We start from the raw sequence: 115,343 nt of genomic DNA, 5'->3' as shown, positions 1-115,343 counted from the left end.
CGTGCATTGTACTTGCTCCCCGCGGCCGGCATCGCTGTGCTCGCCAGCGCATCCCTCTTCGCACCACCGATCGTTGTATGGATCATCTGGGCGGCCATCGCGATGGCGGGTATCGGCGTGGCAGCGGTTCGCATCTGGCAACACGGGGCCGAGCATGCGAAGGGGGGGCGACTCATCCTCCGGTGTACCGCGGTGAGCTTCGGCGTGTACGGGCTGAGCAGGGTCCTTCAGGGACTTCCGGCCGTCTTCGCTCCCTTCACGCCGCTCGAGCCGGAGAGTTGGATCGGTGACCCGGGCCTTGCGCATCATGTCCTTCCTACACTCTCCTTGATCATCGCTGCGTTTGGATTCTGGATGGTGCACCGGCACTGTCCTGTGCACCGCGCCAGACCACAGACCATAGGCATCTGGGCGGTCCAGGGGGGCGTGATCTTCGTTACCGTGCTCTCGTTCGGCGCAGCGCGTTGGGTCGGAAGTACTGTTGATGCCAGCCATCGTGACCGGCTCTTCCTCCATGCCTCGGGCATTGCGCAGACGCTCAACATGCAGCGACTCATGGCTCTGTCCTACACGGCAGCCGACACTGCAAACCCGGTGTACGAGCGGGTGTCCAAGCAGATGAATGCCTATGCCGTGCGGTTCGGTTTGCACGATGTGTACACGGTGGTCCAGCGGAATGGATCATTCGTCTTCGGGCCTGAACTCGGCAGGGAACAGGACTCGGAGCGTGCCATGCCCGGTGTTGTCTATCAGAATCCCCCCGTGGCTCTCAAAGACGTCTTCCGGCTGCACCAGGGTGGCATCGTCGGTCCGTATGAGGATGAGTTCGGAACGTTCGTGAGCGCCTTCGTTCCGGTGGTGGATGCACGTGAGGGGAAGGTGTTCGCAGTGGTCGGCGTTGATGCACAGGCGGGGTCGTGGTCCCGCGAGATCGCGCAGGCACGACTGGGTGTGATCGGCTTTGGTTTTGTTCTGGTCCTGATCCTTGCGTACGGGGGGACGGTGATCGAGCGGCGGGTGGGGGGAGCCGGGGGGCGGTCGTGGTGGCAACGCCACATCGAAGCGGTGATGACGGCGGTCCTGGGCGTGTTATTGAGCCTCGGTGCCGCATTCATTGCCCATCGCGTGGAGGCCCGGTCACAGTCCGCCATGTTCATGCGCCTCGCCGACGCCCACGCCGCGATGATCGATGATGCATTCCGTGAGATCCGCAATGAGCTGCTGAGTCTCGTCCGGTTCTTCGAAGGAAGCGAAGCGGTCACGCGCGAGGAGTTCGCTCACTTCGTCGGACCGCTCACGCGGAGGTCCGCCGTTGAAGCGTACGCCTGGGTGCCCAGGGTCGGTCGCACCCAACGGCCTGCGTACGAAAGTACGATGCGGGCAGAGGGCCTCGTCGCTCACGGTCTCGTGGCCCGCAGGGCCGATGGTGCGAGGATCCCCGCCCCCGCCTGTGATGAGCACTATCCGATCGCCTTCGTCGAGCCGATGCGGGAAAACAGGGATGCGATCGGCTTCGACTATGCGTCGGATGACGAGCGCCGCGATGTCCTGATGCGCTCACTCCGGACCCGGTTGCCGACAGCGACTCCATCGCTCACGCTCTTTACGGATTCGATCCCGAACCGCGGCATCATCGCTGTTCACCCGGTGTTTGAGAATGATCCGGGGGGCGGTCAACGGGCGAAGGGCGACGGCGCTCCGGTGGTCAGGGGGTTTGTGGTGGCGGTCATGAAGCCCGCGGTCACGGTGCGCGAGGCTCTGACCAAGGCGGAGATGTTTGGCAGCGTCCTGCGCGTCGAGCTGTTCGATATCTGCGACCCGGCCCACCCCGTGTTTCTGGCCTCGTCTGCAACTCCCGATGAGGGAAGGTTCCCTGTTCCGGGGGCCAGCACGGATAGTCTCAGCGGTCCGTATGCCTTTGTCAGCCCTCTGTTTCTCTTCGGGCGGACATACGTCATTTCGATCCATCCGGATGCCGAGTACCTCCAGGCGAATCTCGTGCGCGGTGGATGGGTCGTTGGTGCGGGCGGGATCATCCTGACCGCCCTGATGACGGTGCTGATCGGGTTCCTCAGCACGCGCCGCGCAGTACTGGAAGAGCAGGTCCTCACACGCACCGAAGCCCTCCGGGAAAGCGAAGAGAAATACCGGAGCGTGGTGGAGCGCGCGAACGACGGCATCGTCATCGTGAGGAACGGCGCGATCCACCTGGCGAATTCCGGCTTCGCGTCGATGGTGGGCGAAAGCCAGAGCGGGTTGTATGGGTCTCCCTTTGCGGCACTCCTTGCTTCCACCGAGCGGCAACAATGGGAGGAACGGGCGCTCCACCGGACGGAAGGGAACGGCCCGCATGCCAGGCTGGAGACGTCGTTGCTGCGGAAAGACGGCACGACAATTCCGGTGGAACTCAGCGCAGGGATGGTGCACGATGACACCGGGATCTCCGATCTCGTCATGGTGCGCGACGTGTCCGAACGCCGCAGGGCCGAGGCGGAACGCGGCCGGCTGATCGCAGACCTTGAGGTCGCCAAGCGGCGTGCCGAAGATGCCACGCGGGCCAAGAGCGAGTTCCTCGCGAACATGAGCCATGAGATCCGCACACCGATGAACGGCGTCATCGGCATGACCGGCCTGCTGATGGATACGAACCTCACGCCCGAGCAACGGCAGTACGCCGATATCGTACGCACGAGCGCGGAGAATCTTCTCACGATCATCAACGACATCCTGGATTTCTCGAAGATCGAGGCGGGCAAGCTCGATATTGAAGAGCTGGATTTCGAAGTGCGTGGACTCATTGAAGACACTGCGGAGATGCTCGCGGTCAAAGCGCACGAGAAGCGCCTCGAACTCGCCTATGTGGTGGACCCGTCGGTTCCGGCAGTCCTCCGGGGCGATGCAGGGCGCCTGCGGCAGGTGCTGGTGAATCTCGGCGGCAATGCGGTCAAGTTCACCCGTCACGGGGCCGTGACCATCGAGGTGGACCGGGTCGCTGAGGTCAACGGGAAGGTCGTTCTCAAATTCACGATCATCGACACGGGGATCGGGATCGCCGGGGAAAAACAGAAACAACTCTTCAAGCCGTTCACCCAGGCCGATGGTTCGGCGACGCGGGAGTTCGGCGGGACGGGCCTCGGACTCGCGATCTCGCGGCAGATCGTCGAACTCATGGGCGGCGAGATCGGTGTGAGCAGCACTCCGGATCAGGGCTCACGCTTCTGGTTCACGGTCATGCTGGCGCGCGGTTCCTCGCAAGAGCAAACGCCAGAACCGGTCTCCCCGATCGAGGGGGTGAAGGTCCTTTCCGTCGATGACAACGAGACCAACCGCCTGCTGATCGATACGCTGCTTACCGGCTGGGGGTACAAGGTCGTCGAGGCACAGGACGGCGAATCGGCGCTTCAGGCGATGCGCGCGGCAGTCGAAGCGGGGGAGCCGTTCAGGATCGCCCTGCTGGACATGCTCATGCCCCGCATGAATGGCGTTGAACTCGCCGAGCACATCAAGAACGATCCCGTGCTGCGGGACACGTCGCTGGTACTCCTGACATCGCTCGGCCAGCGGGACAGGTCCGACCTGTTCCACCAGGCAGGCTTCAGCAGGGTGTTGTCCAAGCCCATCCGGCGTACGAGCCTCCAGCAGGTCCTCGCGTCGCTCCTGGCAGGCCCCGGCGGAACCACGGCTGCAGGAACGCTACCGGCCGGGAGCGAGGTCGCTCCACCCCCGGGCGGAAAGGCTGCGATCCTTGTCGTCGAGGACAACCACATCAATCAGATGGTTGCGCTCAAGATCCTCCGCAAGCAGGGGTACCGGGCCGATGCGGTTGCCAATGGTGTCGAAGCGATCCACGCCGTCCAGAGCGTACCCTACGACCTGATCCTCATGGACTGCCAGATGCCGGAGATGGATGGGTTCGAGGCCACGGAGCGGATCAGGAAAGGCGAAGCAGGTGAGAAGAACAGCGTGATCCCGATCGTTGCGATGACCGCGCACGCGATGAAAGGCGACCGCGAACGGTGCCTGGCATCAGGGATGAATGATTATCTTGCCAAGCCCGTCCAGCCTGCACTCCTGGGGGCGACCATCGCGAAGTGGATCCTCCAGACACGCGGCGGCGAACAATAGCACCGCGTTGCCACTTTTCGCTTGACACGACACCCCTCTGCACGTATATTGCACCATCATGAAATCCGTCAACGCATATCGCACAAACCTGTCGTCCTGGTGGTGGCGCACGATGATGAGCCCGCAACCTGCAGGAGGTTAGTGTCTTTTCCATCGTTGTGCCATGCACAACCCTTCCTGACAGCCAGGAAGGGTTTTTTCGTTTTTATGGGAGGTCCATGATACCGTTCGCAACATTCAGGCAACTGGCAGCTTCGTACACCGTGATCCCGCTCGTGCGGACCCTGGTGGCGGATACCTTGACCCCGGTCCTGACCTACCTCACGCTCCGTGAAGAGGGGGTGCCGTCCTTCATCCTGGAGAGCGTCGAACCGAACGAAAAGATCGGACGCTTTTCGTTCATCGGCACGCGTCCGCGGGTGATCCTCGAAGCCCGCAACGGATCGGTGACCGTGCGCGATGCCAGGGGAACGGAGGAGGTGCAGGGCCCGCTGTTCTCCGTCATCCGCAGTATCCTCGCACCGCACAGGATCGCACCGGTGCAGGAGCCCCACGGGCTGCTTGGCGGACTTGTGGGATACATCGGGTACAACTGCGTCAGGCACATCGAACGGATACCTATCACGCCCGCAGCGGGTGAGGAGCCCGATGCGATCCTCGGCCTGTTCGGCTCGGTCGTGCAGTTCGACCATCACCGGCAGGTCATGACGCTCATGCACAATGTCTTCATCGACCCGGCGGCGCCACTGGAAGACCAGTACGAATCGGGGAAGGCCGCCCTGTCTGCGCTGGAACTCCGCCTGCGGAGAGTGACCGCACCGGCCACGCCGTTCAGTTGTGCGATGGATGGAGCGGGTGAACCGGACCGCGCGGGGTTCGAGCAGGCCGTGCTTCGTGCGAAAGAACACATCACCGAAGGCGATATCTTTCAGGTGGTGCTCTCACGAAGGACACGCAGTACGTTCACCGGCGATCTCTTTGCCGTCTATCGTTCCCTGCGCATCATCAATCCATCCCCGTACCTTTTCTTCCTGGATTTCGGCGCTACCAAACTCGCCGGCTCTTCGCCGGAAATGCTCATCCAGGCACACGGCGGCACAGTGGAGCTTCTGCCGATCGCCGGTACCCGGCGCCGCGGTGTGGATGAAGCCGACGACAAACGTCTTGAACTGGACCTTCTCGCCGATCCCAAGGAACTTGCCGAGCATGTGATGCTTGTGGACCTCGGGCGCAACGACGTTGGCCGGGTCTCCGAGTACGGTTCCGTGGAAGTGCCGGTCTTCAAGCGCGTGGACCGCTATTCGCATGTGATGCACATCGTTTCGGAAGTGCGCGGCCGGATCCGTCCGGACATCGACGCGGTGGGCATCTTTGAATCGTGCTTCCCTGCAGGGACGGTCTCGGGTGCCCCGAAGGTGCGTGCGATGGAGATCATCGCTGACCTCGAACCCTTTCCGCGTGGAGCGTACGCAGGCGCCGTGGGGTATTTCGGCATGGACGGCACGATGGATACCTGTATCGCGATACGCACGGTGTTCGCGCATGGACAAACGTTGAAGCTGCAGGCGGGCGCGGGGATCGTTGCCGACTCCGTGCCGTCGAATGAATACGACGAAACGGTCAACAAGGCGCGGGTGCTCATGGAGGCGATACGTCTCGCCTCACGCGGGCTCGCCGCGCCCGACGGGCAGGAGGAAGGTGCACAATGATCCTCGTGATCGACAACTATGATTCCTTCACGTTCAATCTCGTGCAGGCACTCGGCACCTTCCGCACCGATCTCTTGGTGCGCCGCAACGATGCCGTGACCGTCGACGAGATCACAACATTGGCGCCGGACGGGATCCTGTTGTCCCCCGGCCCCGGCCGACCGGAGGATGCCGGCGTCACCCTTGACGTCATCCGCCACTGTAGTACCTCGTTCCCGCTCTTCGGCGTCTGCCTCGGCCATCAGGCGATCGGCGCCGCCTTCGGCGGATCCGTCATCCACGCGCCGTCGCTGATGCACGGACGGACATCGCGCGTGCGGCATCACGGAACGTCGCTGTACCGGGGCGTGTCGGATCCCTTCGATGCGACGCGCTACCATTCGTTGGTCGTCGAGCGTTCCTCGCTGCCTGATGCTCTGGAGATCACCGCGGAGACCGAGGATGGCGTGATCATGGGCGTGCGTCACAGGACGTTGCCGGTGGAAGGCGTGCAATTCCACCCCGAATCGATCCTGACCACAGAGGGCATGCAAATTCTCAGGAACTGGGTGGAGAGGCTGTCATGAAGCACTATATCGAGAAGTGTCTGGAGAAGCAGGACCTGTCGATCGACGAGGCAGCGGATGCCCTGGAGAGGATCATGAGCGGCACCGCTACGGATGCGCAGATCGCCGGATTGCTCATCGCACTCCGCGCAAAAGGGGAGAGCGAATCCGAGGTCGTCGGGTTCGCGCGAACGATGCGTGCCCATGCGGTCCGGATCACCACCGACGATGGCGACGCCATCGATATGTGCGGTACCGGTGGGGATGGACGCGATACGTTCAATATCTCCACGGTGGCCGCGCTCGTGGCTGCCGGCGCGGGCGTGACCGTTGCGAAGCACGGCAACCGCTCCGTGTCGAGCCGCAGCGGCAGCGCCGATGTGCTCGCTGCGCTCGGCGTGAAGACACAACTGGCACCGGACCGCGTGGAGGCGTGCGTGAATACCGTCGGGATCGGGTTCCTGTTCGCTCCGTTGTTCCATCCCGCGATGAAGTTCGCGGCGAAAGCGCGTCAGGAGCTTGGCGTCAGGACCATCTTCAATATGCTCGGTCCGATCACCAACCCTGCCAGCGTGCGGCGCCAGGTGCTCGGGACCTATCATCATGATGTGGCCCGGCGGCTCGCCGGTGCGCTGCACGTGCTGGACACGGACAAAGCGTGCGTGATCCACAGCGATGACGGGATGGATGAAGTGAGCCTCGCACGGCCGACGTCGGTCCACGAGGTGGGAGGGGATCGGCCTGTGCGCAGGTATATCGTCGAAGCTTCCGATTTCGGGCTTGCGACAGCGCCGCACGACGCCGTGAAGGGTGGGGATCCTGAAACAAATGCCCGTATTGCGCTCAGCATCCTCCAGGCCGAACCGGTTCCGGGTCGTGATATCGTTCTCGCCAACGCAGGGATGGGGATCTTTGTGGCAGGCAAGGCCGCCGACCTGACGGCCGGGACACGCCTCGCGGCGGAAGCGATCGACTCGGGCCGCGCGCTGGCAACCCTCAAGGCACTGGTGGAGTTCACGAACAGAGCATGAGCACCTATCTCGACGCGATCCTCCGGCGCACACAGGAGGACCTGGACGCCCGTAAGCAGAGGGCCCCGCTTGCCGCACTGATGGATATGCCCGGCTATCACGTGCCCCGCCGGCCATTCGAACTTGCCCTGCGCCAACGTTCCCCCGCGGTCATCGCGGAGATCAAGGCAGCATCGCCCTCCCGGGGCGTCATCCGCGCTGATATGGACGTACCGGCGATCGCACGGTCGTATGTAGCGGCGGGCGCCGCGGCGCTCTCCGTGCTCACGGATGTTCCGTTCTTCCAGGGCCATCTGGACTACATGGCGCTTGCTCGTGCAGGACATGCGGTGCCTGTCCTCCGCAAGGATTTCATCCTTGACCCCTATCAACTTCATGAAGCGCGAGCGTACCAGGCCGATGCGGTCCTGCTCATCGTCGCCGCCCTGGACCGCATCCTGCTGAATGAGCTCAAAGCCCTTGCCGATGAACTCGGCCTCGGCGTCCTCGTGGAAGTGCACAATGAAGAGGAAGTGGGTGCGCTGGAGGGCGGAAGATTCCCCGTGGTCGGGATCAACAATCGTGACCTTGCGACATTTGCGACGGATATGCAGACGTCGGTGCGACTGCGCGGCCTGATCGGTTCCGATGTGGTCTGCGTGAGCGAGTCAGGTATCCAGTCCGCTGCAGATATACGCATGCTGCGGTCCCACAACATCGATGCATTCCTGATCGGCGAAGGGTTCATGCGGGCTCCCGATCCCGGTGAGGCACTCCGGGACGTGCTTGCCGGGGTCCGCGCATGAGGGTGAAGATCTGCGGGATCACCAGGCGTGACGATGCCCTGTGCGCGCTCGATGCGGGTGCCGACATGCTGGGCTTCATTTTCGTGCCTTCGAGTAAGCGGTGCATCAGCCCTGATGCCGTTGCGGACATCGTCCGGTCCATCCCGAATGATATCGTGACGGTCGGCGTGTTCGTCAATGCGCCACGCGCCGCGATCCTCGATGCGATCCGGAGGAGCGGGGTGAAGGCGGTACAATTGCATGGGGAGGAGTCGCCGGCGGAGACGGAAGGCCTGCCGGTCCGCGTCCTGAAGGCACACCGTGTGGGACCCGATTTCGATCCGGCCAGCGTGGGAACATATCGCGTGGATGCCCACGTGCTGGACACCTTCGTTGCCGGTGTGCATGGCGGTACCGGCCAGGTGTTCGATTGGAGCATCGCACGGGCGGCTGCCGGGCATGGGCCCGTGATCCTGGGCGGCGGACTCTCGCCGGCGAATGTTGCGGAAGCGATCAGACAAGCACGTCCCATGGGTGTGGACGTGAGCAGCGGCGTGGAAGTGGCGCCGGGTATCAAGGATCATGAGAAGGTGAGGGCGTTCGTCCATGCGGCACTCAAGGCGTTGGCATGGGATCGTTCACGTGAAGCACAAGGGAGATGACAGATGCTCGTCCTGATGCGACAGGATGCGACGCCGGACCAGGTCCGGGAAGTGATGCTGAAGATCGGCGATCTCGGATTCCGGGCCCACGAGATACCCGGGGCGGAGCGGACGGCCATCGGCATCACCGGTAATCACGGCGCGATCGCCGCGGATGTGTTCACGATCCTGCCCGGTGTGGAACGGGCGATACCGGTTTCCAAGCCGTACAAGCTCGTCGGTCGTGAGGCGAGGCCGGAGAGCAGCGTGATCAAGGTCGGGACAGCGAGCATTGGAGGGCCCGAACTTGCGGTGATGGCCGGGCCCTGCTCGGTGGAGAGCCGGGAGCAGATCGTTACCGTTGCGCGAAACGTGAAGTCGGCAGGTGCACAGTTCTTGCGGGGCGGCGCATTCAAACCACGTTCGTCGCCGTATAGTTTTCAGGGCATGAAGGAAGAAGGATTGGTCCTTCTCCGCGAGGCGCGCGAGAAGACGGGGCTTGCGATCGTGACGGAAGTGAAGGATACGGGCACCCTCCCCGCCGTGGCGGAAGTGGCGGACGTGCTGCAGATCGGCGCACGGAACATGAGCAATTTCAGTCTCCTGGAGGCCGTCGGCGAACTCCGCATACCGGTGCTGCTCAAACGCGGCATCGCCGCGACGATCGAGGAACTGCTGATGGCGGCAGAGTACATCGCGAGCCGCGGCAACCTGCAGATCATCCTGTGCGAGCGGGGGATCCGGACGTTCGAAACGGCGACACGGAACACGCTGGATCTGAATGCGATCCCCGTCCTCAAGCGGCTCACCCACCTGCCTGTGATCGTGGATCCGAGTCACGGTGTCGGGATCTGGGAAGCTGTTCCGGCGATGAGCATGGCCGCGATCGCGGCGGGGGCGGATGGGCTGATGATCGAGGTCCATCCGGATCCTGCTGCCGCACTTTCGGATGGCGCACAGTCCTTGAAACCATCCCGCTTTGCTGCGCTGATGGATGATATCCGCCGGCTCGCGCCGGTGGTTGGAAGAACACTGAACGAAGGAAGCACCACATGACACACGCTCCTGCTGCACTTGCTCCCGGAGGTATGCCCGATGCACGGGGCTATTTCGGAGCGTACGGTGGCCGCTATGTGCCCGAGACCCTCATTCCCGCGCTGGACGAACTCGAGGCGTTGTATCAGGACGCGCGGAAGGACCCGGCATTCACGGCAGAGCTGCGCGAACTCCTGACGACCTTTGCCGGGCGGCCCACGCCGATCACACGCGCCGACCGCCTTGCCGCACACTACGGAAAGGTGAAGATCTACCTGAAGCGGGAGGATCTCTGCCATACCGGGGCACACAAGATCAATAACACCATCGGTCAGATCCTTCTGGCAAAACGATCGGGGAAGAAGCGGATCATTGCCGAGACGGGTGCCGGGCAGCATGGGGTGGCAACGGCCACGGTGGCCGCGCGGATGGGACTTGCCTGCGATGTGTACATGGGCGACGAGGACATCGAGCGTCAGCAGTTGAATGTGCGCAGGATGGAAATGCTCGGTGCGCGCGTGGTGCCGGTCCATTCCGGGACGCGCACGCTCAAGGATGCGACGAGCGAAGCGATCCGGGATTGGGTGACCAACGTCCGCGATACATTCTATATCATCGGATCGGTCGTTGGCCCTCATCCGTACCCCGCCATCGTTCGCGATTTCCAGAGCGTGATCGGTGAAGAGGCAATGCAGCAGGTGCGTGCCGCTGAAGGACGCGATCCGGATATCCTGCTGGCGTGCGTCGGGGGAGGGAGCAACGCCATCGGGCTCTTCGAGCCGTTCCTGGGCACGAGGGCACGCATGATCGGCGTCGAAGCTGCCGGGCACGGCCTCACGTCCGGGCAGCATGCCGCGACGCTCTCGCTGGGAGCTCCCGGTGTCCTGCACGGTTCCCTCAGCTATCTGCTGCAGGACCATGACGGACAGGTGCAACTTGCCCACTCGATCTCCGCGGGATTGGACTATCCCGGCGTCGGCCCCGAGCACAGCGCGCTGAAGGATGCCGGGCGGGTGGAGTATGTTGCCGTGACAGATCAGGAAGCCCTTGCCGCGGCGAAACTGCTTTCCCGCCTCGAAGGGATCATCCCCGCGCTCGAGTCTGCGCATGCTCTTGCATGGCTGGAAAAGCTCGCGCCGCGCACCACCGGCTCACCCCTCATCCTGGTGAACGTGTCGGGGCGGGGTGACAAGGATATGACAACATACGCGAACCTATGACGATGAAACTCCAAGAACGGTTGAGCGGCAATGCAACGAAGGGCAGGCGGTCGCTTGCCATGTTCCTCACCGCCGGGTATCCGACACTGGATGCAACGGCAGACCTCGTGTGCGCACTTGAGGATGGCGGGGCGGACATCGTGGAGATCGGGGTTCCGTTCTCGGACCCCCTCGCCGATGGTCCGGTCATCCAGAAGGCGTCCGGCACGGCGATCGCGAACGGCGTGACCCTGCCGTGGATCCTGCAACTCGTTGCACGGATCAGGCAGCGGTCCGGTGTCCCACTGGTGCTCATGGGATATCTCAATCCGATCATGCGCTATGGAGTGGACAGATTCTTCGTCGATGCGGCTGCTGCCGGGGTTGACGGCCTGATCCTTCCCGAGCTGCCCCTGGAGGAGTGGAGCTCGTATGCGCCGGCGGTGACATCCGCGGGATTGGCCGGGATCTTGCTCGCGACGCCCACGACGCCTCCGGCGCGCGTGCGTGCGATCGATGCTGCGTCGTCGGGATTCGTGTACTGCGTGTCCACCACCGGCGTGACCGGCGGGGCCGTGGCCGGTTCGGCGCTCGACAACGTCCGTGCGGTGCGTGCGCATGTCACGCGCAACCCGATGCTCGTGGGATTCGGGATCTCGCGGCCTGAGGATGCGGTGACCTTTGCCCGCGACACCGACGGCGTGATCGTGGGTTCGGCACTTCTCCGGCAGCTGGAGAGCGATCCTTCGCCGGGTGGCACCCGTGTGTGGACCGCGGCGTTCCGCCGGGCGCTCGATACGATCTGAATTCCGCCCCTCAGGCAGTTCTCTCGTTCCACCCGATCCCCCGGTGCTTGTGAGTATCCGGGGGATTGTGTATTTTACGGCGTACTTCCAAATCTCCCCTCTCAGACGTTGCAGGCAGGACCCATGTCATCATTCCCCCGTTCACTGCGTCGTGCGCTCGAGCAGTCCGCGCAACGCTTCGGCTCCCGTCCGTCGGTCGCCTTGGTCGACGGCGACTCTATGACCTATGATGTGCTCTGGCAGCGTGCACAGCAGGTGGGTGCATTCCTGAAGGGAGCGGGCATCGGCTTCGGTGACCGCGTCGCACTACTGTCCGAGAATATGCCGAACTGGGTGGCGGCGTACTTTGGCATCACCGCGTCCGGTGCGGTTGCGGTGCCTATTCTCCCGGATTTCCATTCGTCGGACATCGCCCGGATCCTGCGTCACGCCGAGATCAAAGCGGTGTTCGTGTCGCGCCGCCTTCTCACGAAGATCGGCGAGCTTGCCCCGTCGGAAACGGGGGCGATCGTGCTCCTCGAGAATTGGCAGCAGGTCATCGCCGGAGAGACCGATCCTGACGATGGAACACCGATCCTGGATGTGCACGCGGCACCGTCCACGGTGTACGCCGTGCCCGAACGCCTCCCGGTTGCCGATGACCTGGCGTCGATCGTGTATACGTCGGGGACGACGGGCCACTCCAAGGGCGTGATGCTCACGCATGGCAACCTGCTGTCGGATGTTGAAGCAACAATGACGATCGTGTCGCTGGACGAGACCGATCGCATGCTGTCGATCCTCCCCTTGCCCCATACGTATGAGAGCACCCTTGGCATGATCCTGCCGATCGTGAGGGGGTCCAGTGTGTACTATATGGACAAACCGCCCACCGCCCCGGTCCTTCTCCCGGCGCTCACACGGGTTCGGCCCACGGTCATGTTGTCCGTACCGCTGATCATCGAAAAGATCTACAAGGCGAAGATCCAGCCGGAGCTGATGAAGAGTGCGCTCTTGAGAAAGGCGATAGGGGTGCCGGTGCTGCGCAAGGCACTCCACCGGATCGCCGGCAAGAAACTCCTGCGGACCTTCGGTGGTGAGCTGCGGTTGTTCTGCATCGATGGCGCGCCGCTGGCACCCGACGTGGAGTCGTTCCTGCGCGAAGCGAAGTTCCCGTATGCGATCGGTTACGGCCTTACGGAAACCGCACCCCTGATCGCGGGCACCGGTCCCGAACGGACGCGGTTGCGCTCGACCGGCCCCGCACTGCGTGGGACGACGATCCGTATCCAGGATCCCAATCCCCGGACGGGGGAGGGCGAGATCATGGTGAAGGGCCCCACGGTGATGAAGGGATACTACCGAGATGAAGAGAAGACCCGGCAGGTCCTGAGCGACGACGGGTGGTTGAGCACGGGCGACCTTGGCGTGATCGATGCGGATGGTTTCATTTTCATCAAGGGCCGTTCCAAGAACATGATCCTGGGCCCGAGCGGGAAGAACATCTATCCCGAAGAGATCGAAGCCGTTATCAACGAGTTCGAGCACGTCCGCGAATCGGTGGTGTATGAGCACCAGAAGCGACTCGTGGCGTTGGTGCATCTCGACTACGAGCGCCTGCAGAAGGCACTGCAATCGCTCAGTGAATCCGATATCCGTCAGAAGGCGAACGCACTCCTTGCCGACCTGCAGAAGGAGATCAACGACAGGGTGCCGTTGTATGCGCGCATCCACCGGATCATCGAGCAGGCGGAACCGTTCCAGAAAACACCGACACAGAAGATCAAGCGCCATCTCTATATCCCGACTGCGCTCCGCAGGGATCATCACTAGGCACGCCCATCACTTCGAGAGGCTCCATGGAACAGTTCGACCGCCGCGGCTTTCTCAAGACCTCACTCGTTGCTGCTTCCGGCGCGGTCCTGACCGGGTCGCTGCATGCGCAGGAGAACGGGGGATCATCCGCACCGGCGCCCATCGTGGCCGTGAAGCATACACGGAAGCTCGGGCGGACGGGGCTGATGCTTCCCGTCGTGAGCATGGGTGTCATGCGTTCGGACAATCCCGGTCTCGTCCGTGCCGCGCTCGACAAGGGGTTCCTGCACCTGGACACGGCCCATGGGTACCAGCGGGGAATGAACGAAGTGATGCTGGGCAAGTTCCTTGCCAATGTGCCCCGCGACTCGTACGTGATCTCGACGAAGGTCCCGTCTGAAACTGGCGACTCCACGGCTGCGGTACGGAAGTGGCTCAGCCTCGTCGAGGTGAGCCTGCAACGGCTCAAGTTGGATCATGTGGACATTCTGTATCTGCATTCGACCTCGTCGAAGGACGACACCTGTGCGCCGGCCATGCTGGATGCCTTGCAGCAGGCGAAGGATAAGGGCTACACGCGTTTCCTCGGGGTTTCCACGCACAAGAACGAACCCGATGTGATCGATGCCGCCGTCGACTGCGGCGTGTACGACGTCGTCCTGACCGCCGTGAATTTCAAACAGGACCACTATCCCTCCGTGAAGGCTGCGATCGCACGTGCTGCGCAGGCGGGCGTGGGCATCGTCGGGATGAAGACGATGGCCGGGGGGTTCCTCGACAAAGAGAAGACGAAGCCCATCAACTGCAAGGCCGCGCTGAAATTCGTGCTGCAGGATCCGAATGTCGCGACCACGATCCCCGGTATCACCTCCTTCGATCAACTGGACGAGAACGCCAGTGTGAATCAGGATCTGACGATGACCGAAGAGGAACAGGACTCGCTCGTGGCAGGGCGGCTGGAAGGTGGATTGTACTGCCAGGGGTGTGAGCACTGTGTGGCCGGCTGTCCGCGCAGCCTGTCGATCCCGGAATATATGCGTGCCTTCATGTACGCCTATGGCTATCGCGACCTTGCCATGGCCCATGCGGTGGTGAAGCAGCATGACGGTGGCAACGACCCGTGTCACGATTGTGAGACCTGCTCCGCTTCCTGCGTGAAGGGATTCCCGGTCCGCGACCGGATCGCTGACGTGAGGCGTGTCGGCCAGATCCCGGAAGAGTTCCTGTCATGACGCGGGCGGTCCGTGCGCTCGTCCTCCCCGCCCTCATCGCTCTCTCGGGTGCGATCCCTGCAAGGAGCGAGGACGACCGTGACGCGTTCGTCTTCCCTGTCCCCGGGGGGTGGACTGTGCAGGCCGACACGGCTGTCTACGGCCCGGACGATCTCTGGGAGTACATCGACGGTGCCGCGGATCTTTTTGTGATCTATGGTTTTGAGCGCCTGCAATGTGCGACCTACCGCACGCCGTCAGGTGAGGAGGTGCGTGCGGAGCTGTATCGCCATGCCGGAGTATCTGATGCGTATGGCATGTACTCGCAAGAACGTTCGCCTGACAACGCTGCCGTCGAGGTGGGCAACGAAGGATGCGCGGATGCCGGGATGATGATCGTTGTTTTCGGCCGCTGGTATCTCAAGTTGTCGTCGCCTCCTGCTGTCGGACGCGATGATCTCCTGCTGCTCGCGCGGTCCTTTGATGTTGTGTTGGGGTCGCCGCGCGGGCTCCCTCCGGAATTCGCTGCGCTGCCTTCGGGCGGACGCATACCCCGGTCGGAGCAGTATATTGCGAGCGATTTTCTCGGGTACGGATTTCTCTCCCGTGTGTACCTGGCCCGCTACGGAAGCGGGGAGGGTGCACAGGCCTTCCTCATCCGCACCGCGTCTCCCGACGCCGCGGAGCGTATTCGTGCATCGTTCGTCAGGACGGCGGGGGGCAAGGGTTCTCCGGCCGGACCTGCAACGACGCACCTGATCGATCCCCACCACGGTCCGCTGGACATCGTGGTCCGGGGTTCCGACGTGTATGGCATCCTCGGATACGGTAAGAACGAATCTCTCCGCCTCGACCTGCTGAAGAAACTTCAATAGCATGCCTGTTTAATAGAGAGCAGCTGGCCGTGGTTGACCACTGGTTCTCGAAATTGGCCTGATTTCGCCTCTTTCTCCCCCCGATTGACGTTCCTCCGGGCATTCCCTCGTTGGTACAGCTCTTGCACTATGGAGTCGTATGAATGGTCTCATGACACCCGAGAATGCCCGGGTCATCATTGCCGACGACGAACGCATCGTCGCTGCCGATCTGCGGAAGCGCATGCTCGCGCTTGGCTGCTCAGTCGTTGCTGTGGTCGGCAGCGGGGTGGATGCCTATCATGCAGCGATAGAGCATCGGCCCGACCTGTTGCTGATGGATATCGGGATGGACGGTGAGTACGACGGCATCACCGCCGCGGAGAAGATCCGGGCCGAGGTCGATGTGCCGGTCATCTTTGTGACGTCGTATTCGGATAAGGAGACCCTCCATCGGGCGAAGCAGATCGGTCCGTTCGGCTACGTCCTGAAGCCGTTCGATGAACGCGAGCTTGCTACGACGGTGGAGATGGCACTGTACCGCCATCACGCGGAACAGAAACTCCGGGCCAGCGAAGAGCTGTACCGCACGCTGATCGAGAATACCGGGGAGGGGATCGTCTTCGTCGATCTCGACGAGCGGTTCACGTTCGTGAATCCGGCAGCGGAGACGATCTTCGGTGTAGAAGAGGGGACGTTGAAGGGGCGGTGCATCGGTGAGTTCACCACGCCGGAGGTGTTCGCGTCCATCCGGGAACAGACCCGCATCCGCGGGACCGGCATCCGCAGCACGTACAACATCATGATCCGCCGTCCGGACAGCAAGCACCGGACACTCCTCGTTACCGCAACACCTCAATTCGACGGGCGCGGCGTCCTTGCCGGGGCCTTCGGTATCTTCCGGGACATCACCGAAGACCGGGAGGCGGAGGAAGCCGTGCGGGCAAGCGAACAGAGGTTCCGCGACCTGTACGACGATGCACCGGTGGGGTACCATGAGATCGACAGGAACGGTATCTTCACGCGTGTGAACCGGACCGAGCAGGCCATGCTCGGATATTCCGAAGAAGAGATGCTCGGCCGTCCGGTGTGGGATTTTCTTGCCGACCCGGAGACCTCCCGCAAGGCGGTCGCCCGCAAGATGAACGGTGAGGCCGCTCCCAAGGAGCCGTATGAGCGGGTGTTCCGCAGGAGCAATGGTTCGGAAGTGCCGGTCCTTGTCGAGGACCGTGTACAGCTGGACAGTGCAGGGAACGTGATCGGTATTCGCTCGACGATGCAGGACATCACGGAGCGAAAGCAGTCCGAAGAGGAACTCCGGCTCTATGCGGAACAGCTGCGCCTTGCGAAAGACGAGGCGGAGGAAGCAGGGAGAGCGAAGGCGAGTTTTCTCGCTGCCATGAGCCATGAGATCCGCACGCCGATGAATGGCGTCATCGGCATGACCAGTCTGCTCCTTGAGACCGGGCTCACCGAAGAGCAGCGCGAATATGCCGAGACCATCCGGAACAGCGGGGAATCGCTCCTGGGGATCCTGAATGAGATCCTGGATTTCTCGAAAGTGGAATCGGGACGGATCGACCTTGAGCGGGAGCCCTTCTCTCTTCACTCCTGCATCGAAGAGGTGCTCGATCTCTTCGCAGGGAAAGCCGCAGAAAAGAACATCGAATTGATCGGGTCCGTGGACCCAACGGTTCCCGAGGTCCTGATGGGCGATGCCTCCCGTGTCCGTCAGGTACTCGCGAATCTCGTCGGCAATGCCGTCAAGTTCACGCAACAGGGGGAGGTTGCGGTCAATGCCGTGGGCCGGTTGACCGATGGTGATCGGGTTGAACTCCTCGTCAGCGTGAAGGATACAGGCATTGGCATCGCCGAGTCCGCGAGGCACCGGTTGTTCCAGCCGTTTTCGCAGGCCGACCGTTCCGTGAATCGTAAATATGGTGGCACGGGGCTCGGCCTGGCGATATCCAAGCGCCTGGTGGAACTGATGGAGGGGCGCATCTGGGTAGAAAGCACGGAGGGGCTGGGTGCGACATTCTTCTTCGCTCTGTGCGTTCCGGTCGCCGCGGTGGCGCCGAAAGAGAAGGCTGACGGGAAGAGGCCTGCTGGTCCGACCGATATCATGATCGTGGATGACAATACGACCGTGACAGCGTTGCTGCAACGGGTGTGCGAATCGGAAGGGATGCGCGTCCGTGCATTCACGGATCCTGCCCGGGCTCTGGCTACGCTGGCCGCCGGGGGGCATGTGGACGTTCTCCTGGTTGATGCGGTCATGCCTCAGATGTCCGGGATCGAGTTTGCACGCCATGTCCGCACCCTCGCGACCGGAGCTTCGTTGCCCATGGTCCTCATGGCTACGGGAGCGGGCATGGTGCGCGAGGACGTTGTCGGACTCTTCGCCGGTCAAACCCTCAAGCCGGTGAAGCCTGCGCAGATCCTGAAGGCCATCCGTCTGGCACCCGGCGGCCCCCCCCAGCAGATACGTGCGGTGGGCAGCACGGTCCTGGACAAAACGCTGGCGCTGCGGCTGCCGCTGCGGATCCTGGTCGCGGAGGACAATCCCGTGAATCAGGCCCTGGCCCTCGCGATCCTGCGCAAGATGGGGTATCGTGCGGATGTGGCCGCCGACGGCCAGGAAGCCATCGATGCTCTTGAACGGCAACAGTATGACCTGATCTTCATGGACGTCCAGATGCCCGTCATGGACGGCCTCCGCGCCACCCGGATCATCCGGGAGCGCTACACCGGGGATGACAGACCCCAGATCGTCGCCCTGACAGCCAATGTCATGGCGAACGACCGTGAGGCGTGCATGGCATCCGGCATGGATGATTTCCTGAGCAAGCCGATCCGCCTCGAGGAGGTCCGGAGTATCGTTGAGAAGTACGGAACGCTTCTCCTCTCGCGGTAGGTGGTGATTTTTACCACCGAATCCCCTATATTGCACCGATCGATCCCCCACTGAGGCCTTACACCATGAACGACTTCCGCGCGCGGGTCTTCGGCTACAATCGTAAAGCGAAGCCCGACGAAGCATTGCAGGCCATCCTCGAGAAGATCCCGGTCTTCGAAGGGTTCTCGCCACGTGAACTCGCGGCCCTTGGACGCGTCCTGCACAAGCGTGAGTATCTTCCGGGTGAAGTGATCATCCGTCAGGATGAGCCGGGCCTCGGGATGTATATCATCCAGTCCGGTGAAGCCGCGGTCATCTCCGGCCGCGACGACGTGCAGCTCTCGGCCCTCGGGGATGGCGACTTCTTCGGTGAGGTCTCTCTGCTCGATGAGACCTCACGTTCTGCAACGGTCGTGGCCAGGACCCACTGCCTCATCCTCGGGTTCTTTCAGTCCGACCTGTTCGCACTCATCGAACGCGACCCGCGCTTCGGGGTGAAGATCGTGATCCGGCTTGCGAAGATCCTGGGTGACAGATTGCGCAAGGCGAACGTCCAGGTGCTGGCGTTGACAGAACGCGTGAACGCGCTGAACGGCCCGGCGGCCCGATGACCCCGACCATTCCTCCGACGCGTCCGTCGCACGAATTGGTGCCGCTGCTGGCCGCGATGACGATCGCGATCCTCCTGCTCTTTCTCGGAGGTGCGGCGCAGGTGGTCATCCTCTCGTTGCTCCTGGCGTACATCCTGGATCCCGCTGCCACGGCACTCGAGGCGCGGGGGATGAGCCGGACGCTTGCCGTCGTTCTCGTCGTGCTCACCTTGACGTTGGTCATCGGTGGAACGGCGTATCTCCTTGTCCCGGCCATCATGGACCAGATGGGCGCGTTGCAGTCGGGCGCGACCACCGAACAGGCCGCGGAGGCGATCCGGGGGATCGAACGCTCGCTGAAGACCTCGTTCGCGTTCCTCGGGCTTGAGGACCTTGACCTCCTCGGCCGCATCGCTACCATCAAACAATCCATCGCCGAACGTGTCTTCTCATTCCTGTTGAGCGATTCCCTCAGTCTGATCGTGAATGCGGTGACGATCCCGTTCCTGATGTTCTTCTTCCTCAAGGACGGCAGGGAGATGAAGAAGAAACTGGTGAGTATGGTGCCGAACCGGTACTTTGAGTTCACCCTGGACCTGCTGTACAAGATGGACATGCAGCTGGGGAACTATCTCCGTGGCCAGTTCGTGGATGCCGTGGCATTCGGCCTCATGTCCATCCTTGCGCTCTGGATCCTCGGTGTGAATTACTTCGTGTTCCTGGGTGTCTTTGCCGGTCTCGCCAACCTGATCCCGTATGTCGGACCCATCGCCGGGGTGATCCCCGCGGCGATCGTTGCCGTGCTGGGGAGCGGCGATCTGAACAGTGCGACCCCTGTGATCATCGCGTACTTCATCCTGAAATTGCTCGACGATTTCGTTGTGGCACCGACGATCGTCGCCTCCAGCGTGGAGATGCATCCGGTCCTCGTTCTGATCGCGATCATGATCGGCGGAGAGCTGTTTGGGATCCTCGGCATGCTGCTCGCCGTGCCGGTCGCAGGCTTCTTCAAGGTCGTCCTGCAGGAAGGCGTGAGCACCTACCGCAAGTACCGTTTCAACTGATCCGTTCGTGGCCCACGCAGCGCGCCGTACACCCCGGTGCCTGCGGGGTTCCGCTGTTCTCACCTGCACCATCCAGAGGGAACATGTTCCGTCAATTGTTCCGCACGAAGAGCCTTGATGCGATCATGCGCGAGGCGGAGAACCCCGAGCATCAGCTCAAGAGGGCGCTCGGGCCATTCGACATCGTCATGCTCGGTATCGGCGCGATCATCGGATCAGGCATCTTCGCCACCATCGGGACCGCTGTGGCGGGTGATGCGATGCGCCCCGGTGCCGGCCCGGCGATCGTCCTCTCGTTCGGACTGACGGCGGTCGCGTGCGCGTTCTGCGGGCTCTGCTACGCGGAATTCGCGTCGCTCGTGCCGATCTCGGGAAGCGCGTACACGTATTCCTATGCGACGCTGGGTGAGCTTGTTGCGTGGATCATCGGGTGGGACCTGATCATCGAATATGCGGTAGGGAATGTCGCGGTCGCCATCGCCTGGGCCGCCTACTTCCATCAGCTCTGCGAGGGGATCGGATGGCACATCCCGGCCTGGCTGGCGGTGGACTATCGATCCGCTGCCCAGGCGGCCGAGGCGGCCCTGAAAGCGGGTGGACAGGTGGATGCTTCGCTCCTTCTGCCGCTCGAAGCCTGGCGTGCACACCCCACCTTCCTCGGCATCCCCATCATCTTCAATGCCCTTGCCGTTGGCATCGTGGCGGTCATCACCTGGCTGCTCATCATCGGCGTCAAGGAGTCCGTACGGGTCAACAACGTCATGGTGATCGTGAAGCTCGTCATCCTGATGTTCTTCGTCTATGCCGGCGCACAATTCGTGAAACCCGAGAACTGGTCGCCGTTCATGCCCAATGGGTTCTCCGGCGTGTGGGTCGGCGCCTCGCTCATCTTCTTCGCCTACATCGGGTTCGATGCGATCTCGACCGCCGCGGAGGAATGCAAACACCCGGAACGCGATCTGCCGATCGGCATCATCGGATCACTGGCGGTCTGTACGGTGATCTATATCGTGGTGGCGCTCGTGCTCACCGGGATGGTGCCGTGGCAGCACCTGGGCGTCGCGGACCCGCTGGCGGCGGCATTCGCGTATGTCCACTCCGATGTCTCCGCGGGGATCGTTGCCGTAGGCGCCGTGGTCTCCATGACCGCGGTCCTTCTGGTCTTCCAGTACGGCCAGCCCCGCATTTTCTTTGCGATGTCGCGCGATGGATTATTGCCGGCGTACTTCTCCCGCGTGCACCCGAAATACAAGACGCCGCACATCACGACGTTCTGGACCGGTGTTGGGGTTGCGGTCGTTTCCGCGGTGGCGAACATCAATGAGATCGTTGAGTTGACGAACATCGGGACGCTGTTCGCATTCATGCTCGTGTGTGCCGGTGTGATCGTGCTCCGCGTCAAGGACCCCCACCGGAAACGTGCATTTCCGCACGCCGCTGGTGCCTCTGGTCCCGATCCTCGGGATCGCGAGCTGCATCTACCTGATGATGGGATTGCCGGAGATCACGTGGATCCGTTTCGGTACGTGGCTTGCCGCCGGACTCGTGGTGTATGCCGTCTTCGGATGGAGGAAGAGCCGGTTGTCCGGCTCCGCCACCTGAGACAGGAGAGTGTTACAGCAGTGCTTCCCGGAGGACCGCTTCACTGCGGGTGCCGACGAAGACGTCGACGATCTTGCTCTGGTCAACGAGGACGGTCGTCGGCGTCGCCATCACACCGAATGCCCGCGCGGCTTCGAAATGCTCCGCAACGTCGACCTTGTACACATTGGGGTATTCGCGCTGAAGGATGTCGATGATCGGCGTCTGGGTCTTGCACTCCGAGCAGGTCGGAGAGTAGAAATAGGCAAGAACGCGGTCGCCCGAATTGACCGCCTCACCGAGTGGCCCACCCACGCCGAGGATACGGCGCCCTCTCCGTTTCTTCGCATTGATCACGATCACGAGCTGCAGTATGATCAGCAGCGAGGCGAAGATCCCGAGCACCACCCCGATGGTCGTCATGACTTCCGTCCTGTTGTGAGTATCACGCCGATCAACGCCCCGTATCCCGTGCTGATGTACGGGCTGGACGTTATCGGACATGTTCCGCTCGCACACCCGATGAAATAATAGTACGCGAAGCCGCCGGCACTGCCAAGCAGCACCGCAGCCGCGCGTTTGAACCATATGCTACGCATCATAGGGGTTTCACCTCCAGCTCCTTCTTGAGTTCCTGCACGATCGCGGCGGCCTCCTCCGGCTTCTTGCCATGGCTTCCCAGAACCTCGCCGAGCGTGCCCCACACCGGTTCACCGCACACGAGACAGGGGACCCCGTGCTGTAGCAGAAGTCCCGTTGCCATCGGATATCGTTCCAACAACTCCTCGACCTGCATCGAACCGGAGATCGGACTCCCGGACGACGGACCCATTACTTCTTCGCCCCGTCCTTTGCGGTGGAGATCTTCCCGATGGTGTACAGCGGGCAGAAACTCACGGCGCTTGTCGCGAGCAGAACGACAGCCAGGACACCGAGGACGATAGCAAGCGTGCCGGTCACTTCGCCGGTGAAGATCAAAATGCCAAGGACGATGGCGAGCAGGGTGCGGACGATCCGGTCAGCCGGACCTACGTTCTTTGTCATGCGATCAAACTCCTGTACTGTGTGGACGGGACCCCCGAATTGTGTCCATAGGATGCACGGTGGGGGCCGGAAGGGTCAGGCCCGCTTCGCTTTCCGTCCGCGTTTTGATGCCCCCGGTGCCGCTTCTGCCGTAAGCGATGAGATCGTCTTGAACAGGTCGCGATGCGCTCCTGCCGGAATGCGCGGAGGGGGGAGGGCACGGTACAACGTGATCGTTTGCTTGAGCGAGCTCAGGTATTCGCTGCAATTCGGGCATTCTGCAAGGTGCTGCTTGATCTGGCGGCAACGCTCGGAATTGATGTCCTCGTCGAGGTGGTCACATATATGGAGATACACGTCCCCGCACTTCATGTCAGGATCTCCGGATGTGCCGTCAGGTGTGGCTGCAGTTGGTCGCGGAGGAACGCCCGTGCACGGCGAAGGCGCGACTTGGTGGCTTCCACCGACAGTCCGAGCACCCCGGCGGTTTCCTCCGTGGATCGCCCCTCGACATCCCGCATGGTGAAGACCACACGATATTCTTCAGGAAGCTTTGCCATGGCATCTTCGAGCAAGGTCTTGAGTTCACGCCCGATCACGACATCCGCCGGCGTCTCCGGTGTGTGTACCGGTTTCTGCCGTGGCGTGCCGCCGGACTGGCCGGGGGGATGATCGTAGGCCTCGAGGGACTCTTCCATCAGATCGCTCTTCCGCTTCCGGCGCTTCATCAGACAATTATTGGTCACGATCGTGTACAGCCAGGTCGAGAACTTGGATTTCCCGTCAAAACTGTTCAATTTGCGGTACACATTGATGAACGTGTCCTGAAGGGTCTCCGATGCCGCCTCGCTGTCCCGGCAGATCTTGTACGAGAACCGATACACCGTGTCCTCGTAGCGCTTCACGAGCTCCGTGAATGCCCGCGCGTCGCCCCCGCGGGCCAGCCCGATAAGCTCGTCGTCCGGCAACAGCCGGGGAGATCGCTGTGTCACTTGTAAGATGCTCTTTCGGAGGAAGAAGAGTCAGGGAATGTTTCACTAACGTACCAAAACCTGAAACCACTCGCAAGTTTGATGTTTTCGCCCGCAATATGTATCTTCGTCTGAGAGGCGTTCTATGAAATACACCGGTCTGAACGAAGGGGCGTGATGAAAGACATCATGGGTGCCGCACTCCTCGGTGAACTCCTGGGAGCACTTGCCAGGAGCTCTGCCCTCCGCACATCCCTCGGTGGGGTGCCGGCAGAGGAAGCTGATGCGGTCGTCCGCAGGATGGTCGGCGAAGTGGAACGACTTGCCGCGGAAGGCGCCGCTCCGCCTCCTCCGCCGGTCCACCAGAAGCCCGCGCTGTTTTCTACACCTCCTCCGCCCCCGCTGAAAGAGGAGCCGCTGCGGAAGCCTTTTCCGGTTCCCGAAATTCCTGTCCCTGCTTCTGCACCGCCGGCTCCGCGGCCTGTTCCGGAGGTCACCCCCGACGCTCCCACGTCGGTCGTGGCTCCAACACCCCGGCGCATCGAGGCTTCCGATCCAGCGGCGCCACAGGTACGGCCTGTGGCCGTTCCGAAACCACCGGTTGAGGCGTCACGTCCTCGTCGCTTTCCGAAACCGCCGGTTGAGGCCTCCGCCCTCGCTGTTCCGAAACCACCGGTTGAGGCGTCACGTCCTGTAGCTGTTCCGCATCCGCCGGTTGAACTCTCCCGGCCTGTACCGGTCACCCCACCGGTGCCACCATCATCTGTTCCCGAACCGAAGCGGCCCGCGGTTTCTCAGGTTGCTGCGCCCCGAATTCCGGTGGAAGCACCGGCGCCGTTCGTTCCGCCGCATCAGCCTGCGCCTGCGCCCGCACCGGCTGAGCCATACGTCCCCGATCCCCCATCGCCGCTGCATACGCCGTCAGTGCGTGTGCGCATTGCATTCGATGAGCAGACCGCCTTCGTTCTTGCGGCCGGGTTGATCTCTCTGCAGGATACGCCATCCCCGCACGCCTTCGGCGTCGGCGTCGACGGTGTGGAGCGCGGCAGCGAGATCTTTGCCTTCGATCATGCCGGCATGAGGTTCTTCCTCAGCACGCTGAAGAACCAGGAAGCAAGTGTGAGCAGGACAGGCATGTTGCTTCTGGGCAAGCAGGAATCCATCAGACACCGCAACGTTCACGAATCCCTGGTGAATACGCTGCGGCTGCGGTCACTCGTCCTTCCCGCTGAACCGGGCACCGTGGTGTTCGGCCGGAACGATCTTCTGCGCCGCGTCGATCTCCGGCGCGATGCATTGTTCGAGATCCTGGTCGGGCTTTCCACGCTCAGCACGTGGCGCGTGCATGCCTTCGTCCTCGATGCCCATGTCCAGCGGATGCTTCCCGCAGAGACATCGCCGTCGCGGGGAGGGCGGCACGACTCCGAACGGGCGCGCGTCTCCGCGGCCACCAGGAAGACGGATATCAAGACGCTGGAACGCCTTCTCAATCGCGAAAAGAAACTTGCGGAATCGATCCTGCAGCGGCTTGCCGGTGCATCGGACACCCATACGGTCGAGTCGATGGTGGGCCTGGGCAGCGGGTCATCCGAGGACTGGAAGCCTATCCTGAAAGCCGCCTTCGAGGTCCCTGCCGGCCGCTTCACGCGGTTTGCGCAGGTGGTCGTGGAGTGCCAGGAAGCGAATGCGATGTTCGAGCCGATGCTGACCGTGGTCGGGGGACCCGGCAGTTTTAGCCTTTCCATGTAACGATCACTCAACCCAACCACCCAGGAGAGCGTCATGCCAGACACACACATGTCCGGTGAAGTGTTCTATCCATCCGCTGACGTGGTCCGCCACGCGCATGTCCCTGACTGGAACAAGCTCGCGGCCGACGCCGAGCGCGATCTCGAAGGCTTCTGGGCGAAGGAGGCGAATGAACTGCACTGGTTCGAACACTGGGACAGGGTGCTCGACGACACCAATCCGCCGTTCTACAAATGGTTCACGGGTGGCAAGACGAACATCGTCTACAACTGTCTCGATCGCCACACCGAAACAGCCCGGCGCAACAAACTGGCACTCATGTGGGAAGGAGAGAACGGCGATTTCAAGTCGTTCAGCTACTTCGCGCTCCGTCGCGACACCTGCCGCTTTGCGAACGTGCTGCGGAGCCTGGGCGTGCAGAAGGGCGACCGTGTCACGCTGTACATGGGCCGCATCCCGGAACTCGTGATCGGTATGCTGGCATGTGCGCGTATCGGGGCGATCCACTCGGTGGTGTATGGCGGGTTCACGGTGGAAGCGCTCCACGAGCGCCTCGAGGACAGCCAGTCCAAGGTGCTGATCGTGTCGGACGGGTCCTACCAGCGCGGCAAGGTCGTGCCACTGAAGGCGATCGCCGATGAAGCACTCCAGCGTGCGGCAACGGTGGAAAGCGTGCTCGTGGTGAAGCGCACCGGTGAGCCGGTGAACATGGAATCCGGGCGCGACATGTGGTATCACGAGTTGATGGCGCTCCCGATCGCCGGCGGCGGTTGCCATATCGAAGTGATGGACGCCGAAGACCCGCTGTTCATGTTGTACACGTCAGGCACCACCGGCAAACCCAAGGCGATCCTCCACACGCATGGCGGGTACATGGTGGGGACATACACCACTCTCAAGTACGTCTTCGATATCCATGAGGAGGACAGGTATTGGTGTGCCGCGGATCCGGGATGGATCACGGGCCACAGCTACATCGTGTATGGCCCGCTGCTGAACGGCACCACGTCCTTCATGTATGAAGGAGCACCCACCTATCCGTATCCGAACAGGTGGTGGTCGATGGTGGAGAAGTACGGGATCAACATCCTGTATACGGCGCCCACGGCGATCCGCGGACTCATGCGATTCGGAGAGAACTGGCCGAACCGGCACGACCTGTCGTCGCTCCGCCTGCTGGGCTCCGTCGGTGAACCCATCAACCCCGAAGCGTGGAAATGGTACCACCGGGTGATCGGCAAGGGGAAATGTCCGATCATGGATACCTGGTGGCAGACGGAGACCGGGATGTTCATGATCACGCCGATGCCGTCTGTGGCGCTGAAGCCTGGTTCAGGCACGCGCCCGTTCCCCGGGGTGAAGATGGATATCGTGAATGAAGAGGGGACCCCGGTCGGTGCGAATGAGGAGGGGTTCCTGATCATCAAGACCCCGTGGCCGGCCATGATGCGGACGATCTACAAGGACCCCGAACGGTACAAAGCGCAATACTGGACCAAGTTCCCCGGCGTGTACATGACGGGCGACTCCGCGCGCCGTGACGAGGACGGATACTACTGGGTGATCGGCCGTGTGGACGATGTGATCAAGGTATCGGGGTACCGCCTGGGCACCGCCGAGATCGAGAGCGCGCTCGTGAGCCATCCGGCCGTCGCCGAAGCCGCAGCGATCGGGCTCCCCCATGAGGTGAAGGGGAATGCCATCCATACGTACGTCACGGTGAAGTCCGGCATCGAGAAGACGGACAAGCTGATCGATGAGTTGCGTGCACATGTGGCGCACGAGATGGGCCCCATCGCCAAGCCGGACAGCATTCAGTTCATGGATGTGCTGCCGAAGACGCGGAGCGGGAAGATCATGCGCCGCGTGTTGAAGGCGAGGGCACTCGGGCAGGATCCGAAGGACCTCACGACGCTGGAAGAGTGACCGGTCCGCGGTTTCATTTTCAATCGCCAAATACGTATATTTAAATACTATGGATGTCCGCCTTATCGTTGATGCCCTGCAGGTGCTCCTGCCGGTGCTGTACGCTGCACTCGTGGCCGTGTATGGCATCACGTTCTTCAGGAGTGCACCCGTGCTTGAGAGGATCAAGCATCCGGCGCTGATCGTGATCATCGTCCTCCACCTGGTGTTCCTGGGTGCGAGGACGGTGCTCTTCGACCATCCGCCGATCACGTCCTTGTTCGAGATCATGACGCTGCTCGCCGCCTCCATCGGCGGTGCGTACCTGTACCTCGAATTCCGTACGCGGGTGCACAATACAGGGTTGTTCGTCCTGACGCTGGCGTTCATCTTCCAGACGATCTCGTCGTTGTTCATCCGGGACCTCCTGGTGATCCCGGACTACCTGCACAGCCGGCTGCTCGGCTTCCATGTGTCCGCAGCGATCCTCGGGTACACCGCACTCTCCATCTCCGCGGTCTACGGCCTGTTGTATCTGATGCTGTATCACGAGATCAAGTCCAGCCGTTTCGGCATCGTCTACAGCCGGCTCCCGAACCTGGAGACCCTGGAGACGATGAGCCACCGTTCGGAGGCTTTCGGGTTCGTGATGCTGACCATCGCCATCCTTGTCGGGGTGGTCTGGCTGCCGATCGTCTTCAAGGATATCTCGTATTTCGATCCGAAACTCATCGGTACGATCGCGATCTGGTGCCTGTATGCCCTGGCCCTGACGGCAAAGCGCCGCGGAGGGTGGCAGGGGCGCAAGACGATGATCGTGTCGCTGGTCGGATTCCTGTTCGTGTTCATCTCCATGATGGTGATCAATCTCTTTCTCAGCAGCTTTCACACGTTTCACTAGACGGGCCGTGCGGGTAGGATGAATCTCTTTTCCATCGGTATCAGTCACCACACCGCCGCGGTGGAAGTGCGTGAACGGATGTGGCTCTCGACCGACGAAGCCCGGCAGGCTGTGACGCTGTTGAAGGAACGGTTCTTTGACGAGTGCATGCTGGTCTCCACCTGCAACCGCACGGAGCTGTATGGTGTCCCGCGCGACGCCTCTCTCCATCACACCGATGTGATCGCCACGCTCCTCGACCTCAAGCATGCCGATGGATCCGTGCGCCCCGAGCATTTCACCGCATGGCGTGACGGTGCCGTGCTGAACCACCTCTACAAGGTGGCGGCGGGCGTCGATTCGATGGTCATCGGCGATATCCAGATCCTGAATCAGGTCAAGGAAGCGTTCCAGCTCGCGCGCGATGCCGGCGCCCTGGGCCCCGTGATGAACCGGCTCATGCAGGCAAGCCTGCATGTGGGGAAACGGGTCCGCACCGAGACGTCGATCTGCGAGGGCGCGGTGTCGGTGAGCTATGCGGCCGTGGAACTTGCCAGCAAGATCTTCGCCGACCTCTCCCGGAAGTCGGTCCTGCTGATCGGTGCCGGCGAGACGGGCGAGCTGACACTGAAGCACATGGTAGGGAAGGGGATCGGGACCGTCCGTGTTGCTAACAGGACCCGTGCCCGCGCCGAGGCGCTTGTCGCCGAACTCGGCGGCGAAGTGGTGGACTACGAGCAGATGGCGGAGGGGCTCCGCGTCGCGGACATCGTCATCACGTCCGTGAACAGCCCGACCTACGTCGTCGGGCCGGAGGATGTCCAGAAGGTGATGCGCCGCCGCGGGAACAACCCGCTCTTCATCATTGACATCGGCGTGCCGCGCAACGTCGACCCGGCCGCACGTCGCATCGAGAACGTGTTCCTGTACGACATCGACGCGCTCAGCGCGATCGTGGACCGGAACCTGCAGAAGCGGACGGCGGAAATGCCCGCGGTCACGCGCATCGTGCGCGAGGAGATGGCGGAGTTCCTCCGGTGGCACAAGTCGCTGCAGGTCGCACCCACGATCCAGGATTTCCGTACCACCCTCGAAGCGATCCGTGCCGAGGAAGTGCACAAGAATATCAACAGGTTCACGCCTGAGGACCGCGAGCTGGTGGAGATGCTCACGAAACGCATCGTGAACAAGATCCTGCACCAACCGTTGACGACGCTGAAGCAAGGGGCGGAGAACGGAAGCCACGGGCCTGATACGCTGCAGCGCATCAAAGTGCTCCGTGAATTGTTCGGCCTGACAAAGAACGAATCACATGGCGACTGACATCATCCGCATCGGCAGCCGCGGGAGCGCCCTGGCGCTCTGGCAAGCCCACTGGGTACGCGACCGCCTCACGCAGACATTCCCGTCCACCAGCGTCGAGATCGTCATCATCAAGACGACCGGCGACCGGATCCTGGACGCACCCCTGTCGCGCATCGGCGACAAGGGCCTCTTCACGCGGGAGATCGAACGTGCCCTCCTCGATGGTGCCATCGATCTCGCGGTGCACAGCCTGAAGGACCTGCCCACACACCTGCCCGATGGGCTGGTGCTCGCCGCGGTCACCGAGCGCGAGGATGTGCGCGACGTGTTCCTTCCGCGCCCGAATGCCAAAGAACGGACGCTGACGGGCCAGCCGGCCGGTGCCGTGATCGCGACGGGCAGCCTGCGCCGCACATCACAGCTCCTGCATCGGCGCCCGGACCTCTCGGTCATCGATCTCCGTGGCAATCTGAATACACGGTATCAAAAACTCACCGGCTCCACCTGGGGCGGCATGATCCTCGCCCGCGCTGGTGTGGTGCGGTTGGGGTGGGCGGACCGGATCGGGGAGACGCTCGATCCGCACGTGATGCTGCCTGCCGTAGGGCAGGGGGCGCTCGGGATCGAGGTCCGGTCCAAAGACCGGAAGATCCGGAAAGTAGTGAAATGTCTGCATCATGAAGTGACCAGCCAGGCGACGACCGCGGAGCGGGCGTTGCTCCGTGCACTCGAAGGTGGCTGCCAGGTCCCCATCGGCACCTATGCCCGGATCGAAAAGGGCGAGCTCATCATGGACGCGATGGTCGGCTCGCTCGACGGGAAACAGGTGGTGCGGGGGTCTCAACACGCAGCACCGTCAGAAGCGGATGCCCTCGGGCGCTCGCTCGCGGATGATCTGCTGGCCCTCGGTGCCCGCGCTATCCTGGAAGCGATCCGGCATGAAGCGAACAACCCTTGATGGCCTGAGGGTCATCATCACGCGCCCGGAAGGCCAGGGCGCACGGACCGCGGAAGCGGTCAGCAGTGCCGGCGGGATCCCTGTGCTTCTGCCGATGATCCGTATCCTTCCGCCCGGGAGCTTCGTGGCGTGTGATGAAGCACTGCTGCATCGGACCGGGTATCACGGTATGGTGTTCGCCAGCACGAATGCCGTCCATGCATTTTTTCGGAGAGCGAAGGCGCTGGGCATACCCGCCAACGCGTGGCGGAATGTCGGGGCGTTTGCCGTCGGCCCGAAGACCGCCGATGCTCTGAACGACTACGGGATCACCGCCCGTGCGGTCCCCGCCGCCGCCACCGGTGCCGCACTCGGAGCATTGCTCGGATCCATGGATATCCGCGGGAAACGCTTCCTGCTTCCGCGGGGCGACCGCGGACGGGAAGAGATCGCCGATGCCCTCGCAGCGGCAGGAGCGGAGATCGTACCCGTCGTCGTGTATCGTACGGCGGGTCCCGATGCGGCCACTGCGTCGGCCTTGCGCGAGGTTCTCCGCCCGGCGACCCCCAAGGCGCTCCTCTTCGCGAGTCCTTCTGCCGTGGAGGAATGTTGCGGGATCTTTGCCGCCGGGGAGCTCGAACACTTCCTGCACGGCTGTGTGGTGGCGGTGATAGGGTCGACCACCGGTGCGGCGGCGGCCCGTTGCGGTGTGCCTGTGCACGGTATCGCCGCGACGCCGAGCGATGAGGGACTGGTCGAGGCGCTCGTGGCATACGTTGCCACCGCCGCCGGCAGGTAAAAAACGCTGTGCCCTTGTGAATAACGGGAACATATGGCTACTCTACAGAACGATCTTTTCCTCCGCGCATGCAGGCGCCAGCATGTTGAACGAACGCCGGTCTGGATGATGCGCCAGGCCGGGCGCTACCTGCCCCAGTACCGTGCCGTGCGAGCGAAGTCGGATTTCCTCACGATGGTGCGGACACCGGAACTGGCGGCCGAAGTGACCATCCAGCCCGTGGACCTCATCGGTGTCGATGCCGCGATCCTCTTTTCCGATATCCTCGTGATCCCGGAAGCGATGGGCATGCACCTGGTCATGGAAGAGGCCCGCGGCCCACGCTTCCCGATGCCCATCCGTTCGGCCGGCCAGGTGGATGCGTTGCCGGTGGTCGATCCCGACAGGGACCTCCGGTACGTCACCGATGCGGCGTCGCTCGTCAAGCGGCAACTCCAGGGGCGCGTGCCGCTGATCGGGTTCTCGGGGGCACCCTGGACACTGGCTGCATATATGGTCGAAGGTGGCGGGACGAAGAACTTCAGCGTGATCAAGAAGATGATGCTGGATGAGCCCGCGACACTCATGGCGTTGCTGGAGAAGCTCTCGGTCTCCGTGCGCAACTACCTCGAAGCACAGATCGCGGCAGGGGTCGACGCGGTACAGATCTTCGATACATGGGGCGGCATCCTCGCTCCTGACCATTTCAGGAAGTTCTCGCTCGAATGGATCGCAGACATCGTTGCCCGGATGCACCGCGGCGGCGTTCCGGTGATCGTCTTCTCGAAGGGGATCCATGGGACGCTGAAGGAACTTTCGACCATCGGGGCTGATGTCGTCGGCGTCGATTGGACGGTCGATATCGGTGAGGCGCGTGAGCTCGTCGGTGACCGTGTCGCGCTGCAGGGGAACCTGGACCCGGCGTACCTGTACGCCGCGCCCGAACGGATACGCCACGAGGTCGGATCGATCCTCAAGAAGTACGGCGATGGGCCCGGACACATCTTCAACCTGGGCCATGGCATCCTGCCGGATGTTCCTCCGGACCACGCCCGCGCGATGGTGCGCGCCGTCCAGGAATTGAGCCCGGCCTTCCACCGGCGGGGTTGAAGCATGACCCCGTCCACCCGCACCGCCATCGTTCTCCTTCAGCTCGGCGGACCCGATGCCCTCGGGGCCGTCGAGCCGTTCCTGTATAACCTCTTTTGCGATCCGGACATCATCGATCTGCCCCTCGCGTTCCTGTTCCGAAAGCCTCTCGCACGATTGATCTCTGGCAAGCGTGCCCCGAAAGTGCAGGAGTACTACCGGAACATCGGCGGACGATCGCCGATCCTCCGGCTGACCCAGCGTCAGGCCAATGCGCTTGCTGCCCGTACCGGGATGCCGGTGTATGTCGCGATGCGGTACTGGCATCCTATGACCGATGAAGCCATTGCACGCCTCATGAAGGATGGGATCGAACGCGTGGTGCTCCTGCCGCTCTACCCCCACTTTTCGAAGAGCACGACGGGCTCTGCCGTCAACGAGTGGAACCGGATCTGCGCCCGCGTGGGATATGCGCCAGAGGTCTCGGTGGTCGAGGAGTACTGCGAACATCCGCTCCTGATCCGGGCGCTGGTGAACAATATCGGGATCGCTCTCCGGCGCGTCCCGGAGGCGGACCGGAAGAATGTCCACATCGTGTTCAGCGCACACGGCACACCGATGAAACTTGTACGGGAGGGGGATCCGTATCAGGGACAGGTGGTGCGGACCTATGAAGCGGTGGTCCGGGAAGGGAAGTTCGGCATCCCCCATCACCTCTGCTATCAGAGCAAGGTGGGCCCGCAGAAATGGCTGGAGCCCTCGCTGCTGCAGACGTTGGACCGGCTGGCGGACGAAGGCGCCACGCACGTGATCGTTGTACCGGTGGCGTTCGTGTCCGACCACAGCGAAACGCTGTGGGAGATCAACATCGAAGTGCGGCGTCATGCGCGGTCGCGCGGGATCCAATACTATGACATGATGCCGGCACTCAATACCAATCCATCATTCATCGGTGCGCTGGCCGAACTGGCACAGGCGCAACTCACATGAGCACGAAACATGTTGTCGTCATCGGCGGGGGGATCTCCGGACTCACCGCAGCCTTCTGGCTGAAAGAGAACGGTGTGCCTGTCACCGTCCTGGAACGCGAGAGCGTTGCGGGCGGGACCATGCGTACGATGCAGGACGGCGGCTGGATGGTCGAGACCGGGCCGAATAGCGCGCTGGAGACCACTCCGGTCTTCGGCGAGATGTTCGGGATCCTCGGACTCACGCGCGACCGGCTGTATGCGGACGATGCATCCAACAACCGATACATCCTCCGCAACGGGCAGCTGCATGCTCTGCCCATGTCCCCGCCGGCTTTTCTGAGGTCGCGCCTGTGGACCGTTCCCGGGAAACTGCGGCTCCTGAAAGAACCGTTTGTGGGTCGCGCTGCCCGTGAGGAGACCATCGCCGAGTTCGTGGAACGCCGCCTGGGCCGGGAATTCCTGGACTATGCGATCAATCCCTTCGTAGCCGGGGTGTATGCCGGTAACCCCGAAGAGTTGAGCGTCCGGAGCGCCTTCCCGAAGCTCTACGCACTGGAAGAGAAGTATGGCGGGTTGATCCGTGGCATGATCGGCGGTGCGCGCGAGCGCAAGAAGCGCGCAGAGGTCGCGAAAGACCGCGCACGGATGTTCTCGTTCGTGCGGGGCATGCAGCAGTTCCCGGAAGCCATTGCGGATCGTCTCGGCATGGCGGTGCAATGCAACTGCACCGTCACCGCGATCGGCGTGCAGCCGTCTGCGCAGGGGAAGGGGCAGGGCTTTTCGATCGACTATACCTTGGGTGGAAGGGCCTCGCGCCTGGAGGCCTCGGATGTCGTGCTCGCGGTGCCGTCGTACACGGCAGCAGGATTGCTCCAGCCGCATGCAGCGGACCTCGCGCGTGCACTCCGGGGGATCTATTATCCCCCCGTGGCGGAAGTGTATCTCGGATACCGCACCGGCCAGTGCGGGCGCCCGCTGGATGGGTTCGGGTACCTCATCCCCGCGGTCGAGAAGCGGAATATCCTCGGGACGATCTGGTCCTCGGCTCTGTTCCCCGGCCGGGCGCCGGAGGGGCATTGTGCACTGACGACCTTTGTGGGAGGGTCGCGCCAGCCCGAACTCCTCGCGCAGACGGATGCGGAGATCCTCGCGATGGTGCGCTCGGAACTGGCCTCGATCATGGCAGTGCAGGGCGAGCCGGCGTATGCCCGGGTCATCCGGTGGGACCGTGCGATCCCCCAGTACAATCTGGGTCACGGGAAGATCATGACGATGGTGGACGCGCTGGAAGCCTCGCACCCCGGACTCGTGGTGTGCGCGAACTACCGTGGCGGCATTGCGGTAGGGGATTGTGTGCGGAACGGGCGGGATGTTGCCGAGAGGATCGTGAGAAGCTGATTCAGATATCTGAATTCAGATATCTGATATCTGCATTGCATTGTCATGGGAACTTCAAACGAGTTTATGGAGACCGATCATGTCGATATATGAGGGCAACTACCCGGTCAGCCGGTTGCGTCGCACCCGCATGAGTCCCGTGCTCCGCGCCATGGTGCGCGAAACGGAATTGTCGGTGAACGACTTCATCTATCCGCTCTTCGCGGTGCCCGGGACGAAAGTGAAGAAGGAGATCTCGTCCATGCCCGGCGTCTATCAGATGTCCGTGGATGAGATCGTGCGCGAATGTGTCGATGTGCACGCCCTGGGTATCCCTGCCGTCATCTTCTTCGGCATCCCGCCGAAGAAAGACGAGGTCGGGAGCGGTGCGTATGACGAACACGGGATCGTGCAGACTGCCCTCCGCGCTGTCAAGAAGGAGGTCCCGGAACTGTACCTCATCACGGATGTGTGCATGTGCGAGTACACATCGCATGGCCACTGCGGCATCGTGAAGGGCGATGAGATCGTGAACGACGCCTCGGTGGAGCTCCTGACGAAGGAAGCGCTCACCCATGCGCAGGCAGGGGCCGATATGGTCGCGCCGTCGGACATGTTCGATGGCCGGGTCGGTGCCATCCGCCGCGTCCTGGATGCCAACGGGTATACGAACCTTCCGATCATGTCGTATGCGGCAAAGTATGCCTCGGGCTTCTACGGCCCGTTCCGCGAAGCGGCAGAGAGCACGCCACAGTTCGGCGACCGGCGGTCGCATCAGATGGACCCCGCCAATGCCGACGAAGCTCTGCGGGAGGTGGCGCAGGATATCCGCGAGGGTGCGGATATCGTCATGGTGAAGCCCGCGCTGTCCTATCTCGACATCATCCGCCGCGTGAAGGATGAATTCCATATGCCCACTGCGGCATACAACGTCAGCGGTGAGTATTCGCTCATCAAGGCCGCGGCCGCGAAGGGCTGGGTGGATGGCGAACGGGTGATGATGGAGGTACTCACGAGCATCAAGCGCGCGGGTGCCGACATGATCCTGACGTACTTTGCAAAAGAAGCAGCGACGATCCTGAAAAAGAGATGACCTCCATGACCACGAAGACCTCCGACGCGCTGTTCGGCCGGGCGAAGATGGTGATCCCCGGTGGCGTCAATTCCCCCGTGCGCGCATTCGCATCGGTGGGCCGCAACCCGCTCTTCATTGCGAAGGCTGCCGGTTCACGCATCACCGATGTGGATGGGAACGAGTACATCGACTATGTCGGCTCCTGGGGGCCCATGATCCTCGGCCATGCCCACCCCCGCGTGATCGATGCGGTGCGGAAGGCCGCCCTGGAGGGGACCAGCTACGGCGCACCCACCGAGCTGGAGATCCGCATGGCGGAACTCATCATCAGCATCGTACCGTCGATCGAGATGGTGCGCATGGTGAATTCCGGCACGGAAGCGACAATGAGCGCGATCCGGCTTGCCCGCGCGTTCACCGGTCGGGAGAAGATCATCAAGTTCGAAGGGTGTTATCATGGCCACGGCGATGCGTTCCTGATCAAGGCAGGCTCCGGCGCAATGACGCTGGGGGTGCCGGACAGCCCCGGTGTGCCGGCGGGCGTTGCCAATGGCACCCTCACGGCAGCATATAATAGTCTGCCGTCCGTGCAGGCACTGGTGGATGCGAACCGCGGCGCGGTAGCGGCCATCATCGTCGAGCCCGTCGTGGGGAACATGGGATGCGTCCCCCCGCAGCCAGGGTTCCTCGAGGGCCTCAGGACGATCTGCACGAAGGAAGGGATCCTGCTCATTTTCGATGAAGTGATGACGGGCTTCCGTGTCGCCCGCGGCGGGGCTCAAGAGCTGTATGCGATCACACCCGACCTGACGACGCTCGGCAAGATCATCGGCGGAGGATTGCCGGTGGGTGCGTACGGCGGGCGAAAGGATATCATGTCGATGGTGGCTCCGGCCGGACCCATGTATCAGGCCGGCACGTTGTCAGGCAACCCGCTGGCGATGGCTGCAGGGTTCGAGACGCTCTCGATCATCCAGGAAGATGCGGCATTCTATACGCGGCTCGAGGCGAAGTCCGCACGCCTCGCCAGCGGCATGCAGAAGGTCCTTGACGATGGGAGATATCCGCTCGTACAGAACCGTGTCGGCGCGATGTTCACCACATTCTTTACGAAGGGGCCGGTGACGGACTACACCACGGCCGCGGTCGCAGACCGTGCGAAGTTCGGCGCGTTCTTCCGCGGGATGCTTGAGCGGGGGATCAACCTTGCGCCGTCGCAGTTCGAGGCCGGGTTCATGTCCATCGCGCATTCGGACGCGGACATCGACCGCAGCGGTGAGGACGTCGGAACGGTCGGACGCGGCGAAAGAGGTTCTGTCGTGGGGATCTGGGGGGCAGGTTCCCGGATCCCGGGTCACGCCGATCGTGGAGGGGTTGTGTAGGGGCGGTGCACCGCCCTCAGGGGCTGCGGATCCCGGTACGCCGATCGAGGTTTGTAGGGCGGTGCATGCACCGCCCGTACACAGGTATCCGATGATGCCGTGGCCAGATCTTGTAGGGGCGGTCCTGCTTGTGGGATCGCCCCCGCGCGTTTAGGTCTCGCGGGAACCTCTGTCCGTCCCACGCGGTTCTAATGGCGGTGCATGCATCGTGCCCCACACACCAACCGGGAGTTCCTATGAAGAGCTTCATTCTCGCCCTGCTCGCAGTCCTCATTGCCGTGCCTTCCTTCAGTGAAGTGAAAATGGAGAAGGTGACCTACAAACACGGCGATACCGTCCTTGAGGGGTTCATTGCCTATGACCCTGCGCTGAAGGGGCCGCGCCCCGGTGTGGTTTTGGTGCACGACTGGATGGGTGTCGGCGAGTACGTGCAGATGCGTGCGCGGCAGGTTGCGGAGATGGGCTATGTCGCGTTCGTGGCCGACATCTATGGGCAGGGCGTCCGGCCGGTGAATGTGCAGGAGGCTTCAAAGCAGGCAGGCATCTACCGGGGCGATCGTCCGCTCTTGCGTGCCCGGGCACAGGCGGCACTTGATCAGCTCACAGCGAACAAGAGAGTGGATGCGCAGAGGGTTGCGGCGATCGGGTACTGCTTTGGCGGCGGCACTGTCCTTGAACTTGCCCGCAGCGGCGCTCAGGTGCGTGGCGTGATCAGCTTCCACGGGAACCTCGATACCCCGAACCCCGACGATGCGAAACAGATCAAGGGGAGGGTTCTGGTTTTGCACGGTGCCGACGATCCGTACGTTCCGGGCCCGGCGGTGGAGGCGTTTCAGAAGGAAATGCGTGACGCCCATGTGGATTGGGAATTCACAGCATACGGGGGGGCGGTTCACGCGTTCAGTCAAAAGGGTGCCGGCGACGATCCTTCCAAAGGAGCCGCTTACAATGCTTCTGCCGATGCCCGTTCGTTCGATCGTATGAAGGCGCTCTTTACCGAGACCTTCAAATAGGCAGGATTGGGGGCGGTGCATGCACCGCCCTGGGGGCCCCCCGGGCCACCGCCCCGTCGATGGGGTATTGAAAAATACGATGAAAACCATTATCTTTTGATGGTTTCGGAACGAATATGCCCGTTCCGCTGTTATTATGGTACAGCGCCTGAAGGCGCATTTTTTCGGCAGGTAACTCGGACTGTATTGGTCGTATATCGAACATGGTCAGACTCTCAAAACGAGTAGAATATGGGCTCATCGCCATCCGCGATATCGCTGCGCGGTCGGGGGGTGACCTTGTGACCGCGAAGGAGATCTCCGACCGCTACGGCATTCCTTACGACCTCCTCGCGAAGGTTCTCCAGCGGCTCAGCAAAGCCGGACTCATCACCTCGCATCAGGGTGTCCGGGGCGGGTACGCCCTTGCCGTGGATCCACAGCTCGTACAGGTATCGTCGATCATCCACGCTATCGAGGGGACAAACCCCGTGATCGCGCAGTGTCTCTCCGACGGGCCCTCCAGTTGCGACGTGTTCAGCGTGTGCACGATCAAGTCGCCGCTCACAAAAGTGCAGGCGAACATCGAACGTGCCTTCCGCACCATGACACTTGCGGAGATCGTTTAGCCATGGCACATCCTATCTACCTCGACAATCAGGCCGCCACCCGCGTCGATCCGCGGGTCCTCGACGCCATGCTCCCATGGCTGACCGAACTCTACGGCAATGCCGCGAGCCGGAGTCATGCCTATGGACTCACCGCCTCTGCTGCGGTGAACATCGCACGTGGACAGGTGGCGGACCTCATCGGTGCGCACCCGGAAGAGATCATCTTCACGAGCGGGGCGACCGAGTCCGTGAATCTCGCGATCAAGGGTGCCGTTGAGGCTGCGTATCAACGCTCGGGTGGCGGGTCGCTGCATGTGGTCACCGCCGCTACGGAACACCGCGCCGTCCTCGATAGCTGCAAACGGCTCGAGCGGGCCGGCATCAGTGTCACGGTCCTGCCTGTCGACAAGAAGGGGAGAGTCTCGGTGAAGAGTCTTTCTGCCGCTCTGCAGCCCGACACCGTCCTTGCCAGCATCATGTGGGCGAACAACGAGATCGGGACCATTGCGCCGGTGGCAGAGATCGCCGCACTCTGTAATGACCAGGGCGTCCTGTTCCACTCCGATGCCACGCAGGCCGTCGGGATCCTTCCGGTGGATGTGAGCGAGATCCCGGTCGACCTCCTGTCCTTCAGCGCACACAAGATGTATGGCCCCCAGGGCGCGGGCGCGTTGTACGTTCGCCACCGGGTCCCGGCGATCCAGATCGCAGCACAGATCGATGGCGGCGGACATGAGCGGGGTCTCCGGTCCGGGACCTTGAATGTGCCGGCGATCGTCGGATTCGGCAAGGCCGCCGAGATCTGCATCGCCGAGCGTGCCACGGATGCGTGGCGCATCGGTGAGCTGCGGAACGCGCTCGTCGCCGGTCTCCGCGAGGCACTTCCGGGACTCAAAGAGAATGGCGATGTCACGAACCGGCTGCCCCACAATGCGAGCATCACGTTTCCGGGCATCCAGGCCGACCGTATCATGCGTGCCATGCCGGGCCTGGCGGTCTCGTCCGGTGCCGCGTGCAGTTCCGCTCAGCCCGGGCCCTCGCATGTCCTTCGCGCGCTCGGCCTGCCGGCCGCGGACGCTTCAGCCACGATCCGGTTCAGTCCGGGCCGATTCACAACGGATGACGATATCGCCTCAGCAGTGCACATAGTTGCGGAAACGATCCGTACACCACACCACGATGAACAACAGGACGCACATGAAGGCACGCGATCACATTCTCACGCATAGCGGGGATTTTCTTCCGTTCCTCCGGACCCGCGTTCCGGTGTTTCATCTGTCGAATGTCTTCTTTCGCGACATTCACTATGCGGTGATCGCGTTCGCCGCGGAACATCGTCTCCGCGTGGGGTATACCGAAGCGGAGGAGATCACCCACCGTTTGATCGAGCGGATGGAAAAGGACAAGCTGCTGCAGCCGATCGATCGCCAGACGTGGTCTGTGCACAAAGAGGATTTCCGGAAGCCAAGCACCAGGCCTGCGGCAGCGGCTGCACCTGCACCTGCGAAACCGGCCGCACCAGCACCACAGCCGGCCTGATCGGGCAGAGCATTTCAGCAACGAGGACACATGAGCACCGAACAATCGACCATCGAATCCCTTGCGAACCGCGAGTACAAGTACGGCTTCGTCACCGATATCGAGTCCGACGCCGCGCCGCGCGGATTGAGCGAGGATATCGTCCGGCTGATCTCCAGCAAGAAGGGTGAACCCGAATGGCTCCTGGAGTGGCGGCTGAAAGCATTCCGGCACTGGTTGACGATGAAAGAGCCGACGTGGGCCAACGTCTCCTATCCCGCGATCGACTACCAGGATATGATCTACTACTCCGCGCCCAAACAGAAGGTCGCACCCAAGAGCCTGGAAGAGATCGATCCGGAACTGCTGAAGACGTATGAGAAACTCGGCATCCCGTTGGCCGAGCGTGCGCGTCTCGCCGGCGTGGCCGTCGATGCGGTCTTCGACAGCGTTTCCGTCGCAACGACCTTCAAAGAGAAGCTCAATGAGCTGGGGATCATCTTCTGCTCGTTCTCGGAGGCCGTGCGCGAGCATCCCGATCTTGTGAAGAAATACCTCGGCTCGGTGGTCCCGGCGAACGACAACTTCTTCGCTGCACTCAACTCGGCGGTCTTCTCCGACGGCTCCTTCTGCTTCATCCCGAAGGGGGTCCGCTCGCCGATGGAGCTGTCGACCTACTTCCGCATCAACGCTGCGGATACGGGCCAGTTCGAACGGACCCTGATCGTGGCGGAGGCCGGCGCACATGTCAGCTATCTCGAGGGATGCACCGCGCCGATTCGCGATACGAACCAGCTGCACGCCGCGGTGGTGGAGCTCGTGGCCCTGGACAACGCGCAGATCAAATACTCCACGGTGCAGAATTGGTATCCGGGCGACAAGGATGGCAAAGGCGGGATCTACAATTTTGTGACGAAGCGCGGGAAGTGTCAGGGGGTGAATTCGAAGATCTCCTGGACGCAGGTCGAGACCGGCTCGGCCATCACCTGGAAGTATCCCGGTGTGCTGCTCATCGGCGACAACTCCGTGGGCGAGTTCTACTCGGTGGCCGTGGCGAATAATCGTCAGCAGGCCGATACCGGGACGAAGATGGTCCATATCGGGAAGAACACGAAGAGCACGATCGTCTCGAAGGGTATCTCGGCGGGGTACGGGCAGAATTCCTACCGCGGGCTTGTGGAGGTGAAGAAGGGCGCGGAGAATGCGCGCAATTTCTCGCAGTGCGATTCCCTTCTTCTGGGCGACAGGTGCGGGGCGCACACGTTCCCGTATATCGAGGTGCGCAACACGTCGTCGCGTGTGGAACACGAGGCATCGACCTCCAAGATCGGGGAAGACCAGATCTTCTATTGCAAGCAGCGCGGGCTGTCCGCCGAGGATGCCGTGAACATGATCGTGAACGGATTCTGCAAGGAGGTCTTCCGCGAACTGCCGATGGAATTCGCGGTGGAAGCGCAGAAGCTGCTGGGGGTGAGTTTGGAAGGAAGCGTCGGCTAACGCGGGGGAATAATTATCCATTATCCATGATCCATGGATAATGGATAATTCATTGAGAATTGAGGATCGACAATTGGAGAATTCAATGCTAAGCATCAAAGACCTTCACGCCGGCATCAACGGCAATGAGATCCTGAACGGCATTTCGCTCGAGGTGAAACCCGGCGAAGTGCATGCGATCATGGGACCGAACGGATCCGGCAAGAGTACTCTGGCAGGCGTGCTTGCCGGCAAGGAATCGTACGCCGTGTCCAAAGGGACGGTGACGTACATGGGCAAAGACCTGCTGGACATGGCCCCGGAGGAACGCGCCCGGGAGGGGATCTTCCTCGCGTTCCAGTATCCCGTGGAGATCCCGGGTGTGTCGAACTCCTACTTCCTCAAGGCGTCGCTCAATGCCGTTCGTAAGCACCGCGGACTCGAGGAGCTGGACGCGGTGGAGTTCCTGCAGCTGGTGAAGCAGAAGATGAAGATCGTGGAGCTCGACCAGTCGCTGTTGAACCGTCCGGTGAACGAAGGGTTCTCCGGCGGCGAGAAGAAGCGGAACGAGATCTTCCACATGGCAGTGCTTGAACCGCGCCTCGCCATCCTGGATGAGACCGATTCAGGATTGGACATCGATGCCCTGCGCATCGTGGCCGACGGCGTGAACAAGCTCCGGTCCAGGGATCGCTCCGTCATCGTCGTGACCCATTACCAGCGGCTTCTGGATTATATCATACCTGATTTCGTGCATGTGCTGATGGATGGACAGATCGTGAAATCGGGTACCAAAGAACTCGCACTCGAGCTGGAAGAGCGCGGGTATGACTGGATCAAGCCGCAGGCGGAACGCAGCGGCGCAGCGGTGTAAGGGATAGCCTGTCATGACCACAACAGAGACATCGATAGAGAAACCGACTTCATTGCCCTGGTATACGGAGCAGTTCGCCGCCCAGGAGCGCACCGCGGATGGCGGACCCGCGACGCGTGTGCATGCCCTCCGGAAAGAAGGCATCGCACAGTTCACGGACGCCGGCTTTCCGACCACGCGCAACGAAGAATGGCGCTTCACGAACCTCACCTCGCTGACGAAGGTCGCCTTCGCCCGGCCGGAGGGCACGCCGACCGTTACGGACTCCATGCTGCATCCGTGGGTGCTGCCGGGGACCACATGCCGGCTTGTGTTCGTGAATGGAAGTTTCGATGCAGGCCTTTCCAATGCGGTTCAGCTCCCCGCGGGCATACGCGTGGAGAGCATCGCGGCTGCGCTCCGGAAGGAAGACCCGGTGGTGCTGCAACTTCTGGGATCCCTTGCGCCCGTGAGGGGGAATGCATTCGCCGCATTGCAGACGGCATTCCTGAATGATGGGGCATTCATCGACGTGCCGGAGGGACTGACGCTGGAAGTGCCGGTCGAGCTCTTGTTTCTCGCCGTGCCGGGCGCGCAGGCGCTTGCCATCCAGCCCAGGAATATCATCCGGGTCGGCAAGAATGCCCGCCTTTCTGTCGTCGAGACCTATGCAGGCCTGTCGGCCGGCATCTATCTTACGAACGTCGTGTCCGAGGTCTTCATCGGCGAAGGAGCCGTGCTGGAACACGACAAGCTGCAACTGGAAGGCAGTGAGGCGTTCCATATCGGCAGTACCTGGTTCCGTCAGGGGCGTGCGAGCACGATGACCTCCAACAGTATTGCGCTTGGCGGGAATCTGGTACGGAACACCGTGACAGCGGCATTTGCGGCCCCGGGGGCAGAATGCACCCTGAACGGACTTTCTCTCGCGACGGGCGACCAGCTCATCGACAACCATACGGCCATCGACCACGCGCATCCGAACTGTTCCAGCCATGAGCTCTACAAGGCGGTGCTGGATGGATCGTCCCGTGGCGTCTTCAACGGCAAGATCTTCGTCCGCCAGGATGCCCAGAAGACCGACGCACGGCAGACCAACAAGACCCTGCTGCTGTCCGACCGTGCAACCATCGACACGAAACCGCAGCTGGAGATCTTTGCTGACGATGTGAAATGTACCCATGGTGCCACCGTCGGGCAGCTGGAGGAAGAGCAGGTGTTCTATCTGCGTGCCCGGGGGATCGGGGAGGTTGAGGCGCGCGACATGCTGACGTACGCGTTCGCGGCCGATGTGGTGGAGCGGATCCATGTGGACGCCCTCCGCGAGCGGCTCAATGATCTCCTTCATCAGCGGCTCCGTGCGGGCCGCGTTTCCACGGCACGGTCATGACAGCACCCGATCCCACGACACTGACGGAAGAGTTCCACAAGCTGCTCCGGATCGCCGGCTGCCGCCACCATTTCCCGCTGCTGCGGCAATCGGTGAACGGCAAGCCGCTGGTGTACTTTGACAATGCCGCGACGAGCCAGAAGCCGCAGGCGGTGATCGATGCGATGATGCGGTACTACGAGGCCGAGAACTCCAACATCCATCGCGGCGTGCATTATCTGAGCGAACGCGCCACGCAGTCGTATGAAGGCGTGCGTGTGAAGGTCCAGACCTTCATGAACGCGGCAGACACGAAAGAGCTGGTCTTCGTGCGCGGAACGACCGAAGCGGTCAACCTGGTCGCCCACAGTTTTGGCCGTGCGTTCGTGCGTGAAGGTGACGAGATCCTGATCTCCGGGATGGAGCATCACTCCAACATCGTCCCGTGGCAGATGCTGTGCGACGAACGGGGCGCGAAGCTGAAGGTCATCCCGATCACGGATGCCGGCGAACTGCAGATGGATGCGATCCCGGCGCTCCTGGGCGCGAAGACGAAACTGATGGCCATCACCCACGTGTCGAATGCACTCGGCACGGTCAATCCGGTGAAAGAGCTCGTGCGGATGGCACACGAGAAGGGGATCCCGGTGCTTGTGGATGGTGCGCAGGCGGTGCCGCACGTGCGCGTGGATGTACAGGATCTGGATTGTGATTTCTACGTGTTCTCGGCGCACAAGATGTTCGGGCCGACCGGAGTGGGCATCCTGTATGGCAAGAAGAAGTGGCTGGACCAGATGCCTCCGTATCAGGGTGGGGGCGACATGATCCGGTCCGTGACGTTCGAGAAGACGACCTACAATGACCTTCCGTACAAGTTCGAGGCAGGTACGCCGAACATCGGCGGAGGGATCGGGCTTGGTGCGGCGATCGATTACCTGAACGAACTGAACATGGATGCGATCCGTCAGTTCGAGCACGACCTGCTGACCTATGCCACGGAGAAGATCCTGACGGTCCCGGGTGTGCGGATCATCGGCACGGCGAAGGAGAAGGCGGGCGTTCTTTCGTTCGTCATGGAAGGGATCCACCCGCATGACATCGGGACGATCCTGGATGTGGAGGGAGTGGCGATACGTACCGGGCACCATTGCGCGCAGCCTGTGATGCAGCGGTTCGGGGTGCCGGCGACCGCGCGTGCGTCGTTTGCATTCTACAATACCAAAGAGGAAGTGGACGCTTTCATCAAAGCGCTGGACAAGGTCCGGGAGGTCCTTGGTTGATGTCCGTTCTGAACGAGCTGTACCAGCAGGTGATCCTTGATCACAATAAGTCGCCCCGTAACTTTCACGCCATGGAAGGTGCCACACGACACGTTGAAGGGTATAACCCCCTGTGTGGCGATCACTATACGGTTTATGTTAAGCTGGATGGCGACCGGATACTGGACGTGAGCTTCGAGGGGGCAGGATGTGCGATCTCCAAGGCCTCCGCCTCGGTGATGAGTGCGATGGTAAAAAATCACACCATAGCCGAAGCTGAGGAACTTTTCAGGGACTTCCATCGGTTAGTGAAGGGAGAACTCGCGGGTGAGGAGGAACTGGAGAGGCTGGGAAAGCTCGCCGCCTTTGCAGGTGTCAGCGAGTTTCCCGCCCGCGTCAAATGCGCCAGCCTCGCGTGGCACACCCTGCATTCAGCATTGAAAACCAACGATACGGCGATCAGCACCGAATGAGCGAATCCACCACACCCGCCAGCGACCGGAAGGTCATCAGCACCATCGAGCAGAACCTGATCCAGGGGCAGGCGGTGGAGGCGACCCGGTCATGCTACGACCCTGAGATCCCCGTGAATATCCACGACCTCGGGCTCATCTATGATGTGGCGGTGAATGAATACGGAGAGGTGACAGTGCTCATGACCCTGACCTCGCCACACTGCCCGGCGGCCCAGGTCCTCCCGAAGGATGTCGAATCACGCGTGAAGATCATTCCCGGCGTTACCGGTGTCAGCGTGAAGGTCGTCTGGGAACCCACATGGAACCCCAGCATGATGAGTGAAGCAGCGAAACTCGAACTCGGATTCTGAGCAGCGCAAAGGACAGAGCATGGAAATGACAGCGACAGTGCAGCAACCGATCGTCAATGACGAGATCACCCTCACCCCCAAGGCCCTGGTGGAGGTCCGCCGTCTCATGGCTTCGAACAACATTCCCGAAGCGCACGGGCTGCGCGTGAGCGTGAAGGGTGGCGGGTGTTCCGGACTCTCCTATGTGCTCGGTTTCGACGAGGCGCCGAAGGAGAAGGACGTGGTCATGCACGCTGACGGCATCCGGGTATTCGTGGACCAGAAGAGCATGTTCTACATTTCGGGGACGGTGCTGGACTTCAGCGACGGGTTGAACGGCAAGGGGTTCGTCTTCAATAACCCGAAGGCGTCGCGCACCTGCGGTTGTGGAAGCTCGTTCGGGGTCTAAATGAAAAGACGATCCTTTGTGAAACACGCCGCGGCCACGGGCGCACTTGCGCTGGTGCCCGGCGTACTCAGATCTGCTACTGAAAAAACAACACTCTCATCACCCAAGGAGACAACGACCATGGCATATGAATGGAAATTCAACGCCCGCCCCTACAGCGACGAAGAAGCGAAGAAGCTGCTGGCGCCGGTGGTTGATGCCGAAACGACCGACTGGCATTACAATACGCACCACAAGGGCTACGTCACGGCGCTGAACAACATCGAGAAGGCCCTCGAAGGCGCCGATCGCGCAGCGGCGAACGGCAACTACAGTGTGATCGGCGAACTCAAGCGCCGCACCACGTGGAACCATGGCGGCACCGTCCTCCACGACATCTACTGGGATGTCCTTGGCGGCGACGGCGACCCGGGCAAGGGGCCGGAAGTGAAGGCGGCGATCGAGAAGGAATTCGGCTCCTTCGATGCATGGAAGGCTGATTTCAAGGCAGCAGCGCTCTCCGCAAAGCTGAGCGGCTGGGGCGTTCTGGCGCTTGACGTGATCTACTCGGGCCGGTTGCTGAACGTGACCGTGGACGAGCATCATTACGGCGCCATCTGGGGAGGCATCCCGCTCATCCCGTGCGATGTGTTCGAGCACGCCTACTATCACAAGGATGGGCCGAAGCGCGCCGCCTACGTCGACAACTTCATCGCGAACCTGCACTGGGGCCGGATCAACGCCCGCTACAAGAAGTTCGCGAAGTGATGCGGTAACGCCGGTTCTGCCTCCGGGCTGACGGGTCGCCGCGGGACATACCGGGGGGCCAGAGGGAGCATATCCGCTCAAGGGATATGTTACCGCTGGCCCCCTTTTCTATTGAGTTTTTCGACGTATTTGGCTATCATGATGTATCACGATCATTTCCATCCTCAGAAGGGCGACCCATGAATAAGAAAAGACGCAACGCGCAGAAGAAGCACCGCAAGGCCACCGAACGCACGAAGGCCAAGCGCAGAGCACAGCTGGCCAACAAGAAGACCGTATAATGAACCCAAGGTGACTGAACGGTCACCTTTGGTTTTTATGACCGGCCCATCCTCCATCGTTCTCGGTGGACGTACATTCCCCCTCATCAAGACGTACGTCATGGGGATAGTGAACGTCACTCCCGACTCCTTTTCCGACGGCGGCCTGTACGCAGAGACCGGCGAAGCGGTGGCGCATGCCTTGCGTCTTGTGGATGAGGGCGCGGACATCCTGGATATCGGCGGAGAATCCACCCGGCCACGGGGACAAGCGTACGGAGAGGGATCGCAGCCGGTCTCCACGTTGGAGGAGATCCGCCGGGTGATCCCTGTGATCGAGGCGCTTGCACAGCAGACGGACGTGCCGCTCTCGGTGGATACCACCAAGAGTGAGGTCGCCGAAGCAGCTCTGCAGGCCGGCGCAACGATCGTGAATGACATCAGCGGGTTCACGCTGGATCCCACGCTGCCGCACGTGATCGCACGGGCGGGGGCGGCTGCCGTGGTCATGCACATGCGCGGCACCCCCCGGACCATGCAGCAGGATACCCACTATGATGACCTCTTCGGCGAGGTCCTCGGATCCCTCCGGCGGAGTGTTGAGGCGGGCAGAGCCGCGGGCATCGACCGCATCATGGTCGATCCCGGCATCGGGTTCGGCAAGGATGCGCGCGGGAGCCTCACATTGCTGGGAGGCATCGACCGGTTCCACGAATTCGGTTGTCCCGTCCTTGTCGGCCCATCGCGTAAAGCGTTCATCGGCACCATCCTCGGGACGTCGGTAGGAGACCGCGTGGAGGGGACCATCGCGGCATGTGTTCTCGCTGCGGCCCGCGGAGCACGGTTCTTCCGCGTCCACGACGTGCGTGCGGTGCGCCGGGCGTTGTCCGTGGCCGATGCCATTCTTACTTCACGGGAGTAGAGCATGGAGCTGTTCCACATAGGTTTTCTGAGCGTCACGCTCGTGGATCTCCTCGACATCGCGCTCGTGTCATTCATCTTCTACCGGCTGTACCTGGTGATGCAGGGGACGATCGCGATCCAGATCTTCGCCGGGCTTGTCCTCGTCCTCGGATTCTCGTTCCTTGCCCAGGCGCTCGACCTGAAGGCCATGAGTTCGATCCTCCGCACCATCACGGACATCTGGGTCGTTGCGTTCATCATCCTGTTCCAGCCCGAACTCCGCCGGCTGCTGGTCCTGGTGGGCCGCAGTCCGGTGATCCGCCTCTTCCTGAAGATGGATGTGGATGAGTCCATCGATGAAGTGGTCGGCGCCGTGTCCGAACTGTCGCGCAAGAAATTCGGCGCGCTCATCGTGTTCGTCCGTGCCACCGGCATCCGCATGCATGTGGAGACCGGCACAAAACTTGAAGCGCTCGTGAGCCGGACCCTTCTCCTCTCGGTATTCCATCCGCGTTCGCCCTTGCATGATGGTGCGGTGATCATCAAGGACCGACTGATCGAGGCCGCGCGCTGCACGCTCCCGTTATCGAATCTCACCACCTGGGAGGGCATCCTCCTCGGGACCCGTCACCGTGCAGGGCTGGGCATCTCCGAACAGGCGGACGTCATCGTGGTGATCGTGTCGGAGGAGACCGGTATCATCTCCATCGCCGAGAACGGCACGCTGTACCGGGAGATCCCGGTGGGCGGGCTTCGCAAGGAACTGAAAGCGCGGCTGAGCGTCGAGGGTGAACGCTCGCTCGCCTCCGTGTGGCGCACCGTGCGCACCAGCGGGTGGTCCTGATGACGATCCGCAGGCACGAAGAAGACTGTGAAGAAATGCTCGCCCTCATCGTGTCACGGGGGGTCACCGATCCGCGTGTGCTCGCCGCGATGCGTGCCGTCCCGCGCCACGCGTTCGTTCCGGAAGCCTTCAGAAGCAGGGCCTATGACGACACCGCGCTGCCGATCGGCGATGGTCAGACGATCTCGCAGCCGTACACCGTGGCATTCATGACGCAGGCGCTCGGGCTGAAGGAAGGGGACACCGTGCTGGAGATCGGGACGGGTTCAGGATATCAGGCGGCGGTCCTTGCAGCGTTGGGCGTGCGGGTGTTCAGTATCGAGCGGAACCATGGCCTCCTGATCCGTGCGCGCAAAGTGCTCGATCAACACCGGGTCCGCGTTGCCACGCGGGTCGGCGATGGCACGGTCGGGTGGAATGAACACGCACCGTACAATGGCATCATCGTTACCGCGGCGGCCCCGGACATTCCGGAGCCGCTCCTGAAGCAGCTTGCGGACGGCGGCCGGCTGGTGATCCCGGTGGGAGAGATGGAGATGCAATCGATCGTCATTTGCACGCGCCGTGGAGAGGAATATGCGCGGCGCGAGGAGCGCGGATTCAAGTTCGTGCCGCTCATCGGGAAGATCGGCTGGTCGGGCAAGACCATTTGATATGCCTCCTCAGACCATCGGCGGGAGGAATGCGGTGGTGGTAGTGGTCGGCGCAACAGCGGCCGGGAAGACGGCGGTCTCTCTCCCGCTGGCGCAGATGTTGGATGCTGAGATCATCTCCGCGGATTCGCGGCAGGTGTACAGGTACATGGACATCGGGACGGCGAAGCCCACTGCAGAAGAACGGGCTGCCGTCCCGCATCATTTTGTGGACATCCGTGACCCGGATGAAGACTACAACGCGGGGCTTTTCGGTGACGAGGCGCGCGCTGAGGTGGCCCGCATCGATGCCCGGGGGAAAGGTGTCCTGGTTGTCGGCGGGTCGGGGCTGTATGTGCAGTCGCTCATTGATGGATTCTTCGACGGTCCTCCGGCCGATCCTGAGTTTCGCGATCGCGCGGAGGAGCGTCTTGCCCGCGAGGGGTTGGCCGTCATGCTGGAGGAATTGGGGCGCGTGGATCCGGCGATGCGGGAAAGGATCGATGTCACGAAGCCGCGGCGCGTGATACGTGCGCTGGAAGTATACCATGCGACCGGCCGGCCGATCAGTGCGTTGCAGGAGGAGCGGAAGGTCGCGGTGCCATTCGCGCCGGTGGTCTTCGGGCTTGCCGTTGAGCGTGCGGAGCTGTACCGCCGGATCGAGGAGCGGTGCGACAGGATGCTTGGCGAGGGGCTGGAGGAAGAAGCGGCTGCGTTGGAGGCACGGGGCTATCCTGCGACGCTCAATGCGTTGAACACCGTGGGGTATGCCGAAGTGTATGCGTGGCGCAGGGGGGAGATCCCGCGGGAGGAGATGGTGCGGCTCTTCAAACAGAATTCACGCCGCTATGCGAAAAGGCAGGGGACGTGGTTCAGGCGGGACGCGCGTGTTGTGTGGGTTGAAGCGGGCGGGGGGCGGAGTGCCGGGTCGATCGCTGAGGAGATCGCCGGGCACCTCAGGCGGGGAAGTCGATCGTGAACGTCGTTCCGGGTCCGGACCGTACGTCAACGCGTGCGCTGAGCTGTTTGGTCAGGCTTTGCACCACCATCATTCCCATGGATGCGCTTGCGGCCGGGTTCACGCTGGCAGGGAGCCCTATGCCGTCGTCGGCGACGGTAAGGCGGAGAACGTGCGGGTCAAGATTGGCGAGGGTGATCGAGATGGTGCCGCTGCGCCCTCCCGGGAAGGCGTGGATGAGTGCATTCGTGGCGAGTTCATTGACGATGAGTCCGGCATAGATCGCATGTTCGAACTCGAGTGAGACCTCGACGGTCTTGATGGTGATGGCGATATCCTGCCGTGGAGAGGAACTGCGGAACTCTTCTCCGAGCAACGTGAGGTACTCGCCAAAGTCCACGCTGGAGATATCCGATCGGTACGTGAGGCGTTCATGGATACGGGCGGTCGCGATCACGCGGCTGCGGGCATCCTCAAGCACGCGGATGTTCTCGGGATCTTGTACGTACTCGGATTGAACGCTCAGCAGGCTGGCGATGAGGTTGAGGTTATTCTTCACGCGGTGATGGATCTCCCGGTGAAGAAGTTCTTTGTCGCGGAGGGCTGCCTCGAGGTCGTCGAGAGCCTGCTCGCGTTCACCCAGAACTGCACCGAGGGCGAGGGTGGAGAGCGTTGATACGGCAAGGAGCATCTGGAGTCCGAGCAGGGTCCGGTATTCGAAGACCTCCGCGCGTGCATACTCGCCGTAGCCATTCATGGCCAGGGTATTGGCGAGGATGGCGATGAGGATATTGATCAACGCAGCGCCGCGCATGCCGAAGCGTGCGGGTGCCCACATGATGAGCGGGAGGATCAGGAACTCGTCGACGCGGGACCAGTCGAGGAGGCCGGAGAGGATCACCATGCTCCATGCGCAGGCGGCCAGGGTCAGCAGGATGGCTTCCGTGATGCGTCTGCGTTTCTGCTGGAAGAATTTCTGGATGCGTTCGGTATCCCAGGTGAGGAGCACCGGCGCGACGGTCATAGTGCCCAGGAGGTGTGCGCTGGCCCATGATTTCCACAGCGCATTGATGGACTCGTCGGGATAGAAGCGTGATGCAACGATGCTACCGAGGGTAGCGCCGAGGACGGTGGCGATGACGCCGCCGATCGCCGTGAACTCGGTGAGGTCCTGGAGCGAATCGATGCGTGGGCGCGGGGTGCCGAGCACCTGCATGAGGTATGCGCCGGCGATGGCCTGGATGTGATGCACGGTCCAGAGGAGAAGCGTTGCCTCGGGCGGTGTCTCCTCGAGGAAGATCGAGATGATGATCGCGGGTGCGGTGGCAGCGAGGAACGCGGGCCACTCGCGGCGAGGGAAGATCAGGAGTGTGCCGAGCAGAATGCCGATCGTCGGGCACAGGGCGGAGTGCACCGATCCCGGAAGGGGAGCGGTCCCGGAAATGAGGGTCCCCCCGAGGAAGACGATACCGAACAGTGTAAGGCGAATTGCGAGGGATTGCGACCGGAACGAGAACTGCGCCTTCATCTTCGACCCTCCGATTGACAAATGTAATACCGCGTCATGAAGAAAGCAACAGCTCTTGCATTCCTGTCGGGTTTTTCGTATGTTTATATATTCTCTCGGATATAGGTCTTCTATACTAGGGAAAATGCTGTACGCGGTACATCGGGGCGTAGCGCAGCTCCCGTTGCGACCGGACTTGCCGAGTGAAACGAGGCAAGTACGAAGTCGCAACGCGGATCCCGCGAAGCGGGACCGGCTCCGGTGGTGAGGTTGAGGAACCCGTAGTTTGATGTACAATCGGGGCGTAGCGCAGCCCGGCTAGCGCGCTTGGTTCGGGACCAAGAGGTCCCGGGTTCAAATCCCGGCGCCCCGACTCAAAAAGGCAGTTTTGAATGTCCACGGCAGGGGATGGACACAAAATGGCCACAACTTCCAAACGGCGACTTCGAATCTGAGGTCGCCGTTTTTTTTCCTCGCTGCGGGAGATCATGATCACACGGATGGTCCTTCTCGCGGTACTCCCTCTCATGCTGTTCTCCTGCAGCGGGAAGGACGATGGTGCGGTGACAGCTCCGGAGAATCCTCCTGGCTTCTGGCAGCCGTCACTCAAGATGGCACTGTACGGCAGCTACCTCGACAGCCTCTACACGAAGACGTGGTCCGATAGTTCCTACGAGCGTTTCGTTGAAGCGAAAATCCAGTTCGGGATTCAGTACTTGATCACGGAAAACAGTGCTGGAAATCGGTTCTACTATAGCGCCTCGGGGTATGCCGGCTTCCAGTTGGTTGGTGAGAGCCCGATCATCTTCGATGCGCCGCTCCGTATGCGGGACTCGCTGTTCTACGGCATGACGGGTGGGGGGCAGACGACTTTTTTCTACAAGGGGTATTCGTACACCCTGCTGCAGGAGTACACGCTCCGGGATACTGTGCAGCTTGCTCTCCCGTTCGGACAGTTCAACACATGTGCGTGGCTCACGGCGAAAGTGACGTTATCAGCCGGTGGGCAATCGGACGTGTCAACTTCGGATGTCTGGCTAGCGATAGGTCCGTCGGCGGTGAAAGAGGTGAAGGCGACGGGGAGTGCCGTGCTCATGGTGAGAGGTCGGGTGAACGGAAAGGGATGGGGGATGCCATTCCCGAAGGCGGACGGATCGGCCTCTCTGCCTGGAACCCAGTCGGCATCACGACGAGAATTCATCGAGACAGTCATCGATGTGCATCGACTACTGCTCATATCGCCGAAGTGAGACGCTTACGATGCCCCGGCAATCGCCCGACGTTGCGATTTGCTGCGGGGGAAAACGGTGCCGGCTGTTCTCTCTCGTTCCACGACGCTCCAACGAATGGGTGGAGGCTCTCTCGTGGCAGCGTCTTCGTCGTGATCACGGTCTCCAGGAGAACTCATGAGTAAGGAATGGAAGCGCGTGGTCGCGGTCCTATCGTTCACCGCTGGATGCGCGGCCCTCGCGGTGATCATGTTGCTGCTTGAGTCGAAGAACACTGCCGAGCGGTTCGAGATCGCCCGGGCGGCTAGCATCCGGGTCGACAGTGCCGCGATCGCGCGAGACTCCGTGCAGCGAGCAGATAACGACCGGCGGATGCGAGAGTACATGAAGCAGCACCCGGCCGCGGTCCGCGACAAGTACTAACTGCTTTGTCTCCGTCAGATCACATTCAGAGGGGGGCTCCATGAAGGCAGCCTGGTTCACGCCGATGGCCAGAGTCCATGCGAGATCTTCTCTGGGGAGGAAAGGCACCTCATCGCGCGGTATTGCTGGCGACCTTCTGTTAGAGTTTCTCGGATTGCTGCTTGCGCTGATGATAAGCCCGGAGGAGTCCGGCAGTAGATCTTCCCCGCCAGACCTCGAGGGGATCTGGGCCATCAGAGGACCCACCACGAATTCGGGATTCATGACTCTGTCCCTGAGACGCGATACCTGAGGTCCGGCGATGGTCCGGCTACTTCGAGGGCAATGGGTTCCGCCTCGATGTTCTGGGAGGGTACACGCCGAAGACCCGCAATTGCTGGCTCACCGGGTCGAACAGCCAGTTCGACTACGATTTTAGAATCCCCCTCCCGGATGGTGATCAGTTCTTTGCCGGCGCGACGGTCACCGTGAGGGAACGCGGAAGTATGACAACATACTACGACGGATACTTTAGCGGGATGCGGAACGATCCACGCATGCCAACTGCACCCAGGCGTTGAGAATCCAAACCAAGAAGACTATGGCCGAGGCGACAGCGAAGATGGCCGGCGAGCTGACTGAAATCAGCAAATCCCTCTCGAGGAACGAAGCGAGCTGAGTGCGATGCGAAACGGCAGGCTCATGATGCTCCGCGATCGCGCGACGGTGTCAACGGCACGTCCTGATTGGCGGGAGAGCATTCTCTTCGCCATGAGGGATGCGGCTAATGATGCACGTTTTCTCGTGAGGTGGGGGAAGCCCTAACCTTGAAATCAAACGCAGGGAGACAACAATGAACCGCTTCAGCATGCTGGTCCTGAGCGCTCTGGCCTTGTCGGCTTGCACGGATCAAGGCGTGGAGCCATACATAGGGTGGGACGCCTACGATCTGCCGTACGCGCAGATTCTTGTGCCACCCGATTTTTATCCGATCGGCCGAGTCATGCCCATTGGCCAGATCGCGATCCCCGAGAACCCGGTGATCATTGGCGGTGTGGGTGATGGCGTGGTCGTGATTCAGCTCTGCATCTACACACCATTCGGGGCTTCGATGTTCCGGGACTACCAGGAAGAGTCGATCATGCATCACGGCCACCGCGCAGTCATATTCCGGGGGCTGGGATCGTTTCGTCCGTATGATTCACACTTCAGCAATTTGATAGGAATGCGGGCATACTTCAATTCCGACGGAACCGAATCGAGCGCGGTGATCAAGTACTATGGCCCTGAAGGTGAGAGTCTTGCGTACAAGATTCTGATGTCGATGCACCCAGCACCTCACAACACGGGAAAGCCGCTATAACCGGTCGAGAGTCTCTCTTGGAGTCGTCAACACCCAGTGAGGGATATAGACCGGCTGCGCTGAACCCTCACAATCGCGCGACGTTGCGAATTGCGGTGGGTGAAAATGATGGGGGGTACGTGTTGACGGCACCCCCGAGTTGCAAAGTTGGGCAGCCGGCGAGAGTCACGAGAGCGTACAGCGTTGCATGGAAGCGCATGAGAGAGCATGAGAGGTACGCGCAGAGGGTGAGAATGGGCGGTCGGAGTGCGTTTGCGTTCGCCTCGTATAAACGATCCTAGAGCGAAACTGGAGAGGAATGAAAGTCCGCCCCATGGCTTCTGATCGGGAGAGTCTGCTGGATAATTACTTCAAGGCAATCGGAATGCTGGTCGTGGCACATACGGACCTGGAGGGGGCGATGAAAGCTTTTGCCAACATCATGATCAATCAGCACGAGAAGACGGGAGAGATACTCACGGCCGATCTGCCATTCCAACCGTTGAAGGACAAGCTTGTTTCCCTATACTGCCATTTTGAATCTGACCCCGAAAAGTCCAGTAGATTCCGGAAGTTGATCGAGAAGGCATCAGATCTCACAGGAAGACGGAACGAGATAATTCACTCGAGGTGGCTTCTCGGCCCTCACTCGGCCAGCAAAGCCGCACCCATCCGGCTGAAGGCTACTGCGAGGATGAGAGGATATAGACTTGAAGCTGAGCGTGTAGAGCTGGATGGCGTGAAGGGCATTCGTACTCTTATCCGGGAGATCGATGCGACGGCGATGGAAATCATGGAGACGCGAGCATATTGGGAAAGCGATCATCCGAACAGGAACAAGTGAGAAGACCCGAAACGCAATCGCTCACATGAACAACCCAAGCGCGAAATCCGAAACGACAGGGAGCAGGCCGAATGGGAAACCGTGTACCTTGGTTAGATAGGCCACGAGTGGCCGTATTCGTTTCCCTGGTGGCAGCAGGTGCCACCATTTGGGCCGCTTGGTGGGCGCATTCAATGCAATCGAGCACGAGTTTTCGCGATACAGCTATAGCTTCACAGCCCCGTCTCGTTCTCCTTGAGGCTCCGGTAGTGACACAAGTCGAGACGGAATGTGACCTCAAGCCTGCCCATGAACAAGTCTTGCTCGAGAGCCGAAATACCGCATTTGGATCCGCGCCGGAACTGTCCGCACGACTCAGAATGCGTATTACCTTTCGCCTGAAGAATATTGGCAGTGGCCTTGCGCGACTTGTGGCTGAAGTTTACGGTGATACGGTCTCTTGGGAACCGATACTCCGGAGGCATCTGCTGGAAGTTGTTGAGTCGAAAAGGGAGGCAGTTCGACACCTGAATTCGATGCCAACGGAACTCCTGCCTGGGGACTCGATGGCCCTTAGCTACAACTTCGGGATTTGCTATCCCGAAGGGGACTCGGTCGTCATCCATGCGTTGATCATGTACAGCAACGACGTGGGAAACCTCTATGACACGTATCTTCGTGCTGGCTACGTTGTGATTCCGCCCGAGTTTTCGATCCAAGGGAAGATCAGGGACGGCGCGCTAGGGATGCTCATAATCACGAGGCGCGCTCGATTGACCGAGACCGTATTTCTATACGCTCTTCCCAAACCATTGTTTGAGGTTTACGATTCCGAGGATTCGAGAAGGGTGATCAGCCTGCTACAGAGTTGGAAAGATGCCGGCCCGGACTTTGTGGATCAAGAAAACTGATCTGTCGAGTCTGCTGAGTTGCATCTACCTGCCGGAATTGATACCATGCTGTATAATGCGTGTCTCTAGGCACATATCACGACTCGTTGCACTGATCGTCATCGGCAGTCTGGCGGTCTCATTCCTCCATTCGGAGCTGGGGGTGTGGGATTTCGACGATGATGATCACGGCCGGCACGACTTTTGCGAATTGGTGAAGAGTGCCAGTGCAATGCACAAGCTCGCGAAGACTGAGCTCGTCAAGCCAGTGCCCTTGAAAGACATGATGCCCGCCAGGGGTATCAATTTCGAGAACTCTTATTCAACACTTCTGCACAACCCCCTGGCGTTGATGGGACAGGCCTTCGGAGCGTCCGACCAGAGCCTGCATATCAACCATTGCGCCCTGCTGATTTAGCCCCGTTCTAGATCCAACCCCTTGCTCCAGTGACAACGGAGCACCAATACTATTGGTATTCCCGGAGACAACATGAACAGAGGCTTTCTTCTGTTCGTGGTTGCACTTGTTCCATTGTGCATCCATGGACAGTCATTGCAGCAGGCGCTTTCGTTGCGCGACGCTCTGACGATAGGAATTAAGAACAGTCCGGATCTGCGTGCAGCAGAGGCCGGCGTCGACGCAGCACGGGGCCGATTCTGGAGCGGAATCTCCCTGCCATCGCCTGAAATAAGCGTTGCTCACGAGTACATCCCCAATGGGCTGGGACTCGAAAGCTACACGGAGCGCACGATCGGGGTAACTCAATCATTCGAGTTCCCAACCAACTACTTCCTCCGCGGATCCGTCCTCGCAAGTAACCGAGACGCACTCCAGGCTGTGGGGGAGCAGGCGCTGCGAAGAGTGATCAGGAGGATTAGGAACTCCTATTACGCTGCATGGGGGACGCAACGGAAGTTGCGGTATGCTCGCGATAATATAGCCTTGAGTGATTCGATCATGGCCAAAGTGGAAGTGCGGGCACGTGTAGGAGAAGCCCACCCGTTAGAAGCACTGACTGCCCGGGTCCAGCAGTCGGAGGCCAGAAACGACCTGATGGCGGCTCGAAATGAGCTGGCAGTGGCATACGCTGAGCTGAACAATGCAATGGGGTTGAGCCGCATGGAGTTCGACACATCGGTGGTGCTCACAGATTCTCTGGTGGCGTCATCACGCCCCACCAACATTGACAGTCTTCGTGTGCTCGTCGAGGAGAGGAACCCTCAGTTGTGGGCTGCCCGTGCACGGATGGAGAGTGCAACCGCCTCACGCGCACTCGCGTGGTCAACGCTGCTGCCGAGTTTTACCGTTTCGTATTTTAACCAGATGAGGGACGGCGTCAAGGATTATTACGGCGCTTCGCTGAGCATTTCAGTCCCGCTGTGGTTTATGATGAACACTCGTGGACAGGTCGAAGAATCTCAGGCCGGGATCGCCCTGGCCGAGGCGGAATTTGCAGCTACTCGTAACACCCTTCTTGTGGAACTCCGCACCGCTGTGAGCAATCTGCAGAATAATAGGAACAGCGTCCGCCTGTATGAGACCGATCTGATCCCGCAGGCGGAGGAGGTCTACCGGACAGCAAATCGAGGATATGCCACGGGTGACCTGTCGTATCTGGAGTACCTGCAGGCAAGGGTCACGTTACTCGCTACTCGCCGGAATTATCTCACGACCTTGATGAATTATGTGCACTCTGAGACTCTCCTGGATGAACTCACGGGAGAGTCTGATGATATGCAATTGAAATCGGAGAAGCCATGAACCATGTGTTGCGTACTCTCACGATCACCCTGTCCCTTGCTTTGCTTTCAGGATGCGGGACCAAAGAATCTCCGGAACCAACGGGTCATTCTGAGGAACATGATGTGCTCACACTTCCCGCGGGTTCTGTCCGGGAGATCGGCCTTCGGACAACTCAGGTCGTTCGCGCACGGCTTACAGGCAGCCTTACGCTGGCCGCCCATGTCGTCGCCGATCAGGACAAGGAGGCCCGAGTCGGCTCACTCGTCCCCGGTAGAGTCCAGCGCGTCTTCGTGAAGGCAGGTGATCGAGTGTCGAAAGGCGATGTCCTGATGACGATTGAAGGGCTCGACGTCGGCGAGATCATGGCCGGCTATCTGAAGGCAAAGGCGGCGCTGGACTACACGAAGGCGGCCCATGAGCGTCAAAAACAGCTCTACGGAGAAAACGTCGTATCGCAGAAGCTCTTGCTTGAGGCGCAGGCGGAATACGAAAAAGCGCTCGCTGAACTGCGGGCGGAGGACCGAAGGCTTCATTCAGTGGGACTGAACCACGACGTGGTTACAGGCGGAGCAGATGTGGAGCATGCCGCCGGAACCCTCCCGGTGCATGCTCCCATCGATGGGATCGTGGGAGAGCGGAATGTCGTGATCGGTCAATTCGTCGACGCCTCCGTCACAGCATTTGTCATTCTGAATACCCGGACCGTCTGGGTGGACGCGCAGGCGTACGAAAAGGATCTCGCCAGGATCAGCCACGGTGCGTCGGTGACCTTCATCGCGGACGGCCGTACGGATCAGAAATACGCCGGTACCATTTCGTTCATCGGTGCGATGGTGGACGTGCACACCCGGACCATCACCGTGCGTGGTGATTTTCGGAACCCCGGCCTGGCACTCAAGCCCCAGATGTTCGGCACAATGCGGATCTCCCTTCCGGGAACTGCCGATGGGATCATCATCCCCCTGGAAAGCCTCCTGAAGGATGGTGGACGCGAGTATGTCTTCGTGCAACGATCGGACACCACATTCGAGAAACGATTCGTAACGAGTGGCGTGTCTGTGAGCGAGGGTGTTGAGATAACGAATGGTCTCACTGTCGGCGATCATGTCGTCAGTAGCGGGGCCTTCTATCTTAAAAGCGAAATGAAGAAGGAAGAATTCGAGGGAGACGAACATTGATGCTGGAACGGATCATTGAAACGACGCTCCACCAGCGAGGTCTCATCGTGTTCCTCTCGCTGGTCATCGCTGTGGCCGGTGTGTATTCGTATGTGACATTGCCCATCGACGCTTTTCCCGATGTGACGAACATCCAGGTGGAGATCGTCAGTCACGCCGATGGACTGTCCGCCATTGAGATCGAACGCAATGTCACCTACCCGATTGAAATGGCGATGCGCGGACTGCCCGATCTGGAACAGATGCGGTCGGTTACAAAGTTCGGACTCTCGATCGTGACGCTTGTCTTCAAGGACAATGTCGACATCTATTTTGCCCGGCAGCTGGTTTTTGAACGTCTTGAAGAAGCAAGGGATAACGTTCCCAAGGGGTAGAGATCGGGATGGGGCCCATTGCAACCGCCATGGGCGAGATCTATCAGTACACTCTGGAAGGCCCGATGCCGGAGGATTCTGCCGCGAAAAAAGCATACCTGACCAACCTGAGGACGATCCAGGAGTGGGTGATCACGCCACAGTTGAAATCGGTGGCCGGGGTCAATGAGATCAATTCATTTGGCGGGTATTTCAAACAGTATCAGGTCGTCATTTCCCCCGGAAAAATGGTGGGTTTCGACGTGACGCCCGACGCTGTGTTCGCGGCTATTGAGAAGAACAATGAGAACGTCGGTGGCAATATTCTGGAGCGGGGTGCGGATCAGTATATTGTCCGCGGCGTTGGCCTCATCTCAAGCATTGAGGACATCGGCAACATTGTCTTGAAATCTCACAGCGGAGTGCCAACGTACGTGAAGGACGTTGCCTCCATCCAGATCGGTGAAGCAGTCCGGATGGGCGCCGCAGTGAAGGATGGGAAGGATGAGGCGGTCGGTGGGATCGTGATGATGTTGCGCGGCGAGAATAGCCGTACGGTGGTGGAGCGGGTGAAGGCGAAGGTCGAAGAAATCAACGGCAACAATCTCCTCCCGCCGGGAATACGGATCGTACCGTACTACGATCGAAGCGACATCGTGACAGCCAGCGTATCCACGGTGACGAAGGCACTGCTTGAAGGCGGCATCCTTGTCCTTGTGGTGCTCTCTCTGCTCCTGAGAAGCTTTCGGGGGAGCATCGTTGTGCTCATCGCGTTGCCACTCTCTTTGTTCGTGACATTCGTCGTCATGAAGACCATCGGATTGGGAGCGAACCTGATGTCTCTTGGAGGGCTCGCAATCTCCATAGGGATGATCATCGATGCTACTATCATCCAGGTGGAGAACGTCCAGCGACATCTGAGCGAATCAGGGAACGACCGGCCGCCGCTGATGACCGTTCTGCGATCGGTTCTGGAGGTCAGGAAGCCCAGCATCTATGGAGAATTCATCATTGCTTTGACATTCATCCCCATCCTCTCGCTCGAGGGGATCGAAGGGAAGATGTTCGGTCCGTTGGCTCAAACAGTGGCAGTTGCGTTGCTGTCGTCCCTCCTCCTGTCCATCTTCGTCATCCCCGTGTTGTGCCTTCTCTTCCTGCGGCCACAGCCGGAGAAACCGAGTCCTATCATGGAGTTCGCCAGGAAGGTGTACGCGCCGATGCTGGAACAGGCGTTGTCCCGGCGTGGGCTGCTCCTGTCTGTCTCCGGTGTGTTGCTTGTCGCGGCGATCGTCCTGCTGAGTTTCATGGGAACGGAGTTCATCCCTGTCATGGACGAGGGAGCATTCGATGCAGATGTGTCCCTGTTGCCTGGCGTATCTCTGGCGAAGGCCATCGAGGTGAATGACCATGTGGCAAGAAAGCTGAAGGCGTTTCCTGAACTCGGGACAGTGGTGTCCCGGATCGGCCAGACTGGCGTAGCACTTGATACTCGCGGTGTTGACAAAACAGGGTACGTTGGCATATTGAAGCCACGGTCAGAATGGAGCAGGGGGTGGACACGGGAGGAATTGACTGATGCCATGCGGGAATCTCTGGAGTCGATCCCTGGTGTTGCTTTCAGCTTCAGCCAGCCGATACAATGCCGCATCGACGAACTCGTGGCCGGCACGAAAGCTCAATTGATCCTCAAGCTTTTTGGGGACGACATTGAAGTCCTCAGAGGGAAGGCCGAGGAGATCACCAGGGTTCTTGGTTCGATACGGGGCCGGACAGACCTCGTCGCCGAGAAGGTTTCCGGACAGCCGTATATTACCGCAACGATCGACCGGGCTAGGATTGCCCGCCTTGGGATCAATATCAGTGATGTACAGAACATCATCGAGATCGCGGTAGCAGGAAGGACCGCGTCAAAGTTCTATGAAGAGAACCGGAACTTTGAGATCGTGGTCCGATTACCTGAAAGCAACCGGAATTCGATTGAAGCTCTGGCGGATGTCCTCGTACCTACCCCGACCGGAAGCAATGTGCCGTTGGGGCAGCTGGCAGACATACGGGAAGTCGAAGGACCTGTGCAGATCAGTCGGCAGGACGGCATCCGCAGAATCGGCATAGAAATGAACATCAGCGGGCGTGATATCGGCTCTTTCGTCGCCGAAGCAAAGCAGAGGATCGCGCAAAACGTTCTACTTCCCCCGGGATACTATCTCACCTGGGGCGGTCAATTCGAGAACCAGGAGCGGGCAATGAATCGGCTGATGATCATTGGCCCCATTGCGGTTGGAATGATCCTTCTGTTGCTCTTCCTCACATTCAGATCCATCAGGCTGGCCCTCCTGGTCATATCTATCCTGCCGCTTGCCCTGATCGGCGGGGTCTTTTCGCTGTTCATATCCGGCTTGTACCTGTCTGTGCCAGCCTCGGTGGGATTCATCGTTCTGTTCGGTGTGGCAGTGTTGAACGGTGTCGTCATGGTGTCACATATCGCACAATTGAGGGAAGAAGGGTTGGAGCAGCGCGAGGCGATCGTGCGAGGGAGTAAGGACCGTCTGCGTCCGGTCCTGATGACCGCATCGATCGCTATCTTCAGTTTGATCCCCATGCTCTTTGCCACCGGGGCTGGGTCTGAGATCCAGAAACCACTTGCAGCCGTGGTTGTCGGTGGACTCATCAGTTCCACGCTTCTCACACTATTGGTCATTCCGTCTCTCTATGCCTGGTTCGAGAAGCGCACAGCGGAAACAGAGATGTGAGCAGGTGAAGAGCTGAATACAGCAGGGGTCCATCATAAACGAGGTCCAGGCGATCATCCGTCCGTTCAAGATGCCGGAGGTGATCGACGCAGGGACACTACCTCGTTGAGATAGGTGAGCGCGGGGATATTGCGATCGGAGACGAATTCACAGCATATCAGGGGGTGAACAAAGTCTGATCCCTTTCCCACCGATCGGCTCCACAGACCTCGCAACGCGTCAACAAGGGGAAACTCAGCGTTGCTGGTTTCCTCGACAAGAGGCACGTCATTCTCTGGAACAAGAGGTCCCGGGTTCAAATCCCGGCGCCCCGACTCAAAATGAACAGAAGTTTCGTCTACCGGGGGGGGCGAAATGAAGCAGTATGACGGAAGGCAACTTCGAATCTGAGGTTGCCTTTTGTCGTTCTATGATGCACATTACAGTATTGTTCCTTTAGTCTTGGGGAGGACTAGTCGTGACGCCTGCGTTCGGTTTGCACCTGCCAGTCAGAACTTTCAATCCACTCGTGACCCTCGCGGCACTCAGTCGCATTGTCCTTGGCCTCCTGGTCCTGTCGCTCGGAACCGTCATGGGCCACGCACAATGGGTCCAGGTCAACAACGGCCTGAAAGATCTCACCATCAATGCTCTGGCAACCATCGACACCGCGGTCTTTGCCGGGACGGCGAAAGGGCTGTATCGATCCACCGATGCTGGAGAAAGCTGGGCTCATATCGACCCGGATACATCTGCGGTCCGGCGGATCGCGACCGACGGGAAGCGTCTGCTGATTCAATCGGACAGCTCCCTTGTATACTCCTCTGATCGGGGCTCGAGCTGGATCAGAGTCAAGGCTACTGCTTGGTGGGCCAACGACAATACCATCAGCACGATCGCGGTCAGGGATACGCTTGTCATGGTAGGGACCTATGGCTCGACAACGGGAGGAGCCGTCCTGGTCTTTCGATCATCAGATTTCGGTGCGTCGTGGACTGCCCAGTCTACTCCTGATCCCTTTTTCCATGACCGGGGAGGCGTGACCAGGATCTGCTCCGCCGACTCGCTCGTCTATCTGGCCATGCGCGATGAAGAATCGGCGGGGGATATCTATCGCTCGATGGACAATGGCGGCAACTGGACCGCACTACCACGATTTCCTCGGGTGAATGACAGGTGGGTCGGCATCAGCGATCTGGCTGTCGTTGGCTCTTCTCTCTACACGACGGTCTACTACTACGGCGGAGGTACAAGCGTCCGCAAATCGACCGATGGCGGTGTCTCATGGACCACTGCTGAGTCCCATGGTCCCTTCGGGACATTCGAGAATCTCACCTCCAATGGACGGAGCATCCTGGTCAGGACGGGGGACATCATCCTCCGGTCTCAGGATAACGGAACGACATGGAAGAATATTTCGGGATCTCTTGCCGGTCAGTCGGTGCGTTGTTTGGCAATGAGCGAGCGTGAAGCGTACGCAGGTGTGACCGGCATAGGAGTCTTCCGCCTTGATCTGGCGGGCGGTCTGGGTGTGAGAGTCATCGACCCCGGGGGGGAACGTGGCATCCCGACGGAGTTCTCGCTTGCGCAAAACTATCCCAATCCTTTCAATCCGACAACGACGATCTCCTACGGCGTGCCGTCACGCACGCACGTGACCCTGAAAGTGTTCAACACCCTCGGACAGCTGGTCAGGGTCCTCGTGGACGGGGAGCAAGTAGCAGGGAATCATCAAGTGACATTCGATGCTTTCGCTCTCGCAAGCGGCGTGTATCTGTGCCGGATGCAGGCCGGCGCATTCACCGAAACCCGCAAGCTCGTTCTGGCACGATGAATGCCAGGGTGCACTGTCCCTGATGATGGTGGGCAATGAACCGCCGCGTACGGAACCGTACGCTGGCTGGTGTGGCAGGGATCTCCGGGGTGATCTCCCCGCGCCACAACAGAGATCAGGCAATTGCCGGTCCGATGTTCTGTGCATTCACACAACGTTGGCTTGAGAAGAAAACGGCGCCCTCGATCATCGAAGGTGCCGTTTGTGTTGTGTGCCCGGCACGGGCACCACCATTCCGATCGTTCCCGTCTTCCTCTACCTGCGACCTGCTGGCGTCATATTTAGGACTTTCAAGGGAACGTTTCCCGGGTGCTGCCCGTTGAGTCTTCTAACCGACTCTACCGAGAAAGGACAACCGCCATGGGCGAACGCCCCAAAGTGTGTATTGACCGCCTCCTCCCGCGCGATCTTATGAAGTTCCACCCCACCCGGCGTATGAGATCCGGCGTCGTACGTGCGATCTCGCCGATCGGGAAGACGTGGATGAATGGTGAAACGCTCACTGTGCGTTTTCTGGGCGGCAGCCCTGCCGAACAGGCTCTCGTGAAGGAGCAAGCCGGGTGGTGGACCCAGGTTGCCAACCTCACATTCGCATTCACAAATGTTGCCAATGCACGGATCCGGATCGCGTTCGATCCCAATGACGGAGCGTGGTCCTACATTGGCACGGATTGCGCCGATATTCCCTTGAACGAACCCACAATGAACCTGGGGTTTCTGGATGGAGGAACCGCCGCCCATGAGTTCGGCCATGCGATCGGTCTGGCACACGAACACCAGAATCCCGCGGGAGGGATCCAGTGGAACGAGGCCGTGGTCATCAGCGAAATGGCCAAGCCCCCCAATAACTGGGATGAAGAGACGACGCGTCATAACATCCTGGAGAGGTACCGCGCCGACCAGATCAACGGGACCGCATTCGATCCGGACTCGATCATGCTCTATTTCTTCCCCCCGTCGTGGACGCTCAATGGTGTTGGCACGGAAGAGAACAATGTCCTTTCCGCGTTGGACAAGGCATTTGTCGCAGGTGCAAAGATGTATCCGAAGACCGGACCCACACCCGCAGACGCCAAAGTATTGTCCGTCAATGCAAAGCGCCGAACGCAGGCCTCCATCCGGAAGTATGGAGAGGAGGATCTCTTTCAGTTCACAGCGGAGAGAAACGGACGGTACGTCATCAATACACTGGGTCCTACGGATGTGGTGATGAAGCTGTTCGGCCCCAACAGCGGAACGGCACTCATCGCTGAAGATGATGATTCAGGTCTCGATACCAATGCATTGATCTCGTCAGAACTGATCGCGGGGACGTATTTTGTTCAGATCCGGCACTACAACAAGGCGAGTGGGAAAGGGAAGTACACGATCAAGGTCCGATCGCTCTAGAGTTCGCGCTGGTACACGTAGACCGTGACCGGTTCCCGGTCGGCTCTGGTCGAACGCCACTCTTTCACGGTCAGTGTCATGAGGTCGGCAGAAACTGTGTACTCGCCGGTTGTTGTCACGATGTACTCTCCCTGAGATGTGGCCACCCTGGCCACGGTCTCCATCAGGAGCGTCGTTCCATCTTCCTTCCATGCAGCAGTTGTTTGAATACTGTCCGTCCAGCCTGCCGAATATCCCATCCTCCTCGTCACTTCTTCAGCCCCCGCGACCGGCGGACCTCCGATCACGAGCGTCTTGGACGTCTGCCGTTCGCGATTGTGAACATAGCGGTGCTCGCGGGCGGTGGTGGTGATGCTCATGACCCGTCCACGATGCGCAATGGTGAGCTCATATGATGATGGAAAGACGTTCTTGCTCTTAGCCCGATCGAGCTTCCAGTGGCCGGAGAAATCCGGCTTCTGGTCGAGAAAGCGCGTGACCGTCGTGGGCCGCCTGCCTGCCATGATCATGAACTCGGCGGGTGGGACAACCTCGAACTCCGGGCCCAGCTGGTCAACAATGGACCTCATGCGTTGGACATCGTTGTCCTCGCGGACGTGCACGGGAAGAAAGTACGGTCTGCGGGGATTGATCCGCGCAAGTTCGCGCAGGTCTTCCGCGACCTCCTCCACGGATTTGCGGACCTCGACATAATAGTTGTAGGAAAGGAAGGGACGTCCATCACGGCAGTCAAATGTGTTGGCCGGTCCGTATCCGTTCAAGAAACCAAGGGCCGAGGGGATGTTCTCGTAGTAGGCGTCGACCACACGCTTGGGGAGGTCTGCGTTCCCGACGTGGTAGTCGCCCTCGGAGAAATCCATGATCCCGAAAACGTGCAGGTCCATGCGGCGCATCAGGGAGTCCTCCCGGCGGAGGACCTCCGGAAGCAATTTCGGGGGGAATTGCTTCGGATAGAAATAGCCCGGTCCGCTCAGACTGCCAATGAAGTGATCCTGGTCGGTGGCGGTCTCGTAGTAGTACTGAAGGAGTGCGGGTGCGGTGGTAAGGTACTCTTCGTTCATTTCCCATCCATAGGGGAGGCTCCCGCGACCGGGGCGATTCCAGGAGCCGATGCCGAGGCCGTCGCTCTCGATGAGCGTGATATACACCTTGTCGGCGACGACGGGGTTACGATCATACACCGCCTTCTGCTGGAAGGAAAAATCAGGTGAAAGCGATATGCCGTGGTGGAAACTCAGGTTCGGTACGGATGCAAGTCCCTCCGCCATGATGAGAGCATGACGGGAAACCATCGTGATGTGCTCTTCCTCCTTGTCCTTGCAGTACGAATGCCAGCCGTAGACGTACGACAGGGGCTTCATCTCGCTCATGATACGTTCGGCGAGGGCATACTCCGCGCCGGCGCCCGGTCGCGCCGACAGATCGGAGCAGAACGCCTTGTTGGCGATCGCAAAATCGCCGATCGCGGGCTGCAAGCCGGGTCCATTCTTGAGTCCACGGCAGTGCTCACCAAGATAGACGAGATAGTCACGACTGCAGCGCGGCCAATACACGTCATATGCCCACTGAAAGATCTCGGCGTCGGTCTTGCCGCGGAACCGTTTGCGCAGATCGGCCACGCACCGGAGCCCCAGCTTCTTCATGAGGGGAAGAGACGCCTCCGTTATGACGAGGGCATCCTCGAGACCGGCGATCGTGAAGGAGACCATGAGGGTCGAGATCACCGCGCGATCCCAGATCACATACCCCTTGAGATGTGCGCGATACTTCTTGATGGCGTCGGCCGCGGACCGCACCTCGTTCGTTCGGATGCCATGGCGGTTCTTGTAGAAGTCAAGGATGGGCGTGGTGCCACCATGGACATGGTCTTCCGGATACAAGAGATAGATGTTCGGGACGTTCCTGTTCGCCAATCCCTGGAGACTAATCAACATGGCCTGACGGGGCAGGTCGCCCGCTGCTTCCCAGTCACCGGTGATATCCATGACGGTGATCTCCGGCGCTTCGGGGCGGGGTTCGAAGCCGAGGGCTCCATGGGGGAAGCAGGTGGCGATGGCGGCGCACGCAAGCACAACGATGATCCGGTTCATAGCGGGTTCCTGAAAGGGTGAGCGTGGCGGAGAAGGGTGTGTGCGGGAGTTCTCGCCCCCCCCGGCACAATAGTGATCACGCTGATCGTAGGAGTATAGGGGAGGTGCGGTGAACAAGCAAGTGAGAAATTCCGGCTATTGGCGGGTCATGGCGATGGATGGTCCCGTCGACGTCCTTCCGGGCCATGCATGCCACGTTGGCTGCCAGGCCGCCCGGTGGCTTCTGCGTAGTGACGGAGGAAGCGCGTGACGCGTGTTCGCTCCCGAGGCCGCCAAGCGATCCGTATCGGTACATGCATGCGTTGATGTACGATCGCGGATCCAGGTGTGTCACGGCGTCAGAAGTGGTCCGGCACAAATGTCTGGTCCGTGATCGGCGGACGAACGTACGCAGGGCACTTCTTCCGCGGCGGCAGGACCTGCGCCTTGGGGGTGAGGTTCTCGTGCGGCAGCACCTTCAGCAAATGCGAAATACAATTCAGCCGCGCACGCTTCTTGTCGTCGGCGTCCACCACATACCACGGCGATTGCTTGGTGTCCGTGTGGGCGAACATCTCGTCCTTCGCTTTCGAATACTCCACCCACCGTGCCCGTGATTCCAGGTCCATCGGACTGAGTTTCCAACGCTTCGTGGGATCCTCGATGCGCGCCTGGAACCGCTTCTCCTGTACCTCGTCGCTCACGGAGAACCAGTATTTGATCAGGATGATGCCGTCACGGACGAGCATGCGTTCGAATTCAGGACACGTCCGGAGGAATTCCGCGTATTGTGTCTCCGAACAGAACCCCATCACTCTCTCCACACCCGCTCTGTTGTACCAGCTCCGGTCATAGAGCACCATCTCGCCCGCACCGGGGAGATGCGCGACGTAGCGCTGGAAGTACCACTGGGTCTTCTCCTTCTCCGACGGCGTACCAAGGGCAACGATACGGCACACGCGCGGATTCAGCCTCGTCGTGATCCGCTTGATCACGCCACCCTTGCCCGCGGCATCGCGTCCCTCGAAGAGCACCACGACCCGCAACTTCTTCTCGACGATCCACCCCTGAAGGCTGACGAGATCTTCCTGCAACTTCGCAAGGGCCTTGTTGTACGCCTTCTTGTCGAGTTTCTTCTTCTCGGCCTTCTTGTTGGATGGCACTTCGTCGGATGCTTCTTTCTTGGACTTCTTCTTGGACATTGCCAGTTCTCCGGACGTGCTTCGTACGTTCGATACACCCGCATGGGCCGCGGGTTAGTGGGTGCAAACGGGATGCCTGATTTTCGACGGTTGGAACCCCCGGAAGCCCTCAGAATCCCAGAATCGCGCACTCTTGGCGAATCTGAAAATCGCTATTTTCCGCCATATGGCTAATGCGGTACCAGGCTCGGTCACCAACGATCCCCTGACGCCCCGCGGCAACGGCTGCGCAACCCGACCCCCCCCCTCTCATTCGTTGGCTGAGTTGCCTGCGATCTGGACGTTGACCGGGGGAGCCCCCCGGATCCTGAATGGCGCCGTCAGCAATGTCCGATGGTTTCCCTGGCCGACACGATGTGATCCTCGGTGTTCTTGTGCGTGTCACTGGTGTCTCTTGCAGGAGGTTACGCCAGGGTCGCTTGAAAGTCGATGTGAATTCTGTGAATTGCAGGATGGACCGGCAGAAAGCGGTGCCGCAGAGACGTGGATCCTGTTCCGGGATCTCGCGTGGTTGTGATTGTCGAAGTCCTGTCGTACATTCTGTCGTACCAGCCCGGCATATCTCGAATGGTTTCCACAATACCTCTCCCCGGAGTGCGACGCTCCCATGCAGGGCACAACGCCCATGCCCGTCGTTCCTTCAGAGGTCATTCTTCCCCCTTCCGGCTTCCGGCGATGCTGGCCGTCGCTCTGATGCTCTGCGCTTCACTGTGGGGTCAAACCCCTACCTCGACGACGCTGCAGGGCGACATTCTCTCCCGTGATGGATCGCCGATCCCCCGCGCACATGTTGAACTGACCCATGTTCCCACCAATAGTGTGTATCGCGTATCGGCAGGGGACAATGGCAAGTTTTTCATTGGCGGATTGCGTGTTGGCGGACCGTACACCCTGAAGGTTTCGCATATTGCGTTCGCTCTCCACGTGCGCACCGGGCTGTTCCTCAGATTGCTGGACAATACGCATGTCGGCATCGTGCTCAACCAGGTCGCTCTGCCTGGTGAAGAAGTAGTGATCACCGGGAATCGAACCGACTCTCTGAGCAGGCAATCGCAGGGCGCATCTCTCCATATAGACCGGGACCAGTTGGAAGCGTTGCCGCTCCCATCCGGTTCGCTTGAGGATGCCTACCGGATCTCTCCGTATATGGTCGGGGGGAGCGCACTCGGGATGAACAGAGTGTACAACGATGTGACACTGGACGGGATCGGGATCACTGATCCGTTCAGCCTTCAGCGGGTGGAGAATACCCCGGGGGGGATGCAGGCAAGCCCCCTGGATCTTGAATCGCTCCAGGAGATCCGCGTCGATCTCTCTCCTTTTGACGTCAGGCGGAGCGGCTTCACGGGCGCCGCGATCGCTGCTGTGAGCAGGACCGGTTCGAACACACTCTCCGGATCGGCCCACATCGACGGAGCAGGAGGATGGTTGATCGGGAGAAACCCCGATGATGGCAGGAGAGACTATCGCGGTTTTGCCGACGGCAGTGCTGGCTTTCGCATCGGCGGACCGATCGTAGAGTCACAAGCGTTCTTCTTTGCCACCGGGCAGGTGTCGTCGATGCGGGTTCCGATCGAACGGAGATTCGGCGCGCCGCTGACGCAGGGTTCGACGTACAGCTTTCCGGAGATCATGGTTTCGCAGTTGTACGATACGCTCGCCAGTAAATATGCATTCGATCCGGGCAGGATGGACATCGTCTCGTTGAACCGGGTGTCAGGGAATTTCTTCGGCCGGTTCGACATCGCTCTCCGTCGCGGACAGCAACTCAGCGTGCGGTATAACTTCGCCACCTCCCGCTCCGACAGGCCGCCGCAGGGCTCGACAGTATTCGCGGAAGGGACGCTGGCGCAGAACAGTTCCACGATGCATTCCGTGATCGCCGAACTCAACAGCCTGTTCGGATCGGCACTCTCGAACGAACTTCTCATCGGCTTCACATCACGACGGTTCACGTCGGAACCCCGCGGAACGGCCTTTCCGTTCGTCGATGTCATTGTCACGGATCGCCGCGGTTGGTGGAATCACCTCACGGTGGGGAGCGAGGTCGGAGGGGCCGGACAGCAGCTATCGCAGGACCATCTGGAGATCCACAATACGGTAAGCCTCAGCAGCGGCGGGCATCTGCTGACAGCAGGACTGCAGGGAGAGCTCCATTGGTTCCGGAGCCGGCTCTTCTCTTCGGGCTGGGGACGGTACACCTTCCCTTCGATGGCGGCTTTTACGCGAGGTGAGCCGGCTGAATACGAGTATCGCTATCCACGCTCAGGGTCGGCAGGAGAGGGGAACGCGTGGCATGCACTTCAGTTCGGAGCTTTACTGCAGGATGAGTGGCGGATCTCGCCAAAGGTCTCATTGACGGGTGGCGTACGTGTGGACCTCCCGGTCTTCCCGGATCATCCGCGGGAGAACAGCGCGGTCCGGGAAGCGTTCCTTCCTCTGGGCTATGATCTTTCCACGTCCTCCGTGCCACGTGCCCGGCCCATGATCTCTCCCCGGATCGGCATAAGCGTCTTTCCGAAGGAGGACCGATCGGTCCAGGTGCGGGGGGGAGTGGGACTGTTCACCGGCAAGATCCCGTATTCCTGGATCGGGAATCTCTATGACAATACGGGCCTCGACTATGTCCACATCAAAGAATCGGCTCATCCGCCGGCGTTCGGATCCGACGCGGCACGGCAGCCGGTGCCGGCAACCGATTCTCTTCTGCGCGAAACCGCTGAAGTCGTGGTGTTAAGCAAGGACTTTGTTCTTCCGCAGGAAGTGCGGTGGACCGTTGCGCTGGATCTCGTTCTCCCCTGGGATCTGGAACTTTCCCTTGAAGGTGTGTACTCCCGGACATTGCGCGGGGTTGTCTTTCAGAACATCAACCTCAGGCAATCGGGCAGAACGAACCCTCAGATCAATTACTGGGACCGCAGCGGCGATACACGGCCGGTCTACGGGCAGAGTCTGTCAGAAGCCAGATGGGTGTACTCACGGAACGACGATCGATTCACCGACGTCATGTATATGAGCAATGGCACGAGCGGATCGGCAACGTTTGCGACGGCACAGATCCAGCGCCGGCCCGGCCCGGAAGGGGTCTTCGCGAGCCTTGCGTATAGCTTCGGATCTACCGAGGACCTCAACAGCGGCACGTGGGACAACGCATACGATCAGTGGCGCTACAATCCCGCCCATACACCGAATGAACCCGTGCTGAACTACTCGGCGTTCGACCGGACACATCGGATCGCTCTGGCGTTCTCACTCCGGCAGGAATGGATCGCGGGATACGTGACCACTTTCGGTCTCCTGTATACCGGAGCTTCCGGTATCCCGTATTCATATGTGTACGATGGAGATATGAACGGGGATGGAGAATCTCTGAATGACCTGTTCTATATTCCGGAGCGACAAGCGGAGGTGCTGTTCGTCCGGGCCGATAGTGAGCTGATCCCCCCCGGTGATGTGGCGTACAATCAGTTCTTCTCCTTCATTGCTCATGATGAGTATCTTTCCACACATGGTGGTCAGACCGCGGAACGCAACGGTGCGCGCACCCCCTGGGTCCATCAGCTCGACCTCCGTCTCGCCCAGACAATTCCTGTCGGGGGAGACCATCATCTTGAGATCCATGCCGAACTGATGAATGCCCTGAATCTGCTCAATCCCTCATGGGGGCTTGTGCAGTCGGTGCCGTACCAGAGAGTGTCCGTGCTGCAGTTCTTCAAGCAGGATCAGATCGGACGTCCGCTGTTCCGGTGGGCGCCCAGAACGACCCCTCTTGAACCGGATCCGCTCCTTTCCCGCTGGCGCTTTCGTGCCGGGATCCGGTATTCCTTCTGACGTACCCTGCCGCTCTGCTACACGATCCTTTCCAACGGCACCTGGAACAGGCGGATCTTGTCATCCGCACGATGGATCTGTGCGTTGACCTCCTCGATCCCACCGACCAGCTTCTCCAGAACGTCCTCCTCGCGGATGGCGATCATGAGCACCGCATTGTGGCCCGGAAAGCTCCGGGTTCCGAGATGGGGCTCGGTCCCAGGCCCCTTGCCGGTCACCTGGTCCCACCGGGTGTAGTAGTCGATCCCCAGCTTGCCGAGGAGATCCATCAGCCGCGGGGCGTAGACGTCGTTGCATACCGTGAATACGATCTTCATGGCTGTGTCTCCTTCTTGATGCCGGGGGTGACACGGGTGATCTTCCGGATGAACCCGGCAACCGTGAAGTCGTCGAGTACCGAATACACCACCGGAACGACGAAGAGCGTCAGCAGCGTCGATGTGATGAGCCCACCGATCACCGCCTGACCCATGGGCGAGCGGAACTCGCTTCCTTCTCCGAACGCGAATGCCACGGGCACCATGCCGAACACCATCGCGAGCGTGGTCATAAGGATCGGACGGAGCCGGGTGGACCCGGCCATCACCAGCGCTTCGGCACGCTCGTGTCCCCGGTCGCGGAGCACGTTGGTGAAGTCCACGAGCAGGATCCCGTTCTTGGTCACGAGCCCCATGAGCATGATGATGCCGATCATGGACATCACGGAGAGGGATCCACCGAACAGGAGGAGCGCAAAGACCGCGCCGATGAGGGACATCGGGAGTGCAAGCATGATGGCGAATGGATATTTGAAGCTCTCGAACTGCGCGGCAAGCACGATGTAGACGAAGATGATGGCCAGTCCGAGTGCCAGCAGGATGTTGGCGAATGATTCCGACTGCATCTCGCCCATGCCGACGATCCCGATGGAGTAACCGGCAGGGAGGGTGATGGTCTTGATGCGTTTCTGCATCTCGCCGAGCACCTCGCCAAGCAGCGCGCCGGACAGGTTGGCGTCGATACGGATCTCACGCTGACGGTCGTACCGGTTGATGCGGGACGGCCCCGAAGCCGGTGTGATCTCTGCGACCGATCCGAGCGGGATCAGGACCTTCTGGCCGTTCCCCGCATCCTTGTTGCTCTTGATCGACAATGCGCGCACGTTCTCCAGGGACGACCGGTCGGATTTCTTGAGCCGGACACGGATATCGTACTGTTCTTCGCCTTCCTGGTACTTCGACGCGACGTAGCCATCGACCATGGCGCGCGCAGTCGAAGCGATCAGGCCCACATTGATCCCGAGGTCCGATGCCTTTTCACGATCGATGACCACCCGCACCTCGGGCTTCGACGTCTCGAGGCTGTTCTCCACGTCCGCCGCGCCGGGTGTCGTGCGGAACATGTACTCCACCTGGCTGGCGATGGTCTGGAGCGTGGCGAGGTTCTCGCCGCGAACGCTGAGGATGGCCTGCTTCTGGTTGCCACCCATCCCGCCCGTGGGCATGAGTCCGAAGTTCGCTCCGGGGATCCTGACGATCTCCTGCCGCGCCTCTTCCATGAGCTGATCGAGGGTCTTGCTGCGTTCCGCCTTCTTGACGGTCTTGACAAGGATGGTGCCTTTGGTCACCGGATCGCTGCCGGTGCCGATGGTGGTCAGCGTGGAGATGACCTCCGGACGTTTCCGCAGAACATCCTCTGCTGCTGCGCACAACCGGCTGGTCTCTTCAATGGAGCTTCCCGGTGCGGCGGTGACGATGACGTTGTACTCGCTCTGGTCCATGCTCGGGAAGAATGCCGTTCCCAGGAAGCCCATGACGAAGAAACTCGACAGGAAGATCAGGAGCGAGCCCACGATGACGGTCATCCGGTGTCCGAGCGACCACTGGATCGCACTCCGGTATTTGGCGCTCAGGACCGTGAACATATGATTGAACCAGTAGAGTCCGCGGCGGAGGAGATTGCCCTCGTTGGTGAGTTCCTCATCCTCTTCCTTCAGCCACTTCGATGAGAGCATCGGGGTGAGCGTGAAGGCCACGAACAGCGAGACGAGGACCGACACGGATACCGTGATGCCGAATTCGTAGAAGAACCGCCCGACGATCCCGGGCATGAATGCCACCGGGACGAACACGGCAACGATCGTGAACGTTGTGGCCATGACGGCAAGGCCGATCTCGGCGGTGGCGGCCTTGGCCGCCTCGATGGGCGATTCGCCATCCTGCATGTGGCGGTAGATGTTCTCGATGACCACGATCGCGTCATCGATCAGCAGGCCGACGGCCAGCGAGAGCGCCAGCAACGTCATGGTGTTGAGCGTAAAGCCCAGCGCGAACATGATGATGAAACTCGCGATGATCGAGGTCGGCAGCGCGATGGCGCTGATGAGGGTCGAACGCATGTTCGCAAGGAACAGATAGACCACGATCACGGCCAGCAGGCCTCCATACACGATGTCGAAGAGCACATCGCGGACCGAGTCGCGGATGAACGTGCTGTTGTCGCGTGCCACGGTCAGGTGCAGGTCGGCGGGGAGTTCGTTCTGGATCGCGTTGATCTGCTTCTGGATCGCTTCGGCGACGCGGACGGTATTGCTGCCGGACTGCCGCAGGATGCTGAGGCCCACGGCCTGTCTGCCGTTCAGCCGCGAAAGACTTTCCTGCTCTTTGACGCCGTCTTCCACCGTTGCGACCTCGGAGAGATGGACGACCTTCCCTCCGGGGGTCGCCACGATGACCGACGCGAAATCCCTGACGCTGGTATACTTGCCCATGGTGCGGAGAAGGATCTGCCTGCTGCCCTGGTCCAGATTTCCGGCAGGGATCTCGACGTTTGCCGCACCCACCGCCTGGATGACGTCCTGGATCGACAGGTTGTATGCCTGCATCCGGGCGGCATCCACGATGATCTGGATCTCGCGCTCGGCGCCGCCGACGAGGTCCACACGCCCCACGCCCGGCACGTTCTCAAGGCGTTTCTTCACCACATTCTTCGTGAACGTCGTGATCTCCTTGGGCGTCCGTTCGCCGGACAGGGTCAGCATGAAGATCGGCGTGCTCGCAGGGTCCAGCCGCTGGATGATCGGGTCTTCGATATCCGTTGGCAGGTCGCCGCGGATCGCCGCGATCTTCTCGCGCACATCCTGAGCGCCCTGCTGGCCGTTCACTTCCAGCTTGAACTGGACGACGACGATCGAGACCCCTTCCTGGGAGACGGAAGAGATATGGTCCACGCCGGCAACGGTGTTGACCGCGTCCTCGATCTTCTTGGTGACCTCGGTCTCGATCTGTTCCGGACCCGCTCCGGGGAGCACGGTGGTGGCGGTGACGTACGGAATGTCAACGTCCGGGAACTGATCGATGTTCAGTTTGATATATGAGAACAGTCCCAGCACCACCAGCGCGAAGATCATCATCGTGGCGAAGACCGGGCGTTCTATGGAAACATCGGCAAGCTTCATGGGTATCTACCTGATTGTTCGGTGGAGATCCGGTCAGCGCGCACCGGTCTGCTGCGACACGATGACATAGCTGCTGTCGCGTACGTTGTTGACGCCGACCGTTGCCACGGAATCGGCGGGGGAGAGGCCTCGCAGGACCACGGTCCGCTCTCCGTCGGTCATGCCCGTCTCGACGAGGCGCTGATACGCCCGTCCATTGTTCACCACGAAGACCTTGCTGGTGATGCCGTCCGTCTGAACCGCCACGCTGGGCACGATGAGGGCTCCGGTGCCGGACCCGATCCGGGTGCGGATCCTGGCGAACATTCCGGGACGGAACCACCGGTCCGGGGTGTTCGTGAACATCGCCTTCACTTCGAACGAGCGGGAACGGACATCGGCGGAGCGGGAGATCTGCAGAATGGTCCCCTGCACGCTCAGATCCGGGCGCGCCTCCGAGGAGATCGACACCTTCTGACCGATGGCCAGTGAGGCGACATCGGATTCATTCAGATTGAAGATCGCCTTCATCCGGCCGATCTGGGCGACCGTGGCAATGGGAACTCCGGGAGAGGTGAGATCGCCGATATTGACGTTCACGGCGGTGATCACGCCGCCGATGGGTGTGGTGAGCTCCACCATGCTGCGCGCTGCGACGTAGTTCGCTCTGGCGACATCATGTTGGGTCTGGACACCATCCAGCGTTTGGAGCGACACCGCGCCTTCGGCATACAGGGACTTCATCCGTTCCAGCGACTTCTCGGCATTCCGGAAGCTGGCCTCGGCCTGATAGAATTGCGATGAAGCCCCGGCTTTGTCGAGCGTGACGATCAGCCGCTCCGCGGGTACCGCGGCCCCGACCTGGACATGCACCTTTGCCACGCGTTCCGAGATCTTCGGAACGATGTTCGCCTGTTCCTGTCCCTCGAGGGTGGCAGAGTAGGTGCGCTCCACGGAGAGTGCACCGGTGCTGACGACCGCAACATCGATGGGAACGGCGATCTTCGCGCGGTCAACGTCGCCCTGTGCCGCTTCGTTTTCATGGGTCCCGCAACCGGCCAGCAGCACAAGCATCACGAGGCCGGCGATGGCCGCGGTGCGGCCGGCAATGATCTGAAAAGTGGTGTTCACGAGTCTGGTTCTCCTGATTATTCTCATTCGCGTGTGGATCATGCGCAGCGTGTCAACGCTGGCGCCCGACAGCATTCTCCCATTCGGCCCGTGCGACGAGGTAGTCGTAGATGCCCTGGGCATAATTCGTTTGTGTGCGCGTCATGGCTACCTGCGTGTCCATGAGCTCCAATTGCGTCCCCACGCCGCTGGTGAAGCGGGTCTGGGCGATGTGCACTGCTTTCTGGGCCTGACCGAGAGACTTGACCTGCCCGTCGATCCGTTTGCGGGCCTCGGCCATGCGCAGTTCGAGGGACTGGATCTGGAGACGGAGTCCCTCTTCGGCCTTCTGGCGCAGGGTGACGATCTTCTGATGATCAACGATCGCCTGTTCGGTCCGCGAGCTGGTCCGGAACCCATCGAAGATCGGGATGGAGAGCTTGAGTCCGACATTGAATGAGTTCGCCCAGAGATAGTCTTTGAAGATGAAGGAGTTGTCCTGCGATTGCCACATATATGCCCCGGTCAGGTCGAGCGTGGGGTAGTGCCCCGCACGCTCCACGCTGATGTTCTTCTGCAGCAGCGACTCCTGAAGAGCGAGCTGTGCGATGCTGGCGTTGGTGGCGACGGCCTCGCGCCGGCGGGACTCGAGCACGTCGGGCTGAATGTCCTGATAGGCCAGCTCTCCCTGCACATCGATATCCTGATCGAGAGGGAGAGCCAGGACGTTCTTCAGGTTGTTCTTGGCGAGCAGCAGGCCATTCTCCGCGGCGATGGAGAGGGGCTCGGTATTCGCTACCTGCACTTCGGCACGCAGCAGATCGAATTCTGCCGCGGTCCCTTTGTTGTACTGCGCGCGCAGGTTCTCGAGGTTCGCCCTGACGACATCCAATCCTTCGCGATTGGCACGGACGAGCTCGCGGGCGAGGAGGACGGTGTAGAATGCCTTCTTCGTCTGCAGCGCGACATTCTCTTCGGTGACCTGATAGCCGCGGTCAGCGTACTCGGCGTACGTGGTCGCGATGTCCAGGGCCGTGCCGACCCGGAAATTGAACAACGGCTGGTTGAGTGTGGCCGACGCCGCGTAGGCATTGGCCGAACCGAACTCGATCGTCATCGTCTTGTCGGTCGGGTTGATGAGGCTGTTGGGCGGCACGAACATCACGGCGTTCTTGATGTTCCTGGTGTAGACACCCGACACATTCAGTTGGGGGAATGCCCCGGACCGCGCTTCGGTGATCTGGGCGTCCGCCTTGAGGCGGTCCTGGTCGGCCACCTGGATGTCGCGGTTCTGCTTCGCCGCGATCTCGAGCGCCCTGTCGAGGGTCAGGACCATAGGCGAAGTGCCGGTCTGCGCGTGCGCGCCGGTGGCGCTCACGATCATAAGAAGAAGAACGACACTTCTGGCGATCGCGCCGGCAAGCGTCGGTGAGTGAGCATGCATGAGATTATCCTTTGCTGTGTCGAACGGTGATGCCATCAAGGAGTACGGAAACAATGAGACTGGCCTGGCGGTCGACTTCGTCAGGGCCGAGTTCGCCGTGCAGGAAGATGCGTTTGCTGGCGAACCCCCGGATCATATCATCCAGCATCGTGATGAAGTCCGCCGGGTCGCCCTGCCGTATGGTGCCGGCTTCCATTTCTTTCTGGATCAGAGCGCCGACGATGTCGGTCGCGGTCCGCGAGCGGCGAACGATCTCTTTCAAACGCGAAGTGTCGGACTTTCGGCCACCGTGGAGTTCGAGGAAGATCGCGTGGAGAAGCTCCCCGTTGTCGCGGATGTAGAGCATGCTTGCCCGGGCATACGCCGTGAGTCTTGTGCGGAGGTCGCCGGGCCCGGCCGAACACTCACGCGCCGTGGCGATCGAATTTCGATCGCCTGATCGATGATGGCGTGGAAGATATCCTCTTTGCTGGCGAAGTAATTATAGAGGGTCCCCTTACCGAACTCGGCCTTCTGGGCGATCTCGTCGAGGGTGGTGTCCCTGAACCCCTTCGTTGCGATGAGCTCGCGGGCGGCCTTCAGGATATCCTGTTGGCGCGCGCGCTTTTCGCGTTCTTTTCTGGAGAGGGTTTCCTGTGTCGGGTGTTCGCTCATATGACCATTAAGTTGTTCTGATGACCAATAGTTCCATGGAATGACTAATCAGTCATAATATAAACTATCAGGTCGACTGTGTCAAGGAGATTCTTCTCTTACTTTGTCGCCGGGATACTCATCCAGCAAAATTTGACTTTCTGCTCACTCCCGCCTATCTTGGCGCAACTCCGCACCTTCTACTCTCCCATGGGGACATCGGTGAGCCTGGAAAAGATCCTCGTCTACGTCTTCACCCTGGTGTTTTGCGCCGTCGGCCTGGGCATCGGGTACGCTTCCCTTGTCCAATTCGAAGATGAGGACACCTCCCAGGCCTGGATCTTGCTGCTCGCAGGTCTGGTCTTTTTCGGATTCGGGATCGGTGTCTTCCTCATTGCTTCCGCGAGTTTTCGGGCGAAAGAGCGGACCGATGCACTTCGTGCGGCGCATCCGCGTGAACCATGGATGTGGAGAGAGGACTGGGCTTCCGGGAAGGTTTCCAGCAATGCCAGTAGCATGGCCTGGTTCCTCTGGGGCTTCGCGATCCTCTGGAACCTCATCAGCGCCCCCCTGGCCGTGTTCCTCCCCGCTGAGATCAGTGAAGGGAACTACCCTGCACTGCTTGGCTTCCTCTTCCCACTGGTTGGCGTGGGGCTTCTGATCGCCGCCATTCGCAAGACGGTTCAAAGGGTGAAGTTCGGGGATTCGGAGTTCGTGCTCGACCGGATGCCGGGTGTGCTCGGCGGGGAAGTGGCGGGGACGATCGTCCTGCCACAGGGCGTGGCACATGCACAGGCATTCAACGTCCGACTCGCCTGTGTTCATGTCCGCCGTGTGAAGTCGGGTAAGAACACGTCGACCCATGAGACGGTGCTCTGGCAAACGGAGCAGGCCATCCAGCATGCCATGCCGTTCTCGCAGGGGATGCCGCAACGCATCACGGTGCGGTTCCGGACGCCGTACGATGCACAGCCGACCGATGAGCGTGATCCGAACAACAAGCATGTGTGGAAACTGACCGCCGGCGCGGATGTGCCAGGCGTCGATTTCGCCGCAGAGTTCGAAGTCCCCGTCTTCAAGACGGACAGCTCCTCCGCTCAGATCACGGAAGAGTCGCTTCGCTCCGAAGAGGTCGCTGCCCATCCGCCCCTGGCCACGTCACCGGACACAACCGGTATCACGGTGGTCCCGGGTGCAGCAGGAGGAACGGAGTTCATCATCAAGGCGAACGGCAACAGTGCAGGATCGTTCGGCGCTGCCATGGTGTTCCTGATCTTCATTGGGATCACGGGACTGATCATCTACTTCAGCGGCCCCGGCTTTTTCGCGCTCATCTTCGGTGCGATCGGCGTGGTCGTTGCCGGGCTGGGGGTCTTCGGCGTCTACGGCGAAAGCCGCATCGTCGTTGAGGACGGCCACGTCAGTGTCCGTAACATCCTGTTCGGCAAGATGTGGGGGAAACGTGTCCCGTGCGAGAGTGTCGAACGGATCGGTGTCAGGGGAGATGGGAAGCAGGGGAGGCATGGCAACTGTTCGGTGACGCTGACGCTCAAAGGAGGGAAGAGCCTGACGCCCATGCAGACCGTGTCCGAGTTGCGGACCGCCGAATGGCTTGCCGAGGAGGTGCGGAAGGCGATGGCCCCCTGGCGGGGCAACTGAGCGGAGAAGCCAGGCAGCGATTTCACGTTTCAGTACTGAACAGTCTCGAGCACGGCGTGGGGGTACCGTGCAGCCACGCACAAGAGCACCCGTGCAGCGCCTTCCGGCCTCCGCCTGCCCTGTTCCCAATTGCGCAACGTGGACGGGCTGATCCCGAGGAGGGATGCGAACTGCCGTTGGGTGAGCCCTAAATGTTGCCTGATCGCTGCCACGTCGGGATACTGGATCTGAAAAGCACGCGTTGGATCCTTTTTGCCCTTCAGGATCTTGCCGCCCTGCCTGATACTCTTCAGAAGCTCATCGTGGGTGCTGATTTTCATGGTAACTCCTGTGCGGCCACAGCCGCTAACACTTTCAGTTGACCCTTCGAAAGGTCGCTCCGTTCGTTCTTTCTGAAGGCAAAGACCATCAGAATGATCATCCTCCCAGGCCCCGGGGGGTGGGGGCCGGCCCCCCCCCCCCCCCCCCCCCCCCCCCCCCCCCCCCCCCCCCCCCCCCCCCCCCCCCCCCCCCCGGGGGGCCCCCCCCCGGCCCCCCCGGGGCCCCGGGGGCGGGGGCCCGGCCCGGCCCCCGCGCGCGGGGGGCCCCCCGAGCCCCCGGGGGGAAACCGGTGTCTCGACGACCGGGAATATACGCCAATGGCGCACTCATGTCAAGCCCCGGGATCCGGAAACCTCGATCGGTTCTCATGCTCTCGCCTCATGGGGAAGTGCTGGCGAGGGAGTACGGTTGACGACAAGCCGATCTCCCCTGCTCTATTGTGGCCGTTTCTACTCATACCCTGATCTTGCATATTTTCTGACAACCCTCATGATTTGACATTGAAGAAGCGGTATTGAATATTGTAGGTAACATTTACCCCCGTCACTCGTATGCTCGTGTGATTGACCCGCGCTGCATGACAGTGGCGATTCTGGGCCGGATCGGGCCCTTTTCCACATCTTTGGAGTCTTCCATGATCCTTCTTGTGCTACTCGGTGCTGTGGTGTTGATCATCGTCTGGGTGATCTCGAAATACAACAGCCTCGTCACGCTACGGGCGCAGGTCGAGAACGGCTGGAAGCAGATCGACGTGCAGCTCAAGCGCCGGCATGACCTCATTCCCAACCTGGTCAACACGGTGAAGGGGTTCATGAAGTTCGAGCAGGACACGCTGGAGAAGGTCATTCAGGCACGCAATGCGGCCACGACGGCAACAGGAGTCGCCGATGCGGCAGCAAAGGAAAGCGCGCTCACCGGTGCCCTGGGAAAACTGTTCGCACTGGCCGAGGCGTATCCGACGCTGAAGTCGAACGAGAACGTGATGCAGCTCCAGGAAGAACTCTCCAGCACGGAGAACAAGATCGGCTTCGCACGTCAGTTCTACAACGACATCGCTACGAAGTACAACATCACCACGCAGGTGTTCCCGGTGAACATCATTGCGAACATGTTCGGGTTCAAGCCGGCGGAGCTCTTCCAGGTGACCGACGCTGCGGAGCGTGCGGTGCCGAACGTCGACCTTTCGCTGAACAAGTAGCGAACGGCCGATGGCTTCCTTGCCAAAGAACATCTACGAGCAGCAGGCACAGAACAGGCGTTTGACCGTCGTGGTCCTTGGCGGGTTCATTCTCTTTGTGGGACTCCTGGGACTCGGCCTGGACATGTTCGTGCTCGGGTACTCGCCCGGGGCCGATGAAGGCATGGGCCTCTTTTCGCTTCCGGTCGCGACGATCGCCGCCGTCGGATTGGGCGGCATCGGTGCAGCGCGGAGCGCTGCCGGTGGCGACACCGCAGTTCTCGCATCCTCCACCGCCGTTCCGGTGGACGAGAACGATCCGAAGTACCGCCAGCTCGTGAACGTCGTGGATGAGATGGCGATCGCGTCGGGCCTCACGCGGCCGAAGATCTATATCATCCCCGATCCGGATCCCAACGCCTTCGCCACCGGGCTGAAGCCGGAGCGTGCGGCGATCGCCGTCACGGAAGGCCTCGTCGAGCGCTTGAACCGTGAGGAACTGCAGGCGGTGGTCGCGCATGAGATGGGGCACATCCGGAATCTCGACATCCGCCTCATGACGGTCGTTGCGGCGCTCATCGGGACGGTCCTGCTGCTGAGCGAGTTCGGTACACGCATGATGCGCTTTGGCGGCGTGAGGAGCGGAGGGAAGAAGAGCGGGAAGGACTCCGGTGGTGGACTCGGGATACTGATGGTCGTGTGGATCGTGGCGCTCATCCTTGCCCCGATCATATCGCAGCTCCTGGCGATGGCGGTCTCGCGTCAGCGCGAATACCTTGCCGATGCCTCCGCGGCGGAGCTTACCCGCAACCCGCTCGCCCTTGCGTCGGCGCTGGAGAAGATCGATAAGGCGGTTGAACCTACGCGTGCGATCAAGAAAGGGACGGCGCATCTCTGCATCGCAGACCCGCTCGGCCGTCCGGCGAATGAACGGGAAGGCGTGGCGGCGGACCTCTTTGCTACGCATCCGCCCATCGCGAAGCGTGTCGCCCTGTTGCGGGGCATGGCGTATCAAAAGGTTGTATAGGGGCGGTGTTATTGCCTCCCGCCTGCGCGGCATCCGGTCATCGCCCCCCCCGGAGTGCGCGGTGCATGCACCGCCCCATGCAGTTGCAGTGTCCAAGGTAACTACATCCAACAACGGAGGTGCATGTGAGCAGTGGCTTCCAATTCGGTGAGCGGGTCGAAGGCTACACCATCCCGGTGGTGAATGAACGTGAAGTGCGTGCGGCGGCGGGGATCCTGTTCCTGGCGACGTTCCTCTCGCTGATGTTCATCATGTTCGATCTGCAGTTCCTGCCGATCAAGTACGTCATCACGCTGTTCCTGACAGATTTTCTGATCCGTGTCTTCATCAACCCGAAGTTTGCGCCCACACTCATCCTCGGCCGGCTGATCGTCCGCAACCAGGTCCCCGAGTATGTCGGTGCACAGCAGAAGAAATTCGCGTGGGCGATCGGCGTCATCCTCGCGGCAACGATGTTCGTGCTCATGGTGCTCATGAACACGTACAGCATCATTTCCGGCCTCATCTGCCTGGTCTGTCTGATCTTCCTGTTCTTCGAATCCGCCTTCGGCATCTGCCTCGGTTGCATGGTCTATCCCTGGATCTACAAGGAGAAAGCGCAGTACTGCCCCGGTGAGGTGTGCGATGTGAAGGCGAAGCAGGACATTCAGAAGACCTCGTGGAAACAGGCGCTGGTCCTGGCCGGGTTCATCGCGTATGCCGTTGGAGTTGTCTACGTTGTGAATGACAATTTCGGTTCCATGCCGCACGACCTGTTCGGCGCCAAAGCCGCGGAATTGCACAGTCCAACGACTCCGCAGTGACCCTGTCACGGTGTGGGGGGCTGCCTGCGGCACCCCCACACATTTTGCTGGCCGGGAGACTCTCTGCCGGATTGCCGCTTCTCTTCCCTTGAACACCATACCCTCCCGATGTATATTGTCCACGGCCCCTCCTGGCGTTCTGCCCGCGTGACCAGGATGCGGCGCGCTCTGAGATCCTTCGCACGACACATATCGGATTCCTGCATGCCTGTGGTCCGCTTTTCCCTTCTGCCCTCTGTCGTCCTTGTCCTCCTGGGTGCCTCAAGCTCTCTCATGCTGGCGCAGGACGTCCCCGTCGTCCGCGCTGTCCGTGTGAAGACGGCACCGCGGATGGACGGTGTTCTGAACGATGCCGTGTGGCAGCTGGCACGTCCGGCGACGGGTTTCCTTCAGCGCGATCCACTCGATGGGGCGCCGGCGTCGGCCGCATCCGAGGTCCGCGTGCTTTACGACGATGATGCGCTGTATTTCGGTTGCCGGTATCACGATCCCGAACCCGCGAAGATCACCTCACGGCTTGCGCGCCGCGATGATGAAGAGGATACCGACAGAGGTTCGGTGCGCATGGATACCTTCCATGATCACCAGAATGCCTACGAACTGACCTTCAATCCTGCCGGCGTGCGCGTGGATATCCTTCAATACCGCGATGGCCAGTACGAGGACAATTCGTGGGACCCCGTCTGGCAGGTGGAGACCAGGATCGACTCGCTCGGATGGACCGCTGAGTTGCGCGTGCCCTTCAGTATCCTCCGGTATCCCGACGTCCCTGATGGGGTGGAGCAGACGTGGGGCATCAACTTCTTACGGTCGGTGTTCCGTACCCAGGAAGACTCGCGATGGTCATGGACCCCCAAGTCCGTGCAGGGGCTCGTCTCCCGGTTCGGACACCTGGAAGGCCTTGTCGATCTTCCCAGGCCCCGCCGCATCGAGATCATGCCTTTCGGACTCCTCCGGCAGGAATGGCGGCCGGCGAATGGTGCCGCAGCCGGTTCCACGTTGCGGGGCAACGGCGGTCTTGATCTGAAGGTCGGGCTCTCGAACAACTTTGTGCTGGATGCGACGATCAATCCGGACTTCGGACAGGTGGAAGCCGATCCGGCAGTGCTCAATCTCTCCACGTTCGAGTCGTTCTATCCGGAACGCCGTCCGTTCTTCATTGAAGGCATGCAGATCTTCCGGTTCTCCACATTCGGCGGCGATGGCGCCGGCCCCGGATTGTTCTACTCGCGGCGCATAGGTCGCGCGCTGGGCGATGATCGAGTGCCGCTGGAGAGCGGAGAACGCCTGGTGCGGGCTCCGCAGGCATCCACGATCATCGGTGCAGTGAAGGTCGCAGGCAAGACCTCCGGCGGCCTGTCCGTCGGGGTCCTGCAGGCCGTCACCGACCGGGAGTTCGCGGTCGTGGAAAGGGGCGGACAAGAATTCGAGCGTCAGGTGGAAAATGAAGCGAGCTACTCACTGATCCGCCTGAGGCAGGATGTTCTTGATGGGTCATCCATTGGGGTGATCGCAACCGCGATGGCGCGGAGAACGCAACTGCCGTCATTCACCGGCGGACTTGATTGGCATCTGTTCGATGCCGACCGGAGCCATGGCCTCACGGGATTCCTGGCCGGGTCGCTTGTCGGGAACCATGAGGGGAACCGGTTGGGCGGGATCGCCGGGAACATAGAACTCTCGCGTACCGCGGCGGAACACTGGCTGTGGAGCATCAGTGCGGATATCACGACGAAGCAATATCAGATCAATGACATGGGCTTTTTCCGCCGGCCGAATGACTACGGTGCGTTCGGGACGTTGACCTATAAGGAAGAGAAGCCCGCAGCCGTCGTGCGCCGGTATTCGTTCAGAGGGATGCTCCACGAGCGTCGCAATTTTGACGGCGCCGGGATCAACCGCAGTGTACAACTCGAGAGCAGCGTGCTGCTCACCGGGTTCGAAGAATTCGGGTTCTCGGCAGGGTTGGATGCCGGCAGGTACGATGACCGGGAAACCCGCGGGAATGGCCTCTACGAGCGGCCGTTGTCCGGGTTTGCGGAGCTGTCGGCAAGTTCCGACTACCGCAAGGATGTCGTGGTCTCCGCCGAGTTGCGGCACTCGTGGGACCGCCACGGGAAGCGCGGCTATGCATTCGAAACGGAACTGGAATTCCGGCCGGCATCGTGGACCTCCTGGGAGATCAGCGGGGAAGGGGACATCATCAATGACCAGGAAGCGTGGATGACGAACGAGGATCTCGGGCAGGGATCGCGCAGCATCTTTGCCGACCGGGACACGCGGGCGATCAGTGCCACGGTGCGTGGGTCCGTTACCTTCCACCGCGATATGACGCTGCAGTTGTACGCACAGATGTTCACAGCGAAAGGCCGGTACCGGAATCCCCGCGTGTTGCAGACCGCTTCGATCTTTGGCCCGTTCATGGGAACCGTGGCGGGAGATTTCGCGGGGCAGGAATTCAACATGAACCTTGTCTTCCGGTGGGAGTATATGCCGGGGAGCACGCTGTACCTGGTCCTCTCGCAGGCGCGCCTTGCCGGATCGGACAACTACTATGCGTCGTGGGGCCGGGATGTGGCCGACCTGTTCGCGTCTCCGCCGTCGACGGTCCTTATTGGAAAGATGACGTTCTGGTGGAATATCTGATACTTCCGTACATTCATTCCATAGACTCTTGAGTCCTTCGACCCATCTTACCTGGAGCAATGCAATGACCCTCCGTCGCGTCGTCTATGCCATCGCACTGAGTATTGGTGTCAACGCCGGTGCATCCTCACAGCAAACGCCGGATATCGATGCCTACGTTGAGGCCGTCCGGAGCACTTTCGATGTCCCCGGCATCTCCCTGGCGATCGTGAAGGACGGCAAGGTCGTCCTCGCGAAGGGATACGGCATCAAGACCGTCGGGAAACCCGAGAAGGTCGATGCCCATACGCTGTTCGGGATCGCGTCCAATACGAAACTCTTCACCGCAACGGCACTCGCCCTCCTGGTGGAAGAGGGGAAGATCGAATGGGATGCCCCGGTCGTCCGCTACCTGCCCTGGTTCCAGCTTTCCGATCCGTATGTCACACGCGAGCTGACGGTCCGCGACCTGCTCGTTCATCGCAGTGGACTCGGCCTCGGGGCCGGCGACCTGCTCTGGTGGCCGCCATCGACGTACACGCGGAATGAGATCGCACGCCGCCTGCGCTTCATCCCGCTCAGCACGAGCTTCCGCAGCGCCTATGCCTACGACAACGTGCTGTACCTTGTGGCCGGGGAACTGATCCAGGCCGTGAGCGGGCTTACATGGGAAGACTTCGTGACGTCCCGCATCCTCAAGCCGGTCGGGATGCTGGAGAGCACGGTGCGCCATGGCGATCCCGGGCAGGCAAAGAACATCGCCACGCCACATGCACCTATCAACGGTACGGTTCAACCGGTGAAGTCCTTCGACAGCGACAACACGAATCCCGCCGGTGGCATCAATGCCAATGCGGTGGATATGGCGAAGTGGCTGATCACCCAAATGGATTCCGGGCGCGTCGCCGGCGGATCGCCTCTCTTCTCGCCGCGCACCACCAGACAACTCTGGGGTATCGTCACGCCCCTGGGCATCGGCGAACCAGCACCGGAACTCGCCGCTCTCAAGCCTGAATTCAACGGGTATGCGCTCGGGATCCAGGTCCGCGATCTTCGCGGGGTGAAGTTGCTCACGCATACCGGTGGCCTCCCGGGGTATGTCTCGCGCGTGACGATGGTCCCGAAACTGAAACTCGGGATCGCGGTGCTCACGAACCAGGAATCAGGTGCTGCATTCGAATCGCTTACGTACCTCATCCTTGACCACTTCCTCAAGCAGCCATACACGGATTGGCCCGCAGCGTACAAACGTGTCAACGCGCGGCGGGATTCGATCCAGGCTGCGGCCGACCGGAAGCGTATGGTCAGGGCGGACAGCGCCGCCATCCCGCCGCTTCCGCTCGAGCGGTATGTTGGCACATACACCGACCCCTGGTACGGTGAGATGGCGATCTCCCTCCAGGCGGGGAAGCTGCAGATCAGCATGAAGCACACACCAGCGCTCCAGGGAGCGTTGGAATACTGGCAGTATGGCAGTTTCATCGCCCGCTGGTCGGATCCGGAACTCCGCGCCGATGCGTTCGTGATGTTCACGCTTGCGCCCGATGGAACGATCGAGCGCGTGAAGATGAAGCCGGTGTCGGGCGAGACGGACTTCAGTTTCGATTTCCAGGATCTCGCGTTCACACCGGCAAAGAAGTGAGGCTGCGATGGATTTCGTGCAACTCCTCAAGGAGCGTCAGAGTGTCCGCAGTTATGCCGACCGGCCGGTAGAGAAGGGAGAACTGGACCTGCTGGTGGAGGCAGTGCGGCTTGCTCCTTCCGCAAGCAACGCGCAGCCCTGGAAGTTGATCATGGTGGACGAGCCGACGCTTCGCGGGGAGATCGCGCAGGCGACGTTCAGTCCGGCGATCTCCTTCAATCGATTCGTCCCGCAAGCGCCGGTCATTGCTGTGCTGACCATCGAGCGGACGCGGACCATCACCCAGATCGGCGGGTGGCTCAAGGACCGGGAGTATCAGTTGATCGACATCGGCATCGCCGCGGAGCATCTCTGTTTACAGGCCACCGAACTTGGCCTGGGCACCTGCATGATAGGGTGGTTCAACGAGAAGAAGGTCAAGAAGCTCCTCGGGATCCCGCGCGGCACCCGGATCGGACTGCTTGTGACGGTCGGCTATCCTTCCGACGGATATCCGGTCCGGCCGAAGGTCCGGAAGGAGTTGGGAGAGATGGTAGCGTATAACACATACAATCCGAATGCCCCGTAGCGCGCGGGGGTGTGCTACCCACCGCGCTTCTCCTTCAACACGCCACCCGGGCGGCTAAGGACCGATCCTGGCGCACCCGCGTGGCGTACCTGCTCTTACCTCATCAACACCAGCCTCTTTGTTTCCGTGAATGACCCCGCGTTCAGTCTGTAGTAGTACATTCCGGTCGGAAGCCCGGCCGCATCCAAGTGAAACGAATGCTCTCCCGGCTCCATGGCACGATCCAGAAGTGTTCGCACATGTTGGCCAAGTGCGTTGTAGACGACAAGTCTGACGAAGGATACCGTGGACACTCTGAACCGGATCATCGTTGCAGGGTTGAAAGGATTGGGGTAGTTTTGATCCAGACGGAAGCCGGGCCCCCCATTCTCAGGCCTGACCTCCGTGGCCGGATGATATTCGAAAGCACCGATGTCGGGCAGTCCGGCGAATGACCGTGTTTCTGCGCCACCCGGGGCGAGGGGCACATGTACGGGAGGATGATACCCCGGAGGGAAGAGGGGCAAGGGGAAGGGAAATGCCGGGGAGGTCGATGGAGCGGACGTGCCCGTATTGATCAGTGGACTCCCATTGGCCGGGGAGAAATCTCCTGCCGCGGGATTGCGGAATCCCGGATCGCTTCCCGCGATCGTGCCGGTCCACCCGGACGGGATCGTAGTAAGAACACTCTGAACCCAGTTGTTCTGTCCGGAGATCTGTTCCCCCGCGGTCCAACCGGCCTCCGCCGTGCGGACTATCGGTGCGGCCGCACCTGCGTTGCTGGAGAACACGTTGTTATGCATTTCTACCGATTCCAATCCATCAAACAGGCGGAACGCAGCACTCGTGCCGGTGATGACCGTGTTGTTCACGACTCTGTACCGTCCTTTACTCTCGCCGGTGCCATCCCCTCCGAATCGGGTCACAAAGAACGTCCCCGCGCTGCCCGTGGTGGTGACTCTCTTGCGCAGGACGTTACCCACGATATCCGAATCTTCGCGTTTCAGTCCGGCGGGAACGTTTCCGGCAGGGTCGGGACCGATGAGTTCGAGTTCATGATACACAGCGCCTTCGATCCAGTTGTAGTAGATCTCATTCCGCTCCGAACGGGATTTGATGTTGTTCCCGCCGGTTCCGTCATGCACATAGCAATGCTGCATGCGAAAGATGCTCCCCGGATGAGCGATCTCGTCAGTGGCCATGTAGACCTGGTGTGCTGATGTGCCCGCGCCGTTCGCGTAGAACTCGGAGTATTCGAGCAGGAGAGAACCCGAACCGTTGTCCGCACCCATCAGTCCGTTGTTACAATGATGAACAACGAGGTCCCGGAGCGTGAGATCGCCGGCCTGATGGTATACGCCACGGAATGTCGCATCGCGCACTTCAAAGCTCTCGAAGATGTAGTGGTCGGCGGCTGTGGATCCTGTGGTAAATGCAATGCCGTTCGTCCCGCCGGTGATGACCGGACGTCTTCCGTTGATTCTGACCCCCCGGATGAGGATGGGAGCAGTCGTCGTGCCCGGTTGCGAAAACACAACGCCTCCTGGATAGGTGGTGTCGCCGTCCACGAGAACCGTGTCCCCGCCCGCCAGCAGGCCCGCGACTGCCTGGAGCGACTGATAGGGGCGTGCTGGACCGACCCGGTAGGTGGTACCTCCGGGTGATGCCTGGGGCCATGCCAGGCATGCTAGAAGGATGCATTTCAGAACTGAGGTCATTGCGTGGATGCCTTTCTGAATGAAGATACGTCCGAAGGCACCGCAAGTCAACTTTGTTCGGTCTTCACGCAACTTCGACCTTCACCCATTTCTCGAGCATCCGCCTCATGCCATCGCGCGTGACGGGCTTTGCGAGGTAGTCGTCCATACCCGCCGTGATGCATCGATCACGATCCCCCTCAAGAGCGTTCGCGGTCATCGCGACGATCATGGTCCTGGTGCTGTTTCCTTCGCGCTTGCGGATCTCGGCAGTCGCTTCGAAACCATCCATCTCCGGCATCTGGCAATCCATGAAGACCACCGCATAGGTCCCCACGGCGATCGCACCGAGGGCTTCACGGCCATCGCCCGCAACATCAGGGACACAACCCAGGGTCTGCAACATCTTGACGGCGACCTTCTGATTCACGGGGTTGTCCTCGACCACGAGCACCCTGACTCCCTGGAAGGCCTTCTGCTCGGCGACGACAGTGGCTTCCCTTGCCGTTGGACAGGGGGTGGGGGTGCAGGCAGGCGACCGCCGGGCCTGGACCACCTCCAGCAATGTCGCATGCAGGTCGGCCTTCCGGACCGGCTTGGGGAGGCAAACGGCGCGGCTCTTCCCGATCACATCGATGCACAAACGTGAACCGTGGGGGACCAGGACCACGAGCGAGGTGGACGCCAGCGTACCATTGTGTTCGAGTTCGCGCTTCACCGTCGCAGGATCGAACCCGGTGATGTCGCTGTTGGCAAGCAGGATATCGTACGGGATCATCCGCTCGCGGGCTGCGCGGATCATCGCCCATGCATCATCAGCTGCATGAACCACGTCTCCGGCAATGCCCCAGGAGCGTAGCATGCTCTGAAGCGCCTCGCGGTTGCGAACGGCCTCGTCCGCGATGAGCACCCGGATACCCTGGAGGAGCGGGTCCGGAGGCGTTGCCGATCCTGCGCGCTTTCTGAAGATCACGGTGAACCAGAAGGTGCTGCCGCGGCCGGGCGCGCTCTCCACGCCGACGGTCCCTCCCATGAGCTCGACGAGCCGCCGGGAAATGGCGAGGCCAAGTCCTGTGCCTCCGAACTTCCGTGTGGTGGAGCCATCCGCCTGCGTGAACGGCTGGAACAACCGAGTACGGGTACCCTCGGGGATGCCGATCCCTGTATCTGCCACCTCGCATCGGATCGTGACGTCCGCGTGCGTCTCCCGCACCACGCCCATGCGAACGGAGATCTCGCCGGAGGGCGTGAACTTGATGGCATTGCCGATGAGGTTCATCAGAACCTGGCGGAAACGCCCGGGGTCACCACACACGGTGGTCGGGACGCTGTTGTCCACGAGTCCGGATAACTCGAGCGATTTCTCATGCGCACGGTGGGCGAAGAGCGAGAGGGTCTCGTCGAGCGTGGTCTGCAGGGCGAAATCGGTCTCCTCAAGGTCCACCCGTCCGGCCTCGATCTTCGAGAAATCCAGGATATCGTTGATGATGCCGAGGAGTACATCGGCGGAATACCTGATCGTGTCGGCAAGGTCGCGCTGCTCCCGTGTGAGGGACGTGTCCAGCAACAACTCCGCCATGCCGATGACGCCATTCATGGGCGTGCGTATCTCGTGGCTCATGGTAGCGAGGAATTCCGATTTCAGACGCGATGCCTTGAGCGCGTCCTCCCGCGCAGCGTCGAGTTCCATCGCCTGTTTCTCGAGTTGCCGGGCCTGCTGCTCTGCTTCGTTGCGAGCGGCCTGCAATTCCTCATTCGAGCGCGTCAGGTTCTCCTGTGTCGCTTTTCGCAGGGTGATGTCGCGGCCGATGCCCAGAACCCCTATCAGGCGGCGCTTGGCGTCGTGCATCGGTGTCTTGATGGTTTCAAGGAAGACCTGCTGGCCGCTTGTCGCGAGCGTGACGACCTCCTCGTTACGGCTCGGGCGGTTGGCTTCCATCGCAAGCCGGTCGTTCTCCCGGAAGAAATCGGCGAGGTCCTTCGGCACGAAGTCGTAGTCGGTCTTGCCGATGATCTGCTCCTGCGGCGCGCCGAAGAAATGTTCGAACATCGTGTTGCACAGCAGATAGACCCCGTCGCGGTCCTTCAGCCAGATGTAGTCCGGGAGGGAATCGACCAGCGTTCTGAGCATGGCCTCGCTCATGCTCAATGCGTGCTCGGCACGCTTGTGCTCGGTATTGAGGATCGCCATCGCGATCTGGTCGGCAAGCTGGCACGCGAATGCGGTCTCATCGGACTCCCAATGATGGGAGGTCCGGACATGTTCGAAACAGAGTTTGCCGAGGGTCACGCCGCCATGCCGGATGACCGCGTCGAGCATGGAAGTGATGCTGTGCGGTTTGAGGTATCCTTCAACATATCCCGCGGTCCGGGGGTCGGAGAGGGCATCATGCGCGTCCACGTACTGCACATCCTTCAGCGCCGCGAACTCGTTGCGGAACTCTGCTTCGCTCAGGGTGTCACCGGACGTGTGCGTTCTGGTCGAGGCGTCGTACGTATCCATGTTCACGAGCCGCGTGCCGCCGTCCTCGAAGAGCCAGATCCCCACCCGCTCGACCGTGATCGCTGCGGCGGCGGACTCCGTGAGGGTGGAAGCGAGTGATGAGAGATCGCCGGCGAGATGCGCTGAGCCGGTTGCCATGCGGGCCACGACTTCAGCTTCACGCTGCCGGCGTTCCACTGCCCGGCGGGCCTCCTCCTGCGACGTCTTCCGTGCGGTGATGTCCTCGTGGGCCCCGGCCATGAGCAAAGGCTGTCCGGAGGGCGACCGACGCATCACCCTCCCGCGGTCATGGACCCAGATCCAGTTGCCGTCCTTGTGTCGCATGCGGACCTCGCAGTCGTAGTGCGTGGTCTCACCTGCAAAATGCCTGCGGAGTGCTTCTCCGGAACGTGCAAGATCCTCAGGGTGTGTCAGCGCCTCCCAGGTCTTGATGGTGATCGGTTCGAGTTCCTCCAGCGAATATCCCACGATCGCTGCCCACCGGTCATCGAACCGCGTTACACCTGTTGCCACATCCCATTCCCAGGTGCCCACATGAAGGCTGCGGAGGATATCGGAAAGTCTGCGCTGCTCGATCCGGATGAGAATGACGATGAGCCCGGCAACGGCACCCATCGCAACGGATGTCAGGACGAGCACCCCGACCGTCCAGTGCTCATAGTGGATCTGGTAGATCCCGATCAGGGTAAGGACGAGCAGAGGAGAGACGCCGCACACCAATCCGATCCCCGCAAGGACCCGGAGTCGCCGGCCGATTCCGCTCTCCGTCGAAAGGACTTCTCCCCAGAGGTTTCCAGCGTGTCCCATCCCCGGTGCCACTCCAATGTGCCTGACTTTAGAGAATTCCCCGGCCCTCGTCCATCGCGCTCCTCATTTATAGTCGGTCAAATGCTGTGCCACGGAGAGGTTCCGATCCTTCAGCCGGCCCGGCATAATCCGCTGAATTCTTTCAGAATCGGCAAGAGTCGTGGGCCTGATCGTGTGCATTCACTCCCCGTGCTTTGCCCGGCACCTGATCGTGCCCACTTCTGGCCACCTGGATGCAATCATCACTCCGCCCTGGATCGAAGGAGTATCGGTGGCTTGAAGCCTGCGCCCGCGTCTGCGACGATTGCATTCCCGTAAGAAAACGCTATATTTCCTACCATCCCGGTTGTCGTCGGGATCCACCGAGTAGTCCTCCGCCATGATCCAGGATGAATGTCCCCATGATCGATATCAAGAAGTACAACGTGTGGTTCATCACCGGCAGTCAGCACCTCTATGGTGCTGAAACCCTGAAGCAGGTCGGTGAGAATGCCGGCGTCATCGTCAATCAACTGAACAAGTCCACGGATATCCCGTACACGATCCAGTGCAAACCGGTCGTGACATCGCCCGACATGATCCTGAACGTGGTGCGCGAGGCGAACAACGATCCGGCGTGCGCCGGTCTGATCCTCTGGATGCATACGTTCTCCCCGGCAAAGATGTGGATCGCCGGGTTGAACGTGCTTGCAAAACCGTTCCTGCATCTTCACACGCAGTTCAACCAGGACATCCCCTGGGACACGATCGACATGGACTTCATGAACCTGAATCAGGCGGCGCATGGCGACCGCGAGTTCGGGTTCATCTGCACGCGCCTGCGCAAGAACCGTAAGGTCGTCGTGGGGCACTGGCTGGATACCGGGGTCCATGCACAGGTCGGCGTCTGGATGCGTGTCGCGGCCGCGTACGCGGACATGCGCGAGATGAAGATCGCGCGCTGGGGTGACAATATGCGCGAGGTGGCGGTGACGGAAGGGGACAAGGTTGAGGCCCAAGCGAAGTTCGGCTATTCGGTGAACGGGTATGGCATCGGCGAACTTGTGGCACGCATCAAGGCGGTCCCCGATGCGAAGGTCACGGCACTCCTGAAAGAGTATGAGTCGCTGTATACGCTCGCTGCGGCAGCGAAGGATGGCGGCGCGAAGCGGCAGAACCTGATCGAAGCGGCACGGATCGAATTGGGCATGCGGGCATTCCTGGAGGAAGGGAAGTTCAGCGCGTTCACGACCACCTTCGAGGACCTGAGCGGCCTCGTCCAGCTCCCCGGCCTCGCCGTACAGCGGTTGATGGCGGACGGCTACGGATTCGGCGCCGAAGGAGATTGGAAGACGGCGGCGATGGTCCGTGCCGTGAAGGTGATGTCCGCAGGATTGACCGGTGGCTCGTCGTTCATGGAGGACTATACCTATCATCTTGAACCGGGCGGGGAGAAGGTCCTCGGTGCGCACATGCTTGAAGTGTGCTGCTCCATCGCGGCGGGGAAACCCACGCTGGAAGTGCATCATCTCGGGATCGGCGGCAAAGAGGATCCGCCCCGGCTTGTCTTCGATGTCCCCGAGGGCCCCGCGATGAATGTGTCGATGATCGACATGGGTGACCGCTTCCGCCTGATCACGAATACGGTGAAGGTCGTCCGCCCGGTGAAGCCCCTCCCGAAGTTGCCTGTCGCTCGTGCGCTCTGGATCCCGCAGCCGGATCTCAAGACCGCTGCGGCCGCATGGATCTATGCCGGCGGCGCGCATCATACGGTGTTCAGTCAGGCGATCGGCACGGAGTATATGGACGACTTCGCGGAGATGGCAGGCATCGAACATCTCGTGATCGATGAATCGACAACGTTGCGTACGTTCAAACAGAGTCTGCGGTGAGATGATCCCGACGCAGAGATCGCGTCGAATCACGGACACCAGGGGGATGAAGACTGCAGGGGCGGTGCATGCACCGCCCCTGCAGACAATACCGCGATGCTGGTATCTCCTGACGCCCCTGTGCCGTTTCACACCACCACCCGGCAGTTTGTAGATTCCTCCCCCTGATACCCATCTCTCTATCCGGAAAAGTGACCCCCGACACACGCGCGGGCCAGATTTCCGTGGCATGCTGATTGCGATATTTCGCACTGCAGATCATAGAGGGGATGCGATGGGTTGGCTCATAGTCTCGGTCTTTGCGGTCGCGGCAACGTTCGTCGCGACCTATCTGAGTTCCGGGAACATCTGGGACGCGATGTTTGCCGCCGCCGTCCCGGTCGGCCTCTTCCTTGTCGGGCTCCTTGCGTGGGCTACCCGGAACACCGGAACGCGCCGTCAGCGCGTGCTCATCCTTCTCTCCGTTATCGTGGTCTCCCTCGGTGTGGCCGGACACTGGGGAGTGATGCACTCCGTGGCCCGGCACTACTACGAGATGGTCATGGAGCACCGGGATCGGTTCGAGCGGCATACGATGATGTCCACGATGTATGATCGCGCGACACCCGTGTTCGCGTCCTTCCACAGCCAGCGATTTCCAGAGAACAGAAGCATGACCGAGGTGTTCGGGGAGTACTATCCCTTGCTCACCGATCGGGGGCCCGCAGTGCTTCTCGACAGTCTTGACTGTGGCGTGAAGGTCTATGCAAAGAGCGCATGGAACACCACGATAGTCCTGACCGCCGTCGGGGGGCTCAGCCGCGGGATCGATCCCGAATACAGGAATGCAGACGGACGCCAGGGCATTCTCCAGGCAACTCTGCGCCTGACGCCCGAGGGGATGGTCTATGAAAATCAAAATTGATCTTCGCGCTGCCCTGAAGGATCCCTTGCATCCGATCCGCCTCGGGCTGTACATCATGCTCGCCATCGCCATCATGGTGCCCCTGCAGGAAAAACTCCTCCGCCTCGCGGGATGGGGGAACATTGCCGCCCCCGTGTACTATGAACTGCCTCCGGCATATCCGGCAGTGCTCGCCGGTGGGATCGAGATGGCGGAGGGAAGGCTGCACTCCTTGGGTACCTCCACGCGCGGCATGTGGTCCGGTCAGGTGAGTACGGCCCTCGTCACACTTCTGCTCGCCTACGTCGTCGGTCCCGCCGTGCTGGCCTGGAGTCTCCGGGCCCGCTCGCGGTACCGGCAACGCATTCCGGTCAGGGGTGGTGCAACGTCGATCGCGCTCGCTATGGCATTCGGCGGCGCTCTCGCGGCCGCCGTCCTCCCGGAACCGGTGTATGCGATCGCCGGCACCCGGCAACTTGCCATGCTCTCCCGTGATGACCGCTTCACGGAGAGGTGTGAGGGCCTCGAGACGGAGCTCTATGCCATGGCCAGGAGAGCCCAGATCCGATATTTCCGATCCGGAACGAAGCGGGGTCAAGGGCATTCGTGGCTGACCGGAGACCGTTCCGGAACTCCCGCGATCCACATCGGCGACCTCCTCGATACCACGGCGGGGCAGGTCCCGGCGGACACGATGACGATATGCCTTGGCAACAGAACGTTCTCTCTGTGCGTTGAACGCGCCGATTCGCTGACGATACGTGGTACTGTTCCGTTCGAAGGAAACGACCGGCTTCCCGACCCTCCCGAATGGTTGCCCCATACGATCGCGATGGTGGCGGGAGTGACGCCGCTGGTTGTGCATATGGTCGAGGAACCATGACAACGTCCCCGGGGAACAGACTGAAATGGCTGTCGCGCTGTCGCATCATGACCCTCATGGGAGGTGCACAATGATCTGGCTTGTCGCTGCCGTGGTAACAGTCTGCGCGACGTTCAGCGGGACGTACATCTCCACCGGCGATATCTGGACTGCCGCGTTCGCCGGAGGCATTCCCGCGCTGCTCTACATGACAGGGTTGGCGGTTCACGCCACGTGCACAACGGCCAGCCTTCGCTGCCGCGCGGCGGTGATCCTGGTGGCCGTGGTCTTCCTGAGCGGCATCTCCGCAGAGTTCATGGTCCTGAGCTCCCGCACACGCTGGCAAGCCGACCAGATGGTCATCTCGGGCGAAGTGATCGACCGCGGCATCCTCATGACCAGCCTGTTCGATGCTGCCTCGCCCGCCTTCGTTTCGTTCCAGCAGCAGAGCCAGCGCCATAAACGCCCGGTGGGCGAGGTCTTCAAGGCCGCATGGGACAACCGTGATTGGACGGCGGAGGTGGTCCGGTTGGAGAGCCCGTCAGAACGGATCACGATCTTCGCCTCGCCAAATCCCGACGGCTCGGTGTGGCTGACGGGGGTGGCGCTCGTGACGAAAGGGGGAGACCCCAACTTCGCAAATGTGAACGGGACCTCGGGATTTCTTCAGTCGCGCCTGTGTCTCTCTTCCAGGGGGATGAACTATGAAATTGAGAATTGATCTGCGCACGTTGATCGCGGACCCGCTCCACTGGGTGCGCATCGTCCTGTACGTGCTCGTCGCCATGGTCGCATTCGCGTCCGTGCGGCTGTACATCAACAGGCATTCGAGCCAGGGCGGATGGTGCGCCGTGCTGAATGATGTCGTGCCGATCGCCGATCCCGTTGTGATGGCCGGATGGATCGAAGTGGAAGAAGCGGTCCATGCGTTCGCCGGCTACGGCTCCCGCGGTGTATGGAGGGGGACCATTACGGGTGTGATGACATCCATGGTGGTCCTGTACCTTGTTGGGCCCACGCTTCTGGTCTGGGGGATCCGTGCACGGGCGCGGTGGCGGCCGGGTGAACCCGGCACTCCTCATGCAGGAGTGATCGCGGCTGCCCTTGTCTTCGGCATCTGCTCGGTGACGATGCTCCTCCCCGGCTTCTTCTCGGCGTATGCAGCCATCGAAGGTCATGAGGAGGATCTTGTGCAACAGGCCGTTGGCGCGGAAGAGTGCACGCTCCTCACCGAGTTGACACTGATGGCGCGCAAAGCGCAGGTGGCCTATTTCGTCGCGGGTGAACCCTGGCAACTGGCGGGTTCATGGCAGTTGTCGGATGGCTCCAGGCAACCGGCGCTTTCCATCGTTCAGCTGATCGAACCCGGCGTTGATGCCGAGATCACCGACAGCAGACATGCGGTCATCGGCGGGCGATGCTATGAACTGGTCGTCGAGCGTGCGGACTCTCTGACCCTCCGGGGCACATGTCCGCCTGTCCTCATGCGGGAGAATGGGGGACCGGTCTTCGAGACCGGCGGGGAAAGAAGCATCGCCATGGGCATCACGCCGGCCTCCGTGTCACTGGCGTACGATCAGTGATCGCGTGGTGTGCCCCATCCTCCAGGGCCCGGAGTTCCTTCGCCGGGCCCGATGCGTTTTCCGGAGGGTGCCTGCTTCTGCTATGAGTCACCTGCAATCTTGAATTTCTAGATGCAATGCGCTATCCTACCTCTGCACACGCCTGTACCCTGCCATCTTCCAGGAACCGCTGCCATGCTCCGTATCAGGAATTCCACCGCCATAGTTGTGTTGATGTGCCTCTGGGCCGATCCTCGGACCGCAGCGGCTTTGCCTGTCCTGCCATCCGCGGAAGCCGGAGATCCGGCCCCGCGGGTCCGTATCTCGGCCGCCAGCACATCCGTCGTCCGTAAGACCGCTGACGGGCACCGGCAGATCCTCGCCCTCGACGTGGTCTCCGATGTCCCTCTGCCAGCCGCTTCCGCCCGCATCGCGCTCCCCGGTTCATCGATCCGGCGGTCACTCCCTCTCGGCGATCTGCCCGCTGGTACGGAGCGCCGCTTTCTCGAGATCCCGGTTGCAGCCCGTGGAGACAGCATCAGCATCGAGCTGCTGTCGGGGGATGCCGTCACCGCGAACGCACGCGTGTACATCACACCTCCCAAACAATGGCGCGTGTACGACGTGCAGGTTTCCCATCACGATCTCGGCTATGCAGACTACTACCATTTCATGCGCCGGGATGTGCGCGAAATGGGGATCGAGATGGCACTGGAGTACTGTCGCCGTACCGATGACTGGGAGCCCGAGGCGAGGTTCCGATGGACCGTTGAGACCAGTGAGCCGATGACCCGGTTCATCAGCGCACAGCCGGAGAGCGTGATCGCCGATCTGACGCGACGGGTGAAGGAAGGCCGCATCGAACTCGGTGGACTCCACAACTCGGTCTCCACCGAGATGATGGGCCACGAACTCATGGCGCGGTTATTCTATACACCGAATCGCCACATCGTCGACCTTCTGCATGTGCCACCATCCCGGACCGCACTCATCACGGATGTTGTCGGACTTTCCCGTGGACTGCCGCTGTTCCTGAAAGAAGCGGACATCCCGTATTTTTATCATGGCTACAATGAAACGGTGAACGGGTTGTTTCCGGCCTCCGCCAACCCCGTGTTCTACTGGAAAGCCGCCGATGGGGATCAGGCGATGCCGCTCTTCAGAAGTTTTCCGTACTACTCGCCCGACCGCCTGACGAAGTACGATGTTGCGGAGTTGGCCAAACTGACCATGAAGTATGATGCCGACAGCTCATGGACCTATCGCTGCCTTGCGGCAGAGGACAGCTACGACTTCAGTGTACCGCATTTTGAGAATGTGGAAGGTATCAGGGCGTGGAACCGGCAGTATGCCAATCCGGTGTTGGTGTCCGGCACCTTCACGATGTTCTTTGACGATATCCGCGCCCAGGCAGATACGGCGAGGATCCCGGTGTTCGACAAGGATGCACCGAATGCATGGGCCGATCAGGACGGGGCCGATGCGCGGCTCCTGGGTGATGCGCGCCGGCTGAATTTCGACCTCCCGACGGCCGAGAAGCTTGCCACCGTGGCCTTCGCTTCCGGAGGCAAAGGGTATCCGTGGCAGGAGCTCTGGGAGGGGTATCACAAGCTCCTCTCGTACCATGAGCACACCAATGGGGCGTTCAGCGAGGAAGATGTTCTCCCGATCCCGCTCCTGAAGGACCGGAAGGCCGCCAATGCGAACTACTATGAAGCCGAGCAGGTGATGCACAAGCGCCTGGTGGGAGAGGGGCGGGAGTTCGCGGATCGGGCCCGCGATCACGGCATCACTTCTCTGCGGTCACTCATTGCCGCACCATACGACCGTACGATCGTGGTCTTCAACCCCCTGAGTTGGACCCGGACCGATATGGTGAAACTGGATATGCCCGCCGGGGCGCAGTGGAGCGTGGTGGACAATATCACCGGATCCGCGGTGCCTTCCCAGCGTATGCCGGATGGCACGCTGCTGTTTCGCGCGAGCGATGTGCCGGGTATCGGGTATCGCACCTTCCGCCTCGTCCGCGGCACCGCGTCCGCGAGGGAACCGGCGTCGCCACGGGCTGACGGCCACGTCCTGGAGAATGAGTTCTATCGGATCGTGTTCGATACCACCACAGGCGCGATCGCTGGCATCGTTGACAAGAAGCGTGGAATGGATGTTGTTGACCGCACGGCACCCTTTCGCATGAACGAATACGTCTACCAGCGGCTCGAAGATGCATCGTCACGCATCCCCCAGGTCCCCGGTTTCAGTGTGCACCATGAACTCGCCGGCGGGGTGGTGGAGCCTGCCGTGGAGCAATCCTCCGGCTCGACCACGAACTTCTATGCCGTACAGCATTTCACCGATCTCTCCAACGATCGATTCGGCGTGACGGTGTCATCAACGGATGCACCACTCGTACAATATGGCCGCCCCAGGCCGGCGCTCTGGAACTTCCCCAATGACATGGAGTCGATCCTCAGAAAGCCGGAGAAGAGCCATGTTGCCCTCTATCTGATGAACAACATGTTCTTCACGAACATCCCTCTCTCGCAGCCCGGTCCCGTCTCATTCCATTGGAGTATCCGTGTGCATGACCGCGACTGGCGTGCGGGTGGTGCACCGCGGTTCGGATGGGAACGCGCGCATCCGTTCACGTCGTTCATCATTGATCGTCCCCAACGCGGGCCCCTGCCCGGGACACGCCATGCATTCCTTACTGTCGATCCACCGAATGTGGTGTGCACCGCGCTGAAGCCGTCAGAGGCGAACGGCGCCGGCTTCATTCTCCGCTTTGCTGAGATCGAAGGGGCCACCACCGGGGTGCATGTGCATGCCGGGCTTTTCGACCGTATCGACCGGGCCGTGGAGACCAACCTTGTGGAGGTGGACAGGGGTGTTCCTGTCACGATCGAGGGGAAGAACGGCCTGCGGTTCACCATCAACCCCTTCGGCGTGAAGACCATCAGGGTCATTCCGGCTGCGGGACCGGCCCCTCTGGCGGTCGCCGGATCTCGCGGGGCTTCTGTCTCGGATCGAGAAGTACGCGTATCCTGGTCAGCTCCCACGGGACCGTCACCTGCGTTCTACAGGGTCTATCGTGGGTCGGCACGCGGGTTCACTCCTGGACCGATCAATTGCATCGGGACATCCGTGGCTGCGTCCTTCGCCGATCGCCCTGTGCTCAGCCATGGCGGATGGTTGGATGGCCGGGTCGAACCTTCCACAGACTACTATTACCGGGTTGCCGCGGTGGGGCGCGACAATGTTGAGGGGCCGGCGTCGGTGCCGTTGCACGTGAAGACCATGGCAAGCGCGGAACGCAATACTCCGCCTCAGAAAGTGCTGGGCCTGTCTGCCACGGCCGTCAGCCCGGTGACGCCGTTCACATACACCTGCCTCATCTTCTACACGAATCCGGAATCCGATGTGACGCGCTACCGGGTCTACCGTTCGGAGACCCCGGGCGTGAAGGCGGTGCCGGCTGCGCTCTTAACCGAGCTCGATGCAACGAGGACGTACGAGCACGTGATCCCGCATGGGTTCGCAAAGGTCACCCGTGCCCTGCGGGATTATTCGATGATCGTCTCTCCCGACGAGTCTGCCCGACCGAACCGCCGTTACTATTATAGGGTCTGTGCCGTGGACGAAGCCGGGCAGGAGGGAGAACCCTCGGATGAGGTGGGTGCGCAGGCGAGTACCGACCGGATCACCTTTGCGGGAAGCACGTTCTTCTTTGATAGTGCCCTGGTGGATATTCGTCCGGTGCTGGATGATGGCAGCAGGATCACCTACACGCTGGATGGCACGGTTCCTACCGCGGGGTCGACGCCTTACACCGGGCCGTTCGTGCTGCGGGAGCCGTTGCAGGTTCGCGCTGCGCTGTTCCTTCCCGGAACATCGACGCCGTTCGTAACAGGAGAGGCGACCTACCGCCGGGCGCTCTTTCCGCCTCCGCAGTACCTCCAGCCCTTCAGCGAGAAGTGGCCCGGACAAGGTGCCCTGAACCTTGTCGATGGCAAGCGTGGGAGTTCGTACGCGGATGGATCCTTCCAGGGGTTTGAGTTCCACGACATGGACGTGATACTGAACCTCGGCGGTGCCCGGGAGATAGGTTCCGTTACGGCATCCATGTTGCAGGATATCCGCTCCTGGATCCTTCTGCCGGAATATGTTGCGATCTCCGTTTCCGTTGACGGGGCACGGTTCGATCCGGTGGGTGAGGTGCGGGTCGTGAATGAGCATGATCGAAAGGACGGCGTCTTCTCCGTGGAGTACACGGCCTCGTTTCCGAAGCGGATGGCCGCTTTCGTCCGGGTCCATGCGAAGAACGTGGGTATGTGCCCGCCCTGGCACGTCGGACACGAGTACAAGGGAAAAGCGTGGTTGTTCTGTGATGAGGTCGTTGTGAAGTGAGAGCAGGCCAGAGCAGAGAGAGCAGAGCAGAGCAGAGAGGAGGCAGAAGGCAACGAGGTCGACAATGAGACCGGAAGAAGGTGTGGATCAATCAGAGGAAGCAGGGTGAACATGAATCGGACATTTGGAGGGAACAGCACCGTGGATGCACGAAGTGTACAGGCGTCAAGAAAAAGGGACCTTGCGTTCCTGTCGTTTGTTCTGATGTGCGTTCTTGTTGTACAGCCGTTGATCGCACAACCCTCAAAACCCGGCAACGTTGCGGTGATCAAGCCCGGCGAGTCCATGAAGAGCGTCGTCACCAAAGCGGCCAACGTCGTGCCATCGCCACGCCAGCTCGCATGGCAGCGGCGCGAGTTCATCGGGTTCATCCACTTCGGGGTGAACACGTTCACGGACCGCGAGTGGGGCGATGGAAAGGAAAGTCCCGACATCTTCAACCCCTACCTCTGGATGCGCGCCAGTGGGCGCGGGTCGCGCGCGATGCGGGAATGAAGATGCTCATCGTCGTCGCGAAACACCACGATGGCTTCTGCATGTGGCCCTCGAAGCTCACCAAGCATACTGTGAAATCCTCCCCCTGGCGGGGGGGCGGAGGCGATGTCCTCGCGGATCTCGCTGCCGCGTGCCGGGAATTCGGGATCAAGATGGGCGTCTATCTGTCGCCCTGGGACAGGCATGAGCCCGCCTATGGCAACTCCCCGGTGTACAACACCCACTTCGTCAACCAGCTTCGCGAGGTTCTCCAGAAGTACGCCCCGATCGAAGAGGTGTGGTTCGATGGCGCGTGCGGTGAGGGGCCGAATGGCAAGCGCCAGGAATATGACTGGCAGCGGTACTACCAGACCGTGCGCGAACTCGCGCCGGGTGCTGTCATTGCCATCATGGGTCCCGATGTCCGGTGGGTCGGCACGGAAAGCGGTGTTGGGCGGGAGACCGAGTGGAGCGTGGTTCCGGATGTCACCCAGGATGTGGCATCCATCGCAGCGGGCTCACAGCAGAACCCTGTGGATGCGGGGTTCAATCCTCATGACCTGACCCTTGACGATCTCGGCAGCAGGGAGAAGATCCGCAACGCGAAGACCCTCGTGTGGTACCCGGCCGAAACGAACTGCTCGATCCGCCCCGGATGGTTCTATCATCCGAAAGAGGATTCGCTGGTCAAGACACCACAGCAGCTCGTCGATACGTATTTCAGTTCCGTCGGACGGAACGGTGTGTGGCTCCTGAATCTCGCTCCCGATCGGCGTGGATTGATCCATATCAATGACGTGAAGAGCCTGATGGGGATGCGCGCCATCCTGGATAGCATGTTCGCGGTGAACCTCCTGGAGAATGCCAGGGTGAAGGCCCCGGGCGCGGGGAGGGGACGCGAGGCAAAGAACGTCATCGACAAGGAGTACGAGACCTACTGGATGCCTGCCGCGGGCAGCGCGACACCGTCGATCGAATTCACGTTCACGGATGAACGGACCTTCGATGTTCTGCTTCTGCAGGAGTGCATCACGGTCGGACAGAGGATCGAAAAATTCCGTCTCGATGCGTGGCAGGGCGGTACGTGGAAGGAGATCACGCGGGGGACGACGGTCGGATACAAGCGCTTGTTGCGGTTCCCCGCCGTCACGGCGCACAAAGTGCGCGTCGTGATCGAAGCCTCCCGCACCAGCCCGACCCTTTCCGTGGCCGGGCTGTACAAGGCGCCGTAGTTCACATCATGTTCGTCTCTCGCGAAGGCGCAAAGGCGCGGTCTGCCGTGCTGTGCGTTATCTTGTCTGTCTTCGTGCCTTTGCGAGAGACCATGCTCCCACCTACTTGCCCACCAGGACGAACTTCACTTCGTACGGTTTGAGTGATACGGATGCGACCGCGCGCAGCGGCGTGCCCAGCGCGTCCGCCTCCTGTGCCTTCATGCTCGTACGGTCCGGTGTGAGGCGCAAGGTTGTCACTCGCCCCTCCGTCTCCCGAAGGTGATAGAGTACGCCGCCCTGCACCGGCCGTGCGCTGACCATGAGCACGGATGCCGGCAGGAATGGCCACGCCGAGCGTGTCAGCACTCCGCTCTGTTTCTTCGGGCTCGCCGGAAGGACGCGTGAGACGAACGGAACGCGTGTTCCCCAACCGAACCGCGTGGCGGCATCATTCGAGGCATCTCTGCCCGACGTGATCGCGTAACTCCACGTCATTTCCCCCTCCTGGCTCGACCGGAAGTTGGTCGTCCAGTAATTGTTCAGGACCCATGAGTAGATCTGTCCGCTGGCGGGCCTGGCGTTCTTCTGAAATCTCCCGGTGTTGATTCCTCCGAATTGCATCAACGGTACTTCGTCGCTCACGAGCACGATCTGACCGCGGTCCGACCGCAACGCGGCGAACGTCTGCGCCGTGTTCCAGTCTGTGGTCGTGCCGGGAAGCTGGTTCTCACCGGGGAAGGCCAGCCCTCCCTGTGCCTCATAGGCGAGCTTACCGCCCTGGAGAGCGAAGGGGAATGCGACGTATGCCGCTTCGGGTTCATGGATGGCCAATTTGCGTCCCTTCCAGATGAGGTCGAGTCGCTTCGTATTCTTGAAGAGCCGGAATTCGCACGCGACCCGTATCGAATCCACGAATCCGTTGCTGATCCCCTTCACGGTGAAGCTCTGCCAGAGCGGGCCGTCGATGCCGGGCTCTATCGTGATGGCGTGCATGGCTGTGCGGGTGTGCCCGCCAAGCCGGAGCTCTTCGATGCTGCTCCGGCTCGTGAGCTGTTCATAAATGAGTTGCCCGAGCTGCCACGCGCGTGCCGGGTCGATCAGCTCCTGACCGAGTTCACGGTCGAAGAGGCTCGTGATGCCCCCCGTCCTTCTGTCGATGACGGTCCGGTAGTGGGCATTCTGGATGGTGTCGGGTGGATCGAACGGACGGTCTGCCGGCCGGTCGTCCGTGCCGCTGATGATCCGGATGGTGCGGTATCCGAGCGGCGGGACATCGTTCAGCCAGATCGCCCAGTAGTTGCCTTCAGGGCGCGATCGCGTGATCTGTGCGGCGATCTCTTCTCCCCGGTCGTCAACAAGGCGGAACGACTTTTCCCTGGGGAGGACCTGCTCATCGATGTAGATCTCATGGAGTCCGGACCGCTGCCAGTTGAGCGTGTTGAACACGACGATCGACGGCACGGTGGACCCGGTGAGATACGGCTGCACCTGCCCCATGGCACCTTCACGCAGCAGCCGCGACTGCATCACTCCCTGCCACGCGTATGAAGATTTCTCTGCCCATTGGGTCTGCGTGTTGTCCGCCATCGGATCAGAGATGCTCTCCGCCGACCCGAACGTATGTTCGTTGTAGAAATGAAGATGGTCCGAGACGTTCCGCACCTGCTCATGCAGCGCTGGCGGGAGCACGGCGCCGAAGTCCTGCGCCATTGCCAGCAGTCCCTGGTTGGCGATCAGATCGGTCGCGGTCAGGCGGTTCGCTCCGGTCTCGCGCATCGCGCTGCCGTATCCGTCCGTCCACCAATCCGGCCAGGCCACGCGGTACACGGGGAGCGTTGGGCCATGTTCCTTTTCGACCCATTCCAGGAACTCATGGACCGTCGCGCTGCGGAGCTTCGGAGCTTCGTACATCTCATTCCATCGGCGGATATTGTCGCTCGAGAATGTGGACGGTGGCGAGTTGTCCGTGAAGTAGCCGCTGTACTGCATATTCACGCGATCGTACGGATAGCCGTCTGCTTCGAGCTTCTGCAGATACAGCGGCAGCTCGCGCTGGATCAGGTCGAAGTTCGTCGTGTGGACGTTCTGGAAGTTCCCGGTCATGTAGTGGTCGGCCCGGTAGGCCAGGACGCGTTTGCCGGAAGGTGACTCCCACCAGAAGGGCGTCGGGACGTCGAACGGTCTGAGTGCCCGGGCAACGTTGATCCCCGAGGTGACGTACCGGATGCCGAGGTCCTGGAAATAGTCCACAAGGCACCACGCGTAGCCGTTCACATCATCCTGCATCGCGGTGCGCACCGGCAGTCCCTGTACCTTCATCATGGCGATGGGTTCGAGCGAGTGGACGAGGGCATTCTCATCGGCGACCTCCGCCCAATTCAGAAGCATGCCCGTGACCTCGATGCGCCTTTCGGTGATGCGCCTCTTCAATCGTGCGATCTGCGATGCCGGACGCGACTTCAGATACTCACGCACCGCCCACGACGTCTCGCACGTCCACCGGAACTGTGCATCATCCGGATATCCGTCGGTCTGATCGCACAGGTCCAGCGCAAAATCGATGTACCGGAGATGTTCGGCAAGGATCTCCGTCTGCGGACGGGTGTAGCCGATATCCGTGTGCGAATGCTGCACCAGGTACATGGTCCAGCGGCGGACAGGGTTCACGGTGACGTGTGCGGTACTCGTTGTGTTCCCCATGCCGAGCGTCACGGTCATGGGTGTGGGTGAGGCGACGGGCGTGATCAGCACAGGGTGGCGGGTCACCCCGAACGGGATCGGGATCCTCTCCGCCGCTTTGTCGTCGATCCGTATCGTGCCTTCCGTGGCAGCACCGATGTTCAGGATCTCGAGATCCAGAGGCTGCATCACCTTGCCGTTGCTCTTCTTCAGGATGGGGAGGCTCTCGACAGTGACGCCGTTGGCGACCGGGTGCGTGAACGTCATCACCCATGCGGTGCTCTTTGGCGGCTTCGCCGGTGATGCGGCATTCAACCGGCTTGCCCGGTTCATACGAACCGGCGGGAAGGGTGAGGCGCATCAGACCAAAACGGTCCTTGTTCCGGTCGACGAGCACCAGGCTGAACTCCAGACGGATCCCGCCCGGGCCCTCGGTGTGCCATCCTTCCGTGGGCGCGGTGGTGAAGTTGGCGGCATCCTTGCCGTTCACGGCGAGCGTGAATGTCTGTGACCCGAGGTTGCAGCCGAATCCTGCCAGCCAGATGAATGTCACGCCCCCTGCAGGCGCTGGTCCGGTCTTCCAGACAATGGGACTCAGCCCGTCGGTCGCACGGGCGATGAGCGCATTGCGCATCGTAGAGACGGGTGACGGGTAGGTGATCGTGGCACCCGACACCGTGGATGCATAACCGGGGAGCGGGTCTGCGCTGCCCGCATGCGACAGGGCAAACGAGGTGCAGACGACGAGAGACAGGGCGAGGAAACGGATACGAACACGAAGCATGGGTTGTCCTTTCAACGAACGACGATCTCGTCAATGAAGAGCCAGCAGGGCTTTCCTGCACCGATGTGCCACCCGGGGCAGGTGAGGCGTGATGGGGCGGTCAGCCGGATGTACCGTCCCGTGCGCGGTGGGCCCTCGATCCGGAATTCCTTCCGGACAACGCCGCCTTCGGTTTCGGGGACAACGCAGGTGATGCTTCCGGCGGGAGTATACTCTTTGCCGTCGTTGGACACGGCGATGGACACGTTGTGCGTCAACCAGGTCCACGAATAGATCTCCTGATAGAACGTCGTGGCCACCGAGGAGAAGGTTGTCGGTGCCCCGAGGTCGATCACGGCCTCCACATGTTCGGCCTCGAACCCCAGCCAGTTGCAGTGATAGTCGCCTGCGCCATGAATGCCGTCCGTCAGCGCACGTGCCCCGCCCACGGGGTACTTCTCGCTGTGCTTCGTCAGGAGCGTCACGGGCTTGCCGTAGGCAAGGTTGCCATCGACACTGACACGCATATGCGCTTCGACCGCCTGACGGTACTCATCCGGCGGGCGCCCCATCTCGTCGAGGCGCCGGATGCCCGCATGGTTCGCCAGCAGGACGAATCGTTCCAGCCGTTCACGCATCGCGGCCCGTGGCACGATCGTACCATCCTTCCGGTCGAAGTAGGAGAGCTCCGGAGAGGCATCATGGAGCGAGATGTCGAGGATCGCGAACTCCACCGGCAGGCGCGCGATGCGCACGCGTTCGAGGTAGGCGGGCGTCTCCTTCACCGCCGCTTCAGCGTCGTCGAATTGGGTGGAGTAGGTGCGGAGCAGTTCCGGGGTCAGGTAGGAGTTGATCGCGTCGAACGGATAGCCGTAGATACCCAGCCCCTTGCCCGAGCGTTCGAGCGCATCATGCATTGTGTCGATGTACCGGCGGATGTGCGGTGCCGCGGGGCCGTAATACCCGGCAAGGAAATCATTCAGCACGGCATTGATGTCACAGTCCGGGTTCCAGAGCAGCTTGGCGATGAGATACGTACGCAGGTCGCTGAATTCCGCCACGTTGTGTCCGGCGCCCTGCTGGAACATCTGACGGATGTTGTTCTTCGCAAAGAGCTGGATGTTCGGCTGGAGGACGCGGAGGTTGGGAAACGGGTCGAGCAGGTTCCGGAACTGCACGACGTAATCCCACATCATGATGTTGCCGGTGAGTTTCCCCCAATCTTCGATGTCCTTCTTGAAGGATGCGTTCTCCGGATCGGTGCCGATGGGCTTGCTCCTGTTGCATTCGATGGAGCAGAGCATGATGTTCACGTTCGGATCCGGACGGATGTTCGTCGGCGCGCTGCGTGTATAATTGTAGGCGAGCGTGGAGATGGTATGGTCCGGGAATGCGCGGGCCACACGGTTCACGAACGCGACCATCGTGCCCGAGCTGCCGCCGTAGCGTGCGTTGAGCGCCGTGCAGCTGTCGCACCGGCACTCATTCAGATTGTCGTTCTGGGATACCGACCACGTGTGAGCGAGGGGCTGGCGGGCCATCCGTTCACGCAGGGCGGTGGTCAGGACGTTGAAGACATCGGGATTCGACAGGCAGAGCTGTGCGGTGGCGAGGCGCCGTCCGCCCTGGAGTGTGAAATACTCCGGATGCGTTGCGAAGTGCAGGGTGGAGGGGACGAGGGGTTCGAAGGTATGGACCCACATGCCCCATTCCTCGCGCTGGTCGTCGCCCGAGTGGAGTTTGTGCCAATCGCTGTAGGCCCGGTCGAACCCGTTCAGGTAGTGGACCTGCCGGAACCGGAAGAACGGGACGATCGTGGTATCCATGGGCGGGACCGTGATGGTGGCACGTTCCGGCACGATCGTGACCGCCGGGCTGTACATCCTGCATCCGAGGAGATCTTCGAGCAGGGTGTAGACGCCATAGAGCGTTCCTTTCCGGGAGCCGCCGTAGATGATGAGCTTCGAACCGCGCACCGCCATCCGGAAGCCATCCTCTTCGAGCCGGGAGGCGTTGAGGCCGGGGAGGAGGCGGGCGGAGCGTTTGGTGTGGCCGAGGAGGATCTCGTTGGTGCGCTCGGGTGCGGCATCGGCGACGACCGGCAGGAGTGCACCGGACATCTTCTTTATGTACGACTGGAGTTCCGTGGCCGCCTTGAGCTCGTGGGGCGAGGGGGCTGTCGGGATAACGATGACCGAGGTCGGCTTCCCCTGCTCGACGAGGGCGAGTGCTGGATGAGTCGAATTGCCTGCCACGGCACCCGCCCGGGACAGAACGAAGGCGATGAGCAGGAGCGCTGACGTATTGCGTGCGATCGGCATAACGGAATACACCTCACGGGGAAGGGTCGTGTGACGTGCGGCAGGATATGATGCCGCCTGGGTGACCAATAACCTAGGGAAAGAGAATCGGAGAAGCAAGGAAAGGAGATACGACGAGGTATTGAAGAGAGTTGGGTGCAATGCCAAAATCCACTATCTTCCGTGTGAACCGGAGCCGACGCCGCGGCCCCCCCCCCCCCCCCCCCCCCCCCCCCCCCCCCCCCCCCCCCCCCCCCCCCCCCCCCCCGGCCGGCCCCCCCCGCCCCCCCCCCCCCCCCCCGGGGCCCCCCCCCCCCCCCCGGCCCCCCCCCCCCCCCGACAGGATAAAGGGCAATATGTCCGAGGGTCAGATCGAAAGGTTCAAAGAGCTCTTCGATGAGCTGATGCGGTATTGTCTCCGCCGGGGGATCGTCCTCACGGATGCCCAGGACCTTGTCGGGTCGTCTGTGGAAGCCGCCCTGCGGCATTTCGATGCATCGCGGGGGAGTTTTGCAGCCCTGGCCCAGACATCGCTGGAGAACCGGGTGAAGAATTACTGGCGCGACCGGAAGCCATTGGATCCTCTTGAGGGTGCCGACGGTATGGAGGACCCGGCGCGTCCGGATGCACGTGATGATATCACGCACCAGCAGGCGCAGCTCAAAGGGATCATGGCTGAACTATCGTCGGAAGAGAAGGAATTCCTGCTCGTTCTGCAGTCCGTGCTGGACGAGATGGACACTCGTGCAGTGTCCGAAGCCGCGCGGAGGATGGGGCTGTCTCCGGCGAAGGGGTGGGATCTGTTCCGGAAGATCCAGCGCAAAGCAAGTCGGAAGGCGACGAAGAGGGATGGGGACGCGAGACTTACCGTGGCAAAGATGTCGGCACCCCGCGAGCTCAGCGTGGACGAAAGTTCGCAGATGTGTCTCGAGATCAACGAACTGCGTCCACCGTACGCGCCTTCCGCATCAGCCCCTGCGCCGGAGTCCGTAGGCGCCGAGTTGCGTACGCTTGCCGCATTTGCTGCAATGGAAGATGCATTCACACGCTTCTGCTCGGGCCTGCCCGGCGATTCTCTTGCGCTATTGAGATCACTGGCATAGCACGCCAGATTGACCCTCCGTGTAGTATGAGACAGAGAAGCAGTCTCACACACACACGGAGGGTCTTCATGTTACAGGTCAAGGTCGATCACGACAGCATCCGCATCGGGCGGCATTTCTCGGTTTCCTTTCAGCGCACACTCCGTATTCCCGAAGATGGACGAACGTATCCGCTTCCACCTGGCCTCGGCAGCTTTCCGGTCCGGCGTGTGCGGACTACGCCACCGCGTTCCCGCTTCGTGGCGCGAACATGGCGGCGTGTTCATTCCCATGTACCAGCGGGAAGCGCTCTGGATGTCGTTCGGCGGAGCGGACTGGCGCCCGAACGCGGTGAAGATCGGGATCGGGAAGATCAACGCGATATCGGGCAAGCCGTGGAATGAGAAACTTGAACGACGGAAGGAGGATTATCTCGTCGTTCCCGATCAGCCGTGGCTGGATGGCATCAATGCCGGGAAAGGGATCGTCCGCCAGTTCGTTGCCATGCCGCTCGGGATGGGATACACGTGGAAGGCCAGATCACGGGCGAGGAGGAATTCGGCGGGATCCAGATCATCGCCTACGATCCCAGGCCGGGGAGGTTCCCGGACTCGGAGCCGGTACGTCGGATGTACACGAGGGAGATGGCGTGCTGCATGTCTGCGCCGCATGCGAACGCCGAGATGGGGATCGCCGCCGGGGGCAAACTGACCCAGAAGATCTATCCGGACAGCTATGGCATCGATACATGGGATGAGGGGAATTCCGGGCGGGTGTACGTGCATATCGTGAACAGCATGATGTACCGTCAGATCACGGGAGAGCAACCGCCGGCGACCCCGGTGACCGCCAGGGAGTATGCTGAACACGGACTGCCGTGGTTCGCACCTATGATGAGAGGGAAGGGGATATTGGCGCCCCGGATGAACTGATGGGGGTGAAGGGCGTGAAAGCGATCGATGATGCGCACGGATTCAAGCATCAGCAGGACGATGCGAGCGTGGAGACCCCGGACAGCGTGATCGTCAAGATCCCTGCCGACAAGTCCACGGTGCAGGACGGGATGTGGTGAACCGGCCTCTCATGGCAAAGCGAGTCGGCGCAATGGTCCACGTTTCCGTGATGGACGTAGGGGGGGATGGCCGATGACCCCGTGATGGATGCAGGGGAAGGCCACGACCCCGTGATGGATGTAGGGGCAGCAAGCTGCGCCCCTGCTGCGTAGATGCCGTCATCCCGCGCCCCTACGCCCGTGGCATCGCGCACCGAGTCGCCCCGAAATTGTATCACCCGATGAGACGGATACTCTCGCCGGAAGTCATTATATTACCACCTGTATGCCTGAGCAACGGCCCTCCCGGGCCGGTCTGTGGCTTCCATCCAGTGATATCAAAGCAGGGGTTCTCCCGTGCGTTTCATCCATACTGCAGACCTCCATCTCGCGGTCGAAGCGAAAGAGTACTCGCTGGCCGTCCTCGCAGAGATCGGTTCCATTGCCATCCGCGAACAAGCCGCGGCGATCGTTTTCGCAGGCGATGTGTTCGATACTTTTACCGATGCCTATCAGCTCCGGGGTGATCTTGCGCGCTGGGCCGATGGTCTGCCGGCCGGGATGGATGTGCTCGTCCTCCCCGGCAACCACGAAGAGCTGGGGCGCGGTGCGAACACCCTCAATGCCCTGAGCTTCGGGGCACGCGTGCGCCTCGCGAGCGTGCTGCCGTTCGAGATCATCACGCTCGCGGATACGGAATTCGTTCTCTTCCACTTCCGCCCGGGATATCTGGATCCTCTTCATTGCAGCTCCCACCGCGCGTTGCACCTTCACGGGTCGCGGTCATGCACGGGACCGTTGCCGGCATGGCGTTCACTGGCGATACCCCGGAGGAAGAAGACAATGCACTCATCGACCCCTCCGATGTTCGCGCGCTTGAGTGAGCTAGCGCAGCTCTCGGACATCTTCACGGAGCGCGCGACAAGCGCGAGGGCGGGATCATGATCGCATCCCGGCTCCGCACGCGTCTGGAGGAAAGGGGAACGCAGGCCACGGGGCGTGCCCTGGTGGAGACCTGGTGCTCAGGCGGCAACGATGCGCAGGATCGCCCCCCATCAGCCGGAGAATACCGCGAATACCGGTGTGCCGTCGCCTGGACGGCCGCACAGCGGACATCGATCGCATCGCAGGGGAATGGTCGCCGACCGATATGGTCACCATCATTCTCACGGGCATCGTGGACGATGAACATGCCGTTGTTGAACTGCAGGATGCGATCCGGTCGGCGTACGCAGCCAGGGTGAGAACGCTGGAGGTCCGCATGGATGTCGAGCCGGTGGCAGGCATCGCCGCTCATCCCGCGGCATCAAAGTTCCTTGCGTTGCTTGCAGAGCGGGGGCGAC

At 61.0% G+C, this 115,343-nt stretch carries 90 protein-coding genes, 1 tRNA gene and 4 pseudogenes (1 of these 95 running past the window's edge); 75 read left to right on the top strand and 20 right to left on the bottom strand.

What is annotated here, in order from left to right; all coding sequences use genetic code 11:
- The 16 genes and pseudogenes from IPI01_06695 to IPI01_06620 form a co-directional block, all read left to right on the top strand.
- Window positions 1–4,125: the 3' portion of a response regulator gene (locus IPI01_06695; GenBank protein ID MBK7257481.1), read on the top strand. 276 nt of this gene lie to the left of the window's left edge; the window shows 4,125 of its 4,401 coding nt (coding positions 277–4,401); the start codon falls outside the window, past its left edge; it ends in the stop codon at window positions 4,123–4,125.
- A 218-nt stretch (window positions 4,126–4,343) separates the two neighbouring features.
- Window positions 4,344–5,834 (top strand): chorismate-binding protein, encoded by a 1,491-nt coding sequence (locus IPI01_06690; GenBank protein ID MBK7257480.1) that lies wholly within the window; start codon window positions 4,344–4,346, stop codon window positions 5,832–5,834.
- Window positions 5,831–6,400, top strand: coding sequence for an aminodeoxychorismate/anthranilate synthase component II (locus IPI01_06685; GenBank protein MBK7257479.1), 570 nt, complete (start codon window positions 5,831–5,833; stop codon window positions 6,398–6,400). The genes IPI01_06690 and IPI01_06685 overlap by 4 nt, the downstream gene beginning before the upstream one ends.
- Complete coding sequence (trpD, locus tag IPI01_06680; protein ID MBK7257478.1) at window positions 6,397–7,410, top strand: anthranilate phosphoribosyltransferase; 1,014 nt, start codon at window positions 6,397–6,399, stop codon at window positions 7,408–7,410. The genes IPI01_06685 and trpD overlap by 4 nt, the downstream gene beginning before the upstream one ends.
- Window positions 7,407–8,195 (top strand): indole-3-glycerol phosphate synthase TrpC, encoded by a 789-nt coding sequence (trpC, locus tag IPI01_06675; GenBank protein ID MBK7257477.1) that lies wholly within the window; start codon window positions 7,407–7,409, stop codon window positions 8,193–8,195. The genes trpD and trpC overlap by 4 nt, the downstream gene beginning before the upstream one ends.
- Window positions 8,192–8,836 carry a phosphoribosylanthranilate isomerase gene (locus IPI01_06670; protein ID MBK7257476.1) on the top strand — a complete coding sequence of 215 codons (645 nt, stop codon included), beginning with the start codon at window positions 8,192–8,194 and terminating at the stop codon, window positions 8,834–8,836. The genes trpC and IPI01_06670 overlap by 4 nt, the downstream gene beginning before the upstream one ends.
- A gap of 3 nt (window positions 8,837–8,839) precedes the next feature.
- Window positions 8,840–9,871: a 3-deoxy-7-phosphoheptulonate synthase gene (aroF, locus tag IPI01_06665; GenBank protein ID MBK7257475.1), complete on the top strand. Its 1,032-nt coding sequence runs from the start codon at window positions 8,840–8,842 to the stop codon at window positions 9,869–9,871.
- Window positions 9,872–9,903: 32 nt separating this feature from the next.
- Window positions 9,904–11,070, top strand: a complete 1,167-nt coding sequence (trpB, locus tag IPI01_06660) for a tryptophan synthase subunit beta (GenBank protein ID MBK7257474.1) — start codon at window positions 9,904–9,906, stop codon at window positions 11,068–11,070.
- 2 nt (window positions 11,071–11,072) lie between these two features.
- Window positions 11,073–11,855, top strand: coding sequence for a tryptophan synthase subunit alpha (locus IPI01_06655; protein ID MBK7257473.1), 783 nt, complete (start codon window positions 11,073–11,075; stop codon window positions 11,853–11,855).
- Window positions 11,856–11,978: 123 nt separating this feature from the next.
- Window positions 11,979–13,667, top strand: a complete 1,689-nt coding sequence (locus tag IPI01_06650) for an AMP-binding protein (protein MBK7257472.1) — start codon at window positions 11,979–11,981, stop codon at window positions 13,665–13,667.
- Window positions 13,668–13,693: 26 nt separating this feature from the next.
- Complete coding sequence (locus tag IPI01_06645; GenBank protein ID MBK7257471.1) at window positions 13,694–14,881, top strand: aldo/keto reductase; 1,188 nt, start codon at window positions 13,694–13,696, stop codon at window positions 14,879–14,881.
- Window positions 14,878–15,735 (top strand): hypothetical protein, encoded by an 858-nt coding sequence (locus tag IPI01_06640; protein ID MBK7257470.1) that lies wholly within the window; start codon window positions 14,878–14,880, stop codon window positions 15,733–15,735. Before IPI01_06645 ends, IPI01_06640 begins: the two co-directional genes overlap by 4 nt.
- Before the next feature lie 139 nt (window positions 15,736–15,874).
- A complete protein-coding gene (locus IPI01_06635) occupies window positions 15,875–18,628 on the top strand; it encodes a response regulator (protein MBK7257469.1) in 2,754 nt (917 codons plus the stop codon).
- 65 nt (window positions 18,629–18,693) lie between these two features.
- The gene (locus IPI01_06630) at window positions 18,694–19,221 is read left to right on the top strand and encodes a cyclic nucleotide-binding domain-containing protein (protein ID MBK7257468.1); all 528 of its coding nucleotides are present in this window, start codon (window positions 18,694–18,696) and stop codon (window positions 19,219–19,221) included.
- The gene (locus IPI01_06625) at window positions 19,218–20,264 is read left to right on the top strand and encodes an AI-2E family transporter (GenBank protein MBK7257467.1); all 1,047 of its coding nucleotides are present in this window, start codon (window positions 19,218–19,220) and stop codon (window positions 20,262–20,264) included. Before IPI01_06630 ends, IPI01_06625 begins: the two co-directional genes overlap by 4 nt.
- Before the next feature lie 83 nt (window positions 20,265–20,347).
- Window positions 20,348–21,866: pseudogene (locus IPI01_06620) on the top strand (amino acid permease).
- A gap of 12 nt (window positions 21,867–21,878) precedes the next feature.
- Here IPI01_06620 and IPI01_06615 read toward each other — a convergent pair.
- The 6 genes from IPI01_06615 to IPI01_06590 all read right to left on the bottom strand — a co-directional run bounded on the left by IPI01_06615 (window position 21,879) and on the right by IPI01_06590 (window position 23,860).
- Window positions 21,879–22,268: a thioredoxin family protein gene (locus tag IPI01_06615; protein ID MBK7257466.1), complete on the bottom strand. Its 390-nt coding sequence runs from the start codon at window positions 22,266–22,268 to the stop codon at window positions 21,879–21,881.
- On the bottom strand, window positions 22,265–22,447 hold the full coding sequence (locus tag IPI01_06610) for a hypothetical protein (GenBank protein ID MBK7257465.1): 183 nt from the start codon (window positions 22,445–22,447) through the stop codon (window positions 22,265–22,267). The genes IPI01_06615 and IPI01_06610 overlap by 4 nt, the downstream gene beginning before the upstream one ends.
- The gene (locus IPI01_06605) at window positions 22,444–22,677 is read right to left on the bottom strand and encodes a DUF1858 domain-containing protein (GenBank protein ID MBK7257464.1); all 234 of its coding nucleotides are present in this window, start codon (window positions 22,675–22,677) and stop codon (window positions 22,444–22,446) included. The genes IPI01_06610 and IPI01_06605 overlap by 4 nt, the downstream gene beginning before the upstream one ends.
- Entirely contained in the window at window positions 22,677–22,889 is a 213-nt protein-coding gene (locus IPI01_06600) for a DUF2892 domain-containing protein (GenBank protein ID MBK7257463.1), read from the bottom strand. The genes IPI01_06605 and IPI01_06600 overlap by 1 nt, the downstream gene beginning before the upstream one ends.
- Window positions 22,890–22,964: 75 nt before the next feature.
- Window positions 22,965–23,240 carry a hypothetical protein gene (locus IPI01_06595; GenBank protein ID MBK7257462.1) on the bottom strand — a complete coding sequence of 92 codons (276 nt, stop codon included), beginning with the start codon at window positions 23,238–23,240 and terminating at the stop codon, window positions 22,965–22,967.
- A complete protein-coding gene (locus IPI01_06590) occupies window positions 23,237–23,860 on the bottom strand; it encodes a sigma-70 family RNA polymerase sigma factor (GenBank protein ID MBK7257461.1) in 624 nt (207 codons plus the stop codon). Before IPI01_06590 ends, IPI01_06595 begins: the two co-directional genes overlap by 4 nt.
- Before the next feature lie 798 nt (window positions 23,861–24,658).
- Here IPI01_06590 and IPI01_06585 point away from each other — a divergent pair.
- The 27 genes from IPI01_06585 (at window position 24,659) to miaA (ending at window position 50,944) form a co-directional block, all read left to right on the top strand.
- A complete protein-coding gene (locus IPI01_06585; protein MBK7257460.1) occupies window positions 24,659–25,588 on the top strand; it encodes a GvpL/GvpF family gas vesicle protein in 930 nt (309 codons plus the stop codon).
- A gap of 33 nt (window positions 25,589–25,621) precedes the next feature.
- A complete protein-coding gene (acs, locus tag IPI01_06580; GenBank protein ID MBK7257459.1) occupies window positions 25,622–27,514 on the top strand; it encodes an acetate--CoA ligase in 1,893 nt (630 codons plus the stop codon).
- A gap of 49 nt (window positions 27,515–27,563) precedes the next feature.
- Entirely contained in the window at window positions 27,564–28,394 is an 831-nt protein-coding gene (ccsA, locus tag IPI01_06575; GenBank protein ID MBK7257458.1) for a cytochrome c biogenesis protein CcsA, read from the top strand.
- An 18-nt stretch (window positions 28,395–28,412) separates the two neighbouring features.
- Window positions 28,413–29,696, top strand: a complete 1,284-nt coding sequence (locus tag IPI01_06570) for a glutamyl-tRNA reductase (protein ID MBK7257457.1) — start codon at window positions 28,413–28,415, stop codon at window positions 29,694–29,696.
- Window positions 29,686–30,636: a hydroxymethylbilane synthase gene (gene hemC, locus IPI01_06565; protein ID MBK7257456.1), complete on the top strand. Its 951-nt coding sequence runs from the start codon at window positions 29,686–29,688 to the stop codon at window positions 30,634–30,636. The genes IPI01_06570 and hemC overlap by 11 nt, the downstream gene beginning before the upstream one ends.
- Entirely contained in the window at window positions 30,617–31,414 is a 798-nt protein-coding gene (locus IPI01_06560; protein ID MBK7257455.1) for a uroporphyrinogen-III synthase, read from the top strand. Before hemC ends, IPI01_06560 begins: the two co-directional genes overlap by 20 nt.
- Window positions 31,415–31,447: 33 nt before the next feature.
- On the top strand, window positions 31,448–32,503 hold the full coding sequence (locus IPI01_06555; protein MBK7257454.1) for a uroporphyrinogen decarboxylase: 1,056 nt from the start codon (window positions 31,448–31,450) through the stop codon (window positions 32,501–32,503).
- Between the two features lie 3 nt (window positions 32,504–32,506).
- On the top strand, window positions 32,507–33,472 hold the full coding sequence (gene hemH, locus IPI01_06550; GenBank protein ID MBK7257453.1) for a ferrochelatase: 966 nt from the start codon (window positions 32,507–32,509) through the stop codon (window positions 33,470–33,472).
- Window positions 33,469–34,851, top strand: a complete 1,383-nt coding sequence (hemG, locus tag IPI01_06545; GenBank protein ID MBK7257452.1) for a protoporphyrinogen oxidase — start codon at window positions 33,469–33,471, stop codon at window positions 34,849–34,851. Before hemH ends, hemG begins: the two co-directional genes overlap by 4 nt.
- A 79-nt stretch (window positions 34,852–34,930) precedes the next feature.
- Window positions 34,931–35,923 carry a porphobilinogen synthase gene (hemB, locus tag IPI01_06540; protein ID MBK7257451.1) on the top strand — a complete coding sequence of 331 codons (993 nt, stop codon included), beginning with the start codon at window positions 34,931–34,933 and terminating at the stop codon, window positions 35,921–35,923.
- 5 nt (window positions 35,924–35,928) lie between these two features.
- Window positions 35,929–37,287: a glutamate-1-semialdehyde 2,1-aminomutase gene (gene hemL / locus IPI01_06535; protein MBK7257450.1), complete on the top strand. Its 1,359-nt coding sequence runs from the start codon at window positions 35,929–35,931 to the stop codon at window positions 37,285–37,287.
- Window positions 37,288–37,523: 236 nt separating this feature from the next.
- Window positions 37,524–38,300, top strand: coding sequence for a dienelactone hydrolase family protein (locus IPI01_06530; GenBank protein ID MBK7257449.1), 777 nt, complete (start codon window positions 37,524–37,526; stop codon window positions 38,298–38,300).
- Between the two features lie 203 nt (window positions 38,301–38,503).
- Window positions 38,504–38,908, top strand: a complete 405-nt coding sequence (locus tag IPI01_06525) for an Rrf2 family transcriptional regulator (protein ID MBK7257448.1) — start codon at window positions 38,504–38,506, stop codon at window positions 38,906–38,908.
- Between the two features lie 2 nt (window positions 38,909–38,910).
- Entirely contained in the window at window positions 38,911–40,119 is a 1,209-nt protein-coding gene (locus tag IPI01_06520) for a cysteine desulfurase (protein MBK7257447.1), read from the top strand.
- A complete protein-coding gene (locus IPI01_06515) occupies window positions 40,088–40,429 on the top strand; it encodes a hypothetical protein (protein MBK7257446.1) in 342 nt (113 codons plus the stop codon). Before IPI01_06520 ends, IPI01_06515 begins: the two co-directional genes overlap by 32 nt.
- 30 nt (window positions 40,430–40,459) lie before the next feature.
- Window positions 40,460–41,905 (top strand): Fe-S cluster assembly protein SufB, encoded by a 1,446-nt coding sequence (sufB, locus tag IPI01_06510; protein ID MBK7257445.1) that lies wholly within the window; start codon window positions 40,460–40,462, stop codon window positions 41,903–41,905.
- Window positions 41,906–41,990: 85 nt separating this feature from the next.
- Entirely contained in the window at window positions 41,991–42,758 is a 768-nt protein-coding gene (gene sufC / locus IPI01_06505; protein ID MBK7257444.1) for a Fe-S cluster assembly ATPase SufC, read from the top strand.
- A gap of 13 nt (window positions 42,759–42,771) precedes the next feature.
- Window positions 42,772–44,127: a Fe-S cluster assembly protein SufD gene (sufD, locus tag IPI01_06500; GenBank protein MBK7257443.1), complete on the top strand. Its 1,356-nt coding sequence runs from the start codon at window positions 42,772–42,774 to the stop codon at window positions 44,125–44,127.
- The gene (locus tag IPI01_06495) at window positions 44,124–45,386 is read left to right on the top strand and encodes a cysteine desulfurase (protein MBK7257442.1); all 1,263 of its coding nucleotides are present in this window, start codon (window positions 44,124–44,126) and stop codon (window positions 45,384–45,386) included. The genes sufD and IPI01_06495 overlap by 4 nt, the downstream gene beginning before the upstream one ends.
- Complete coding sequence (locus tag IPI01_06490) at window positions 45,386–45,838, top strand: SUF system NifU family Fe-S cluster assembly protein (GenBank protein MBK7257441.1); 453 nt, start codon at window positions 45,386–45,388, stop codon at window positions 45,836–45,838. Before IPI01_06495 ends, IPI01_06490 begins: the two co-directional genes overlap by 1 nt.
- Entirely contained in the window at window positions 45,835–46,191 is a 357-nt protein-coding gene (locus IPI01_06485; GenBank protein ID MBK7257440.1) for a DUF59 domain-containing protein, read from the top strand. The genes IPI01_06490 and IPI01_06485 overlap by 4 nt, the downstream gene beginning before the upstream one ends.
- Before the next feature lie 25 nt (window positions 46,192–46,216).
- On the top strand, window positions 46,217–46,579 hold the full coding sequence (locus IPI01_06480) for an iron-sulfur cluster assembly accessory protein (protein MBK7257439.1): 363 nt from the start codon (window positions 46,217–46,219) through the stop codon (window positions 46,577–46,579).
- Window positions 46,580–47,326 carry a twin-arginine translocation signal domain-containing protein gene (locus IPI01_06475; GenBank protein ID MBK7257438.1) on the top strand — a complete coding sequence of 249 codons (747 nt, stop codon included), beginning with the start codon at window positions 46,580–46,582 and terminating at the stop codon, window positions 47,324–47,326. It abuts the gene before it with no gap.
- Window positions 47,327–47,644: 318 nt separating this feature from the next.
- Window positions 47,645–48,508, top strand: a complete 864-nt coding sequence (folP, locus tag IPI01_06470) for a dihydropteroate synthase (protein MBK7257437.1) — start codon at window positions 47,645–47,647, stop codon at window positions 48,506–48,508.
- A gap of 3 nt (window positions 48,509–48,511) precedes the next feature.
- Window positions 48,512–49,333 (top strand): TIGR00159 family protein, encoded by an 822-nt coding sequence (locus tag IPI01_06465; GenBank protein ID MBK7257436.1) that lies wholly within the window; start codon window positions 48,512–48,514, stop codon window positions 49,331–49,333.
- The gene (locus tag IPI01_06460) at window positions 49,333–49,986 is read left to right on the top strand and encodes a protein-L-isoaspartate(D-aspartate) O-methyltransferase (protein MBK7257435.1); all 654 of its coding nucleotides are present in this window, start codon (window positions 49,333–49,335) and stop codon (window positions 49,984–49,986) included. Before IPI01_06465 ends, IPI01_06460 begins: the two co-directional genes overlap by 1 nt.
- Before the next feature lies 1 nt (window position 49,987).
- Window positions 49,988–50,944 carry a tRNA (adenosine(37)-N6)-dimethylallyltransferase MiaA gene (gene miaA, locus IPI01_06455; protein MBK7257434.1) on the top strand — a complete coding sequence of 319 codons (957 nt, stop codon included), beginning with the start codon at window positions 49,988–49,990 and terminating at the stop codon, window positions 50,942–50,944.
- Here the strand turns inward: miaA and IPI01_06450 are convergent.
- Complete coding sequence (locus tag IPI01_06450; protein ID MBK7257433.1) at window positions 50,922–52,451, bottom strand: MASE1 domain-containing protein; 1,530 nt, start codon at window positions 52,449–52,451, stop codon at window positions 50,922–50,924. The two genes, miaA and IPI01_06450, sit on opposite strands and share 23 nt — an antisense overlap.
- A gap of 277 nt (window positions 52,452–52,728) precedes the next feature.
- On the opposite strand from IPI01_06450, the gene IPI01_06445 reads away from it, so the two are divergent.
- The 12 genes and pseudogenes from IPI01_06445 (at window position 52,729) to IPI01_06390 (ending at window position 66,343) form a co-directional block, all read left to right on the top strand.
- Window positions 52,729–52,803, top strand: a tRNA-Pro gene (locus IPI01_06445).
- 115 nt (window positions 52,804–52,918) lie between these two features.
- Window positions 52,919–53,680, top strand: coding sequence for a hypothetical protein (locus tag IPI01_06440; protein ID MBK7257432.1), 762 nt, complete (start codon window positions 52,919–52,921; stop codon window positions 53,678–53,680).
- Window positions 53,681–53,836: 156 nt separating this feature from the next.
- Window positions 53,837–54,082 carry a hypothetical protein gene (locus IPI01_06435; GenBank protein ID MBK7257431.1) on the top strand — a complete coding sequence of 82 codons (246 nt, stop codon included), beginning with the start codon at window positions 53,837–53,839 and terminating at the stop codon, window positions 54,080–54,082.
- An 832-nt stretch (window positions 54,083–54,914) separates the two neighbouring features.
- Window positions 54,915–55,424, top strand: a complete 510-nt coding sequence (locus IPI01_06430; protein ID MBK7257430.1) for a hypothetical protein — start codon at window positions 54,915–54,917, stop codon at window positions 55,422–55,424.
- A gap of 298 nt (window positions 55,425–55,722) precedes the next feature.
- Entirely contained in the window at window positions 55,723–56,247 is a 525-nt protein-coding gene (locus tag IPI01_06425) for a hypothetical protein (protein ID MBK7257429.1), read from the top strand.
- Between the two features lie 359 nt (window positions 56,248–56,606).
- Window positions 56,607–57,137 carry a hypothetical protein gene (locus IPI01_06420; GenBank protein MBK7257428.1) on the top strand — a complete coding sequence of 177 codons (531 nt, stop codon included), beginning with the start codon at window positions 56,607–56,609 and terminating at the stop codon, window positions 57,135–57,137.
- Window positions 57,138–57,279: 142 nt separating this feature from the next.
- Window positions 57,280–57,534: a hypothetical protein gene (locus IPI01_06415; GenBank protein ID MBK7257427.1), complete on the top strand. Its 255-nt coding sequence runs from the start codon at window positions 57,280–57,282 to the stop codon at window positions 57,532–57,534.
- 72 nt (window positions 57,535–57,606) lie between these two features.
- The gene (locus IPI01_06410) at window positions 57,607–58,878 is read left to right on the top strand and encodes a TolC family protein (protein MBK7257426.1); all 1,272 of its coding nucleotides are present in this window, start codon (window positions 57,607–57,609) and stop codon (window positions 58,876–58,878) included.
- Between the two features lie 104 nt (window positions 58,879–58,982).
- Window positions 58,983–60,038, top strand: coding sequence for an efflux RND transporter periplasmic adaptor subunit (locus IPI01_06405; protein MBK7257425.1), 1,056 nt, complete (start codon window positions 58,983–58,985; stop codon window positions 60,036–60,038).
- Window positions 60,038–63,141 (top strand): annotated as a pseudogene (locus IPI01_06400) (efflux RND transporter permease subunit). Before IPI01_06405 ends, IPI01_06400 begins: the two are co-directional and overlap by 1 nt.
- Window positions 63,142–63,598: 457 nt before the next feature.
- On the top strand, window positions 63,599–64,954 hold the full coding sequence (locus IPI01_06395) for a T9SS type A sorting domain-containing protein (GenBank protein ID MBK7257424.1): 1,356 nt from the start codon (window positions 63,599–63,601) through the stop codon (window positions 64,952–64,954).
- A gap of 360 nt (window positions 64,955–65,314) precedes the next feature.
- Window positions 65,315–66,343, top strand: coding sequence for a pre-peptidase C-terminal domain-containing protein (locus tag IPI01_06390; GenBank protein ID MBK7257423.1), 1,029 nt, complete (start codon window positions 65,315–65,317; stop codon window positions 66,341–66,343).
- Here IPI01_06390 and IPI01_06385 read toward each other — a convergent pair.
- Window positions 66,340–68,433: a hypothetical protein gene (locus IPI01_06385; GenBank protein ID MBK7257422.1), complete on the bottom strand. Its 2,094-nt coding sequence runs from the start codon at window positions 68,431–68,433 to the stop codon at window positions 66,340–66,342. The genes IPI01_06390 and IPI01_06385 overlap by 4 nt on opposite strands.
- 338 nt (window positions 68,434–68,771) lie before the next feature.
- On the bottom strand, window positions 68,772–69,614 hold the full coding sequence (gene ppk2 / locus IPI01_06380; GenBank protein ID MBK7257421.1) for a polyphosphate kinase 2: 843 nt from the start codon (window positions 69,612–69,614) through the stop codon (window positions 68,772–68,774).
- Window positions 69,615–70,289: 675 nt separating this feature from the next.
- On the opposite strand from ppk2, the gene IPI01_06375 reads away from it, so the two are divergent.
- A complete protein-coding gene (locus IPI01_06375) occupies window positions 70,290–73,445 on the top strand; it encodes a TonB-dependent receptor (GenBank protein MBK7257420.1) in 3,156 nt (1,051 codons plus the stop codon).
- Between the two features lie 17 nt (window positions 73,446–73,462).
- Here the strand turns inward: IPI01_06375 and IPI01_06370 are convergent, their stop codons facing one another.
- Genes IPI01_06370 through IPI01_06345 form a run of 6 tightly spaced genes read right to left on the bottom strand, consistent with a single transcriptional unit; the run spans window position 73,463 to window position 80,068 of the window.
- Window positions 73,463–73,762, bottom strand: coding sequence for a hypothetical protein (locus IPI01_06370; GenBank protein MBK7257419.1), 300 nt, complete (start codon window positions 73,760–73,762; stop codon window positions 73,463–73,465).
- Window positions 73,759–76,881 carry an efflux RND transporter permease subunit gene (locus IPI01_06365; protein ID MBK7257418.1) on the bottom strand — a complete coding sequence of 1,041 codons (3,123 nt, stop codon included), beginning with the start codon at window positions 76,879–76,881 and terminating at the stop codon, window positions 73,759–73,761. Before IPI01_06365 ends, IPI01_06370 begins: the two co-directional genes overlap by 4 nt.
- Before the next feature lie 33 nt (window positions 76,882–76,914).
- Window positions 76,915–77,991, bottom strand: a complete 1,077-nt coding sequence (locus IPI01_06360) for an efflux RND transporter periplasmic adaptor subunit (protein ID MBK7257417.1) — start codon at window positions 77,989–77,991, stop codon at window positions 76,915–76,917.
- A 52-nt stretch (window positions 77,992–78,043) separates the two neighbouring features.
- Window positions 78,044–79,414: a TolC family protein gene (locus IPI01_06355; protein MBK7257416.1), complete on the bottom strand. Its 1,371-nt coding sequence runs from the start codon at window positions 79,412–79,414 to the stop codon at window positions 78,044–78,046.
- 4 nt (window positions 79,415–79,418) lie between these two features.
- On the bottom strand, window positions 79,419–79,676 hold the full coding sequence (locus IPI01_06350) for a hypothetical protein (protein MBK7257415.1): 258 nt from the start codon (window positions 79,674–79,676) through the stop codon (window positions 79,419–79,421).
- Window positions 79,673–80,068, bottom strand: a complete 396-nt coding sequence (locus IPI01_06345; protein ID MBK7257414.1) for a helix-turn-helix transcriptional regulator — start codon at window positions 80,066–80,068, stop codon at window positions 79,673–79,675. The genes IPI01_06350 and IPI01_06345 overlap by 4 nt, the downstream gene beginning before the upstream one ends.
- Before the next feature lie 201 nt (window positions 80,069–80,269).
- Here IPI01_06345 and IPI01_06340 point away from each other — a divergent pair, with 201 nt between their 5' ends.
- On the top strand, window positions 80,270–81,706 hold the full coding sequence (locus tag IPI01_06340; GenBank protein MBK7257413.1) for a hypothetical protein: 1,437 nt from the start codon (window positions 80,270–80,272) through the stop codon (window positions 81,704–81,706).
- 29 nt (window positions 81,707–81,735) lie between these two features.
- On the opposite strand, the gene IPI01_06335 is transcribed toward IPI01_06340, so the two are convergent.
- A complete protein-coding gene (locus tag IPI01_06335) occupies window positions 81,736–82,026 on the bottom strand; it encodes a helix-turn-helix domain-containing protein (protein ID MBK7257412.1) in 291 nt (96 codons plus the stop codon).
- Window positions 82,027–82,661: 635 nt separating this feature from the next.
- Here IPI01_06335 and IPI01_06330 point away from each other — a divergent pair.
- The 6 genes from IPI01_06330 (at window position 82,662) to IPI01_06305 (ending at window position 89,869) form a co-directional block, all read left to right on the top strand.
- Window positions 82,662–83,225, top strand: coding sequence for a LemA family protein (locus tag IPI01_06330; GenBank protein MBK7257411.1), 564 nt, complete (start codon window positions 82,662–82,664; stop codon window positions 83,223–83,225).
- Between the two features lie 10 nt (window positions 83,226–83,235).
- Window positions 83,236–84,231, top strand: a complete 996-nt coding sequence (locus IPI01_06325; protein MBK7257410.1) for a M48 family metallopeptidase — start codon at window positions 83,236–83,238, stop codon at window positions 84,229–84,231.
- Between the two features lie 125 nt (window positions 84,232–84,356).
- A complete protein-coding gene (locus IPI01_06320; protein MBK7257409.1) occupies window positions 84,357–85,034 on the top strand; it encodes a DUF4395 domain-containing protein in 678 nt (225 codons plus the stop codon).
- A 204-nt stretch (window positions 85,035–85,238) separates the two neighbouring features.
- Entirely contained in the window at window positions 85,239–87,680 is a 2,442-nt protein-coding gene (locus tag IPI01_06315; protein ID MBK7257408.1) for a carbohydrate binding family 9 domain-containing protein, read from the top strand.
- Between the two features lie 64 nt (window positions 87,681–87,744).
- The gene (locus IPI01_06310; GenBank protein MBK7257407.1) at window positions 87,745–89,301 is read left to right on the top strand and encodes a serine hydrolase; all 1,557 of its coding nucleotides are present in this window, start codon (window positions 87,745–87,747) and stop codon (window positions 89,299–89,301) included.
- 7 nt (window positions 89,302–89,308) lie between these two features.
- Complete coding sequence (locus tag IPI01_06305; GenBank protein ID MBK7257406.1) at window positions 89,309–89,869, top strand: nitroreductase family protein; 561 nt, start codon at window positions 89,309–89,311, stop codon at window positions 89,867–89,869.
- A 95-nt stretch (window positions 89,870–89,964) separates the two neighbouring features.
- Here the strand turns inward: IPI01_06305 and IPI01_06300 are convergent, their stop codons facing one another.
- Both IPI01_06300 and IPI01_06295 read right to left on the bottom strand, forming a co-directional pair.
- The gene (locus tag IPI01_06300) at window positions 89,965–91,566 is read right to left on the bottom strand and encodes a T9SS type A sorting domain-containing protein (GenBank protein MBK7257405.1); all 1,602 of its coding nucleotides are present in this window, start codon (window positions 91,564–91,566) and stop codon (window positions 89,965–89,967) included.
- A 64-nt stretch (window positions 91,567–91,630) separates the two neighbouring features.
- Entirely contained in the window at window positions 91,631–94,855 is a 3,225-nt protein-coding gene (locus tag IPI01_06295; protein MBK7257404.1) for a PAS domain S-box protein, read from the bottom strand.
- 401 nt (window positions 94,856–95,256) lie between these two features.
- Here IPI01_06295 and araA point away from each other — a divergent pair, with 401 nt between their 5' ends.
- The 7 genes and pseudogenes from araA to IPI01_06260 all read left to right on the top strand — a co-directional run bounded on the left by araA (window position 95,257) and on the right by IPI01_06260 (window position 106,143).
- Window positions 95,257–96,726: an L-arabinose isomerase gene (araA, locus tag IPI01_06290; GenBank protein MBK7257403.1), complete on the top strand. Its 1,470-nt coding sequence runs from the start codon at window positions 95,257–95,259 to the stop codon at window positions 96,724–96,726.
- A gap of 274 nt (window positions 96,727–97,000) precedes the next feature.
- Window positions 97,001–97,630, top strand: a complete 630-nt coding sequence (locus IPI01_06285; GenBank protein MBK7257402.1) for a hypothetical protein — start codon at window positions 97,001–97,003, stop codon at window positions 97,628–97,630.
- Window positions 97,614–98,492 carry a hypothetical protein gene (locus IPI01_06280; protein ID MBK7257401.1) on the top strand — a complete coding sequence of 293 codons (879 nt, stop codon included), beginning with the start codon at window positions 97,614–97,616 and terminating at the stop codon, window positions 98,490–98,492. Before IPI01_06285 ends, IPI01_06280 begins: the two co-directional genes overlap by 17 nt.
- 70 nt (window positions 98,493–98,562) lie before the next feature.
- Window positions 98,563–99,192, top strand: a complete 630-nt coding sequence (locus IPI01_06275; GenBank protein ID MBK7257400.1) for a hypothetical protein — start codon at window positions 98,563–98,565, stop codon at window positions 99,190–99,192.
- Window positions 99,176–100,054, top strand: coding sequence for a hypothetical protein (locus IPI01_06270; GenBank protein ID MBK7257399.1), 879 nt, complete (start codon window positions 99,176–99,178; stop codon window positions 100,052–100,054). Before IPI01_06275 ends, IPI01_06270 begins: the two co-directional genes overlap by 17 nt.
- Window positions 100,055–100,228: 174 nt before the next feature.
- Window positions 100,229–104,437 carry a chitobiase/beta-hexosaminidase C-terminal domain-containing protein gene (locus IPI01_06265; GenBank protein ID MBK7257398.1) on the top strand — a complete coding sequence of 1,403 codons (4,209 nt, stop codon included), beginning with the start codon at window positions 100,229–100,231 and terminating at the stop codon, window positions 104,435–104,437.
- Window positions 104,438–104,722: 285 nt separating this feature from the next.
- A pseudogene (locus IPI01_06260) lies at window positions 104,723–106,143 on the top strand (alpha-L-fucosidase).
- A 102-nt stretch (window positions 106,144–106,245) separates the two neighbouring features.
- On the opposite strand, the gene IPI01_06255 reads toward IPI01_06260, so the two are convergent.
- A complete protein-coding gene (locus IPI01_06255) occupies window positions 106,246–109,071 on the bottom strand; it encodes a glycosyl hydrolase family 38 (protein ID MBK7257397.1) in 2,826 nt (941 codons plus the stop codon).
- On the opposite strand from IPI01_06255, the gene IPI01_06250 reads away from it, so the two are divergent.
- Window positions 109,061–109,315: a hypothetical protein gene (locus IPI01_06250; protein MBK7257396.1), complete on the top strand. Its 255-nt coding sequence runs from the start codon at window positions 109,061–109,063 to the stop codon at window positions 109,313–109,315. The two genes, IPI01_06255 and IPI01_06250, sit on opposite strands and share 11 nt — an antisense overlap.
- 284 nt (window positions 109,316–109,599) lie before the next feature.
- Here IPI01_06250 and IPI01_06245 read toward each other — a convergent pair whose 3' ends face one another.
- Window positions 109,600–111,888, bottom strand: coding sequence for a DUF4838 domain-containing protein (locus IPI01_06245; protein ID MBK7257395.1), 2,289 nt, complete (start codon window positions 111,886–111,888; stop codon window positions 109,600–109,602).
- Window positions 111,889–112,223: 335 nt separating this feature from the next.
- On the opposite strand from IPI01_06245, the gene IPI01_06240 reads away from it, so the two are divergent.
- The 4 genes and pseudogenes from IPI01_06240 to IPI01_06225 all read left to right on the top strand — a co-directional run.
- The gene (locus IPI01_06240; protein MBK7257394.1) at window positions 112,224–112,970 is read left to right on the top strand and encodes a hypothetical protein; all 747 of its coding nucleotides are present in this window, start codon (window positions 112,224–112,226) and stop codon (window positions 112,968–112,970) included.
- 68 nt (window positions 112,971–113,038) lie between these two features.
- Window positions 113,039–114,021 (top strand): annotated as a pseudogene (locus tag IPI01_06235) (hypothetical protein).
- A gap of 336 nt (window positions 114,022–114,357) precedes the next feature.
- Window positions 114,358–114,945, top strand: coding sequence for a metallophosphoesterase (locus IPI01_06230; GenBank protein MBK7257393.1), 588 nt, complete (start codon window positions 114,358–114,360; stop codon window positions 114,943–114,945).
- 136 nt (window positions 114,946–115,081) lie between these two features.
- A partial coding sequence (locus IPI01_06225; GenBank protein MBK7257392.1) for a hypothetical protein occupies window positions 115,082–115,343 on the top strand: 262 nt, incomplete at its 3' end.

The sequence above is a fragment of the Ignavibacteriota bacterium genome (assembly GCA_016707525.1).
GTDB lineage: Bacteria > Bacteroidota > Ignavibacteria > UBA10030 > UBA6906 > JAGDMK01.
This window is presented reverse-complemented; position numbering and strand designations above follow the sequence as displayed.

Coding starts and splice junctions, on each gene's coding strand:
- IPI01_06690 (MBK7257480.1), top strand. CDS start 4,344: ATGATACCGTTCGCAACATTCAGGCAACTGGCAGCTTCGTACACCGTG.
- IPI01_06685 (MBK7257479.1), top strand. CDS start 5,831: ATGATCCTCGTGATCGACAACTATGATTCCTTCACGTTCAATCTCGTG.
- trpD (MBK7257478.1), top strand. CDS start 6,397: ATGAAGCACTATATCGAGAAGTGTCTGGAGAAGCAGGACCTGTCGATC.
- trpC (MBK7257477.1), top strand. CDS start 7,407: ATGAGCACCTATCTCGACGCGATCCTCCGGCGCACACAGGAGGACCTG.
- IPI01_06670 (MBK7257476.1), top strand. CDS start 8,192: ATGAGGGTGAAGATCTGCGGGATCACCAGGCGTGACGATGCCCTGTGC.
- aroF (MBK7257475.1), top strand. CDS start 8,840: ATGCTCGTCCTGATGCGACAGGATGCGACGCCGGACCAGGTCCGGGAA.
- trpB (MBK7257474.1), top strand. CDS start 9,904: ATGCCCGATGCACGGGGCTATTTCGGAGCGTACGGTGGCCGCTATGTG.
- IPI01_06655 (MBK7257473.1), top strand. CDS start 11,073: ATGAAACTCCAAGAACGGTTGAGCGGCAATGCAACGAAGGGCAGGCGG.
- IPI01_06650 (MBK7257472.1), top strand. CDS start 11,979: ATGTCATCATTCCCCCGTTCACTGCGTCGTGCGCTCGAGCAGTCCGCG.
- IPI01_06645 (MBK7257471.1), top strand. CDS start 13,694: ATGGAACAGTTCGACCGCCGCGGCTTTCTCAAGACCTCACTCGTTGCT.
- IPI01_06640 (MBK7257470.1), top strand. CDS start 14,878: ATGACGCGGGCGGTCCGTGCGCTCGTCCTCCCCGCCCTCATCGCTCTC.
- IPI01_06635 (MBK7257469.1), top strand. CDS start 15,875: ATGAATGGTCTCATGACACCCGAGAATGCCCGGGTCATCATTGCCGAC.
- IPI01_06630 (MBK7257468.1), top strand. CDS start 18,694: ATGAACGACTTCCGCGCGCGGGTCTTCGGCTACAATCGTAAAGCGAAG.
- IPI01_06625 (MBK7257467.1), top strand. CDS start 19,218: ATGACCCCGACCATTCCTCCGACGCGTCCGTCGCACGAATTGGTGCCG.
- IPI01_06615 (MBK7257466.1), bottom strand. CDS start 22,268: ATGACGACCATCGGGGTGGTGCTCGGGATCTTCGCCTCGCTGCTGATC.
- IPI01_06610 (MBK7257465.1), bottom strand. CDS start 22,447: ATGATGCGTAGCATATGGTTCAAACGCGCGGCTGCGGTGCTGCTTGGC.
- IPI01_06605 (MBK7257464.1), bottom strand. CDS start 22,677: ATGGGTCCGTCGTCCGGGAGTCCGATCTCCGGTTCGATGCAGGTCGAG.
- IPI01_06600 (MBK7257463.1), bottom strand. CDS start 22,889: ATGACAAAGAACGTAGGTCCGGCTGACCGGATCGTCCGCACCCTGCTC.
- IPI01_06595 (MBK7257462.1), bottom strand. CDS start 23,240: ATGAAGTGCGGGGACGTGTATCTCCATATATGTGACCACCTCGACGAG.
- acs (MBK7257459.1), top strand. CDS start 25,622: ATGCCAGACACACACATGTCCGGTGAAGTGTTCTATCCATCCGCTGAC.
- ccsA (MBK7257458.1), top strand. CDS start 27,564: ATGGATGTCCGCCTTATCGTTGATGCCCTGCAGGTGCTCCTGCCGGTG.
- IPI01_06570 (MBK7257457.1), top strand. CDS start 28,413: ATGAATCTCTTTTCCATCGGTATCAGTCACCACACCGCCGCGGTGGAA.
- hemC (MBK7257456.1), top strand. CDS start 29,686: ATGGCGACTGACATCATCCGCATCGGCAGCCGCGGGAGCGCCCTGGCG.
- IPI01_06560 (MBK7257455.1), top strand. CDS start 30,617: ATGAAGCGAACAACCCTTGATGGCCTGAGGGTCATCATCACGCGCCCG.
- IPI01_06555 (MBK7257454.1), top strand. CDS start 31,448: ATGGCTACTCTACAGAACGATCTTTTCCTCCGCGCATGCAGGCGCCAG.
- hemH (MBK7257453.1), top strand. CDS start 32,507: ATGACCCCGTCCACCCGCACCGCCATCGTTCTCCTTCAGCTCGGCGGA.
- hemG (MBK7257452.1), top strand. CDS start 33,469: ATGAGCACGAAACATGTTGTCGTCATCGGCGGGGGGATCTCCGGACTC.
- hemB (MBK7257451.1), top strand. CDS start 34,931: ATGTCGATATATGAGGGCAACTACCCGGTCAGCCGGTTGCGTCGCACC.
- hemL (MBK7257450.1), top strand. CDS start 35,929: ATGACCACGAAGACCTCCGACGCGCTGTTCGGCCGGGCGAAGATGGTG.
- IPI01_06530 (MBK7257449.1), top strand. CDS start 37,524: ATGAAGAGCTTCATTCTCGCCCTGCTCGCAGTCCTCATTGCCGTGCCT.
- IPI01_06525 (MBK7257448.1), top strand. CDS start 38,504: ATGGTCAGACTCTCAAAACGAGTAGAATATGGGCTCATCGCCATCCGC.
- IPI01_06520 (MBK7257447.1), top strand. CDS start 38,911: ATGGCACATCCTATCTACCTCGACAATCAGGCCGCCACCCGCGTCGAT.
- IPI01_06515 (MBK7257446.1), top strand. CDS start 40,088: ATGAAGGCACGCGATCACATTCTCACGCATAGCGGGGATTTTCTTCCG.
- sufB (MBK7257445.1), top strand. CDS start 40,460: ATGAGCACCGAACAATCGACCATCGAATCCCTTGCGAACCGCGAGTAC.
- sufC (MBK7257444.1), top strand. CDS start 41,991: ATGCTAAGCATCAAAGACCTTCACGCCGGCATCAACGGCAATGAGATC.
- sufD (MBK7257443.1), top strand. CDS start 42,772: ATGACCACAACAGAGACATCGATAGAGAAACCGACTTCATTGCCCTGG.
- IPI01_06495 (MBK7257442.1), top strand. CDS start 44,124: ATGACAGCACCCGATCCCACGACACTGACGGAAGAGTTCCACAAGCTG.
- IPI01_06490 (MBK7257441.1), top strand. CDS start 45,386: ATGTCCGTTCTGAACGAGCTGTACCAGCAGGTGATCCTTGATCACAAT.
- IPI01_06485 (MBK7257440.1), top strand. CDS start 45,835: ATGAGCGAATCCACCACACCCGCCAGCGACCGGAAGGTCATCAGCACC.
- IPI01_06480 (MBK7257439.1), top strand. CDS start 46,217: ATGACAGCGACAGTGCAGCAACCGATCGTCAATGACGAGATCACCCTC.
- IPI01_06475 (MBK7257438.1), top strand. CDS start 46,580: ATGAAAAGACGATCCTTTGTGAAACACGCCGCGGCCACGGGCGCACTT.
- folP (MBK7257437.1), top strand. CDS start 47,645: ATGACCGGCCCATCCTCCATCGTTCTCGGTGGACGTACATTCCCCCTC.
- IPI01_06465 (MBK7257436.1), top strand. CDS start 48,512: ATGGAGCTGTTCCACATAGGTTTTCTGAGCGTCACGCTCGTGGATCTC.
- IPI01_06460 (MBK7257435.1), top strand. CDS start 49,333: ATGACGATCCGCAGGCACGAAGAAGACTGTGAAGAAATGCTCGCCCTC.
- miaA (MBK7257434.1), top strand. CDS start 49,988: ATGCCTCCTCAGACCATCGGCGGGAGGAATGCGGTGGTGGTAGTGGTC.
- IPI01_06450 (MBK7257433.1), bottom strand. CDS start 52,451: ATGAAGGCGCAGTTCTCGTTCCGGTCGCAATCCCTCGCAATTCGCCTT.
- IPI01_06440 (MBK7257432.1), top strand. CDS start 52,919: ATGATCACACGGATGGTCCTTCTCGCGGTACTCCCTCTCATGCTGTTC.
- IPI01_06435 (MBK7257431.1), top strand. CDS start 53,837: ATGAGTAAGGAATGGAAGCGCGTGGTCGCGGTCCTATCGTTCACCGCT.
- IPI01_06430 (MBK7257430.1), top strand. CDS start 54,915: ATGAACCGCTTCAGCATGCTGGTCCTGAGCGCTCTGGCCTTGTCGGCT.
- IPI01_06425 (MBK7257429.1), top strand. CDS start 55,723: ATGAAAGTCCGCCCCATGGCTTCTGATCGGGAGAGTCTGCTGGATAAT.
- IPI01_06420 (MBK7257428.1), top strand. CDS start 56,607: ATGCGTATTACCTTTCGCCTGAAGAATATTGGCAGTGGCCTTGCGCGA.
- IPI01_06410 (MBK7257426.1), top strand. CDS start 57,607: ATGAACAGAGGCTTTCTTCTGTTCGTGGTTGCACTTGTTCCATTGTGC.
- IPI01_06390 (MBK7257423.1), top strand. CDS start 65,315: ATGGGCGAACGCCCCAAAGTGTGTATTGACCGCCTCCTCCCGCGCGAT.
- IPI01_06385 (MBK7257422.1), bottom strand. CDS start 68,433: ATGAACCGGATCATCGTTGTGCTTGCGTGCGCCGCCATCGCCACCTGC.
- ppk2 (MBK7257421.1), bottom strand. CDS start 69,614: ATGTCCAAGAAGAAGTCCAAGAAAGAAGCATCCGACGAAGTGCCATCC.
- IPI01_06375 (MBK7257420.1), top strand. CDS start 70,290: ATGCTGGCCGTCGCTCTGATGCTCTGCGCTTCACTGTGGGGTCAAACC.
- IPI01_06370 (MBK7257419.1), bottom strand. CDS start 73,762: ATGAAGATCGTATTCACGGTATGCAACGACGTCTACGCCCCGCGGCTG.
- IPI01_06365 (MBK7257418.1), bottom strand. CDS start 76,881: ATGAAGCTTGCCGATGTTTCCATAGAACGCCCGGTCTTCGCCACGATG.
- IPI01_06355 (MBK7257416.1), bottom strand. CDS start 79,414: ATGCATGCTCACTCACCGACGCTTGCCGGCGCGATCGCCAGAAGTGTC.
- IPI01_06345 (MBK7257414.1), bottom strand. CDS start 80,068: ATGAGCGAACACCCGACACAGGAAACCCTCTCCAGAAAAGAACGCGAA.
- IPI01_06335 (MBK7257412.1), bottom strand. CDS start 82,026: ATGAAAATCAGCACCCACGATGAGCTTCTGAAGAGTATCAGGCAGGGC.
- IPI01_06330 (MBK7257411.1), top strand. CDS start 82,662: ATGATCCTTCTTGTGCTACTCGGTGCTGTGGTGTTGATCATCGTCTGG.
- IPI01_06325 (MBK7257410.1), top strand. CDS start 83,236: ATGGCTTCCTTGCCAAAGAACATCTACGAGCAGCAGGCACAGAACAGG.
- IPI01_06315 (MBK7257408.1), top strand. CDS start 85,239: ATGCCTGTGGTCCGCTTTTCCCTTCTGCCCTCTGTCGTCCTTGTCCTC.
- IPI01_06310 (MBK7257407.1), top strand. CDS start 87,745: ATGACCCTCCGTCGCGTCGTCTATGCCATCGCACTGAGTATTGGTGTC.
- IPI01_06305 (MBK7257406.1), top strand. CDS start 89,309: ATGGATTTCGTGCAACTCCTCAAGGAGCGTCAGAGTGTCCGCAGTTAT.
- IPI01_06300 (MBK7257405.1), bottom strand. CDS start 91,566: ATGACCTCAGTTCTGAAATGCATCCTTCTAGCATGCCTGGCATGGCCC.
- IPI01_06295 (MBK7257404.1), bottom strand. CDS start 94,855: ATGGGACACGCTGGAAACCTCTGGGGAGAAGTCCTTTCGACGGAGAGC.
- araA (MBK7257403.1), top strand. CDS start 95,257: ATGATCGATATCAAGAAGTACAACGTGTGGTTCATCACCGGCAGTCAG.
- IPI01_06285 (MBK7257402.1), top strand. CDS start 97,001: ATGGGTTGGCTCATAGTCTCGGTCTTTGCGGTCGCGGCAACGTTCGTC.
- IPI01_06280 (MBK7257401.1), top strand. CDS start 97,614: ATGAAAATCAAAATTGATCTTCGCGCTGCCCTGAAGGATCCCTTGCAT.
- IPI01_06275 (MBK7257400.1), top strand. CDS start 98,563: ATGATCTGGCTTGTCGCTGCCGTGGTAACAGTCTGCGCGACGTTCAGC.
- IPI01_06270 (MBK7257399.1), top strand. CDS start 99,176: ATGAAATTGAGAATTGATCTGCGCACGTTGATCGCGGACCCGCTCCAC.
- IPI01_06265 (MBK7257398.1), top strand. CDS start 100,229: ATGCTCCGTATCAGGAATTCCACCGCCATAGTTGTGTTGATGTGCCTC.
- IPI01_06255 (MBK7257397.1), bottom strand. CDS start 109,071: ATGACGTTCACGCACCCGGTCGCCAACGGCGTCACTGTCGAGAGCCTC.
- IPI01_06245 (MBK7257395.1), bottom strand. CDS start 111,888: ATGCCGATCGCACGCAATACGTCAGCGCTCCTGCTCATCGCCTTCGTT.
- IPI01_06240 (MBK7257394.1), top strand. CDS start 112,224: ATGTCCGAGGGTCAGATCGAAAGGTTCAAAGAGCTCTTCGATGAGCTG.